This is a genomic window from Blattabacterium sp. (Cryptocercus kyebangensis), assembly GCF_003226855.1.
Classification (GTDB): Bacteria; Bacteroidota; Bacteroidia; order Flavobacteriales; family Blattabacteriaceae; genus Blattabacterium.
In genome coordinates this window covers 1-115,343 of the sequence record NZ_CP029820.1, presented here as the reverse complement: position 1 = coordinate 115,343, position 115,343 = coordinate 1, and the positions used below count along the sequence as shown (strand labels likewise).

Here is a 115,343-nt window from a genome sequence, read left to right as displayed (position 1 = left end):
CCCTAATATAGGACCTATAGGTTCAAATCGAATATAAGACTTTTCATATTCAGTATAGATATTTTTAAAAAAAATAGATTCTTCTAAATCAGCATAATATTTACACAAATTGATACTTTTATTTACTTCTATACGTGATTGCGTTATAGGTTTTCCCATTTCTTGAGTTATTAAATACGATAAAATATCTAAAACATCTTGTATGGAAGATGTTAGTTTATTAATATATTCAATCCTAGAATAAAAAGAAAGATATCTCCATTCTTCATATGCTTTATTAGCTACAGTAAGTTTATCATTAATTTCTTTATCCTCTATAAAAGAATAAGTATTTAATATATTATTATCGACAGGATTAATAGTTTGGAACCTCATAATTTTTTTTTATAAAAGAATGGTAAAATTTCTATGGGGTTTTACCATTCAATCTAACAGAAATTTTTTCATTAAAAGCTATTGCATAAAACTTAATTTTTTTTAAAAATAAAAGTATACCATTAGCACGAATTGGAGATAAAAATGTTCGAAATCCTATTTCAGAAATAAAATTGGCCTTAGATGAAATAATTTCAAATGGAAAATGTCCTGAATATATACGAATCATAAGAGCGACCATTCCTCTAGGTAAAAGAGCATCACTATCTGCATCAAAAAAAACACGAACTCCTCTTAATTTAGCTTCTAACCAAACCTTAGATTGACATCCATGAATTAATTTATCTTCGGATCTAAAAATATCGGATTTTTTTGATAATTTTTTTCCTAAATCGATAATATATTCATATTTTTCCTCCCAATTCTTTAGAAGAAATAATTCCTTTTTAATTTTTTCCTCTTTATTCTGTAACGTCATTTCAAAAATTTTACAAAATAAGATATTCTGGATACTTTATCATCTAATTGATCAATTTTTTTCGAGCTATTTTTGCCGATTCGGTCATATTTTTAAGTGATTTTATTACTTCCTCCCATCTTCTAGTTTTTAATCCACAATCTGGATTAATCCAAATATTTTTAATTGGTATTTTATTAGAAGCTTTTCGAATTAAATCGAATATTTCTTCTACAGTAGGGATTCTTGGAGAATGAATATCATATACTCCTGGACCGATTTCATTCGGATAAGAAAATTCTGAAAAAGCCTTTAATAACTCCATTTTAGATCTAGAAGTTTCTATAGTAATAACATCGGCATCTAGATCGGCTATATGTTTCAATATATCATTAAATTCACTGTAACACATATGTGTATGAATTTGTGTTTCATCTTCTACTCCACTTGAAGAAAGACGAAAGGCTTTAATAGACCAATTAAAATAAGAATTCCAATCTTTTTTTTTCAAAGGTAATCCTTCTCTAATAGCAGGTTCATCAATTTGAATAATCTGAATTCCAGATTTTTCTAAGGATTTTACTTCATCTCTAATAGCCCAAGCAATCTGATAGGCCGTAGTAGAAATAGGTTGATCATCTCTAACAAAAGACCACTGCAAAATAGTTACAGGTCCGGTTAACATTCCTTTCATTAATTTATCTGTTTTAGACTTCGCAAAACATATCCACTTTACAGTCATATCACTCATCCTACTTATATCTCCATAAATAACAGGAGGTTTTACACAACGACTTCCATAACTTTGGACCCATCCATTTTCAGTAGAAAGAAAACCTTTTAGTTTTTCTGAAAAAAATTCAACCATATCATTTCTCTCAAATTCTCCATGTACTAAAACATCTAAATTTATTTTTTCTTGTTTTCGAATAACATCTATAATAAATTCTTGAATTTTGTTCTCATATTCTTCTTTACTTAACTTTTTTTTTCGGAATTTACTTCTTAAATTCCTAATTTCTTTTGTTTGAGGGAATGATCCAATAGTTGTAGTTGGAAATAAAGGTAGATTAAATTTTTTATGCTGTTTTTTTTGACGAATCCTAAAAGGACTTTTTCTTTTTATATCTTTCCCTTTAATTTTTGTCACTCTTTCTTTAACCTTTTTATCATGAAAAATAAAAGAAGTTTTTGTTTTTTCCAAAGAATCCAAATTTTTTAGTAAAATGGATTCATTTCCTTTTATAATATTTTCTAAATCGCTTAATTCATAAATTTTTTGTTTAGCAAAAGACATTCTTTCTTTGATATCCATATGAATAGAATATTCGTATCCTATATCTATAGGTACATGTAAAAGAGAACAATTAGGTGCAATCATAACTCTTTTTTCTCCTAATATTTTTATGGATTTTTCAATTTTTTTAATGGAATGAACATAATTATTTTTCCAAATATTTCTTCCATCGATTAATCCTAAAGATAAAATCGTTTTTTTATCTATTAAAAAATCTAAGATTTTTTCTAATTGTTCTGGATCTTCTATTAGATCAATATGTAAAGCTGGTATAGTAAGATTTTTAAGAAGAAAAATATTTTCTGAAATTCCATCAAAATAGGATGTTAATAAAATATTTATTTCCGAACAAATTTTATATATTTCTTGATAAGCATATTTAAATGCTTCTATTTCTTTTTGAGATAAATCTAAAACTAAAATTGGTTCATCTATTTGAATCCAAGTAGCTCCTTGATCCTTTAATTTTTTAATTATTTGTATATAAACGGGGACAATATTTTCAATTAAATCCATTCTATGAAATGAATTTTCTTTTTCTTTTCCTAAAAAAAGATAAGTAACAGGACCTATCAAAATAGGTTTTGGAATTTTTTTTACCACTTTCTTTACTTCGTCAAATTCATCAAATATTTTTTTGGATAAAATATAGAATTTTTGATTTTTGTAAAATTCTGGAACTATATAATGATAATTAGTATTAAACCATTTAGTCATTTCCATAGCCTTTATATCCCATCCATCTCTTTGAAAACCTCTAGCCATGGAAAAATAAAGATCTATATCATGGATCATAGGAATTGAAGAATAAGATTCTGGAATAGATCCCAATAAGAAAGACATATCTAGAACATGATCGTAAAAACTAAAATCATTACACGGAATCAAATCTAAACCAGCATTTTCTTGTGTTTTCCAATTTTCTTTTCGTATTTTATAACCAATATTAAATAAATCCTTCGATCCTATATTATTGGACCAATAATCTTCACAAGATTTTTTCAATTCTCTTTGTATTCCTATTCTAGGATAACCTAAATTATGTTTCAGCATAAAATCATTTTTATTTATATTAAAAACCAAATAACCAATTTTTAGAAAAAATTCATATTATAATCCTATTTATATTTTGTATTTTCTAAGGTAAAAAATAAGTTATATTTCATCATTCATCGAATGATATAAATATTCTAAAATTTCTTTATCTAAAAGAGAAAAAGAAATATTTCTTCTATTCATCATTATCTCAGCGGTTTCACAAACCTTTCCAAAAGGAATTACTTTTTTTATATTTTGTATTCCTCCTAAAGAAAAAGAAGGAATATATCTAGGAGGAAATCCATATCCAAAAATATTTGTATTTACACCTACTATTGTGGCTGTATTAAATTGAGTATTAATTGAAGATTTTGAATAATCTCCCATGATCATACCAAAAAATTGCACATCAATAGGAAAAAAGCTTTTTTTTTCGTAATTCCAAACTTTAACTTTAGAATAATCATTTCTCAAATTAGAAATATTTGTTCCAGCTCCCAAATTACACCATTCTCCCAAAACCGTATTTCCCAAAAACCCATCATGAGCTTTATTAGAATAAGAAAAAATAACAGAATTTTTTATCTCGCCTCCTACTTTACAATAAGGACCAATGGTAGTCCCCCCATATATTTTAGATCCCATATTTAAGGTTGTATTTTTACAAATAGCGACTGGTCCTCTAATCATAGATCCCTCCATGATTTGAACTTCTTTTTCAAGATAAATTGGACCAAATTTTGCATTTAATACAATATTTTCTGTTGTCATATCTTCTTCTAAAAAAATTTTTTCTTTAGAAATAAGGTGATTATTTCCAAATAGAGAAAAAGAATTTTTTCCTTTTGTTAAAAAATTAAAATCTTGTTTTAATAGAATTTCATTGTTTATAAATATATCCCATGGGTATTGAATATAAATAACCTCGTTAATATGATATATTTTTTTATATTTTTTTAAAAATGGAGTATCTATTCTATAAAAAAAAAGGGATTTTCGTACAGCTACCATTTTTTCTTTAAAAAAGATAGCCTCATTTTCTTTTAATTCAAAAATTATTTGAATCAATTTTTCATTGGGAATAAATGAAGAATTGATTAGTAATATATTTTTGTGCCTCCCCTTTTTTTTTTCTATTCCAAAAGAATATTTTTTTGAAAGAAATGGTTTTGTAAGTACAAAAGCTTTTCCTCCAATATACCTTTCCCATCTTTCTCTTATTGTAAAGATTCCTAATCGAATTTCTGATACAGGTCTAGTAAATGTTATAGGAAGTAAATTTTTCCATTCTTTATTACCATCATATAATATGAAATAATCCATATATAAGATAATTTATATTTGATATTAAAATTTTTTATATTTTTCGTATTTTTTCTTAAATTTTTCTGCTGGTCCTGTTTTCCCTAAAAATCTTTTTTCTCCAGTAAAAAATGGATGAGAATAACTGGATATTTCCATTTTATATAGTGGATAAATAGATTCATCTATTTGAATGGATTCTTTTGTATTTACGGTAGATCTGCAAATAAATAGAGTTTCGTTGTTAATATCTTTAAATACAACAGGTCTATAATTTTCTGGATGTATTTTTTTTTTCATAATATTTTTTAATTTTTTTTTTAGGAAAACGATAAATCATTCCATTAATATTCATTCCTGCTCCTAATGAAGCCATTAATATGGTATCTCCAGGATTAATTTCATGAGGAGGCATCTTTCTTTGAATAATTAAATCCAATAGTATCGGAACAGTTGATACAGAATTATTTCCAAACTTTTGAATAGTCATTGGCATTAAATTTTTACAAAAATCTTTGTTTGAAGATGAATACTTATACAATTTCAACAATCTTTTTAAAATAGCATAATCCATTTTTGCATTAGCTTGATGAATAAGAATCTTGTTAATATCCTTAATATGCCAATTAGCATGATCTAGTATACTTTTTAGCATATTTGGAACTTCTTTTAATGCATATTCATAAATACGTCTTCCATTCATTCTAATATTCACTAAAGATTTTTTATAATTGGGATTCAAAGAAGGGCCATTAGTTAAATAATATAGTTCTTCATTATTATTGCACTGAGAGTCATAATGAATAATTCCTTGATTTTCTTCTTCTATTTCTATAGAGGATAAAACGGCTGCTCCCGCTCCATCTGAAAAAATCATAGAATTTCTATCATGCGGATCTATTACTTTAGATAAAGTTTCAGAACTAGTAATCAAAATATTTTGAGCGTTTTTAGATCTTAAAAGTTGATCCGCCAATATCATCCCTTCTATCCATCCTGGACAACCAAAAATCATATCATATGGACGACATTTTTTATTTTTTATTTGAAGTTTATTTTTCACTTTAGAAGCTATAGAAGGCATTATATCAGATTGTAAAGAAATAGGATTAATATCTCCATAATTATGGGCAGAAATAATATAATCTATTTTTTCTTTATCAATTTTAGAATTGATCAAAGCTCTTTTTCCAGCTATAGAAGCTATATCAGAATTGAATAAGGAATTATTTATATATCTTCTTTCTTCTATTTCTGTAATTTCTTGAAATTTTTTGATAATTTCTTCATTAGATTTTTCAATTTTTAATCCTTTTTTATCGTAAAATGTATGTTTTAAAAAATGATTATTCCTTATAATTTTTTTTGGTAAGTAGTGTCCAGTTCCTGTAATTATTGATCGAATCATTCTTTGTTTAATAAAAATAATAACTAAAAATAAAAAGTAAAAAAAAGAAAATTCTTTAAAAAGAATCGTTTTTCTTAACTTAAGTAAATTTTAATTCATATTATGAACAAAAATTCTCTTTTATCAGAAGATAAATTAACAAAAATGTTCGATAAAATATCTTCAAAATATGATTTTCTTAATCATATTTTATCTTTTGGAATAGATATACTATGGAGAAAAAAAGTAATAAATTTGCTAACCACTATTAAAAAAAAAAATAAAAAAAATATTAGATTTGGCTACTGGAACTGGAGATTTAGCTATTTTGCTAGCGAAAAAATTTAGAAATGCTTCTATTATAGGTTTAGATCCTTCTGAAAAAATGCTAAAAATAGCAAAGGATAAAATAAAAAATAATTCTTTGGAAAAAAGAATAACCCTAATTCGAGGTTATTCACAAAATATTCCTTTTGAAAAAAATACTTTTGATGTAGTTACTATTGCATTTGGAATAAGAAACTTTCAATACCTTCATCTTTCTTTCAAAGAAATATATAGGATTCTAAAGCCTTTAGGAATTTTAGAAATTTTAGAATTTTCCAATCCTTCGAATCCTTATATAAAAATATTTTATAATCTTTATTCTCATTCTATTTTAACTAAAATAGGAAATTTTATCTCTAATAACCATTTTGCTTATAACTATTTACAAGAATCTATTAAATATTTTTCTTATTATGGGAAAAAAATGAAAAAACTTTTAAAATACCACGGATTTAAAACTTATTCTACAAAAGAATTGACTTTTGGAATTGTTTCTATTTATTTATCCAAAAAAATTGGTTCAAAAATTTATTTTTGATTGATTAAAAAATTCCATCATAATGAAATATTTATCTGGATATTTAACATCTTCTTTTATAAAAAAAAGAATAAAAAAAATAGAATCGATCATACGATATCCAATAGAAATACAACATAGGTTAATCCATCAAATGATGGTTTATGCAAAAAATACAGAATTTGGAAAAAAATATGGATTTCGAGATATTAAAGAATATAAACAATTTTCTGAAAGAATTCCTGTATGCAATTATATAGATTTAATTCCTATCATTAAAAGAATTCGTAAAGGAGAAAAGGATATATTATGGCCTGGAAAAGTAAAATGGTTTGCTAGATCTTCTGGAACTACCAATACAAAAAGTAAGTACATTCCTGTTACTAATTTTTCTATGCATGATTGTCATTACAAAGCAGGAAAAGATATGCTCTCTATATATATTCATAATCATCCAGGAACAAAAGTATTCTTTGGGAAAGCTCTACGTTTAGGAGGAAGTCATGAATTATGTAAAAATTACAACACTTTTTATGGAGATTTGTCATCCATTTTAATAAAAAATCTTCCATTTTGGGCAGAATATATTAGTATTCCTAGAAAAAAAATAGCCTTAATGAGTGAATGGGAAAAAAAATTAGAAACTTTAGTAAAAGTAACTGCATCCAAAGATGTTCGTATTTTATTAGGAGTTTGTTCTTGGTTATTAATTTTTTTAAATCGATTATTAAACGAATTCAATAAAAAAAAAATAAATGAAATATGGCCTAATTTAGAAGTTATATTCCATGGAGGTGTTAGTTTTAATCCCTATATAAAACAGTATAATGATTTATTTACCCATCCTATAAATTATTATAATGTATACAGTGCATCCGAAGGATTTTTTGCCGTACAAGACCAAAAAAACGTTGAGGGTCTTTTACTTTTATTAGATCATGGAATTTTTTATGAATTTATTCCTATGGAAGAATTCCATAACCCTTATCCAAAAATTATTCCTATTGATAAGGTAGAATTAAATAAAAATTATGCTTTAGTCGTTTCTACCAATGCTGGATTATGGAGATACATAGTTGGAGATACTATAAAATTTACTAGTATATCTCCATATCGGATATCTATTTCCGGAAGAACAAATCATTATATAAATTCTTTTGGAGAAGAATTAATTATAGAAAATGCAGAAATAGCTTTAAAAAAAACTTGTTTGAAAACAAATTCTATTATTCATGAATATACAGCCGGACCAATTTACATGAACAAAAAAAATTCAGGAGCTCATGAATGGATTATAGAATTTAAAAAACCTCCAGAAGATTTATCCTATTTTCGGGATGTTTTAGATAATGAATTAAAATTATTGAATTCTGATTATGAAATTAAGCGATATAAAAATATAGTTTTACGTCCTCCTATTATATATATAGCTAGAACTGGATTATTCTACGATTGGTTAAAAATTCATAAAAAACTAGGAGGTCAAAATAAAGTTCCTCGTTTATCTAATGATAGAAAATATCTAGATTCTATACTTAAATTAAAATAAAGTAAAAGTATAAATATATATTTCTAAAATATTTTTAACTTTATCAGATTAAAGATATTGTATTATGTATTTAATGTATTTAACTGAAAATAAAAAGAAAGAAATATTTAAAACGTATGGAACTTCTGTTTTGGATACAGGATCTTCTCAATCTCAAATAGCTTTATTCACTTATCGGATTAATCATTTAAGTAAATACCTAAAAAATAATAGAAAAGATTTTAATACAGAAAGATCACTAATAAGATTAGTAGGAAAAAGAAAAAAATTATTGAAATATATAGAAAAAAAGGATATAAATAGTTATAAAAAAATTATAAAAATCCTAGGATTAAGAAAATGATCAAAGATCATTACATACAGAACATACAGATAATTTCTTTTCATATCATTCATACTACACACATAATAAAAGAAACGTAATTTTTATTATTTCTTTTTTTTTTAAAAATCCAAAAGTAAAAAATAAAACATGTTAGATACAGTAAAGGAAATTATCTCTCTAGGAGATGGACGTACTATTATTATAGAAACAGGAAAATTAGCTAAACAAGCAGATGGTTCAGCTATCATACGTATAGGAAATACAATATTATTAGCTACTGTAGTAGTTTCCAAAGAAATAAATAATGAAACCCATTTTTTACCACTAACAGTAGATTATAGAGAAAAATATTCTGCAGGAGGTAAAATTCCTGGTGGATTTATAAAAAGAGAAGGAAGACCTTCTGATGAAGAAATTTTGACAATGAGATTGGTAGATCGTGTTTTAAGGCCTACTTTCCCTGAATCTTTTCGAAAAGAAATACAAATCATGATATCTTTATTATCATACGATAAAACAGTTTTACCAGATGGATTAGCTGGACTAGCTGCTTCTACAGCATTATCTATTTCTGGAATTCCATTTAATGGACCTATATCAGAAATTCGTATCATACGTGTAAATGGAAAATTTATTCTAAATCCAAGTTTAGATCAATTGGAAAAATCTGATATAGATCTAATAGTAGGAGCTTCTACTAATTCCATTATTATGATAGAAGGAGAAATGAAAGAAATCACAGAAGATGAATTTATTAACGCGGTTACTATAGCTCATCAAGAAATTAAAATTCAAATAAAAGCCCAAAACAGATTGGTAGAAAAACTACTACAACTAAAATCCAAGAATCCTTTCTTTTCATTTTATGAAAATAATAATATAGAAGATCCATGTTTATTGGAAAAAAAAACTATGAAAAAAAAACTTTTTTCTTTTTCATACGAAAAAATTTACAAATTATATAAAAACTTTTTGGATAAAAAAACCAGATCTATTCAAGAATATAAAATATTAAATAATTTTAAAAAAAAATTACCTATAAATGATAGAGAAAAAAATGAAATTTTTATAGATCAATGTTTTGAAGAAATAAAAAAAAAAATAACCAGAAATATGATTTTAGAAGAAGGAATTCGGTTAGATGGAAGAACTAATAAAAAAATACGAGAAATATGGAGTATTGTGGATTATCTTCCTGGAGTTCATGGTTCTGCTTTATTTTCTAGAGGAGAAACTCAATCATTAACTACAGTAACATTAGGATCCTCTTTAGATGCTAATAGAATTAATAATGTAATCATGGAAAATCAAGAAAAATTTTATCTACATTATAATTTTCCTCCTTTTTCCACAGGAGAAATACGTCCAATTAGAGGTGTATCTAGACGTGAAGTAGGACATGGAAATTTAGCACAACGTGCATTAAAAAATGTTATACCTGATAATCCTTATACGATTCGTGTAGTATCGGATATTTTAGAATCTAATGGATCTTCTTCTATGGCTACAGTTTGCGCAGCAAGTTTAGCATTAATGGATGCAGGAATATCTCTTGAAAAACCTGTTTCCGGTATTGCTATGGGATTATTTATAGATAAAGAAAAAAAAGTTATTTTATCTGATATTATGGGAGACGAAGATAGTTTTGGAGACCTTGATTTTAAAATAACAGGAACAAAATATGGAATTACAGCATGTCAAATGGATGTAAAAAAAATACAAGGATTCACCTATGATCTTTTAAATCAAATTTTAATACAAGCTTTAGAAGGACGTATGTTTATTCTAAAAAAAATGCTAGAAACTTTACCTATATATAGAAAAAAATTGAAACCTAATGCTCCTAAAATATATACTTTCAATATCCCAAAAAATTTTATAGGTTCTGTAATTGGTCCTGGTGGAAAAGTTATTCAAGAAATACAATCTTGTACAGAGACAAGTATTTTAATTGAAGAAAAAGGGAATATGGGTTATATTGAAATTATAGGAAAAGATTATAAAAAAATGGAGGAAGCAGTTCATAGAATTAAAGAAATTACTTTTGTACCTGAAATCGGAAAGGTTTATAAAGCAAAAGTAAAATCTATCAAAGATTTTGGAGCTTTTGTTGAAATATCTAAAGGAGTGGAAGGATTGTTGCATATTTCTGAAATAGGATGGAAAAGACTAAGTAATATAGAAGACGAATTACACATTGGAGATATCATAGATGTAAAATTTATGGGAATTGATAATAAAAATAAAAAAATGAAACTTTCTAGGAAAGTACTTTTACCTCATCCTAAAAAATGAGTAAAATAATAAAAAAACATGAGACAACTTAAAATCACTAAACAAGTCACAAATCGTGAATCTGAATCTTTAGATAAATATCTTCATGAAATAGGAAAAATTCCATTATTGACTCCAGAAGAAGAAGTTGAATATGCACGTAGAGCGAGAGAAGGAGATTCCTCCGCTATAGATAAACTAGTAAATGCAAATTTACGTTTTGTGGTTTCTGTTGCAAAACAATATCAAAATCAAGGGTTAAGTTTATGTGATTTAATTAATGAAGGTAATCTAGGTTTGATCAAGGGAATATTGAGATTCGATGAAACAAGAGGATTTAAATGTATTTCTTATGTTGTATGGTGGATAAGACAAGCTATATTACAGGCTATAGCAGAACAGTCACGTTCTATTCGTCAACCTACAAATAAATTGGCATTGTTGAACAAAATCCTTAAAACTCTTGCTCAATTAGAGCAAGAACTTCAAAGAACACCTTCTGCAAGAGAAATAGCTGAACATTTAGAAATGAATGAAAAAGAGGTAGAAGAATCTCTAAAAAATTCAGGTAGACATATTTCTATGGATGCTCCATTAATAGATGGGGAGGATTCTAATCTATACGATTTAGTAAAATCTGATGAATCTCCTCGTCCAGATGAACATTTAGAAAAGGAGTCTCTTCGTAAAGATATAAAAAGAATTTTGGAAACTTTAAGTGAAAGAGAGCGTCGAGTTATCATTTTACATTTTGGATTAAATGGATCTCCACCAATGACCTTAGAAGAAGTAGGACAATCTTGTGATTTAACAAGAGAACGTGTAAGACAAATAGAAAGCATAGCCTTAAAAAGATTAAAACATTCTTCTAGAAGTAAAATACTAAAACCTTATTTAGGATAAAAAAAAAAGATGAGACCTCGAAGGGAGTCGAACCCATAACCTTCTGATCCGTAGTCAGATGCTCTATCCAATTAAGCTACGAGGCCAAATATTTTTTACAATCATAAAGATAACAAATAAAAATTAGGATTGAATAATTTTCAAAAAATTTTTCATTTGAAGTGAAGAATTTCCAACAAGTCCACCATCGATATCTTTCTGTAAAAAAAGATCTCTTGCATTCATATCGTTTATACTTCCTCCATACAAAATAGATAAATCATTGGAAACAGTTTCTCCATATTTATTCAAAAATAAGGAACGAATGTATTGATGCATAAGTTGAACTACTTCAGGAGAAGCAGTATTTCCAGTCCCAATAGCCCATATAGGTTCGTATGCTATAATAAAAGAGTTTATCTTTTCTAAAGAAAAATGAAAAATTGTTTTTTCTAATTGTTTTTTTACCGTAAAAAAATGTTCTTCTTTTTTTCTATCTATTCCTGTTTCTCCTATACAGAAAATAATATGAAATCCATATTTTAATGAAATTTTAATTTTTTTGATTAGAATATCATTTGTTTCTGTAAAATATTTTCTACGTTCACTATGTCCTAATATTACTTTTTTAATTCCTATAGATCTTAACATAGATGCCGATACTTCTCCTGTATAAGATCCGTTTTCCATTTGATGGATATTTTGTGCAGCAATACTTAAAGTAGTCCCCTGTAAAATTTGATTTGAAATATGTAAAAAAGGAAAAGATGGAGCAATAATTATTTTTTTTTTGTGATGAATCTTATTTTCATAAATTATTTTTAATAAGTTTCTAAGATAAGAAGTAGTTTCATAGAAATCGTGATTCATTTTCCAATTTGCAATTATAACTTTTTTTTTCATTTTTCAGTTTCTTCTAATCTAAGATGAATTTTTTATAATATAAAAAAAATTTCATTTATTTTTTCTCATATCCTTTCTTAATAAAAGGATTGTTATTTTTAAAATTTTTAAACAAATTATTTCCAATTTTTTAGATAAAATTTTTTCTTTTTTTTTTTTCAAATAGAAAATATATCCTAATATTTTTTCTATTGAAGGGGTCTCCATTTTTTTCTTATATAATTCTATATTTTTTTTCCAATTTTTAATTTTATTAAATTGTTGAATATAAAGACAAATAATCTTAGAATGAGAAATATTTTTTTCAAAATTATGAGAAGTATTTAATTTTATTAGAGTAATGATAATATAATTTATAACATCTATATATGTATCTATCACATTTTCTTCTTTCACTTTTTGATATCCTCTTTTTTGAATATTGTGTATACGAAGTACTTTAATAAAAATTTGATCTATCATAGAATATATTTTTATGATTCTCCACGATAAATCATAATCTTTTAATTTTTTTTTAAATAATTTTTTACATTCTTTTATGATAAAATCAATGGAAATATGATTCATCTCATTTAATTTTAAAAATGAATTAAAAATAGTTTTTTAATGACAATTAATTGTGCAGGAACTTTATTCTCGTTTAAAGAACCAAAAGTTATGGGAATAGTTAATTTAACCCCTGACTCTTTTTATGATGGAGGTAAGTTTCATTCTGAATTCAGTATATTAAAACATGTAGAAAATCTATTAAATGAAGGATCTGATTTCATAGATATTGGGGGTTGTTCTACTCGTCCAGGATCCAAATATCCAACAGAAAAAGAAGAAATAAAACGTATTATACAACCCATTCGTTCTATAATAAAAAAATTTCCAAATGTTAGAATATCTATAGATACTTTTCGAAGTGAAATAGCAAGAATAGCTGTAGAAGAAGGGGCCATAATGATAAATGACATATCTGGAGGTATGCTAGATCCAAAAATGTTCTCCTTATTATCGAAACTTAAAATCCCATATATATTAAATCACATGAAGGGAATTCCAGAGAATATGCAAAAAAATCCATATTATTATAATACAATTATAGAAATAAATAATTTTTTTGCTAAAAAAATTTTTCTATTGAAAAAATATGGAATTAATGATATCATTTTAGATCCTGGATTTGGTTTTGGAAAAACTGTAAAACAAAATTTCCAATTATTAAAACATTTATCTTTACTAGGATTTGGGGATCATTTAATTTTAGGAGGAATTTCTAGAAAATCTATGATTCACAATATTCTTAATATTTCTTCTGAAAAATCTCTAAATGCGACTTCTATCATTCATACATTAGCTCTTTTAAAAAAAATAAAATTGTTACGTGTTCATGATGTAAAAGAAGCCGTAGAATGTATAAAATTGGTACAATATTATAGAAAAATTTTCTAAGTTTTTATTAATAAATTTATATTATCATAATTCCTTTTTTTCATTTTTATATTTTTTGAAAATTTCTTTCATTGATATTTTAGATATTTTTCTAGTAGCTATTATTTTATTCCAGGTATATAGACTTGTTTATAATACAGCTGCTTTAAATATTTTTTACGGAATTATTGCAACTTTTGTCTTCTGGAAAATAGTAGAAGCGTATAAAATGAAACTCCTTAGCATAGTTATAAGCATTTTTTTCAAAGGAGGGTTCTTAGCTTTAATTATTCTATTTCAACCAGAAATAAGAAAATTTCTTCTTATAGTTGGTAGCAGGATTTTTTTTAAAAAATTTATTCTTTCTATTTTTGGAAAATTCGAAAAATCAAGATTTTCCGTGAAAACGGAAACTATAGATAGTGTTGTAACATCTTGTGCAATTCTATCAGGAGACAAAACGGGAGTTTTAATTGTAATTCAATTATATCAAGATATAAAAGAATTTATACAAAATGGAGATGAAATGGATGCTAAAGTGAATAGTCCTATTTTAGAAAGTATTTTTTATAAAAATAGCCCATTACATGATGGTGCAGTAATTATTATAGGGAACAAAATAGTAAGAACAAGAGCCATCCTTCCTGTTTCTTACAATAAAGAAATTCCATCTCGTTTAGGTCTTCGTCATAGGGCGGCTATTGGATTATCCGAAAAAACAGATTCTATTTGTCTAGTTATTTCTGAAGAAACAGGTTATATATCTTATATTAAGGATCAAAAAAGAACAGTTATTACTAATATTAATAATTTAAAAATGAAACTTGAAAAGGATCTTCTTTAAAATTTTTTATCTATTTACTAAAATATGTATGACTATACGAAATTTATATAATTTTTATTCTATTTCCTCTGGAATAGAAATAAATAGTAAAAAAGTAAGAAAAAACTCTATTTTTTTTTCTTTAAAAGGAAAAAATTTTGATGGAAATCAATTTGCTCATGAAGCTATTTCAAATGGAGCAATGATAGCTATAGTAGATAATAGAAAATATTCTTCTCCTCATAAAAATATTTTTTATGTAAAAAATTCCTTACTTTTTTTACAAAAATTAGCTATTTATCATAGATATAAACTAAAAAATATACCTATTATTGCTATTACAGGAAGCAATGGAAAAACCACTACCAAAGAATTATTAACAGCTATTCTTTCTAAGAAATATGAAAATGTTCATTCTACTAAAAACAATTTTAATAATCATATAGGAATTCCATTAACAATGTTATCTATGCATAAAAAAACACAAATAGCAGTTATAGAAATTGGAGCAAATCATGAAAAAGAAATACAAAAAATGTGCTTCATAATTAATCCAGATTATGGATATATAACTAATTTTGGAAAATCTCATTTAGAAGGATTTAAAAATATAAAAGGAATTATTCGTGGAAAATTAGAATTATACGATTTTTTAAAAAAAAACAAAAAGAAAGTTTTTGTAAATGGAGATGATCCAATACAATTAATTAAAAGTATAGGAATTAATAGATATATTTTTTCGGAAAAAGTAGATTCAAATTCAGATATCATAGTTCAATATTTATGGAATAAAATTGGATTAAGATCTATTTTATGTATTGAAAATATAAAAATAGTTTCCCAATTAGTAGGAGATTATAACTTATACAATATAGCTTCTTCTATAACTATTGGAATTTATTTTCAAGTACCTTTAAAAAAAATTAAAAAAACTATAGAAGAATTTATTCCTAAAAATTATCGTTCCCAAATTTTAGAAAAAAAAAATATTAAAATCATTATAGATTGCTATAATGCTAATCCAAGTAGCATGATAAAAGCTCTTACTTTTTTTAATAATAAAATTAAAGGAAATAAAATAGCTATATTAGGTGATATGTTAGAATTAGGAAATTATTCTGAGGATGAACATAAAAAAATTATTTTTTACTTGGAAAAAAGCAATATAAATTCAATATTTTTGATAGGAAAAATATTTTTTAATACGAATATCAAAACTTCCAATAAAATTAGAAAATTTTCTAATAAAAATATATTTATACAATGGATACAAAATGTATCTGTTAAAACAGATTATATACTGATCAAAGGTTCTAGAAAAAATACATTAGAGAGTTTGATTTCTTTTATCTAATTATCTAAATTCTTTGTAGATTTATATGATTAAATTTGTATACGATAACTTCGTAAAGTTATTTCTTTTATGAAAGAAATTACCACAGAAACTTACCTGAAATGGTTTAAAGACATGTTTTTTTGGAGAATTTTTGAGAATAAATGTCGTTCCTTATATTTAAAACAAAAAATTAGAGGATTTCTACATTTATATAATGGACAAGAAGCTATTCCTGCTGGAATAACCCATGCTATGGATCTTTCTAAAGATAAAATTATTACGGCTTATAGATGTCATATATTACCTATTTCTATGGGCGTAGATCCAAAAAAAGTTATGGCAGAACTTTTAGGTAAAGTAACAGGGACCTCCCATGGAATTGGAGGATCTATGCATATTTTTAGTAAAAAACATCGTTTTTACGGTGGCCATGGAATTGTAGGAGGACAAATTCCCTTAGGTGCTGGTATTGCTTTTGCAGATAAATATTTTAATAGAGATGCAGTTACATTAACACTTATGGGAGATGGAGCTGTTAGACAAGGATCCTTACACGAAACTTTTAACATGGCTATGGTATGGAAATTACCAGTTGTCTTTATTTGCGAAAATAACCAATATGCTATGGGAACTTCCGTAGAAAGAAGCACAAATGTAAAAGAAATTTATAAAATTGGCTTATCATATGGGATGCCCTCTTATCCTGTAGATGGAATGGATCCTAAAAAAATAGCAAAAGCAACTTATAAAGCTATTGAATTTGCTAGAAGGGGAAATGGATCTACTTTTTTAGATATTAAAACTTATAGGTATAGAGGACATTCCATGTCGGATTCAGAATTATATCGTAATAAAGAAGAAATTCTTTCATTTAAAAAAAAAGATCCTATTTTAAAAATAAAAAATTTTATCATAAAAAATAAATGGGAAACTGTAGAAAGGTTAAACTTTATTGAAAATAAAATAAAAAAAAAAGTAGATTCCTGTGTTGATTTTGCAGAAAATTCGGATATTTCTTCTATTAAAAAAATGTATGATTCTGTTTATTATGAATCTAATTACCCTTTTTTAGATGAAGTTACACCTACCTGATATTTTTGGTGATATTGTTAAAAAAAAACGTTAAAATAATGGCAGAAATAATATCCATGCCTCAATTGAGCGATACAATGGAGGAAGGAACTGTAATCAAATGGAATAAAAAAGTAGGAGATAAAGTATCAGAAGGAGATATTTTAGTGGAAATTGAAACCGATAAAGCTATTCAAGATTTTGAAACTGATGTAAGTGGATTTTTACTTTTTATTGGTGTAAAAGAAGGAGAAAAAACACGTGTTAATGATATGTTAGCTATTATTGGAGAAAAAGATGAAGATATAAGTTCACTAATAGAAAAACCTAATTTATTATTGAAAATAGAAAAAGAAGGTCATCTAAAAAAGGAAAAAAAAATTGACCATTATCCTGAAAAAAAAAAAAAATATAGAATTTTTATTTCTCCTTTAGCAAAAAAAATAGCAAAAGAAATAGGAATTTCTATAAATAGGATAAAAGGAAGTGGAAAAAATAATCGTATTGTTAAAAGAGACATCGAAGCTTACGAAAAAAAATTAAATACAATAAGAAAATCAAAGGATAAAAAAGAAGAAAAAAAAATAAACATTTCTTCTATTAGGAAAAGAATATCAGAACATTTAATATATTCTAAATTTACAGCTCCCCACTATTATCTTTTCATAGAAATTAATGCAGAAAAAATGATTAAATTAAGAAAAAATTTAAATGATAAACTTTCTACAGAAGAAAAAATATCTTTTAATGATATCATTATTAAAGCCGTAGCTATATCTTTAAAAAAAGATCCAAATATAAATGTTTCTTGGAAAGAAGAAGAAATCCTATACCATTCCTATATTAATATTGGTATAGCGGTAGCTATACAAGATGGATTAATTGTTCCAGTAATTAAAAATGCTGATCAAAAATCATTATTACAAATTTCCCAAGAAATAAAAGATAAAGTATTTCGTTCAAAATCAAGAAAAATACAACCAGAAGAACTAGAAAATAGTACTTTTACAGTTTCTAACTTAGGAATGTATGGAATAGAATTCTTTACTTCTATTATTAATCTTCCTAATTCTTCTATTCTATCTGTAGGATCTATTACAGAAAAGCCTATTATTAAAGATTCCAAAATTGTAATAGGAAATATTATGAAAGTTACTTTATCTTGTGATCATAGAATTATAGATGGAGCTACAGGTAGTAATTTTCTTTCTTTTTTAAAAAAAATGTTAGAAGATCCAATGATCATATTAGTTTAACTTTTTTTTGGATATCCAAGTATAAAAAATTGGAAATAAAAATAAAATTACGGTGATAAATGAAAAAAGGCTTTCTAAAGAAATATTTTTATTTGTATAATATTTTTTTTCAAAAATAGAAAATATAAGTTTTATTCCAAGTAATAAAATAACGGAAAAGGCAGAATCTTTTAAAAAAGGATAAATTTCCATTAATTTTACAACTCCTTGAGTAGTAAATCTCATAGTTAAAATTCCTATGAAAACTCCTAAAAAAATTAATATAAAATTTTCTGAAAAAGCAACAGAAGCAAATATATTGTCAATGGAAAAAGCTAGATCCATTATTTCTATAGAAATAAGAATTTTCCAAAAAGAATCTCGAAATATTCTATTTTTTTTAGAATTCTTTGGAATAAATTTTTTAGAAAAAAAATGACTGACTCCAATATAAACTAAATATATTCCTCCTAATGGTTTTAACCACCAAATTTTAATCAAAATAGAAGCGAATATTAGACTAATTCCTCTAAAAAAATAAGCTCCAAAAATTCCATATTTTAAAGCCCTTTTTCTATCCTCTTTTTTTAACCTCATAATCATAGAGGCTAACATAGCTGCATTATCTATTGATAAAATACTTTCTATTAAAAATAAATTTCCTATAATAGAAAAAGATACTATAGGATTTTCAGTAATATCTGTAATATAACTGAAGATAAAATCTTTCATTTTATTAAAAACTTTGCAGGAAATTATTGTAAGTCCCTTTTTTGGAAATTAAAACATGAGTAGGTCCTTGTTCTATGATCTTCCCTTTTTCTAAAACTATGATATAATCCGCATTTTTTATAATATTAGAAGATAATCTATGAGCTATGATTAATGAAGTACAATTTTTCATCATCTTATTTAAAGAATTTTGAATCATTACTTCTGATTCTGTATCTAAAGATGAAGTGGCTTCATCTAAAATCATAATTGGAGGATTTTTTAATACAGCTCTAGCAATACTAATCCTTTGTTTTTGCCCCATAGATAATTTATTTCCATTATATCCAATAACAGTATTATATCCATTTGGAAGTTTTTTAATAAAATAATGAGCATTTGCAATTTTAGCTGCTTTTATTACAGAATTTATAGATATTTTTTCTTCCAATCCTAATGCAATATTATTTAAAATAGTATCATTAAAAAGAACTGGTATTTGCGTTACCATTCCTAATAACTTTCTATAATCTCTAGTTTTTAAGTAACTAATATTAATTCCATCAATAGTTATTTCTCCAGAAGAAACTTCATAAAAATTAGCAAGTAAATTGGCGATAGTAGATTTCCCACTTCCAGATCTTCCAACTAGAGCTATAGTTTTTCCTTTTTTTAAAGAAAAATTTAAATCCTGAATTAATACTAATTTATTATATGTTAATGAAACATTACGAAATAAAATTTCATTTTCAAAATGAAAAATAGATTTTGATTGTTTTTTATCATGTTGAAAACATTTAGTATTTAATATTTCTACAATTCGTTCTGCAGAAGCCTTCCCTTTTTGAATATTTGATATAGAATTAACTAAATTTTTTGCTGGATTAATAATTTGAAAAAAAAGCCCTACAAAAGAAAAAAGTATTTCTGGAGCCATTCCTTTTTTTTCTAAAAAGAGTTTACCTCCATACCAAACAATCAAGATCATAGTAATAGTACCTAGAAATTCACTAATAGGAGAAGCTAATTCTTTTTTACGATTCACACGTGCAGAAAGTTTTTTTTGACATTCAGATACTTTTTCAAAACGTTTTTGAATCTGATTTTCTGCATTAAAAATATTTATAATTTTTGTAAAATTCAAGGTTTCTTCTATAACCGAAAATAATTCTCCTAATTGATTTTGAGCCCCTCTTGCATCTTTTTTCAAACTTTTTCCTATAATAGAAATTAATGCTCCCATTAATGGAAGTAAAATAAAAGTAAATAAAGTTAACTGATAACTCATAAAAGATAAAGTAAGCAAATGAAAAAAAACCATAATTGGAGAACTAATTATATTTGCTAAAGAATTTACAATAGATACTTCTATTTCATTTACATCATTAGATAATCTTGACATCAAATCTCCATTTTTTTTATCATAAAAAAACATTGTGGGAATAGACAATATTTTTCGATGAAAATCATTTCTAATATTTCTTACAATAGATGTTCTGATTCCTATCATGAAATATTCAGCTAAATATCTAAAAGTATTTCTTAGGAAACAAAGTAAGATAATAAAAATACAAAAAATTCCAAGTGTATTTATTTTCCCGTATTTATCTGATAAAATATTTATGTAATAATGAAAATATTTTTGAATAAAATTAAAGGAACCATCTAAAAAGTTTAAAAATGTTGTTTTATTTTCTTTTTTTACATCAGTAATTTTAAGAAAAATACTTAGTACAGGTGAAATAGATATTATAGATAAAACTGAGAATAAAGAATGTAAAAAATTACACGATATATTTAGAATATAGTGATATTTGTAAGGTTTTGAATAAGACAAAATTTTTTCAAGTGCATTCATTGAATTTGCTTAATCCGCTAAAAGCAAAGATAATTAGAAAATTTTATTCTACTCTAATTTTTATATTTTTACCATAAAAATCATTAGAATGCGTATAAGAAATTTTTTTACAATTTTTACAGTTATTTCATTAACTACCATTTGTTTGTACTATATCTCTTTTAGTTTTTATATTTCTAATTTAGAAAAAAAGGCTTACGTTTATTCTAATGGAAATTTAGAAAAAACAAAAAAATATCTTGAATCTAAAAAAAGAATAGGATTTTTAAAATATAATCATTTTTTTGATAAAAATAAATCCATAAATCTAGGATTAGACTTAAAAGGAGGAATAAGTATGATATTAGAAATATCTGAAAAAGATTTATTAAAAAAGTTTTCTGATAATTCTAAAAATCCTATTTTTTTAAAATCATTGGAAAATGCGGATAAAAAAAAAGAAAAAAATCCAAATACTAATTATATTTCTTCTTTTCTAAACTCTTTTTATCAAGAAAAAAAAAAACAGAACATAGATTTTTCTATTTCGGATTTATTTGGAGTAAGATCTCATATAGATGAAATAAACTATAGTAGTTCCAATAAAGAAATAGAAAAAATTCTTAGAAAAAAAATAGAAAAATCTATTTCTTCCACTTATAATATTCTTAGATCTAGAATAGATAAATTTGGAGTCATTCAGCCTAATATACAACGAATTAATAATTCAAATAGAATTTTAATAGAATTATCTGGAATAAAAAATATTGATAGAATAAAAAATATTTTGCAAAAAAAAGCTGAATTAAATTTTTTTGAAATATATAATTTACAAGAAATTATACCCTACTTTGAAGAGATAAATAAAAAATTTTCCAAAAATTGGAATAAAAAAATAGTCGAAAATGAAGATAAAACTAAAATATTATTCAGAAATAAAATAAATAAAAATCGGTCTTTAATAGATTTATTAAATATCCCTTATATTATTAAATATACTAATAATCCAATAGTAGGGTTAGTAGATCAAAAATCTATGAATATCGTTAATAAATTTCTGAATTCAGATGAGGCTAAAGAATCTTTACCGTATAATTTACGAGATATAAAATTCTTATGGGGATATAAGAAATATCAATATAAAAAAACAAAATTTTTTCAATTATTTTCTATAAAAAAAACAAGTTCTGAAAAAGAAATTTATCCGTTAAATGGAGATATGATTGTTAGAGCATATAAATCTTTTGGACCATTTAATGAAATATCTGTCAATATAAAAATGAATCAGATTGGATCTAGGAATTGGAAAATGCTTACTGAAAAAAATATTGGAAAAAATATAGCTATAGTTCTAGATAATTTAGTTTATACAGCTCCTATTGTTAAATCAATAATACCAAATGGGATGTCTCAAATATCAGGTAGTTTATCTTTGCAAGAGTCCGAAGATTTAGTAAACATATTAAATGCAGGAAGATTACCAACTTCAGTAAAAATAATTCAATCTGAAATAATAGGCCCTTCTTTAGGAAAGGAATCTATACAGAAAGGAATATTATCTTTTTTTATAGCCATATTTTTCGTATTTATTTGGATCTTTTTTTATTATTATATCCCTGGATTATATGCTAACATAGCATTAATTTTTAATTTGATATTTATATTTGGAATTCTTATTTCTATAAATGCTATATTAACTTTTCCTGGAATTTCTGGAATAATATTGACATTAGCAATGTCCATGGATGCTAATGTACTTTTTTATGAAAAAATTAAAGAAGAGATAAAAAATGGAAATTCTATTCGTACGTCTATCAATAATAGCTATTCCCTACGAAAGGGGGCTTTATCTTCTGTTATTGACGGTCAAATAACCACTCTATTATGTGGACTTATTTTATTTTACTTTGGAATAGGTCCTATTAAAGGATTTTCTACGACATTAATTATTGGAATTTTTACTTCCGTTTTTTCTTCTATTTTTTTAGTAAGATTATTCTTAGAATTTCATTTAAATAAGTATAGAAAAATTTCCTTTAACTACCATAAAATATTAATTAATAAAATTAAAAATATTCAATGGGATTTTTTATCTAAAAGAAAATTAACTTATTCCATATCCTTTATTTGTATTATGATTAGTTTTTTTTCCTTTTTTTATAAAGGATTGAACTTGGGAATAGATTTTGTTGGAGGACGTTCTTATCTTATTCGTTTTGATCATAAAGTTATTCCAGATAAAATTTCTTTTCTTTTGTCCAAATCTTTTATAGAAAATGGAATCCCATCATCTCCAGAAGTAAAAACATTTGGAAAGGAAAATCAATTGAAGGTAATAACTAAATACAAAATATGGAGTGAAAGTAATCAAGTAGATAAAGAAATTTTGGAAAAAATGTTTGTAACATTAAAACCTTATTTAGGTCCTATAGATTTTAATAGTTTTAAAATATTAGGAAAAGAAAAACCTTTAGGAATCTTATCTATAGAAAAAGTAGGACCTATTATAGCTAAAGATATTACTAACAATGCATTTATTTCAATATCTTTATCCTTATTAGTAATATTTTTTTACATTTTTATTAGATTTAAAAAATGGCAATTTGGTTTAGGTGCTGTAATTTCTTTACTACATGATACAATTATTGTCCTTGGAATATTTTCTCTTTTTCATAAATGGATTCCTATTCTAGAAATAGATCAAACTTTTATTGCTGCGTTATTGACTATAATAGGTTATTCTGTCAATGATACAGTAGTGGTTTATGACAAAATTCGAAAAATATCAAAAATTAACCCTTCTTCTTCTTTTTATAAAATTATAAATGATGGAATTAATCTAACTTTAACTAGAACTATGAATACTTCATTCATGACTATGTTAGTTATCTGTACTATTTTTTTCTTTGGAGGGACCACTATTCGTGGTTTTATGTTAGCTTTGTTCCTTGGAATAGGTATTGGTACTTATTCTTCTATATTTATAGCATCATCTATAGTATATGATCTATCTAAAAAAATAGAAAAAAAATGATAAATTTTTTATTTATTAGTATTGAAGAAAGTTTTTTTATTATTTTTATAGCTATAATAATATTCGGACCAAAAAAAATACCGTATATAGCTCGTAATATGGGAGATGGAATAAGATATTTAAGAAATGCAAAACATAAAATTCAGAATGAAATAAGAAAAAGTAGTATTGATTATTTTTATGAAAAAAAACAAAAATCTATTAAAAAATAAAGAATTTATTTCTCTATAAAACGTAACTAAATGTTTTTTCTATAATCTTTTATGTTCGATTTATTTATTAATCTCTTTGCTAAAGATTCTATAATTTTTTTTCTCAAAAAAGAATTTAAAACTTCTATTTCATAAGAAAAATAAGAAGGTTTTTTAGAAGTAAAAATATGTTTTAATGGTCTTATAAAAAAAATTCCATTTTTACCAAAAATAGGTTTAGAAGTATTCTTTAATTTTAAAGAAAAAGAAAAACCAACAACTTTAGGTTCTTTATAATTATTAATCATAGAATCATAAAAATTAATTTTGTAATGTTTTTTTATCTTTTTAGAAAAAGAAAATGCTATTTTTTCTAAATTCCCAGAAATAGAATTTCTTTTTACCATATTATAGAATAATTTTTCTATTTTCTTTTTTATAAGAAATGAAGTCAAGTTATTTTTTATTTTTTCAATAGGGAATCCTCTTTTTTGAATCTTTGAAAGATATACAATAATAAAATCTCTATTTGAATTAGATATTATTTTAATGTCTCCTTCTTTTCTTTTTTTTTCAAAAGACCAATTAATAATTTCTCTATCTGCTTCTGTATTTAAATCATTTATTTCCCATTGATTAGATCTAATATTTTTCAAGAATATAGTTTCATATTCTTTTTTTCTTGAATTTTTAATAAATGTATTCAAATTAGAATTCTTATTTTCTATAAGAAATTTTCTAACATTATTAGAAATAGAATTTTCTGTCTTTCTAGATGGAATAAGTGTTTTTATAATTATAGCAAATTGATAAGCAGATTCAGTGGGACTTTTTTTATCTATTCTTAGAATATGATATCCAAATTCAGTTTTTGTCAATCCAATCGCCCCTTTTTTATTTTCTTCATTAAAAATATTAAATGTTCCAACAGAATTTTGTTCTTCATATTTTAACCATCCTAAACTTCCTTGATTTTTTTTTTCATTAACTGTATCATCAGATTTTTCTTGAACCAATAAATCAAATTTAGAAGGATCTTTTTTAACAATATTATATATTTTTTTAGCAATTTTTTCAGCTGTTTTTTCAGTTCTTCTATTAGAAGAACGTATAGCATTTTTATGAGAAATTAATATATGACTTGATAAAACAGAATCAGATATCATTTTTTTACCAATAATTTTTGCTATTACATATGTATTACCTACTTTTACAGGACCAAACATACTTCCATTTTTATTGTTTTGAACAACAAAATTTTGAAAAAAAATAGGAAGATTTTTTTTTAGATAAAAATTGGAATCAAAAGGTTTTTCAGATTGATTTGAAACAAAAATAGAATTTTGATTAGTATACTTAAATTTTTGAAATAATTCTTTCATTTTGTTTTTCATGTCCATCTCATCTTCTAAAGAAGGTTTTGATCGAATAATTGAAAAACTAAGACTTCTTAAGTCTTCTTTTTTATAAAGGAATTTATGTTTTTTAACATAGTCTTGAATCTCAGATTTTCCTAAAGAAATATTATATTTATGTTCTATTTCTGAATAAGGAATAAAAATATAATCAACAATAGAAAAAGAATTTTTTTCTTTATAATTCAATTCCGCTTCTACTAAGGATGTGTTTAGTCCATACATTAGCATTTCTATATATTTTTTTGCAAGAATTCTTTTTGGGATATGATTTTTTTCATAAGACCAAATATTCTTTTCTTCTTCAATTTGAGAATTATTTACAATGGATTTTTTTTCTAATTTTTTTAAATATAATTGAAATTTATTCATATCTAGATTACCATTATAATCCTGAAATTCAGGAATATAACTATATATAGATTGTTTAGATATAGCATTCCAAAAATCTTTTTCTGTAATTTGTAATCCTAATTTTATTGCTTGTTGATTTAATAATTTTTCATGAATTAATAAATTCCAAGCTTCATTTTTTAAGTAAAAATCGGATTCTCCTTGACGAAATCGTTTTAAAAATTGAAAACAATTAACATATTCTTTTATAGAAATATTTTCTCCATTTACTTTACCAACAATATTAGAATTTCTGGTAAAAAATTTAAATAAAATATCTGGATCCAATATAAAAGCCAATAAAGAAATTCCTATAAAAAAAAATAAAATCCATGTATTTTTTCTAATTTTTTCTAAAAAACTCATCTATTATAAATTCTTTTTTCTAATAAATCTAAGAAAAACTTCTTCTATTTTATTTTTAGATACCTTTTTAACTTCAATATACAAAATATCGCCAATAATTATTTTTTCTTCACTATTAGGAATAGATCCTGTATGAAAAACAATTAAACCTCCTAAGGTTTCATATTCTTCAGATTTTGGAATACCTAATTTATATTTTGCGTTAATAAAATCAATTTCTAAACGAGCAGAAAATAAAAATTCATTATCATTCAATTTTTTTTCAACAAATTTAATTTCATCGTGTTCATCTCTTATATCTCCAAGAAATTCTTCTAATATATCCTCTATTGTTATCATTCCAGCTGTTCCACCATATTCATCCAATATTATAGCTATACTTTTTTTTTTCTTAATAAGAAGATCCATTATTTCTCGTATTGGAGTAGTCATGTAAACCAATTCTACAGGTCTAATTATAGATTCTATATTTTTGGGTTTTTTCAAAATTTCTAAATAATGAATATATCCTATAATATTATCTATATTATTTTTATGAATGATAATTTTTGATAGTCCTTTTTCCGTAAATTTATGACGAATTTTATCAATAGAAGAAGTATATATATTGGAAGATACTATTTCTTTTCTTGGTACCATACAATCTCTTGCCTTTTTTTCAGAAAAATCTAAAGCTTTATGAAAAATCTCTACTTCCGATTCTACTATACCATGAATATTATTCTCTATATTTTCTGATACAAAATAAATTAAATCTTCTTTATCAAAAATTTTAGTTCTATTATCTTCTTTTTCTCCAAAAAATTTCAAAAATATATTGGAAATCCAAATAATAGAATTTGTAACAGGAGATAAAAGATTATCTAGAACATATACAGGAACAATAAATAAGCTTAATAATTCATTAGAATATGCGCTAAAGATAATTTTAGGAATAAATTCTCCAACAATAAGAATAATAGTAGCGGAAATTATTGTTTCTAAAAAAAGAAGGAAAAAAAAATTATCGTGAATTAATAACCATTTTGGAAAAATATATAGAAATAATTTCTCCATATGAATTCCATATACGACTAAAGATATGGTATTCCCAATTAACATTGTAGTTATAAATTTTTTTGGTTCTTTAATGCTTTTAGAAAGTAATTTAGAACGAAAAGAATCTTTCTTTTTTTCTAATTCTATTTGAAATAAACTGGAAGAAATTAAAGCCATTTCCATACCGGAAAAAAAAGCAGATAGAAGTATAGTAATAAAAACTATACTAATATGAAAAATCATTAGGAATCCTTTTATTGTATAGGAAGAATACCACTAATATTTTTTAGCTTAATTTTTTTTAGGTCATCAGTAGCTTCCATCCCATTCATAGCTTTTAATACCGTTCCATCGGAACAATATATAATGGTATACTTATTATTAAATATTTTTTTATATTTTTTATTCCAAAATATTTCCTCCGTTTTTAAAAAATCTCCATTAGAATTCATAATAATAATATTTCCTTTAATATGATAAAATATTCTTTCAATTGATTTAACCCAATTTGCACTAAGATAAGTATACTTATTGGTTTTTTTTTCATAAAGAAATAATTTTAATCCATTTGGAAATAATGTATAAATGGAATATTCCTTCATAATTGGAGAATATATAAATGATCGAACAATTCCATTTTCTTTATATAAAATACTTATACGAATAAAAATCCTCTTAGGTATTTCTTTTTTATTTTTTTTAAATTTAAAAAAAATTTCTTTTCTTGTACAAGAAAGAAAAGAAAACACCAATAAAAAAAATATACTTATAAAACTCTTTAGTTTTTTACTTATTATTTTATTATTGTATTTTTGTTTTTTGGTTGGTATCTTAGCTCAGTAGGTAGAGCAAAGGACTGAAAATCCTTGTGTCCCCGGTTCGATTCCGGGAGATACCATTTCTTCATTAAAATCCCAATTCTTTTTTTACATCTTCCGTAATGTCTATTCCTTTATTAACCAAAACACCTTTACCAGGACTACAATCATCAACTCGAACAATAGTTTTATCTTTTTCCATTACTATACTAATAGCTTTTTCTATTTTTTTATAGATTGGGTCTAATAATTTATTTTGTCTTTTGGATAAATCATCTGAAGCTGTCTTTTGATAGGCCTTAGCTCTAGCTTGTAATATTTCTAATTCTTTTTTAAGAATTGGATTTCTATTTTTTTGAAATTTTTCTGCTTTTTTATGAAATTCTTTTGCCAATTTTGCCAAAATATTCTCATGATTTTTACTCAATTTTTCCAATTCTTTCTGAACTTTAGAAAATTCAGGCATTTTTTCTAAAAGAATAAAACTATTAAGACAAACAATTTTTTGATGACATTTTTCTTGAGAAAATAAGGAATTTCCTATTCCAAATAATAAAAAAAACAATAGACAATAAAAAATAGTATTTTTTTTCATATATTTTCTGTATTTATCTGATATTAATTAATCTTGACCTATAACAAAATTAGTCTTCCATCCTGATTTAATAGAAAAGGATTTCCTATCTATAGGATTACTTATATCTAATCCAAAAAATCCTATAGGAAATAAAAAAATACGGAATCCAACCCCAAATGATTTTTTCATTTTTAACGGATTAAATGTTTTATAAGAATCACTAATATTTCCTCCTTCTATAAAAAGATTGGTCCAAAACTTGGATGTATTAGAAAATTCCTTAATCAAATAACGAACTTCCAAAATGGATTTATTATAAATCAATCCTCCATCATCTGGTGAAATATTTTCTGGATTCTTTCTATTAGAAGAATATCCTCTTAATGGAATATGATCTATATTTTCTATTTTTGAACCAAATGAATTTTTATCTCCACCCATATGGAATCTTTGTATTGGAAATAATATTTTCGTTTTATCATATCTTCCTAAAAATCCAAATTCATTACCCACTTTAATCACTATATTATCTATAATTTTTTTATACCAAAAAGTATTTATTTTAATTTTGAAAAACTCCATCCAATAGATTTTAAATCTTTTAGTATTTTTAAATAAAATGGAATAAGGTGGAGTAAATATTCCAATCAATTCTATTTCTGATCCTTTAAAAGGAAAAATAAAATCTGGATCATCCGAAATTCTTTGTAAAGAAATTAAAGATTTTATATTAGTATATCTCAATTTTCTATTGTGATCTGAAAATAGTTTTGTATTGTAATTCAAAGCCTCATAATCCATAGATAATTTAATTTTAGAATATGGATCTAAAACAACTAATGGTTTCTTTAAAGTCAAAGAAATTTCTATTTTATCTGTAAATCCTTCATGAACTGTTGTATCAGAATTGAAAAATCTAGGCAAGAAAAAAACATTTTCTGATTTTTTTATTTTCTTTTTTGAATAATTTAAATGAAAACCAAGTGATGTAGGACTTGTTCTCTCTATCCAAGGTTCTATAAAAGAAAATCCATAAGATTTTATATCCTTACTAAATTTAGTAAACAAAAAAAATTTTTGTCCATCTCCTTGAGGTAGAGGATTCCATGATCTAAATTTAAAAAAATTACTTAGAGAAAAATTTCCGAAATTTAATTTAAAATTTCCAATAAGGTCATCCCCTCCATATCCTCCGTGTATTTGAATTTGATTAGAATTTTTTTCAATTATACGCCATTCTATATCTAGAGTATTATTTTCTTTATTTTGGTGAATTAAAGGATGTATTTTACTATTATCAAATAGATTCAAATCAACTAAACGAAGTATACTAAACTTTATTTTTTTAGGAGAAAATAAAGACCCTGGATAAGTAGTTAATTCACGTCTAATAACATGATCTTTGGTAGTTGTATTTCCTGATATATTTACTTTATTTATATATACTGGTTTATTTTCTTCTATTTTTATTTCTAAATGAATTTTATTATTTTCCATTCTTTTTTCTATTGGAATTATTTTTACAAATAAATGTCCAATATTTAGATATTGTGAGAGAATACTAGATTCGTACTCTGAACTGAAAATATTTTTATCAATTCCAACTTTATCATAAACATCTCCTGTTTTATAAGAAAAAAATTTTTTTAATAAATCCGTTTTAATAATAGTATTACCAACAAAATTAACATTCCCTAAAAAATATTTATTTCCTTCAGAAATCTTAATTTTCATTCCATAATTACCAGAATTATTTTTCCATATAGAATCTAAAATGACTTGAACATCTAAAAATCCCATTGATTGATATTTATGTCGAATATTTTTCAAATCCTCTTTTATATTTTCGTGAGAAAAATAAAATGGATTTCCTATTATTGGTATAAAAAATTTTTTTCTTATCTTAACCATAAGATTAAGTAATTCTTCTTTAGAAAAAAGGTTATTTCCATCAAATAAAATATCTTCTATTTCTATTTTTTTCCCTTTATCTACATATATATTTAAAATGTTTTTTCCATCATAAATATTCCATTTACTTTTTATAGAAATTTCATTATATCCTTTTTTTATATAATAATTTTTAATATCGTTTTTAATAATTTGAATTGAATCTTCAGAAATTTTGTCTCCTGACTTTATTTTTTCAATGGAATAAAATCGAATTATTCCAGTTCCTTTTACATTTATTTTGTGAACTTCTATTAAATCTTCCAAATCAAAAAATAAATCTATTTCATTTGGATTTGAAGATGGTCTATTTTTTTTATAGATAAATATTTTTCCAAAAAGATGGCTTTTCCATAATTTTTTAATGGCTTGATCTACCTTTCTACTTGGTAAAGAAATTCTATTTCCTGGATAAATATCAGATAAATTTGAAATAAAATCACGATCATATTTTGTTTTCCCCATGACAAAAATATTCTTAATAAGAAAAGATGAAAATAACTCATTATTTTTTTCTTTCTGAATTATTTCAAGGTTCTTATGATTCTTTTTCTTTTCCGTTTTAGAAAACGATATATTTGATAAAAGAAAAAAAATTAACGGGAATAAAAATAAATTTTTTGATTTATAAAACTTTTCCAAAACGACGTTTTCTTTTTTGATAATTTATTATGGCTTCGAAAAAATCTTTTTTACGAAAATCTGGCCATAAAATATTCGTAAAATATAATTCTGCATAAGCAGATTGCCAAAGCAAAAAATTACTAATACGCTGTTCTCCACTAGTTCTAATAATAAGATCGACATCTGGTATTTTATTGGTATATAAATGATTTTGAAAAGAATAAAAATTGATATCTTTTAATGATAAATTTCCTATAGAAACTTTATTGGCGATAATTTTTGTTGCCCTTAAAATTTCCTCTCTAGATCCATAACTTAAAGCTAAAACTAACGTTATAGATGTATTATTTTTTGTTTTTTTTATAAAAAAAAGTAATTCCTTTTGGATCATAATAGGAAATTTTTTTATTTCTCCTATAACAATAATTTTTACATTTTTATCATGAATTTCTTCTAAAGAATTTTTTAAATTTTCTTGAAATAAACGTATTAAATCATCTATTTCTTTTTTTGGTCGATTCCAATTTTCTGAAGAAAAAACATATAAAGTTATGTAAGGAATTCCTAATTCTTTGCATCCATTTATGGAATCTCTTACAGAATTCATAGAATTCTCATGTCCAAATGTTCTTAATTTTCCTCTTTTTTCCGCCCAACGACCATTCCCATCCATAATAATTGCTACGTGATGAGGTAGACTATTTAAATCTATTTTTTCTAACAATTTCAAATATCAATCATTCTATAATAACTAATAAACAAATATATAAATAAAAAGTAAAGTAAAAATAGATTTTTTATAACTTATCATCAATTTCTTTGATCCATCCCCCATAATAATTTTTCTCGTAAAGTTTTATAATAAGTATATTTTTCTTCTTGAATAATATATATATAAAAAGGAGCTTTTCTAATATATAATTCATTATCTTTTTTTAAAGATGTAAGTCTAGTATCCATAGATAAGGAATAGTACTTTACTCTACTATGTATTTTTAAATGAACTTTTTGACAATCGGAAATAATCAACGGGCGTGAAAATAAATTATGGGGAGATATAGGTGTAATAACAAAATTTTTATTTTCAGGAGTAATAATAGGTCCCCCACAACTTAAAGAATATCCAGTAGATCCAGTAGGAGTAGAAATAATTAACCCATCAGCCCAATAGGAAGTTAAAAACTGATTATCTATATAAGCATCTATAGTAATCATAGATACAGTTTCCTTTCGTAGAATTACAATCTCATTTAATGCAAAATTAAAAAATGGATTATGATCCGTAATAGAAGTTTCTAACCATAATAAACTTCTAGGAATCAAATGAAATTTGCGATTGAAAATTTGATCTATTTTTTTAATAAAAACATCTTTATTAAAGGTTGCTAAAAATCCTAAATTTCCTGTATTTACACCTACAATAGGAATTCCAGTATCTCTAATAAAAGTTAGAGCAGATAATATTGTCCCATCTCCTCCAAAAGTAAACATTAAACTAAAATCTTTTTTTAATTCTTTATAATTAGAGAAAACAGGAATATTAAGATTTTTAAATTCTTCAAAAGAAGATAAAATATTAAAAAATGATTTTTCAATATATATATCTATTGAATGATTAGATACATAGCCAATGAACTGATTCAGATATGGAATATTTTTTTTCCCAAACTTTTGTCCATATAAGGCTATTTTCATCGTAATTTATTGTTAATTATCCAAAATATTGTAAAAAAAAAATACAAAGTATCATTTTAAAAAATTTCATCCCCAAAAAAATAATTTTAATGGTTTTAATTAAATTTATTTTATTTTTTATTATTCAATAAAGTAAAGAAAAAAAGCATGAAACAATCTTTTTTTCCTGCTAAAGTTCTCTTATTTGGAGAATACGGAATTATAGAAAATTCTAGTGGTCTTTCTATTCCTTATAATTTTTATAAAGGATCTTTAAAATTCCTGAATTCTACCAAAAATAAAGAATTTTTTTATTCCAATTTCGAATTAAAAAAATATTATAAATTTTTATTTCTTTTAAAGAAAAATAGAAAAAATTTAGCAAAAATTGATCTTAAAAGATTACACGAAGATATTCAAAAAGGAATTTATTTCCAATCAAATATTCCTAAAGGATATGGAATAGGTAGTTCAGGAGCTTTAGTTTCCGCTATTTATGATAAATATGCTAAAAAAAAACTAAAAAAATGTTTAAATAACAAAAATATAATAATTTTAAAAAAAATATTTAGTCAAATGGAATCTTTTTTCCATGGGAAAAGCTCAGGAATAGATCCTTTAATTTGTTATTTTAATCTTCCCTTACTCATTCGTTCAGAAACAAATATTTCTACCATAAAAATTCCTAAAAAAAATGAATTTAAAGGAAGAGGAGCTATTTTTTTATTGGATTCTGGTTTTTCTAGAAAAACTTCTTCTATGATAGAAAATTTTTTTTTCTTAAAATTAAAAAATAATGAATTCAAAAAAATATTAAAAGAAGAATTTATGAAATATAATGAAAAATGTATTGAATCCTTTTTAAAAGGAAATTTTAAAATTATGCTAAAAAACGTAAAATTACTTTCTACTTGGGTTTTTATTCACTTTCGTCCTATGATTCCAAAAATATTTTGGAAAATATGGGAAGAAAGTCTTTTTACAAACCTTCATTATTTAAAATTATGTGGTTCTGGGGGAGGGGGATTTGTTTTAGGATTTACTCCAAATTATGATATTTCTAGAAAAATTTTAAAAAAGTATACAACAGAAGTTTTATTTCGTTTTTAAGTACTATGATCCAAAAAATTAGAAATTAAAATGAATAATATTCAAAATAAAAAAAAGGAATTTATACGATTAAATCATTATTTATCCAATTCTGGTATTTCTTCTAGAAGAGAGGCAGATAAATTAATTCAATCAGGGATCGTAAAAGTTAATGGAATTCCCGTTACTAAATTGGGAACAATTATACACGTAAATGATGTTATAAAACTTCATGGAAATCGAATTAAAAATAAAAAAAAAATATATATACTTCTTAATAAGCCTAAAGGATTTATTACTTCTACACATGATCCATTTAATAGAAAAACAGTTATGAGTTTAATTCCCAATTTTTCCGATTGTAGAATTTTTCCTATCGGAAGATTAGATCGTTCAACTACAGGAGTTTTACTTCTTACCAATGATGGATTCATAACTGAAAAATTAACTCATCCAAAATATAATGTAAAAAAAATATATCATGTTTTACTAAATAAAAAAATTCACGATGAAGATATCTATAGAATTAAAAAAGGAAAAATATTTCTCAAGGAAGGAAGAGTAAAAGTAGATTTTATATATAGAGAAAAAAGAAAAAATAGAATAAAAATTGGATTGCACATAGGATGGAATAGAGTAATTAAACGTATTTTTAAAAAATTAACTTATCAAGTCATTCAATTGGATAGAATTAATTTTGGAGGATTTACTAAAAAAGATATTAAGATAGGATGTTGGTGTTTTTTAAATAAAAAAGAAATAAATAATACTCTAAAAAATTTTTTTGATGAAAAAAATTAGCATTATTAATGGTCCTAATTTAAATCTTTTAGGAAAAAGAGAACCAGAATTATACGGTACTGAAAATTTTATAAACTATTTTAATAAATTAAAAAGAAAAAAAATTTTTGAATCTATAGAAATGAGCTATTATCAAAGTAATCATGAAGGTAAAATCATAGATATCCTACATGATATAGGATTCGAATCCAATGGAATTGTTCTCAACGCAGGTGCATATACTCATACTTCTTTAGGAATTGCTGATGCTATTAAATCAATCTCTACTCCAGTAATAGAAGTTCATATTTCTAATATTCATTCAAGAGAATTTTTTAGACAAAAATCATTTTTATCTTCTGTTTGTAAAGGGACTATTTTTGGATTTGGATTAAAATCTTATGAATTAGGAATAATAAGTTTTTCTCTATAAGTTTTTTTTTCAAAAGATTCATTAAAACTTTGAATATATTGAATTATTTTTTCTCTTCCATATCTTTTTTTTACGGAAACTTTAAAATATTTAGGAATTGAAAAAAAATTTTTTTCAATTTTCCCTTTACAAAAATTTATATTCTTATCAAGAATTCTTGTATTTATTTTATCCGTTTTCGTAAAAACAATACAAAAATGGATTTTATAATTTTTTAACTTTTGTATAAAATCTAGGTCTATTTTCTGTATAATTATTCTACAATCTATCAATAAAAATAAACAAACTAAATTTTTTCTATAAAAAACATAATCTATTATTAATTTTTTTTTTTCTATTTTTCTATTCTTTTGCAAAGAATAACCATATCCAGGTAAATCTATTAAATACCATTTATGATTGATTAAAAAAAAATTAATAAATTTCGTACTTCCAGGATAAGAAGATACTTTAGCTTCTTTTTTAGAATTAATAATAAAATTAATCAAACTAGATTTACCTACATTAGAACGCCCCAAAAAAGCATATTCAGGAAAAGTAGAACAAAAAAACTGACTGGATTTTTCTATACTTTTTTTAAACTTTACAGAAAATATTTTCATGATCTAAACCAAATTTAGATAACCATTTTTCTAATATTTTTATGAATTTTTTGGGATGTTCCATCATAGGAACATGTCCACATTTATCTATCCAATATAATTCTGAATGAGGCAACAATCTATGAAATTCTTCTGCTACCCCTGGTGGAGTTACAGGATCTTGTTTCCCCCAAATTAAACAAATAGGTTGTTGAATTACAGATAAATCTTTAGACATATTGTATTTCATAGCACTTTTCGCAATATATAAAGTTTTAATTCCCTTTTTTTTATCATTCACAATATGAAATACTTCATCTACTAATTTTTTAGTAGCAATTTTAGGATTATAAAATACTTCTTGTGACTTTTTTCTAATATATTCATAGTTTTCTCTTTTAGGAAAAGCATCTCCAAAAGCTTTTTCAAATAATCCAGAACTTCCTGTAAGAACTAAAGAATGTACTAAATCTATTCTTTTTTTTGCTATAATTAAAGCAATATGTCCTCCTAGAGAATTCCCTATCAATGTAGAATTTTCAATTCCTATTTCTATTAAAAACTGAATAATATATTTAGATAAACTGGAAATATTTGTAAGAAATAGAGGCATTTTATAAAGAGGTAAAGAAGGGATTATTACTTTATATCCTTTTTTTGGAAAAAAATCTAAAAGTGCATTAAAATTACTTAATCCACCCATTAAACCATGAAGTAATATTAATGGATGACCTGAACCTTTTTTTATATAAGAAAATTTTTTTTCTTTATTAAACATAACATCATATATTTTCTTGATCAATTTTTTTATACATTGTAACTTTCAAATATCAAATATTTTTTTTACACTTCTTTTGAATAAGAAAATAAGCTTTTTTTGCTGCAAGTTCCTCTGATTTTTTTTTTGAAGGACCTCTACCCTCTGTTTGAATTCCATATTCAGATATGGTAAATTCAGATAAATAAGTAATTATATTTTTATTTTTTTCTATTTTAAAAGTATTAAAATTTATCAAAAATTTATTTTTTTGAGACCATTCTATGATCCATACTTTATAACTAAAAATTTCCTTCTGCAATTTCGCAATATTTACATGAAAATGTAATATTTTTTTATACACAAAATTTTTACAACCCTGATATCCGATTTCTAAATAAATAAATCCTATTAAAGATTCAAGAGCATTTCCAAATATATTATCAGATATAATTGGTTTCTTTTTTTTAAAGAAAATCTCTGTTAGCGTTAGTTTTTTAAAAATTTCATTTAAATTTCTTCTACATACGATTTTAGATCGTACTTGAGTTAACTCTCCTTCTTTTTTTTCAGGAAGTTTTTCATACAAAAAATGAGAAATAATAGAATTTAATACGGAATCTCCTAAAAATTCTAATCTTTGAAAATCTATATAATAATTTTTATTTCTTTTTTTTGGAGAAAAACTATGTATGAATACTTCTTTTAAATAACTTATTCTTTTGGGACAAAATCCTAATATTTTCTTTAATCTACTAACTAAAATAGAATCTTCATCTTTTAACATCTATTTTCTTAAATAAAATACAAACGTTATGTCCTCCAAAACCAAAAGTATTGCATATACTAATTCTTATTTCTTTTTTTATTGCATTTTTTGGAGTAAAATTAATTTTGGAATCTATTTTCTTATCTATTTGAAATAAATTAATAGTTGGAGGTATAATTTTTTTACTTAAAGGAAGTATAGTCGCAATAGCTTCTATAGCTCCTGCTGCACCTAATAAATGACCTGTCATAGACTTAGTAGAATTAATATCAATTTTATATATACTTTCATGAAAAACTTTTTGAATAGCTTTTACTTCTGCAAGATCTCCTAAAATAGTAGAAGTTCCATGAGAATTAATATGATCAACTTCTCTATATGCAATTCCAGCATCTTTTATAGCCGATTTCATAGCAATAATAATTCCTTTCCCTTCTGGATGAGGAGCGGTTATATGATAAGCATCTCCAGACATTCCTACTCCTCCTATTTCAGCATATATATTAGCTTTTCTATTTTTAGCATGCTGGTATTCTTCCAAGATTAGACATCCCGCTCCTTCTCCCAAAACAAACCCATCTCTATCCTTATCAAAAGGACGTGAAGCCGTTTTATAATCCTCATTTCTAGTGGATAATGCATGTAATGCATTAAACCCACCGACTCCACTTTGTGTAATAGCGGCCTCGGACCCACCAGTTATCATAATATCCGCTTTTCCTAAACATATTAAATGATAAGCATCTACAATAGCATTAGAAGATGAGGCACAAGCGGATACAGTAGCATAATTAGGACCATGAAGTCCATATTTCATAGAAATAAATCCAGCAGTAATATCTATTAACATTTTAGGAATAAAAAAAGGACTGAATTTAGGACATCTACCTCCATCCACATAATCAGAAATAGACTCTTCTAAGTTTAGAAGACCTCCAATTCCAGAAGACCAAATAACTCCAATACGTTCCCTATTCTCTTCTATAAAATTGATTCCACTATTTTTTACGGCTTCAGAGGAAGCTAAAATTCCATATTGTGCACAAGGATCCAATTTTCGTTGTTCTTTTTTACTAAAAAAAATATTGGGATCATAATTTTTTAATTCACAAGCAAATTTAGTTTTATATTTTTTAGTATCAAAATAGGTAATAGGTTCTGCTCCACTTTTTCCACTAACAAGGGAAATCCAATATTCTTCTAAATTATTTCCTATTGGCGTAATAGATCCTAGACCAGTAACTACTACTCTATTTAATTCTTTCATAAACATATAAAAAAGAATCAATACTTTCTAATCAGAATTGTTATCCTCTTTTTTTTTATCATCTAAAATATTTTGGATAGCCTCAATAGCTTCTCCTACAGTTGTTATTTTTTCTGCTTTTTCATCAGAAATACTAATATTAAATTCTTTTTCAAATTCCATAATAAGTTCTACTATATCTAAGGAATCTGCACCTAAATCATTGGTAAAACTAGCCTTAGGAAAAATATCATTTTCTTCTACACTCAATTTTTCTACAATAAGAGACTTTACTCTTGATGCAATATCAGACATAGGATCTTAATTTTTATTTTTTCTAACACAAAATTAGTAAACTTTTATAAATCGTATATAAATTTGTTTTATTAAGAAATACAATAGAAAATGAGTTCTCTTTATCTAGAAAATTATGGAATATTAAATTCTTCAAATAATTGGCAATTATCTCCTGAAGAATTACAAAATATAATTATTCAAAATAAAATGGGGGTAGAAACCAAATCAGGAGTTTTATCCGTAAATACAGGTTTATTTACGGGACGGTCTCCTGAAGACCGATTTATTGTGAAAGATAACATTACAAATGAAAAAATTTGGTGGGATGAAAAATTTAATCAATCTTTTGATTCTAAAAAATTTGATCGTATATATCAAAAAGTAGTCGGATACTTATCCGAAAAAAACTTATACGTAAGAGATGGATATCTTTGTTCTGATAAACGTTATCAACTTAATATTCGTTCTATTAGTGAATATCCATGGTCTGATCTATTTGTTCATAATCTTTTTTTTAGAATTTCTAAAATTGAAAAAATTTTACCAGATTGGTTATTACTATGTGCTCCTGGATTTCAGGCTAATCCAAGGACGGATGGAACAAATAGAAAAAATTTTACCATATTAAATTTTAAAAAAAAAATTGTATTAATTGGTGGATCAGGATACACAGGAGAAATAAAAAAATCTATTTTTTCTGTTCTCAATTTTATACTTCCTATATATAAAAATGTTTTTCCTATGCATTGTTCTGCAAATATTGGTAAATTAAAAAAAGACACAGCTCTTTTTTTTGGATTATCTGGAACTGGAAAAACTACTATTTCTAATGATCCTGATAGGAAATTAATAGGTGATGATGAGCATGGATGGACTGATGACAATATTATTTTTAATTTTGAAGGAGGTTGTTATGCAAAAATATTGGGTATTTCTAAAGAAAAAGAACCTATGATTTATCATGCTATCAAGAAAGGAGCAATGTTGGAAAATGTAATTTTAAAAAAAGAGACCAAAGAAGTGGATTTTTTTAATGATTCTATTACACAAAATATGCGAGTAAGTTATCCTATTGATTTCATCAAAAACATCGAAAAAAAATTACTTTCTTCCAATATTAGAAATATTTTTTTTCTAACCTATGATGCTTTTGGTGTATTACCTCCTATAGCAAAACTAAATAAAGCACAATCTGCTTATTATTTTTTATTGGGCTACACTTCTAAAGTAGCTGGAACAGAATTAAATATAAAGGAACCACAAGCTACTTTTTCTTCCTGTTTTGGTGCTCCATTTATGCCATTAAATCCTGTTCAATACACAAAAATGCTAATAAAAAAATTAAATAATTCGGAAATAAAAGTATGGATGGTAAATACAGGACTTATCTCTTTAGGGGAATCTAGGGGATTTCGTATAAAATTAAAATATACACGAAAAATTGTTCAATGTGTTTTAGATGGATGTTTATCTAGCGTAGATTACGAAAAATATCCTATATTCAATTTCTATATTCCAAAATACTGTCCAGGTATATCTCCAAATATTTTGAATCCAAAAAAAACATGGAAAAATAAGAAAATATATCAAAATCAAGTAGAAAATCTTGTAAAAAAATTTATAAAGAATTTTGATATATACAGAAAATACACGGATAAAGAAATTTTATCTGGAGAACCTAAAATAGAATAAATTTTTATTCCAAAAAAATGAATTTTTTTATAATATACTTTCCAAGTATATCATATTCTAGGTTAACAAAATCTCCAACCTTCATAAAATGAAGATTTGTTTTTTCATAAGTATAAGGAATAATAGATACACTAAATATTTTATTAGTACATTTTGTTATAGTCAGACTAATTCCATTAACAGAAATAGAACCTCTTTCTACAACTAAGTTTTCTAATTTTTCTCTAGATTTGAAAGAAAATAACCAGCTACCATTTTTTCTATTTATTTCAATAATTTTAGCTATTGTATCTATATGTCCTTGTACTATGTGTCCATCCAATCTTTCATGAATTTTCATTCCACGTTCTAAATTAACTTCATCTTCAACCTTTAAAAAATTTAAATTAGTACAACGTAAAGTTTCTTCCGATGCTATTACTGAATAAGTACCATTCTTTATCTCTATGAGGCTCAAACATATTCCGTTATGGGAAATACTTTGATTAATTTTAATCTGATCTAAAAATGGATTTTTAAAAGTAATAAAAAGATTATTTTTTTGATGATTTAATCGATGTACTTGAGTAGTACATTCTATTATACCAGTAAACATAATTGAAATTTATCCATATTTTTTTTAAATTAAAATATTTATTTCATAATATGCTATGAATTATAAAAAAAAGAAAATAAAAGTTGGAATTTCAACAGGAGATATTAATGGAATAGGAATAGAAATATTTTTAAAAGTATGTCGTAAAAAAAAACTTTTGGATTTCTTCACCCCAGTTTTATTCGGATCTACAAAATTATGTTCTTATTATGGAAAAATTTTAAATATTGAAGTAAATAATATACGAGAAATAAAAAACTTAAAAGAAATTGTCGATTATAAAATCAATGTTTTAAATATATGGAAAGAAGATGTTAGATTTGACTTAATCAAAATAACCCCTGAATCAGGAAAATATCCTATTTCATCTTTAAAAAAAGCAACAAAAGCTTTAAAAGATGGAAGAATTGACGTGCTTGTTACAGCCCCTGTAAACAAAAAATGGATGAATTTTAAAGGATTTCATTTTTTAGGTCATACTGAATATTTACAAAGTGTTTTAGATGGAGAATCCTTAATGTTAATGATTCATGAATCATTAAAAATAGCATTAATGACCCATCATTTACCATTAAAAAATGTTAGTTCAAAAATAACCATAAAAAAAATTTTAAAATCCATAAAAATTTTACATAAATCTTTAAAAATTGATTTTTCTATAGAAAAACCTAAGATTGCCGTTTTAGGATGTAATCCTCATTCAGGAGAAAATGGTTTATTAGGTGACGAAGAAAAAACAAAAATTAAACCAGCTATTGATATTTTATTTCAAGATCAAGGATTATTAGTTTTTGGGCCTTATCCCCCAGATAGTTTTTTTGGAAATAATAGTTATAGAAATTTTGATGCTGTTTTAGCAATGTATCACGATCAAGGGTTAATCCCTTTTAAAACATTAACTTTTAATGAAGGAGTTAATTTTACGGCTGGTCTTTCTCATATACGTACTTCTCCAGATCATGGAGTAGCATATGATATTGCTAAAAAAGGAATTGCCAATGAAAATTCTTTTAAAGAAGCTATTTTTAGTGCTATAAAAATTTTTAAAAATAGAAAAGAATATATGAAAATAATCTCTTCTAAATCTAGATTTCTATAAAATAACTACAACAAAATTATTTTTAACTCGTAAAAATCCTCCATTTATTTTTATTTTAAAAATTTTTTCATTAAATGATTTACTTAATTTTATTAATCCATAACCCAATACAGAAATAAATGAAGCATGATTTTCTAATATTTGAAAATAACCATTCAATCCAGGAGCTATAATAGAAATTGCTATATCTTGATATAAGATTTTTTTAAAATCAATAATCGTTACCTGCATATTATTTCATAATATCTGCTATGTAGAAGATAAAATCTTTTTTCCTGTTTCTATAACTTGTTCAATAGTACCTTTTAAATTAAAAGACATTTCCGGAAGATGATCTAATTCCCCATCCATTATCATATTAAATCCTTTAATTGTATCTTCAATTTTTACAAATTCTCCTTCCATACCCGTAAACTGTTTTGCTACATGAAATGGTTGAGATAAAAAACGTTGAACACGTCTAGCTCTATAAACTATTAATTTATCTTTTTCACTAAGTTCTTCTATACCTAGAATAGCAATGATATCTTGTAAAGAATTATATTTTTGCAAAATTTCTTTAACCCGTTGCGCACAATAATAATGATCTTTATCTATGAGATCCGGAGATAAAATACGTGAGGAAGAATCTAATGGATCTATTGCTGGATAGATTCCCAAAGAAGCTATCTTTCTTGAAAGAACTGTTGTTGCATCCAAATGCGAAAATGTAATAGAAGGAGCAGGATCTGTTAAATCATCTGCAGGAACATAAACAGCTTGGACTGAAGTAATAGATCCTTTTTTAGTAGATGTAATTCTTTCTTGCATAGATCCCATCTCAGATGATAAAGTAGGCTGATAACCTACAGATGAAGGAATTCTACCTAACAAAGCAGAAACTTCTGATCCAGCTTGAGTAAATCTAAATATGTTATCTATAAAAAATAAAACATCTTGTCCTTTTTTTTTCAAAACTTGATCCCTGTAATATTCCGCTAATGTTAATCCTGATAATGCTACTCTAACTCTTGCTCCTGGAGATTCATTCATTTGTCCAAAAACAAAAACGGCTTTAGATTTCTTTAAGGATTCTTTATCTACCTTAGAAAGATCCCAATATCCTTTTTTCATAGATTCCATAAATGAATCTCCATATTTTATAATTCCTGATTCTAACATTTCTCGTAATAAATCATTTCCTTCTCTTGTCCTTTCTCCTACACCAGCAAATACAGAATGTCCCCCATGTTTTTTCGCTACATTATTGATTAACTCTTGTATTAAAACAGTTTTTCCTACTCCAGCACCACCAAATAATCCAATTTTACCTCCTTTTGGATAAGGTTCAATCAAATCAATAACTTTGATCCCCGTATATAATATTTCTGTATCTGTAGATAAATCTTTAAATTCTGGAGGTCTATTATGAATAGGTCTAGAATTAGATTGATCTAAAGGGAATAATCCATCAATAGGTTCTCCTAAAACATTAAAGACTCTACCATTAATAGATTCTCCTATAGGAATACTAATTGGCCCTCCTATAATATACACCTCTTGACCTCTTTTTAATCCATCTGTTACTTCCATAGAAATACAACGAACACTATGTTCTCCAATATGCTGTTGAACCTCTAATATAATTCTATTTTTTTTGGATAATTTTACTTCTAATGCATCGTAAATTTTAGGAAGAAAAGATCCATCTTTAAAAGAAACATCAATAACTGGTCCTATAATTTTAATTATTTTTCCTTTTAATTTTTTTTTATTCATGCCATTTAAAAAAAACTATTAATTAGTATTATATAGTATACGTTAATCATATATATTTGTAAATATAAATGTAAGAGAAAAAAAGATAAAAAATTTTGAAAATTTATTCATTCATTGATGAATTTTCTTCCTTTTTACCGTGTGTATTTACACTTGGTTTTTTTGATGGAGTTCATATAGGACATAAAAAAGTGATTCAAAATTTAATTTTTAGAGCAAGAGGAAAGTATTGTTCTGTTTTACTAACTTTTAATCCACATCCTAAAGAAGTACTAATTCCAAGAAAAAATATTCTATATTTAAATACTCTTTCTGAAAGAATCCATCATATAAAAAAAACCGGAATAGAACATTTGATTGTACATCCTTTTACCCAAGATTTTTCAAAATTAAGAACTAAAGATTTTTTCCAAAAAATTTTGTTTTCTAAAATGAAAATTAAGAAAATTATAACTGGATATGATTCTCATTTGGGAAAAAATAGAGATGGATCTTCCCATCAATTAAAAAAATTTTCTAAATCATATGGATTCCAATTTTATCAAGTAAATCCTTATAAATATAAAAAAAAAATTATTAGTTCTACCAATATACGAAAATCTCTTTTAAAAGGAAATATAGAATGGGCTAATAAGGCTTTAGGTTATTTATATAGCTTATCTGGTTATGTGATAAAAGGGAAAGGGATAGGAAAAACATTAGATTTTCCCACAGCTAATATACAAATAGATGAAAAAAAATTAATTCCAAAAAAAGGAGTTTATGCTGTAAAAATAAATATTTTTAATCCTTTTTATCAAGGGATGATGAATATAGGAATCTGTCCTACTGTTGATAAAAAAAATAAAAAAATAAAAATTGAAGTGCATATTTTCGACTTTTATCAAGAAATATATGGAAAAAAAATTGATATTTTTATCGTTAAAAGAATTCGTGAAGAAAAAAAATTTAGATCCCTTCAGGATCTGAAAAAACAAATAAAAAAAGATCAAATAAAAATAGAATATTTTTTTGAAAGAAATCGTTTAAACAAAATTTTTTATTGTGATAAAAAAAATTGATCAAATAATTCAATATTTATTAATGCAAAAAAAATATTTGAAAAAAAAATTGATATTGATATCGTTTAACGATTCTATTATAGAATATATTAAAAAAAAACACCAGTTTAAAAAAAATATTTTTACAGAAATATATACAATAGAACAATTTATAGAAAAAATATCCGGTTTGTATATTTTTCATAAATCTCATATACTTTTTCATTTTTTTTATCTTTTAAAAAAAGAAAATAGTGATTTATCCAAAAAATTTAATGATTTTTTAAAATGGGCTCCTAATATTTTAAATGATTTCCAAGATTTGGATCTTAATTTGATTAATATTGAATATTTTTTTTCTTATATCATTTCTACCGAAAAAATTAAAAAATGGAATCCTAATCTAGAAAATAATTTAATAGAAAAAAAAAATTACTTTTTTGGAGAGAAATTTATGAATCCTATAAAATTCTTAAAAACATTCTTATAAAAAAAGGGATCGGTTATACTGGAATGATTTTTAGAATAGCTATTTCTCGTTTAAATAATTTTTTATCAAAAAACTTAGATATACGAATCATACTATTTATTTCCAGACTACAACTATTAAATAAATGTGAAAAAGAATTCATAAAAAAGATAATACAATTAGAAAAAGGATCTATATATAATTTGTATAAAAAAAATATGCTAATAAAAGATCCTTCCGATTTTCTCATTAAAAAAAAGATAAAAAAAACTTCAATAAACGATATTTATCTTAATCATATAAAAATCATTAGTGTTTCTAAAGAAATAGAACAAGTTAAAATAGTAGAAAAATTGGTCTATAAAATGATAAAAAATGGGGTAAAACCATATAAAATTGGTCTTATTTTAGGAGATAAATATTTAGCGATCCCATTATTTAATTCCCTAAAAAAAATTTTAGGTAAAAATCTATCTATATCCATCAATTATCCATTAAAAAATCTCCCTATTCATTCTACATTTTTTTCAATTTTTGAATTATTGTTAAAAAAGGAAAAATTAAAAAAATTTTATGGAAAAGATATACTAAGAATATTATCAGATGGGTATATACAAAAATTTTTTATCAAAAAAAATTTATCGTTTATAGTAGATAAATGGAATACGGAAAATTCAAATTTTATTCCAGAATCCACAATAAATAAATATTTATCTAAAAGTGATATAAATATCATTTTTCAAATAAAAACTCATAATACTAAGAAATGTATTATTGGTATTCTAAGTTTTATTAGAAAATTGAAAATTCTATTTTTTTCAAATTCAAAAAAACATTTATTAGAATTAAAATTTCTTTCGAAATTGGAGATTTATATGCAAAAAATAAAAATATTAGTCAGAAAAGCAGAAAATCATTTTTTTGGAATAAAAGACTTATTCAATATCTATAAACAATTTATAAATACAGAAAAAATACCATATAGACGAAATAATCCAAAAGGATTGCATATAATAGAATTTATGGAGTCCAATTTTGAAAATTTTGAAAATACAATTATAACTTCCGTTAATGAAGGTTTTATTCCAACAGATAGAATAAAAAAATATAATACTTTTATTCCTTTTGATATTAGAAATAAATTCAATCTCCCCATTTTTCAAGAAAATGAAGAAATTTACCATTATCATTTTAGAAAAATTTTGAGAAATTCAAGAAATATTTATTTGATTTACAAAAATCAACCAGATGAACTTAATTCTGGAGAAAAAAGTCGTTTTATTCATCAAATAGAAATAAGTTCAAAACTTATCACAGAAAAGAAAAAAAATTTTCCATTTCTATTTTCAAAATCGAAAATATCTCCTATTGTGATAAAAAAAACAGAATCAATGATTCAACGTTTAGATAAAATATCTACTAATGGTTTATCTCCTTCTTCCATTAATCTGTATAATTATAATCCTCTTCTTTTTTACTACAAAAAAATTCTTGGATTAAATGATCCAGAAAAAATTTCGCTAAAACAACAAGTAGGAAAAATAATACACAAAATATTAGAAATCTTATATCATCCTATTAAAGGATATTTAATTACTATAGATTGGATCAATAAAATGAAAAAAAATTACGAATATATTACAGAAAAAGTATTATTAAAATCTATAAAAAATCCCTTTATAAAAGGTAAAAATATGTTAATCAATTCTATAATAAAAAATTATATAAAAAATTTTATTTCCTGGGAGGAGAAATTTGTTCATAAAGGTCATAAAATTTTGATTAAAGAATTAGAATTTAGTACTTCTACAATATTGGACATTGGGAATCATAAAGTTAATTTATATGGAATCATAGATCGAATAGACGAATATGATGGAATTACACGTATTATTGATTATAAAATAGGAATATCAAAAACAAAAAAAATACATATTCCTTTGAATAAAATTGAAAATATATTTCAAGATCCCAATTATCGAAATACTATGCAATTACTGATTTATATGTATTTATGGTTTAAATCCACTATCTTTTTAGGATGCAAAATTCATCCACCAATTATTTCTATTGTTTCACCAGAAAAAGATAAAAATAATTCAATATTAACAATTCCTGTAATTTTTTTTCATCAAAAAAAAAAGTTTATTACATATGAATGTTATGTAAAAATTTTTCTACCATTACTGATTAATAAAATTTCTGAAATTTTAAATCCAAAAATTCCAATTATAGAAAAAAAAATTAGTGATTTTTGATATATTTCATATTTTTATATATATAGTTTCCTCCTCTTTACAGTATTTGAAAAAATTTTAATCTCAATAAGATCTATAGAAGTATAGAATCTATTTTGAATAAATTTTTTTATACTTCCATTATATTATGGTCCTTTATTATAAAATTGATTGTTTAACTTTTGTAAGTGTAGATTATAAAAATTCTATTCTATCTATTTTTTCTAAAAAAAACCATAAAAAGTAAAGAAAATAATTTTTAATAATTTATTAAATTTTTTTATTCCTATAATTTATCAAAAATATAGTCTTGAAAAAAAGAATCATAAGATATGAAAAAATAAAATTAATGATAGTTTTAATTGAATTCAAAATATCATATTTAATAATCAAATAAAAAAATATATAAATACCACAAAATAACTGTAAAATTGAAAATATAATATATAAATCAGTTTTTTTATTTATCGTTAACAAATAAAAAAAGAAAAAAAAACTACTAATAGGCAATAAAAAAATATATATTTTTAATAAAAAAAAATTTTTTTCATAAAAAAAAAATTCCATATTATATGAATGAAACTAAAAAAAAAAGTTAAAAAATTATATTGTATAGTTTTTTTTAGGAAAAGTTTCATAATACAAACTAAATCTATAAAGATACCTTAATTTTTAACATGAAAAACATTATTGATGAACTTTCTTGGAGGGGATTAATACAAAATAGAGTTCCTGGTGTAGAAAAACAATTAAAAAAAAAGACTACTATATATATGGGATTCGATCCTACATCGGATTCTTTACACATAGGGAGCTTACTCCCAATTATTATATTAATTCACTTTCAAAAAATGGGGCATAAATCTTTAATATTAATTGGTGGGGCAACAGGTTTTATAGGAGATCCATCAGGAAAGTATGATCAAAGAATTTTTTTAAATAAAGAAACATTGCAAAAAAATATAGAATCTATTAAAAAACAATTATCTAAACTATTAAATAATTATTCAGAAAAAATAGAATTTATAAACAATTTTGATTGGATTAAAAATATTTCTTTTTTGGAATTTGTCAGAAATATAGGAAAATACTTTACTATAAAGTACATGATATCTAAAGATTCTGTTAAAAAACGTATTCAAAATAATAAAAAACATCAAGGAATATCTTTCACGGAATTTACTTATACTCTTATACAAGGATATGATTTCCTTTATTTAAATAAGAAAAAAAATTGTTTACTACAAGTGGGTGGTTCTGATCAATGGGGAAATATAACTACTGGAATAGAACTTATTAAAAAAAAAACAGGGAAAAAAGCATATGGAATTACTTTTCCTTTAGTTACAAGAACTAATGGATTAAAATTTGGAAAAAGTGAGAAAGGGGAAAATATATGGTTAGACGGAAATCGTACCTCTCCATATAAATTCTATCAATTTTGGATGAATGTTTCGGATGTTGAAATTGAAAATTTTATCAAAATATATACTTTTTTTTCAAAAAAAAAAATTGAAAAATTAATTTTAAAACATAGAAAAAATCCAGAAAAAAGATTATTACAAAGAAAATTAGCATCGGAAATAACTAAATGGGTTCATGGCAAAGAATCTTATGAAAAAGTGTTTAAAATTTCGCATATTTTATTTGGAAAAAAATATACAAGTAATTTATTGTCATCTTTAAATGAAAAGATTCTTATTTCTCTATATGAGAATATTCCACATATGATTTTACCTAAAAAAGAGTTTAGAAAAGGTATTTTTTTATTAGATTTATTAAAAAAAAGCAGCCTTTTTAAGTCTAAAAGTGAGGCTAATCGTGCTTTAAATTTAAATTCCATTTCTATAAATAAAAAAATAATCAGAGAAAATATACTTCTTAAAAAAGAGAATGTAATAAAAAAAAAATATATTTTACTTCAGTTCGGAAAAAAAATTTTTCTCATTCTAAAAATAGATTAAATCTAATATCCAAAATTTTGGAGTTTTTTATAATTTGAACGCCAATTTTTGCATATTTTTACATTTAATCTTAACCATACTTTTTTTTTAAAAAAACTCTCTATTCCTTTTATAGAAAAAAATCCTAATCTATTTATAGAATCTCCTTTTTTACCAATCAAAATCCCTTTTTGTGAATCACGCTCTACATATATAGAAGAACATATATGTATGCTATTCTTTCCATCCCGAAATTTTTCCGTAAAAATCTCCACAGAATAAGGAATTTCCTTTTTATACATTAATAATATTTTTTCTCTAATTATTTCATTTACAAAAAATCGTTCGGATCTATCACTTAAAAATCCTTTAGGATAATAAGGGGGGCCTTTAGATAACAAATCTAAAATTTTATTCATTAATAAATCTTGATTTATGTTTTTTAATGCAGATATTGGTAATATTTCTGAATCAGGAAAAAAATTATTCCAATAATTGATCGTATCATACAACATAGTTTCACTATATTCCACTCCAATTTTATCAATTTTATTGATTAATATAAGAATAGGAATCTTTTTTTCTTTAAGAGAATTCAAAAAGGAGAAATATTTATTAAATAAATGAAATTTTCCTATTTCTGTGGTAAATAAAATAATATCAGCGTCTTCTAAAGATCTTTTTACATATTTCATCATGATTTTTTGCATAGAATAAATCGGTTTTATCATAATTCCAGGAGTATCCGAAAAAATAATTTGGTAGTTATATTGATCTATTATTCCCAATATTCTATGACGAGTCGTTTGTGGTTTATTGGTGATTATAGATATATTTTCACCTACAAGAGAATTCATTAATGTTGATTTTCCTACATTTGGAAATCCTATAATATTAACAAAACCAGATTTATGTTTATGATTAATCACTTTATTGTTCATATTTTAATTTTCTAAATACAATTCCCTTTTCTTTAAAAAAATCTACTAAAATTCTATCATTATCATGGATTTTTCCTTTAAGTATTTCTTTGGAAAGATTATTTAGAATATCATGTTGAATTAGTCTCTTTAATGGTCTAGCACCAAAATAGGGATCATAACCTTTTTCAGAAAAATATGTTATTGCTTCATTGGTCACTTCTATAAAAATATTTTTATTCGATAATAATTTTCCTAATTTTTTCATTTGTAATTTTACAATATCTTTAATTTCTTTTCTAGAAAGAGGTTTAAATAAAATTATTTCATCAATACGATTAATGAATTCTGGTCTAACAATATTCTTTAATAAATCTATTAAAGAATTTTTGATCGTTTCCATTTTATTAATAGATATTTCTTGATCTAAATTTTCCTGAATAATATCCGATCCTATATTAGAAGTCATGATAATAATGGTATTTGTAAAATTAACAATTCTACCTTTATTATCTGTTAATCTTCCATCATCTAATACTTGTAAAAGTATATTAAATACATCAGAATGGGCTTTTTCTATTTCATCTAATAAAATGACCGAATAAGGTCTTCTACGTATAGATTCTGTTAATTGTCCACTTTCATCATAACCGATATATCCAGGAGGAGCTCCAATAAGTCTACTTACAGAATGACGTTCTTGATATTCACTCATATCGATACGTACCATATTTTTCTCATTATCAAAAAGATATTCAGTCAACGTTTTAGCAAGTTCCGTTTTTCCAATGCCTGTACTACCCATAAAGAGAAAAGATCCTATAGGTTTTTTTTCATCTTGAAGTCCAGCTCTAGAACGACGTATAGCATCTGCAATAGATTTAATAGCTTCATTTTGCCCTATTACTCTTTGATGTAATTCTTTTTCCAAAAACAATAACTTTTCTTTTTCACTTTGTAACATCTTTTTAATTGGAATTCCGGTCCATTTAGAAACAACCTGAGCTATATCTTCTTTAGATACTTCTTCCTGAATTATTTTTACCCCTTTATCCTCTTTTTTCTTTAATTCTATTTCGAATAATTTTACCTTATTTTCTTCTTCTTTTATTTTTCCATATCTCAATTCAGCTACTTTTCCATAATTTCCTGATCTTTCTGCTTGTTCCGAATCAAATCTAAAATTTTCTATTTTATCTTTAGATTTTTGTATTCCTTCTACCAAATCTTTTTCACTTTGCCATTGAGCTTGAAATTTTCTTTTTTCTTCATTCAATTTATCTAATTCTTTTTTTAAAAAAATTAATTGTTTTTCATCCTTTTCTCTTTTTATAGCCTCTATTTGAATCTCCATTTGCATTATTTTTCTATGTAAAACATCTAATTTTTCTGGTTTAGAATTTATTTCCATCCTTATTTTTGAAGCTGCTTCATCAATAAGATCAATAGCTTTATCTGGTAAAAAACGTTCGTTAATATAACGTTGAGATAATTCTACTGCAGAGATAATAGATTTATCTTGAATTCTTACTTTATGATAGCTTTCATACTTTTCTTTAATACCACGTAAAATAGATATAGAATCTGTTATAGAGGGTTCCTCAATATATACCTGTTGAAATCTTCTTTCTAGAGCTTTATCTATTTTAAAATATTTTTGATATTCATTCAAAGTAGTGGCTCCTATAGCACGTAGTTCCCCTCTTGCTAATGCCGGTTTTAAAATATTTGCAGCATCCATAGATCCTTCTCCACCACCTGAATTTACCAATGTATGAATTTCATCAATAAATAAAATAATCTCTCCATTTGAAGATATTACTTCTTTGATAACAGATTTTAGACGTTCTTCAAATTCCCCTTTATATTTAGCTCCTGCAATGATAGAAGCCATATCTAAAGAAAAAACTTGTTTATTTTTTAAATGATCTGGAACATCTCCGTTAATAATACGATGTGCTAATCCTTCAGCTATCGCCGTTTTTCCAACTCCTGGTTCTCCAATTAAAATAGGATTATTTTTTGTTCTTCTAGATAATATTTGTAAAACTCTACGTATTTCTTCATCACGTCCAATAACAGGATCTAATTTTCCTTTATTTGCCCATTCATTAAGATTTTTTGCATATTTATCCAAAGAATTATAAGTATTTTCTTCTGTTTTAGAAACTACATTACTACTTTTTTTTCTCATATCTTCAATAATTTTTTGAATATTTTTTTATGTAAATCCTTTATTTATGAATAATTGAGAAATTATATACGATTTTGTAAAAATTTCATATAAAATATGTTCTCTATAAATAAATTTATTTATCAAAATCTTTGCATAGGATTCTTCTATTTTAAACATTTGTATAACATTACTACTTAAATTTTTAGTAATAGGAATCCAAATCAATATTTTATTTTAGGATAAGAAGATATAATACTATCTAACTTTATCATTATTGATTGATGATTTATATTCAATTTTTTTAGAATATGTGCATTTTCAATAGTAGGTTGATTCTTTTTTAAAGCAATATGTTGCGAATTTTGTATTATTTCTTGAGATTTTATAGTAAATTTATTGAAGTTCATAATTATAGAAATTAATTTTTTATTTCAAAATTTTAATACAATTACAATTGAAAAATTCTAAGATAATATATATTGTTATTTATTTTATTTTTCAATTTTTATAGAAATATTTTTGTATTTACTTTTTACATAATTTTTGGATTCTATACCTTAAATTAATTTATTTTCGTATCATGATCACAAAGGAAGAAATACAATCCATTTCAGAAAGAATTAATAGGATTCATAAGGTTCTTAACCTCGATAAAATAAATGAATATCTTGATAAAGAACAAAAAAAAATTTTAAAACCTAATTTTTGGAATAATTATAAAGAATCCAAAAATTTTATAAAACGTTTGCATGCTATGAAAACATGCATAAAAGATTTTGTTGAATTAAAAAATTCTCTAGAAGAATTAGAAATTATTTTTTCTCTCTCTAAAGAAGAAAATCTTGAAAAAGAACTTCAAATTCAATTACATAAAACCAAAAAATTACTATCAGATTTAGAATTAAAAAACTTTCTTTCGGAAGAAGAAGACAGTTTTAATGCTATATTACAAATTTCTTCTGGAGCAGGAGGAACTGAAAGCTGTGATTGGAGTTCAATGTTAATGAGAATGTATATAATGTGGGGGGAAAAAAAGAAATACTTTGTTAAAAATATTCATCTCATTCCTGGAGATATTACGGGTATAAAATCCATTATTTTAGAATTCAAAGGGATATATGCTTTTGGATATTTAAAAGGAGAAAATGGTGTACACAGATTAATCCGTATATCTCCATTTGATAATAATTCAAAACGTCATACTTCTTTTTCTTCTGTTTATGTATATCCTTCAGTAGATAAAAATATCAAAATTGATATAAAAATATCTGATATTCATTGGAGTACTTTTCGATCTTCTGGATCAGGAGGACAAAATGTCAATAAAGTAGAAACAGGAGTTAGATTACGTCATATTCCAACTGGAATTACTATTGAAAATACAGAATCTCGTTCACAAATACAAAATAGACAAAGAGCTTTACATCTTCTTAAATCTAGATTATTTGAAATAGAGATTCAAAAAAAAAATGAGAAAAAAAATAAAATAGAATCTGAAAAAAAAAAAATAGAATGGGGATCTCAAATACGAAATTATATCATGCATCCTTATAAATTAGTAAAAGATTTACGAACGGGTTATGAAACTACAAATATTCATTCCGTAATGGATGGAGAAATAGATATTTTTCTTAAAAAATTTATGGTATATAACAAAAAAATAGAAAAATAGAAAATAAATTAAAAATTTTTCTACTCTCTTAATTTTATTCAATGAAAATTAGATATTCCGATCTTATAGATCAAACTTTTGATTTTCCTACAGAGGAATTTGCTATTAAAAATAATTTTTTAGAATTTCATGGAATTCCATTAATAGATCTAATTCAAAAATATGGAACTCCATTAAAATTTACCTATTTACCAAAAATTTCTCATAACATACAAAAAGCAAAAAAATGGTTTGAAAAAGCAATTCATTCTAATCGATATAACAACAAATATACCTATTGTTATTGTACAAAAAGTTCTCATTTTTCTTTCATATTGGAAGAAGTATTAAAAAATAATATTAGCATTGAAACTTCATATGCTTATGATATAGAAATCATTAAGAATCTTTATCAAAAAGGAAAAACAAATAAAAACATTGAAGTTATTTGTAATGGATTCAAAACTCATAATTATATAGAAAATATATCAGAATTAATAAACAATGGTTTCTATAACACTATTCCAATATTAGATAATTCCGATGAATTGGAAAAACTGAGCTTTTTTATTCATTATCCATTTAAGTTAGGTATACGAATAGCCTCTGAAGAAGAACCAAAATTTGAATTTTATACTTCTCGATTAGGAATAGGATATAAAGATATTCTTATTTTTTACTTGAATAAAATAAAAAATAATTCAAAAGTAGAACTAAAAATGTTGCATTTTTTCATCAATACAGGAATAAAAGATACCGCTTATTACTGGAATGAACTTTTTAAATGTTTACATATTTACGCTAGATTAAAAAAAATTGCACCTGAATTAGATATCCTAAATATAGGAGGAGGTTTTCCTATTAAAACATCTATGTCATTTAAATACGATTATGAATACATGATCAATGAAATTGTTTATCAAATAAAAAAATTTTGTCAAGATGAGAATATTTCAGAACCACATATATATACTGAATTTGGAGCCTATACAGTAGGAGAAAGTGGGGGAATTATCTATAAAATACTTAATCAAAAAAGACAAAATGATAGGGAAAAATGGAATATGATAGATAGCTCTTTTATGACTACACTTCCGGATACTTGGGCTATAAGTCGTCGATTTATCATGATGGCAATTAACCGTTGGAATGATTCTTATGAAAGAGTATTTTTAGGGGGGTTAACCTGTGATAGTGATGATTATTATAATTCAGAACAACATATGAATGCCATATATCTTCCCTGTTTTCGTGAAAAAATTCCGCTTTATATTGGATTTTTTAATACGGGAGCATATCAAGATACAATAAGTGGATATGGGGGAGTCCATCATTGTCTAATTCCACAACCAATTCATATTTTAATCAATTATAATGAAAAAAAAAACTTAGTATATAAAATATTTCGCTATTCACAAAGTCCTGAAGAAATATTAAAAATATTAGGTTATTGAAAATAATATTTTTTTTATGAAAAGAAAAACTTTTGCTGGAATTCCTAAAAAATATGCTACTCTTGAAAAAGCAAAAATTGTCCTTATTCCTGTTCCATATGATTATACAGGGACATGGAAAAAAGGATCTAAAAAAGGTCCTAAAGCATTTTTATCTGCATCAGAACATATGGAATTATATGATATAGAAACTAATTCTGAGGTCTACAAAAGAGGTATATTTATTTCTTATCCTATAAGTAATTATTCATTTTCTTCCAAAAAAATGATAGAAAAAGTATACTATATTACCAAAAAATATCTTTTAAAAAAAAAATTTGTAACTCTTATCGGAGGAGTACATTCCATATCGATAGGAAGCATTCGAGCATTTGGAGAAAAATATCCTGATATGAGTATTCTTCATATGGATGCACATACAGATTTACGTCCTATATACAATGGAGATCCTTATAACCACGCTTGTTCTATGTATGAAGCCTCAAAAAAATATCCGATTATACAAATAGGAATTAGAAGTATGGATATACTAGAAAAAAGTTATATCCAAAATGATAATGTTTTTTATTTTCATGAAATATATAAAAATGATTTATGGATGAAAAAAGCGATTCAAAGATTATCTAAGAATGTATTTATAAGTATAGATGTTGATGTTTTTGATCCAAGTATAGCTCCTTCTACAGGGACTCCAGAACCAGGAGGTTTTTTTTGGTACGAAACTTTAAAATTTTTGAAAATGGTTTTTGAAAGTAAACAAATTATAGGGTTTGATATTGTTGAACTTTTACCAAATGAAAAAGATTTTTCTACAGATTTTTTATCCGTTAAACTCTACTATAAATTATTATCATATAAATACGAATTAATTTCTTCTCCATCATGAATCGAAAAATTATTATAGCTATAGATGGATACTCAGCTTCTGGAAAAAGTACTTTAGCTAAAGATCTTTCTAATAAATTAAAATATACCTATATAGATACCGGAGCAATGTATAGAAGTATAACATTATTAGCTATTAGAAAAAAAATTTTCCATAGTGATTTATGGAATATCAAAAATTTTCTTCCTTTTTTGAACAATATAAATTTTCAATTTCAATGGAATAATAAATTAAATAAAACAGAGATCCTTCTAAATAAAGAAAATGTTCAATCTGAAATACGGTCAATCAAAGTAACCAATAAAGTTAGTTTAATAGCTAGAATTCCAGAAATTCGAGAAAAATTAACAGTCATACAAAGAAATTTTGGAAATAAAAAAGGAATTGTTATGGATGGGAGAGATATAGGATCTAATATTTTTCCTAAATCGGAATTGAAAATTTTTATGAAGGGATCTATAGATGTTCGTTCTCATAGAAGATTTGAATATCTTAAAAAAAAAGGAAAAAAAATTTCTTATGAAGAAGTAAAAAAAAATATTTTTTATAGAGATATGATGGATTTATATCGAAAAATTTCTCCACTTAAAAAATCAACAGATTCTATAGAAATAGATAATACATTTATTAGTCCTGAAAAACAATTAAACATCGTTCTTCAATTAATAGAAAATATTAGATTTTGTAAAAAAAATAAAAACTATATATGAAACTTTTAAATGGAAAAATAGCAATAGTTACAGGTGGTTCAGGAGATATTGGAAAATCTATTGTAAAAACATTTGTAAAAAATGGGGCAAAGGTTATTTTTACCTTTTTTTCTTCAAAAAAAAATGCCCAAAAATTATCCTATGAATTGGGAGATTCTGTTATTTCATACGAAATTGATCTAAAAAATTTAAATTCTTCAAAAAATTTGGTTAAAAAAGTTGTAGAAAAATTTGGATGTATAGATATATTAGTGAACAATGCAGGAATTATAAAAGATAATTTCTTATTTAGAATGTCGGAAAAAGATTGGGATCAAGTTATTAGAACTAATATTTATTCTATTTTCAATATAACTAAATATGTGATATTTCCTATGATAAAACAAAAAAATGGAAGTATCATTAATATGAGCTCTGTTATAGGAATAACCGGAAATTCTGGACAATCTAATTATTCAGCATCTAAAGCAGGAATTATAGGATTTACTAAATCAATAGCTAAAGAACTAGGGAAAAAGAATATTCGTTGTAATGTTATAGCTCCTGGCTATATTTCTACGAAAATGAATTCGCATATTCAATCAAAAATAAAGGAAAATTGGATTAATAAAATTCCATTAAACAGACCTGGGAGCCCTCAAGATGTAGCTAACTGCAGTTTATTTCTAGCTTCTGATTTATCTAATTATATTACTGGATCTGTATTTAATGTTAATGGAGGAATGATTTAATTTTTTTTAAAATGTATTCGAATAAAAAAATAGTACAAAGTTTAGGTGAAATATTGATATCAAAATCAATATTTCATATGATAATATCTCCAGGTTCTAGGAATGCTCCAATAATAATCCATTTTACACAGCATGATTCCTTCAAGACTTATAGTATTGTAGACGAACGTTGTGCTGGATTTTTTGCTTTAGGGATAGCGCAAAAAATAAAAAAGCCTGTAGTTCTTAGTTGTACTTCTGGTTCTTCCGTAGTAAATTACTATCCTGCAGTTACAGAAGCCTTTTATCAAAATATTCCACTTATTTTTATTACTGCAGATAGACCCAAAAAAATTATAGATATTCTTGAAGGACAATCTATTTATCAAGAAAATATTTTTCAAAATCATGTAGAATCCTCTATTCAATTAACAGAAGAAGAATCTAAATTGGGATTATGGTATAATGATAGATTGATCAATGAATCAATTAATAAATGTATTTTAAAAAAAAGACCTATACATATTAATATTCCTTTTTCAGAACCTCTTTATGAGACTACAGATTTTTTACAAGTAAAACCTAAAATCATAAAAACCTTACCTGTAAAAAATTATATTGAAAAACCTAAATATTATAAAAAAGAAAAATTTATATGGAAAAAATCCAAAAAAAAAATGATTTTATTAGGATTATATAATCCAGAAAAAAAATTGAAAAAAATTTTAAAAGAATTAAGTATGGATCCTTCTATAGTCATTTTTACCGAAAGTACATCTCATTTGTACGGAAAATTATTTTTTTCATGTATAGATCAACTTCTTTTTAGTATAAAAAATAAAGAATGGATTAATTTAAAACCAAATATTTTATTAACCATTGGTGTAAATATTATATCCAAAAAGATAAAATTTTTTTTGAGAAAATATCCACCTTTATATCATTGGCATATAGGGGAAAATATAAAAAATTATCCAGATACCTATTACAATTTAACTACTTTTTGGTCAATAAATCCAGAATTTTTTTTCAAAATATTTCATGAAAATATTTTACAATCTTCCGATTATAGATGTAAATGGGAAAGGTTGAGAAAAGAAAGGAGAAAAAAAAATAACTTTTTTTTAAAAAAAGAAAAAAGTTTTTCAGATCTTAAAGTTTTATTTTGGATATTTAAATCCATTCCTAACTATTCTATTTTACAATTAGGAAACAGTACTATAATACGGTATTATCAACTTTTTGATAAAAAAAAATATTCTGTAAAGTCTTATTGTAATAGAGGGACTTCAGGAATAGATGGTTGTGTTTCTACTGCTATAGGTTATGCTGTAAAAAGTAAAAAAATAGTTACTCTAATTATTGGAGATATAAGTTTTTTTTATGATAGTAATGCTTTATGGAATAATTATACACCGAACAATTTCCGTATTATACTTATGAACAATGGAGGAGGTAATATTTTTAGATTCCTTTCAGAAAAAAAAATTTCTAAAAATATTTTCAATTTTTTTGAAACAAAACATTTTTTTACTGCAAAAAAAATTTGTGAAATGCATAATTGGAAATATGAAATAGTATCCGATAAATTTTCTTTAAAAAAAAGTTTGTATTATTTTTGGAATAAATCGGATAGACCTTTTCTTTTAGAAATAAATACTCAAAAATCTAATAATGCAGAAATATTAAAACAATATTTATCCTATTTATCTTGATTTATTTGTTTTAAACAACAAAAAAAAATATCCCATATAGCTTTAATCCTAGCGAAAATTTCCCTAATCTGTATTTTAAAATCAAAAGTTAGATTTTTTGCGTTAAAACCTATGACATCTAATCCTAAACAATTTCCAATAAAAATAGCTCTTTCATTATGAAATTTTTGAGAAATAATGGTAAACTTTTTTTGATTAAAAATTTTATAAACCCTTAATACAGAATGTATAGTACTAATTCCAAAAAAATCTTCATATATAAAATAATCTGGAATCCCTTTTTTCATTAACTCTTTTTTCATCATTTTTGGTTCATTATAATTTTTTTCTCTATTATCTCCACTAACGATAATATAACGGATCTTTTTATGAAAAAAAAGAAAATAAGCGGCATCTATTCTATATTTAAAATAGGCATTTATACCTCCTCCATGTAAATATTTAGAAGTCCCTAAAACAACCCCAAATTTATTATATGGAATTTCATCAATATTATCATAGTTTTTTCTTATGGAAAAGAAACTTATCCCAAAATAACAAAAAACCAAGAATAAAATTATGATAAAAAATATACGTTTTATTTCTAATTAAAACAATAGGATGTTTCTAAAAAGGATCCTCTTCTATGATCCACTCTCCATTTTCCAAGAAAAAATCTGCCTGTTTAAATTTTATATTTCTAGTTTCTCCTGTAACTAAATGACGGATAATAATTCTATTATTTCTCCCCAATTTTTTCCCATTTTTTTCATTAAAAAAAAGATCTATTATTCTATTATTTTTTGGAATACATAAAATATTATTTTTCATTATAGTAGATTTTAGAAAAAAAGAAATAATTTTTCTATTAATTTCATAAACTCTTTCTTGAAATAAATTAAAAGCATTTTGTTTATAAACTATAAGAGGATCTTTTTGTTCAAAAACGGCATTTTGTACCGAATATCGTAAATTATCCATTTCCCGTAAATGTTCTTTCCACTTTTCATCTAGAAAACACAATATAGTTTTTTTTTCAAATATAGATAATAACGATATCCCACGATTCTTATAACTTTCTTTTAAGTTATATGCAGAGCTAATATTAGTAACTCCATCTGTAAATGTTATTTTAATTTTACAATCTGTCCTATTTTTTTCAAAAATATTGGATACAATAGGATAAATTTCTTGATCCATCATTCTTTCTTTTTTTTTCTCATAAAAATCTATAATCAAATCATGTATTTTATTGATACAATCTCGTTCTTTACACAAAAAAAATTCACTTTCTTCTATAGGAAAATCAATACCAAAAATTTGAAAAAATTCATATTCCAAATTTTTAAAATCATTTAAAGACTTATTCAACAATATCATAATATCCAATAAAACATATACCATATTAGAAATATCTAAACTAAGATCTTCTCCACACAAAGCATTTCTACGTTTTTTATAAATAAACTCTCGTTGTTTATTAATAACATCATCATAATCTAACAAACGTTTTCGAATACTAAAATTGTTATCTTCTATTTTTTTTTGTGCTCTTTCTATAGATTTCGTCAACAAAGGATGTTGGATGATATCACCTTCTTTATGTCCAAAACGATCCATTAATTTAGATAATCTTTCTGAATCTATAAATAAACGAATTAAATTATCCTCCAGAGATACATAAAATTGAGAACATCCTGGATCGCCTTGACGTCCAGAACGCCCCCTTAACTGATTGTCCACTCTTCTAGAATCATGTCTTTCAGTTCCTAAAACGTACAATCCTCCATATTTTACCACCTCTTTTGAAATTTTTATATCCGTTCCTCTACCAGCCATATTAGTAGCTATAGTTACAGATCCAGGTAGCCCCGCTTTTTCTATAATTTCTGCTTCTTTATCATGAAGTTTTGCATTTAAAACATTATGTTCTATTTTTCTAAATTTTAAAGCTCTACTAAGAAATTCAGATACTTCAACAGAAGTTGTTCCAACAAGGACCGGACGTTTCTCATATTTAGATAAATAAATAATTTTTTCTATAATAGCATTATATTTTTCACGTTTTGTTTTAAAAACAAGATCTTGTAAATCCATTCTTTTTACTTTCCTATGTGTAGGAATCACTATAACATCTAATTTATAAATGTGAAAGAATTCTCCAGATTCTGTTTCTGCTGTTCCGGTCATTCCAGATATCTTTTTATACATTCTAAAATAGTTTTGTAAAGTGATGGTTGCAAAAGTTTGACTAGAAGATTCTATTTTTACATGTTCTTTTGCTTCAATAGCTTGATGAATCCCATCTGAATAACGTCTTCCTTCCATTATACGACCAGTTTGTTCGTCTACTATTTTGACTTTTCCTTCTAGTACTACATAATCTATATCTCTTTCAAATAAAGTATAGGCCTTAAGAAGTTGATTTATTGTATGTATACGTTGTAATTTAACCGTAAAATTATTTAAAAGTTTTTCTTTCTCTTTTATTTCTTTTTCTTTAGGAAAAGATTTTTTTTCTAATTCAGTAATTTCTAAATTAATATCAGGTAATACAAAAAATCCTATATCTTCTACATTTTTAGACAAAAATTCAATTCCTTTATCCGTTAATTCCACAGTATTGTTTTTTTCATCTATTACAAAATAAAGATCTTTATCTACTTTATACATCTCTCTTCCATTATCTTGTAAATAATAACTTTCTATTTTTTGTAAAATTAGACGATTCTTATCTTCACTTAAAAATTTAATTAAGGATTTTTTCTTTGGTAATCCTCGATATGCTTGAAAAAGTTTAAATCCTCCTAATCTTTTATCTCCAGATTTAATTAAATTTTTAGATTCATAAAAAAAGTTTTTAACTTCTACATTTTGCTTATTTAAAATATCTTCTACTTTATTCTTTAACAAATAAAATTCCTCTTTATTATCATTATGTGAATGAACTGGACCTGAAATAACTAAAGGAGTACGCGCTTCATCTATTAAAACAGAATCAATCTCGTCTATAATAGCGTAATTTAATTCTCTTTGAACCAATTCATCTTTAGATGAAACCATATTATCACGTAAATAATCAAATCCAAATTCGTTATTGGTTCCATAAGTAATATCCGCTTTATAAGCTTTCTTACGCATATAAATATTAGAAGATGGATAATCATCAATACACTCTACTCTTAATCCATGAAATTCCATTAAAGGAGCCATCCAATTGGTATCTCTTTTAGATAAATAATTATTTACTGTTACAATATGAACTCCTCTTCCAGAAAGAGCATTTAAATAAGCGGATAAAGTAGCTACAAAAGTTTTTCCTTCTCCAGTAGCCATCTCGGCTATTTTTCCTTGATGAAGAACTATTCCACCCATTAATTGAACATCATAGTGAACCATATCCCAAACTACAGATTTTCCACATGCATCCCATCTATTTTTCCAAATAGCCATATTATTTTTTAATAAAACGTAAGGTTTAATTTTTGATAATTCTTTATCAAAAACCGTTAATTTTACTATAAGTTGCTTTTTTTCTTTAAAACGTTTAGCTGTTTCTTTAATAACAGCAAAAGCTTTTGATAAAAGATTCATTAATACTTTTTGTTCTACTTTATAACATTCTTCCTTAATTTTTTCTTTATTTAATTGTATTTCTTCCAAAGAAAATATATTACAAGACTTTTCTTGTATTTTTTTTATAAAAAATTTTTCCTTTTCATAAAATTTTTTCGTAGAGGATTTTATAGTATCTTTAAACTCTTGAGTTTTATTTCTTAATTCATCATCAGATAACGATGACATTTTTTTCTCTTCTTCTTTAATATGAATTAAAAATTTTCTAACCTCTTGAAGGTCCTTTTCATTTTTATTTCCTAGTAATTTTTTTAATATATTTCCAAAAAAACTCATCAAGTATAATGATTAAACGTAGTTCGTAATTTTCATTCAAAGTTCATATTCATCTCTATTCCAATAAAAATCTTCATCATCACGTGGATAATCCGCCCATATATCTTCTATAGATTCAAAAATTTCTCCTTCTCCATTTTCTAACTGTTGAAGATTCTCCACAACTTCCAGTGGAGCACCAGTTCGAATAGCAAAATCGATTAATTCATCCTTTGTTGCGGGCCAAGGAGCATCTTCTAAATGAGAAGCTAATTCTAAAGTCCAATACATATTTTATTGTCTATTGATATTTATTTGAATTATATTTGAAAATTTGATAAATCATTGTTTAGGTTTGATTTTCAAAAATCAATGAACTATTTTCTATTACAATATTACAAGATAAAATTAGTGAATTTAAATTACAAATAAAATAGTTTAATATTATTCATATATGAAAAAGTTTCCTAGAATTGTATTTATAGGTTCTACTCCTTTTTCTCTTTTTTCTTTAAAAGAACTATCTATTAGAAAATATAATATTGTAGGAATAATTACAAATCCTGATTCTATTTTCAATAAAAATAAAAGAAATACATCTGTAAAAAAATATGCATTAGAAAATCATATTCCTATTCTACAACCAAAAAATCTTATAGATCCTTTTTTTTTAAAGAATTTAAAAATATGGAATGCAGATATACAAATTATAGTTTCATTTCGAATTTTACCTAAAGAAGTTTGGGGAAATCCAAAAATGGGAACCTTAAATCTACATGCCTCTTTTCTACCACAATATAGAGGAGCAGCTCCTATTAATTGGGCAATTATTAATGGAGAAAATAAAACTGGATTAACCACTTTTTTTGTCAATAATCAAGTCGATTATGGAAAAATCCTTTTACAAAAAGAAATAAAAATAGAAAAGGAAGAAACAGCTGGAGAACTTGAAAATAAATTAAAAAAATTTAGTGGATCTATGATCATAAAAACATTAGAAGGTATTCTTCAAAAAAAAATAAAACCAAAAATTCAAAAATATATTATTTCTTCACCATTAAAATATGCTCCAAAAATATCTCCTATAGATTGTAGAATTTTTTGGAAAGAAAATTCTATAGAAGTTATTTATAATAAAATACGAGGACTTAGTCCTTATCCTACAGCATGGACATTTTTATTTTTTAATGAAAAAATATTCGTTAGGTTTAAGATTTTCATTGTTAAAAAAATAAGGGAAATACATTCTTTTCCAATTGGATTTGTAATTCTTTCGTCATATGAAATGAAAATTTCTGTAAAAGAAGGGTTTATCTCTATTATTGAAGGACAAATAGAGGGGAAAAAAAAAATGGATATAAAGAATTTAATTAACGGAATAAAAATAAGAAAAAACCTTTTTGTTCGATAAAAATAAATTTTTTATTCGGTCATCCATATTTATCCATTATATTTGCTATCGTTAATTATAAAAATGTTGTTTTATAGTTAATTAAAATTAAATTAATTGTATAATGAACAAAACAGAATTGGTGAATTCAATAGCTGAAAAAACAGGGATTACAAAAATAAAAGCGAAAAACATTACAGATGCATTTATTGAAACCATAATTGAATCCCTAAAAAAAGGAGATAAAGTTACCTTGATTGGATTTGGAACCTTTTCTGTTATAAACAGGAATCCAAGAAATGGAATTAATCCTAGAACAGGAAAAAAAATTTTTATTCCAGGAAAAAAGGTTGCTAAATTCAAAATAGGGGCAGAATTAACGAATTTATAATTTTTTTTTCATAACAGAAGATAAGGTGGTTGGATCACTTTATCTTCTTATTATTTTATGGAGATAATCGATATAATTTCCATTTATTACTTTTTTTTTCTAAACTATAAATTAATCTATCATGAAGTCTTTTTGGCCTTCCCTGCCAAAATTCCATTTTATAAGGTTTTACGATATATCCTCCCCAATAAAAAGGACGTTTTATCATATGTATTTTAAAAAAATGATTCCATTTTTGATACTGAATAAATAAATATTCTTTAGATGGAATAATGACACTTTGTTTCGAAGCCCAACATCCTATTTGATTTTCTTTGGGTCTTTTATAAAAATATTCATCCGATTTATTTTTTGATATTTTTAGAACATCTCCTTGAATAAGAATTTGTCTTTCTGTATTTGGCCAATAAAAAGAGATACATGCTTTTGGATTTTTTTGAATAGATCTTCCTTTAAAGCTATAATAATTTGTATAAAATACAAAACCTTCTTTAGAGTACATTTTTAACAAAACAATTCTAGTTTCAGGAACTCCATCTTTCCCTATAGTTGAAATAGACATAGCATTAGGCTCTTCATTTATTTTATATACTTTATGAATATTTTTTTCTTCTTGAAACCAATTATGAAATAATTTTAAAGGATCTGATGGAACATCAGATTCGATCAAATTATTTTTTTGATAAATTTTTCTATAGTTACTTAAATCAAAAGTCATAATATTAAAAATGTATTAATAAAAAATAGATTAACTTTAATTTTTTTGCAATTTTTCTTTTATAAATTTATGATTTTTTCTATATTATAAGAATATAAGGCGTGATAGCTCAGATGGTTAGAGCGTTGGATTCATAACCCAGAGGTCGGGGGTTCAATTCCCCCTCACGCTATTCTGTTTTAAAAAAAAAGTATAACATGCATTTTTTTGTTTCTAGCTTTTCTCTTTTACAAAAATTATGTGTTTTACATAAAATTATAAATCCTAGAAATAATTCAGAATATTTTATTTTTGAAATTTTCGGAGAAAAGTTGATCATTATGATTTCGGATTCAGAAAATAACATTATTACTACAGAAATACAAGTATGTGTAAAAAAAAATTCAAAAGAAAAAATAGCTATTCATCCAAAATTGATGATAGATCTTTTAAATACTTTTCCGGAAGAACCTATTCTTATAAAAAAAGAAAAAAATATACTTAATATTTATTCTAAACAGGGGAATTACCCTATTCCTAGTATCTCTAATGAGATGATAAACTCTATAAATAGTGATCCAAATACTTTATTGATAGTAAAAAAAACTAGTAAAATTATTTTATATTCAAAAATACTTTTGAAAATTTTAAAAAAAACTTTATTTGCAACCGGAAATGAATATTTAACTCCTATTATGAATGGAGTTTTTTTTCATTTTTCTCCACATGGATCTACTTTTGTAGCTACGGATACTTATAAATTAGTAAAATATACCATAAATCATATTAGGTTTAATTATTCTATTAAATTTACTATCCATAAAAAATCTCTTAAGATTCTTCAAAATATTCTAAATGAAGAAAATGAAAAAAGTATTGTGACCATTGAGTATAACAAAATTGATATAATTAAATTTCACTTTAAAAATAAAATTTTTTTATGTAAGTTTATTGATGAAAAATATCCAGATTTTAACTCTGTTATTCCTAAAAATAAAGATATATTATTCATTGTCAATCGTCTTTTATTCCTAAATTCTATTAAAAGAATCTCTATTTTTTCTAAAAAAAAAATAAGTCTTATTCGATTTCATTTAAAGAATAATAAATTAAAAATTTATGAGGAAGATCCTATCATTCCCAGTTATTCAAAAATTCAATGTAAATCTATTTATGAAGAATTTAAAGGTGGATATATTAAAATGGCTTTTAATTCTCAGTTCCTGATAGAAACATTATCTTCTTTTAATGAAGATTTTATTAGTTTTGAATTTTGTAATTCAAATAAAAGTGGTATTATGAGACCATATTCTAATACAAAAAAAGAAGAATCAATCCTAATATTAATTATGTCCGTAATAATATGAGAATATCATATAATTGGCTTAAAAAATACATTTCCGTTAATCTTAGTTCGAAAAAAATATCTAACATATTAACCGATATTGGGTTATCGGTAAAAAGTGTAAGAAAAATTACTATAGGAAGTAATAGAGAAGATTCTATTCTAGATATAGATCTTACACCTAATCGTTCCGATGCTATGAGTCATTATGGAATCGCTCGTGATTTATATGCTATTCTAACTTATCGTGGATATAAAACTGTTTTATCAAAACCTATAATAAATAATTACAAAAAAGATATCAATAAATATTGTTTTAAAATATTGATTGAAGAAGAAAAAAAATGCAGAAGATATTCTGGAGTAGCACTCTCTAAAATAAAAATAGATTCATCTCCAGATTGGTTAAATGATCAATTAAAATCAATCGGAATAAAATCTATAAATAATGTAATAGATATAAAAAATTTTGTGATGCATGAATTAGGTCAACCTATACATATTTTTGATATGGATCAGATAAAAGGAGAAAAAATTATTATTAAAAATGCACAAAATAAGATTGATTTTAAATCTGAAGATAATATTAAAAGAGAATTAAACGAAAAAGATTTAATTATATCTGATACAAAAAATACTTTATCTATAGCTGGAATTATAAGTAGTCATAATTCAAATATTAGTATAAAAACAAAAAATATTTTTTTAGGAAGTGCCTATTTTAATCCTGTTGATATTCGTTCTATTGGAATAAAACATATAATAAAAACAGATGATAGATTTCTATTTGAAAAAGGAGTAGATCCTACTCAAACAGTATATGCATTACAAAGGATGGCCTCTCTTCTAAAAGAAATTATAAAATGTAAAATAAGTTCGGATATAGTGGATCTTTATCCAAATCCAATCTTTCCATTAAAAATAAAACTTCGTTATAAAAAAATTATGGATATTATTGGAAAAAATATCTCTAAAGAAAAAATAAAAAAAATTTTATCATTACTTGAAATTTTCATTCTTTCAGAAGATGAAAAATCCTTATTAGTAGTTGTCCCTCCTTATCGAATAGATGTGCAAAGAGAAATAGATTTAATAGAAGAAATATTGCGTATTTATGGAATAAACCAAATAAAAAAATCCAGTAAAATAAAAATATATTCAATTCCTAATTTTTTTTATAAAACAAAAGAAGAAATACAAAAAGTTATTTTTAATCAGTTGGTCAATTATGGATTTCAAGAAATTATAAATACTCCTATGAGAAATCAAAATTCAGATTCTTTTTTATTAAATTCTTTTTTTGATAGAGAATCAATTAATATTATTAATCCTATAAATAAATATTATAATTCAATGCGTTCAACTCTATTATTTGGAATAATAGATAGCATAAAATATAATTATAATAGAGGAAATAACAATATAAAATTTTTTGAATTTGGAAAAATCTATTATAGAAAAAATCATCAATTTTTAGAAAAAACATGTCTTAGTATTGCTGTATCAGAAATAGAAAAAAAAAGTAAAAAAACTATAGAAAATAAAAATGATGGATTTTTTTATTTAAAAGGGATTATAGAACAAGTTTTTAAAAGAATAGGAATTTACTATTATACTCAAACATCCTCTATTCATCCTATTTTTAAAGAAAATATATCCATTAGATATAAAAATAAAAATCTTGTAGAATTAGGAAAAATTAAAAAAAATATATCTAAAAATATAGAAATATTCTATGCAGAAATTGATTGGGAATATTTCATTTCTATTGTTAAAGAAAAAAAAATAATTTTTATTCCATATTCTAAATATCCTACTTCCAAAAGAGACTTATCATTATTAATTGACAAAAAAATTCCATTTGAAAAAGTTTATCAATTAATAAAAAAAATGGAAAAGGATTTAATTAAAAAAATAGAAATATACGATTTATATGAAGGAAAAAATTTACCAAAATCAAAAAAATCTTATACTATAAGTTTTTTTTTTGAAAGTAAAGATGAAACATTAACCGATATTATTATTAATGATTTAATGAAAAAAATAGAAAAATTTCTAAAAAATAAATTAGGATCAAAAATTAGAGAAATTTCTTAATAAATTATAATATTATATTTATAATTTTCTCAAAATTCTTCGGATACCAGTTACATCTTCTATAATTTTAGAAATATTTTTTATATGAACTCTTTTTTGTTTCATAGAATCTCTATCTCTCATAGTTACTGTATTTGTTTTTACAGTATCATAATCTATAGTAAAACAAAGAGGAGTCCCAATAGAATCTTGTCTTCTATAAAGTTTTCCAATAGATTCTTTTTGATCATAAACCAATTGATAATCCATTTTAAGATTATTAAATATTTTTTTTGCCATTTCAGGCAATCCATCTTTTAAAACTAATGGAAATATAGCCGCTTTAACCGGAGATAAATAAGGTGGAAATTTTAGGACAATACGTTGATTTCCATTTTCTAGTTTTTCTTTTTTAAGAGAATTAGAAAATATAGCTAAAAAAAGACGATCTAATCCTAATGAAGTTTCTATTACATAAGGAATATAATTTCCCAAATTCTTTTTTTTTCCAAAAACTCTTAATTTTTTTTTTGAAAAAATTTCGTGTCTTTTTAAATCGAAATCTCTTCGGGAGTGTATTCCTTCTATTTCTTTAAATCCAAAAGGAAAATTAAATTCTATATCCGATCCAAAACTAGCATAATGAGCAAGTTGATCATGATCACGTATTTGATATTTTTTATTTCCTAAATTTAATTCCAAATGCCATTTTAACCTATTTTTTTTCCAATATTCATACCATTTCATTTCTTCTTCAGGAAGAATAAAAAATTGCATTTCCATTTGTTCAAATTCACGCATACGAAAAATAAATTTTCTAGCAATAATTTCATTACGAAATGATTTTCCTATTTGAGCAATTCCAAAAGGGATCTTCATTCTACTAGAATTTTTTACATTTAAAAAATTAGAAAATATTCCCTGAGCAGTCTCCGGACGAAGATATAATATATTTCCTTTTTCCTCTTCAATTTTAAACATCATATTAAATAAACGAATATTTGTCCAATTACGAGATCCACATAATACAGGATCAGAAATATTTAATTCATCAATTAAAGCACGAATATCTAATAAATCCTTTTTTTTTAAGGATTGATACATACGAAATAATATTTTTTCTTTAGGATTACTTACTAAGTTCCCTTTATTTTTATTATATATTAAATTCAAATATTCTCTAATTAATACCTCAGGACGATATCTTTTTTTAGAATCTTTATTGTCAATTAAAAACTCATTAAATTTTTCAATATGTCCAGAAGCTTTCCAAATATCGGAATGCATAAGTATAGAAGTATCCAGCCCAACTATATTTTCATGAAGTTGAGTCATAGATTTCCACCAATATTCTTTAATATTATTTTTTAATTCTATTCCATATTGTCCATAATCATAAATAGCATTTACTCCTCCATAAATCTCACTAGATGGAAAAACAAAACCATAATTTTTGGCATGAGAAATTAAAAAATGGAAAAAATGATAGTTTTCTTTCATGTATAAAAAAATGAAAAAACTTAAATTATTAATACAAATATAAATACCTTTCCAAATCTAAAGCAGCCATACATCCAGTCCCAGCTGAAGTAATAGCTTGACGATATATAGGATCTTGAACATCCCCTGCCGCAAACACACCTGGTTTACTCGTACAAGTACTTCCTTTTTCTACAATAATATAACCATTTTTATCTAGATTAAGTTTATTTTGAAATAGTTCTGTATTAGGAGAATGACCTATGGCAATAAATAGACCACTAATAAAAAGGATTTTACTAGTTTTATCCTTATTATTCATTATTTTAATTCCTTCTAAGAAATTATCTCCAATAATTTCTATAATTTGAGAACAAAAAAAAATATTTATATTTTTTTTTTTGAAAATATGATGTTGTAAAGCTTTAGATGCTTTTAAATAACTTTTTCTAACCAATAAATATACATTTTTACAAATTTTGGATAAATAGCTAGCTTCTTCTAAAGCCGTATCACCTCCTCCTATAACTACTACATCTTTTCCTTTATGAAAAAAACCATCACAAGTAGCGCAAAAAGAAACTCCCAATCCCATAAATTTTTTTTCTTTATCTATTCCCAAAAATTTAGGATGGGATCCTGTAGCGATGATGATTCCCTTGCTTTCTATATTTTCTTTATTTTCTATATTAATACAATGAACTCCTCCTTTTTTATTAGATAAATATACTTCAGTAATAGTTTTATGAATAATAAGGGTATTGAAACGCTCTGCTTGTTTCTTACAATTTTTCATAAGTTCATTTCCACTAATTCCAACTGGAAATCCAGGATAATTATCCACATTCGTAGTGGATGTTAATTGACCACCAGGTTGAAATCCTAGAAAAAGGATAGGATTTAAATCTGCACGAGCAGCATATATAGCAGCAGAATATCCAGCAGGGCCAGATCCAATAATTACACAATCCATTATTTTTTTTGACATAAATAATATTTTTTTTATCTTTAGTTTGTATGTATTTTTTTGATTTTTTTTTCAATCATTTACATTTAAAAAAAACAAAGAATAAAACTTATATATTTTGTGTAATTAGAAAAAAATTTTATCCATTTACCAAAGAGGAAATGATCCGCCAATATATAATTTTTTTACTAAAAAAAATAAAAAATTACAAAAATTCTAATATATGGGTGGAACATCCTTTTCAGATTAATAAACTATCTAAAAGATTAGATATTTTAGTTCATTTTAATAAAAAACCACATATACTTATTGAATGTAAAGCTCCTAATATTTTATTAACACAAAAAATTTTCGATCAAATTTCTAAATATAATAGAAAAATAAAAGCTCCATATCTAATGATCAGCAATGGTATAAAAAATTTAGTTTTTAAAACGGATAAATATAATAAAAGGTTTTTATTTTTAAATCATATTCCATAATAACGAGAAAAAATATAATGAATAAGATCTACTAGTTTAGTGGAATAACCTACTTCATTATCATACCATGAAACTATTTTTATAAAAGTAGGATTTAACATAATACTTGAACTAGCATCGAAAATAGAAGTTCTTTTATCTCCTATAAAATCTGTAGAAACAACCGCTTCCTCTGTATATCCTAATATCCCTTTTAATGTAGTTTTAGATTCTTTTTTCATGCAACATTTAATACAGTCATAAGTAGTACGAATCTTTAAACGAACGGTTAAATCTAATACAGATACATCTGAAATAGGAACTCGAAAAGCCATTCCAGTTAACTTTCCATTTAAACTAGGTATAATTTTCCCAACAGCATTTGCTGCACCAGTAGATGATGGAATCATATTAATTAAGGAAGACCTCCCTGCTCTCCAATCTTTGGAGGAAACAGAATCTACTATTTTTTGAGTTGCAGTAGAAGCATGTATCGTAGTCATCAATCCTTCCAATATTCCAAAATTATCATTCAATACTTTAACAACTGGAGCTAAACAGTTAGTAGTACAAGATGAATTAGATACAATATCTTGATCTGGATTAATAGTATCATGATTAACCCCCATTACATACATAGGAATATCATCCTCTTTTGGAGGAGCCGATAATATTACTTTTTTAGCTCCTGATTGTAAATGTACTCCAGCTAACCTTTTCGTTAAAAAAAGACCAGTAGATTCAACTACACAATTGACTCCTAAATTTCCCCATTCTAAATTTTCAGGATTTTTTTCATTAGTTACTTTTATACGATTTTCGTTTAAAATCAAATAATTATCATTTTCTATACGAATATCTCCTTTAAAAGGACCATGAACAGAATCATATTTTAATATATAAGCTAAATATTCTATGGATACCAAATCATTGATGGATACTACTTCAATATCAGTTTTATTTAAAGCAGATATTAAAACCAATTTTCCTATCCTTCCAAGACCATTTATTCCTATTTTAATTATGGACATATTGAAAAATTTTTAATTAATTTTTAAAAAATTTACAAAAGTAGATGAAGGAATCTCAACTTTTCCTATCTGACGCATTTTTTTCTTTCCTTTTTTCTGTTTTTCCAAAAGTTTTCGTTTTCTAGAAACATCCCCTCCATAACATTTAGCAGTTACATTTTTTCTTAGGGATTTAATAGTTTCTCTAGCAATAATCTTTCCAGAAACAGAAACTTGAATAGGTATACTAAATTGATGTTTTGGAATCAGAATTGATAACTCTTTACATATTTTTCTTGCTATAAAAAAAACTTTGTCTTTATGGACTAAAAGAGATAAAGGATCTACCTTTTGATGATTAATTAATACAGTAATTTTTTTTAAATCAGAATTTTTATAACCTAAAAAATGGTAATCAAAAGAGGCATATCCTTTAGATATTGTTTTTAATTTATCATAAAAATCAAATATTATTTCAGATAAAGGAATTTCAAATGTAACTTTAATTCTACAAGAGGTTAAATAATGTTGATCTCCAATCATATTTCCTCTTTTTCCTATACATAAAGATATCACATTCCCTATAAAATTTTCTTTGGTAATAACAGAAACTAAAACATAAGGTTCCTCTATTCTTTGTATTTTTTCCATTTCTGGAAAATCTGAAGGGTTATTCACAATAATAACCTTATTTAATTTTTTTTTCATAAAAACTCTATAAGAAACATTAGGAATGGTAATAATGACAGTAATTCCATATTCACGTTCAAGACGTTCTTTCACAACTTCCATATGAAGGACACCTAAAAAACCACAATGAAATCCAAATCCTAAAGCAGGTGAAGATTCAGAACTAAAAGTAAGAGAGGCATCATTCAATTGCAATCTTTCTATAGAAGATCGTAATTCCTCATACTTATCAGAATTTATAGGATAAATACTAGCAAAAACCATAGGTTTTACTTCTTCAAATCCACTTATAGCTTTTAAAGATGGATTTTTAGCATCAGTAATCGTATCTCCTACTTTTACTTCATAAGTATTCTTAATTCCAGAAACTACATAGCCTACATCTCCTGCTTCAATCTTATTTTTAGAAATACGTTTTAATTTAAGAATACCTATTTCATAAGCACAATAAATTTTTTCTGTAGACATAAAACGCAATTTTTGCCCCTTTTGTATGATTCCATTTTTTACTCTGAAATAAGCAACTACTCCAGTAAATGAATTATAAAAAGAATCAAAAATCATTGCTTGTAGGGGGGCCTTATTATCTCCATTTGGAGGAGGAATATGTGTGACAATTTTATCTAAAACATCCTTAATTCCCAATCCATTTTTAGCACTAACAGAAATAATATCTTCCGATTTACATTTTACTAGTTCTATAATTTCTTCTATAACATCTTCAGATCTTGAATTAGATAAATCAATTTTATTTAAAATTGGAATAATTACAAGATTTTTTTTTAATGCTAAATAAAGATTAGATATAGTTTGTGCTTGTACACTTTTAGTACAATCTACAACTAATAGAGCCCCTTCACAAGCAGAAATTGAACGTGATACTTCATAGGAAAAATCCACATGCCCTGGAGTATCTATTAAATTCAATTTGTACTCCTGATTTTTATATTTGTATTCCATTTGAATAGCATGACTTTTAATAGTAATCCCTCGTTCTCGTTCTAAATCCATATCATCAAGCAATTGATGTCTATATCCTTCTGGAACTGTTTTTGTAAATTCTAATAAACGATCAGCTAAAGTACTTTTTCCATGATCTATATGTGCAATGATACAAAAGTTACGAATGTAATGCATACATAATTTATTATTTTTACTCTATTAATGATAACCTTGAATAAATTCGAACTAATTTAATAGAAATCATAATACTCATATCTTCTATAAAATTTATACTTATATACTATTCTAAATTTTTTTTATTGAATAAATTCATTGTTTTTTGTAATCCATTTAAAGTAAATGAAAATATTACATTAATACTTATTTCTAATCTATTAAGTATATTTTTCAATTCATTTTTATTCCAAATTCCTAATACATAATTTATTTTTTTAGAAAAATCATTTTTAATCCCAAAACGAAGACGTGCATAATGAGAACTTTTTAATTCTTTTTCAATACTTTTCAATCCATTATGTCCACCATCACCTCCTTTTCCTCTTAAACGAATATTTCCAAAATTAAGATAAATATCGTCAGATATTATAAGAATATTTTTTAATAGTATTTTTTTTTTGTTCATCCAATATTTAACAGATAAACCACTTTCATTAACATAAGTAGAAGGTTTTAGAAAAAAAATTTGTTTTTCTTGAAAAATGAATTCTGAAAGAGACCCTAATTTTTTTTGAGAAAAAGAAAAAAAATATTTTTCTGATATTTGATCTAAAATAAAAAAACCTAAATTATGTCTTGTTTTTTGATATAATTTACCTGGATTACCTAATCCAGTTATTAAAAATCTATCCATTATTTTTCTTTTTCATGAAGAATTTCATTTACCTTCATTCCTATATATGCAAGAGAGGAAACAATATGTATTCCGCATTTTTTCATAATATCCATTTTTACTTTTGCAGTTTCTGATGTTTTTCCTATAATAGCTCCAGCATGACCCATTGTACGTCCTTTAGGAGCTGTTTGACCTGCTATAAATCCTATTATTGGTTTTTTATTTTTTGATTTCTTTATCCATTCTGCAGCATCAATTTCTAATTTTCCACCTATTTCTCCAATCATAACAATACATTTTGTTTCCTCATCTTTCAAAAATAACTCTAAAATTTCTTGTATATTAATTCCAATAATAGAATCTCCTCCTATACCAATAGCCGTAGAAATTCCATATCCATATTTTACTATTTGATCTGCGGCTTCATAAGTAAGTGTTCCAGATCTGGATACAATACCTACTCCTCCTTTTTTATTAAAAACTAGATTAGGCATAATTCCAACTTTTGATTTTTCCGAGGAAATAATTCCAGGACAATTTGGACCAATTAATCGTGATTTTTTTCCTTTTAAAAAATATTTTACTCGAATCATATCTGAAACTGGAATTCCTTCAGTTATGCATACAATTACTCTAATATTCATACTGATTGCTTCCATAATAGCATCTGATGCGAATAAAGAAGGAACAAAAATAACACTTACATCACCTCCAGTATTATTAACAGCATCATACATAGTATTAAAAATAGGAATTCCTAAATAAATCTTACCTCCTTTACCAGGAGTTACCCCTCCAACTATATTAGTCCCATAATTTATCATCCTTTCAGTATGAAACAAGCCTTCTTTTCCAGTTAACCCTTGTACAATAACTCGAATGTTCTTATCTATCAAGATACTCATAATTCTTTATCTGATATTCTGATATAATTTTATATCTATTAAAATAAAATACATATTTTATTTATTATTTTCTAACTCTTTCTATATAGGATTTACTATCCGTATTAATTTTAATGTATTCTCCAGAGTCTATAAATAAAGGAACTAATAATTTATTTTCTGTTTCTAAAACAGCAATTTTACTAGCATTATTAATAGTATCTCCTTTTTTTACAGATTCTGTATATTTAACTTTTAAAATAACTGTAGGGGGGATTTTTATAAATAAAAAAATTTTATTATTTTTATTTTTAACATGAAAAAAAATAGTGAATTTCATTCCTTCTTTTAAGAATTCTATATTTTTCATTAACTTTTTTTCAATTTGTATCTGATCATAACTTTTGGTATTCATAAAATGAAATAAGTTACCATATCTATATAAATAACAATACGAATCGGATTCGATTTTTTCTTTTTTTATTTTATGTTTAGCTGAAAAATTATTTTCTAAAATATGACCTGTAATAATATTTTTTAATTTAGTTCTTACAAAAGCATATCCCCTACCTGGTTTGACATGAAGAAAATCAATTATTTTGTATATTTCATTATTGTGTAATATATACAATCCTTTTTTGATATTTGTATACATTTTATTAAAATTTAATGTTCCAAATTTTTTCTTTATCTAATAGGAATTTAAAAAAATCAATCAATTTTCATTATTTTTGCCAATACTTCTGCTTCAACTACCAGTTTTTTATTTACATAACCTTTTCCTTGCATATGAACAATTCCTCTCCTTATAGGTTCTAACAAATCTACTTGAAAAACTAGTAAATCTCCAGGAACTACTTTTTGTTTAAATTTTACTTTGTCTATTTTTAAAAAATATGTAGAATAAGATTCTGGATTTTTTAGTTTGTTTAAAACTAGAATCCCTCCTACTTGTGCTATAGCTTCTATCTGTAAAACTCCAGGCATTATTGGTTCTTTAGGAAAATGTCCCATAAAAAAAGGTTCATTCATAGTGACATTTTTTACTCCTATTACATAATTTTCTTTTAATTCTATAATTTTATCTACTAAAAGAAATGGAGGTTTATGAGGTAAAATTTTCATAATACTTTTTATATCAAATAGAGGATTTTTTGTTAAATCAAATTTAGGAATATCTTTTTTTTTGAATATTTTAATTTTTTTTATCAATCTTTTTGCAAATTGAGTATTTATATGATGACATGGTTTATAAGCTATTATTTTACCTTTTAATTTTACTCCTATTAAAGTTAAATCACCAATAATATCTAAAAGATAATGTTTAGCTATTTCGTTAGAAGTGTAATGTAAAGAAAATAAATCTTTTTGATTCAAAATTTTTCCTTCTTTTTCATAAAGGAAACAAAAAGTTTTTGAACTTGCTATTTTTTTCTGGAATTGATTTAAATGTTTTAATACAGCATTTTGTGTATCAATAAATTCTGAATCAAAATCCATTAGGATTACTATTTCAAACTTTCTAGAAGGTAAAGCAATAATTTCTCCTCCTGTTTTTGAATCTTCATAAGATATAATTTCTTTTATTGAAAAATATTTTCTTTCTGCATTTTGTTCTATAATTCCAGCTTTTTCAATGGCTTCTACGAAATATTTGGAAGATCCATCCATTATAGGAGATTCAATACTATCTAATTCTATAATAACATTGTCTAAATCCATACCTGTCAAAGCGGCAAGTACATGCTCACTAGTTCGAATTTTCAATCCATTATTTTCTAGAATAATTCCTTTTTCTGTTTCATTTAATAAAAAGGAAAGATTGGCTTTCATACAAGGATTACCTTTTATATCCGTTCTAACAAAAATAAACCCTGTATGTTCTGGAGCTGGTTTAAAAGTAATAGTAACTTTTTTTTCAGTGTATAACCCTATTCCTTTCAAAGAAATTTTTTTTGCAATGGTTTTTTGCTTATCCAACATAAATTAATTAATATTAAAAATTAGGGGGAGGAGTTGACTCCCTATACTTTTAGTTTTTTATAACTAACTTTTATCACATTTATTAAAATAATTTTAGTAAATTATTTATGAATTTGATTCTAATATAATTTTTCAAATTATTATATATCAATAATATATATATTATACTCGATATCAAAAATCAATTTTATAATCAATGAATTTGATATTCAAAAACTTTATGTAATTTAGGAATTGCCAAATATATTTTTGTAATAGATCATGAATCTTATGAGGCGTTTTTCTTTTTTTTTAACAGGTTTTATTATTGGTATTTTAATTTTATACTATTCTTATCGTAATACTTCGACCTCTTATCATCAAAAAATATTGAATAATAATATAAAAAATAAAAAAATAATAATTGAAATAAACAAAAATAATATACAAAAATGTAAAAAAAACACTATATTTTGCAATCCTATTTTTATAAAATCAAATATTTTTAAAAAAGGAAATATCTTTTTTCAAAAAAAACTTTTTAAAGAAAAACCTTTTCCCATGATTTATTATATTGAAATTATAGAAAAAAATAATAAAAAAATCTTTATAATAGAAGAACAATTAGAAACCATTATTATAAAAAAAATAATATAAAATATTTTAATTTTTAAAATTTTTTATGAAAAGAACTTATCAACCTTCTAATAGAAAAAAAGTTAATATTCATGGGTTTCTAAAACGTATGAATACAAAAAATGGTAGAAATCTTCTATCTAGAAGAAGAAAAAAAAATAGAAAAAAATTAACAGTTTCTAATTTTAGAAAATAAAGTTAAAAAATATTAAATAAGTCTTGATCTCCAATTTCTGGAAAATTTTCACCTTCTTTTTTTCTTTTTCTATAAAACTTTTTTCCATTAAAAATAGTATCTTCATATGCAAAAAAATGAGATAAATCTCCTATATCAACAATCTTGGAAACCAAATTAATATTTTTTTGTATAGGATCAAATTTCTCTATAATCCTAATTCCTATATCAACCAAAAATTGGTATTTACCCTTTTCTATTTGAACTTTTCTATAAATTTTATCAAATAAATTATTTTTATTTTCAGGAATAGAAAAATAAGATTTGTATTCTTTTTCAAGATTACTTTCCTTAGTAGAAAGAAAATAAAAACCTAAAAGAATAGAAAAAGTATTATATTTTCTAACTATCTCTTTTTGAGTATCTTTAGGCAAACATCCTGCTTCAAAAAGAATAGTAGGATAACCTAATTTTTGAAAATTATCCCCAGTAGCTGTAGGATATAATTTATCGGAAAATCTTCCTATAGAACCTATATTTGGTAATATACCTCTCATTTTTTTTTCAATAGAATATATTAAACCCATCGATTTTTTTCTTTTATCAGTTATTTTTTTATCTCCTTCCACTGAAGGAGATAAAAATGATAAAATAGCTGGATTGAAATATTTATTTCCAATATTATAAATACTTTTTTGATCATGCAAATTAAATAAAATATGGGGGTTACTCTTCTTTATTTCATGAAATAATATCTTAATTTCTGGAGATTGTAAACGAATAGCATCTCTATTTAAATCTATATTTACAGCATTTCTCCTTTGAAATTTTTCAGAACCATCAGGATTTAACATTGGAATAAATAAAATAGTTAATTTTTTCCTTAAAAATCTAACTAAATCGTGATTTTTTTCTTTTGAAAAGAAATGAAAAATATCAAACATCGATTTTGTACCTGTAGTTTCGTTCCCATGCATTTGGGACCAAATAAAAATTTTAAAATCCCCCTTACCCCATTGAAATTTGAAAATTATTCTTTCTTCTATGGAAAATCCTACGGGTATAATAGAACATATATTCTCGTATTTCTTGACCATTTTCAATAATTTAGAATATTTAAAAATTCTAGAAGAGGTTATAGTATCATCCTTAATAAGAGAATTATAAGATCTAAACAAAGTATCTAGATCAAAATAGAACATAATAGATTTTATTATTTTTTATCTTGAATGAATTATCCGATTTTTTAAAAAAAATTGTTTTACCTTTCATTTTTTTGTTTATCACAAAAATACAATTGAAAAATGATTGAATTCAAAAAATATTAAATTAATTAAACATATGATTTGTAAAATTCTATAAAGTAAAAATACTAGACTTTCGTAAAAATATGTGTATAATACTACATAATACTAAATATTATACTAACTCTAGTAAAAGTAATTTTAGGAATTGAATGAAATTTTATTTCTTATGAAGAATTATTTTAAAATAAGTTATACTGAAGCTTTTCTTTTAATTTTAGCATTTACTGTTTTAAATTTTTTCAATATAATTTTTAGAAAATTATTGATTGCTATAAATTTACCTGAAAGTATGATATTTTCTATATCGTATACAATTCCATTTATTTTTTTGTTTATTTTCGTTTCTTATCAAGCACAAAAGAAAAATCTCATTATAGAATTATCATTTAAAATATCTCCATGGTATATTTATTTAGTTCTTTTTTGTGTAATGTTTTGTATAATTATATTGAATGACTATATTTCTTCATTTGTTCCAAAAGATGGAGAATTATTAGGAAATATGTATAAAGAAATTGAAGATTTCTTTAAAGAAGAAGTAAAAAATCCAATTCCATTTTTCTCTACAACCGTATTACTAGCTCCTATATGTGAAGAAGTTCTTTTTAGAGGAATTATTTTAAATGGAATGTTAAAAAATAAAATACATCCAATTAAAGCTATTTTATTTTCTTCTTTTTTATTTGGATTAACTCACATGAATCCATGGCAATTTGTAGGTGGACTTTTTATTGGAAGTTTTATAGGATTCATTTATTTTACAACAACTTCCATAATAGACTGTATTTTATTACATATATTTAACAATGCTTTCGCCTTATTTACCATGTTTTTTTTCATTAAAAATGAAGAACTTTTTTCAAAACAGAAAAATTTTAATTTTTGGTTCATTTCCATTATTAGTTTAATCACAACTATTGGCTGTGTTTTTCTTTTTAAAAAAAAGAAAAAATTATGAGAAATAATGGATTTGGATCTGATTTTATATAGATAAAAATCTATTTTTTCTAAAATATAAATATTTATAAAAAAATAAAATAAGTCATAGAATCATAGCTTTTAAAAAGATGATAAAATTCATGAATTATCACCAATATTATTTTTAATGAAAAAACCTTCATTAACCATTTTAGGGTGTCACTCTTCAATTCCAACTAAAAAATTTTATCCAACAGCTCAAATATTAGAAATGAAAGGATATGTTTTTCTTATTGATTGTGGAGAAGGAACACAAGTTCAATTAAGAAAAGCAAAAATAAAATTTAATAAAATAATACATATATTCATCTCTCATTTACATGGAGATCATTTTTTCGGACTAATTGGATTACTTTCTACTTTTCATTTATTAGGAAGAGAAAAATCAGTAAATATTTACGCTCCAAAAGGATTAAAAGAAATTATTGAGACTCACTTTAAATGGTCTTATACACGAATAAAATACTTTATAGATTACATAGAATTATCTTCTAATAAAGAAGAAAAAATTATGGAAAACGATAAAATAGAAGTTTATACTATTCCATTAAAACACAGAATTTACGCTAATGGATTTCTTTTTAAAGAAAAACTTAGTAATAGAAAATTAAATATGGAAGAAATAAAAAAAATTCCTGATATTAATATCGTAAATTATAAGGACTTAAAACTTGGAAAAAATTTTAAAACTAACGAAGGAAGAATAATACCAAATTATCAACTAACATTTGATCCTCCTAAAATATTATCTTATGCTTTTTGTTCAGATACTTCCTACTATTCTCCTATTATTGATCATATAAAGTATATAGATTTATTATATCATGAATCAACTTTTCTAAAAACAGAAGAAATAAGAGCTATCAATACAGGGCATTCCACAGCTAACCAAGCTGCTTATATAGCGAAAAAAGCTAAAGTAAAAAAATTACTACTAGGGCACTATTCTAATAGGTTTCCAAATATTAAAGATTTTGAAAAAGAAGCAAAAGAAATTTTTTATAATGTGGTAGCATCAGAACCTTTAAAAAAATACTATTTAGATAAATAAATAACTCATTCTTTTAGATGAAAAAAAAGATATGATTACACCTATTGTTAAAATTATACATGTCGTCATACAAAAATCTCCTATTGTAAATTTTACTGGAAAAGGAAATTTTCCTCCAATTTTAAAAATATGATATCTATCTTGCAACATAGATATAACATATGATATACATATTCCCAAAAACCATCCAGAAAAAGTAATAATAATTCCTATATGAAAAAAAATTTTTTTGATTCTATATAAAGAATAACCAAAACTCCATAAAATAAAAATATTTTCTCTCTTATCTAATTGTAATATGAAAATAGCACTAATTAAATTAAAACCAGCAATTAAAGTTATTAAAAATAATAAAAAATAGATAAACATTTTTTCCGTATTAATAACTTTGGAAAAAGATTTTTCTTTTTCCATACGTGTTTTTATCATAAATTTAGATCCGAATTTTTTTTTCAAAAGATTTTTTATATTATTTATATTTTTACCTTTATGAATTTTTATTTCTAGGGATTGAAAAGTTTTTTTTTGAATTAATTTTTGAATTTCAGAAATATCGCAAAATAAATATTTTTTATCTACTTCTTGACTAAAATGAAATAGTCCTTTTATTCTTACTCTTCTTTGTATAATAAATGGGGTATAAGTTTTTTTTTTCTTATCAAAAAAAAAACAAATAATTTTTATAGGATTTTTTTCTATTTTATCAATAAACAATAATGGAAAAAAAGGGAAAAAAGAAGATAATCCTATATATATATTCAATTGGTTATAAGATAATTTATCATCTTTTATAAAGATAATTTTTTTAAAATTTTTCATAACTTTTCCATATTCGGAATCCACTCCTTTTAAATGAAAAAAATATTTATTATTTTTATAATATAAATACACTATTTTTTCCATAGTTTTAGAAAAAGAAAATATCCCTTTTATAGATTTCATTTTTTCTTTCAATATTCTATCATTTATGAAAATATTTTCTTCTTTGAAAGAAGTAAGGACTATATCAGGATAATTAATTTGATAAAATTTAATATTTAAATTTTCTAATCCTGAAAAAACAGATAAAATAGAAGATAGAGAAAATGTAGATATACTAAGAGATAGAGTAGACAAAAAAATAATAATATTAACAATATTAGTTATTTTTTTAGAAAAGAAATAGCGTATAGCTATGTAAAAAGAAGGGCTCAAGAAAAATTATTCAATCAAGTTTTTTATTGAAAAAGAATTTTCAAAACGAAAATCCAATTTTGGTATTTTTTTTACACGATATCTAAGTTTTTTAGATAATAATTTTCTGTAAAATCCAGATTTTAATCGAATTCTTTTCAAAAAATTTTTATTTAAAAAAGGGTATATAGCTATATATCCTTTTATTAAACTCATATCGGTATTAATACAAATTTTAGTCAAGGTAATTAAAAATCCTTCTCTATTTTCATTATTAAATTCTTGATGAAGTATTTCTGCTATTTCCGTATAAAATATTGAAGATATTTTTTTATTTTTAATGGAATCCATGATTCTAAAAGTTTTCTAACTTAAATTTACTAAAAAAAGTATAGTTTTTTTTTGAATCAATAAAATTTTTTTGTAAAATTGTATTTTTAGGTCCCATAGCTCAGTCGGTTAGAGCATCTGACTCATAATCAGGAGGTCGCTGGTTCAAATCCAGCTGGGACCATTTTTTTCATGTTTTATGTGACCGGGGAGGGATTCGAACCCACAACTTACAGTTTAGGAAACTGTTGCTCTATCCTATTGAACTACCCAGCCTCATTCCATTATTTTGATATAACAGATACAATGGACTTGTTTTTTTTTATTCTTTTAAAAATTACAAATCCTGTTTTTATAGCATATAAAGTATGATCTTTTCCAATTCCTACATTTGTTCCAGGATGATGTTTTGTCCCACGTTGACGAACAATAATGTTTCCTGATTTAACAAATTGATTTCCATATATCTTTATTCCTAATCTTCGACCTTCTGAATCACGACCATTTCTAGAACTTCCTGAACCTTTTTTATGAGCCATTATAAATTATAATTTTTTTATATTTTTATTTTCTAATTCTGAAAAAGAAATTACTTTAATTTTTGTAAATAACGGTCTAAATCCATTTTTTACTTTATATCCTTTTCTCCTTTTTTTTTTGAATACAATTATCTTATCTCCTTTTAAATGTTGCAAAATTTCTACTTGAATATTTATATTTTCTAAAAAAGGAGTACCTATCTTTGTTAATCCATTTTTATAAAAGAGAAAAACCTGATTTAACCATATTTTTTCTCCTAACTTCATAGAAGTAAGACGAAGAACATAAATATATTTATTTTCAATCAATTTAAATTGATTCCCAAAAATATTCACAATTGCGTATATCATATAATTTTTAATGCTTTAATAAGAATTTTTTTGCTTTTAAAATACTATCAAATAAATAATCTATTTCTTCAAAAGTATTATATATAGAAAAACTAGCACGAATCATTCCTGTTACATTAAAAAAATTCATCAAAGGCTGAGCACAAAGATGACCAGTCCGTACAGCAATTCCAAAACGATCTAAAATACTTCCAACATCAAAACAATGTAATTTACTTAAATTAAAGGATATAATACTAGATTTTTTGTTTAAATCACTTACTCCATATAATTGGATCCCATCTATTCTACTTAAAAGTTTTATAGCATAGCTTAAAAGCTTCCCTTTATAATCTTGTATATTTTTTACTCCTATTTTTTCTACAAAGTCTATAGCCTCTCCCCATACAATAATTCCTTCTATATTTGGAGTTCCAGCTTCAAACTTAAATGGCAAATTAGAATAAGTGGTTGTTTCAAAGCTTACTTTATTAATCATTTCACCTCCAGTTTGATAAGGATCAATAGCCTCTAATACCTTTTTCTTTCCATATAAAATTCCCACCCCAGTAGGTCCATACATTTTATGAGCGGAAAATGCATAAAAATCAGCATTTAAATCTTGTACATCTAAATCTAAATTAGATGGGACTTGAGCCCCATCAATTAAAACTAATGCTCCATATTCATGAGATTTATCAATAATATTTTTTACAGGGTTTATTATTCCTAAAACATTGGATATATGATTAATTGCTACAATTTTTGTCTTTTCTGAAATTAAAAAATTAAAATCTTCTAATTGTAAAAAACCATCTTGATTAATTGGTATTATTTTTAATAAAGCTTCTTTTTTTGAACAAAGAATTTGCCATGGAACAATATTAGAATGATGTTCAAGATAGGAAATAATTATTTCATCTCCTTTTTTTATCAAAAAACTAATACTATAAGCTACTAAATTAATAGACTCTGTAGTTCCTTTTGTAAAAATTATTTCTGAAGAATGTTTCGCATGAATAAATTTTTGAATTTTTTTTCTTACATTTTCTACATAAAAAGTAGATTCTTGACTTAAAAAATGTAATCCTCGATGAATATTAGAATTCATGGTGGAATAATAAGCTTCTGAAGCTTTAATTACTTGAAAAGGTTTTTGAGTAGTAGCTGCATTATCTATATATACTAAGGAATTTGAATAAATTTTTTTTTTTAAAATTGGAAATTGATCTCGAATTTCTTTAATTTTTTCTTTTGAAAACATATACTATAAATATATGCCTAATTTTTTTTTTATTTTATTAGAAATCATATTTTTCAATTTTAAAATATTAATAGGTTTTAATACTTCCTCTAAAATAGAAAGTAATAATAAAATTTTACCATCTTTTTCTGGAATTCCTCTTGATTGAAAATAAAATAAATCAGATTCATGAAAACTTCCAATAGTGCAACCATGTGAACATTTCACCTCATCAGAAAATATTTCTAATTGAGGTTTTGCATATATACAAGCTTCATCAGAAAGAAGAATATTATTGCTTTTCTGAAAAGCATTAATTCCTTTTATTCCTTTTTCAACAAGTATTTTTCCATTAAAAATGCTTTTAGATTTTTCTAATAAAATACTTTTGTATAATTGAAAACTATAAGAATTTGAATATAAATGATCTATTAATGTATGATGATCTATTAATTGTTTTCCTGATAAAAGAGAAATTCCATATAAAGAAGAAGAAGTATTTTCTCCGATAGAATAAAAATTCAGGTTGTTTCTGATAAAGGTCCCTTGAAAAGAAAAAGTATGAACTGAACATTTACTATGTACGTTTTGTTGAAAAAAAGTATTATCTATCAAATTATCTCCTTTTATATCATCTTGAATTTTATAATATTCTATTTGACTATTATTAAACGCATAAATTTCACTAACAGAATTGCTAAATAATAAATGTCTTTTTAAAGATTTATGATGTTCAATAATTTTAACCTTAGATGATTCCCCTACTATAATTAAATTTCTTGGATTTAATAGAATTTTTGATTCTACTCCTGTATAAATATGTAATATTTCTATAGGAGTTTTTAAAGAAATATTATTAGGAATATAAATATATCCTCCGTCATTTGAAAAAATGGTATTTAAAGTATTAAAAGCATCATATTTACGTGATAATTTACCATAAAAATTCTTAATTTTTTCTTCTTTTTGTGAAGATATATTGGATAAAATAATATCTTTTCTTCTATTCTCATTATTATTATATCTATGAGATAGGAAAGAATTATATTCTCCATCAATAAAAATAAGAAGAAAAGATTTTTTTTCTTTTAGAAAAACCATTTCTTCGATTTTATGATATTCTAGAATTTTTTTTTCTTTCGAAAAAATCTTATAATCCTGATTAATAATTGAATTTATATTCGTCTTTCTCCATTCTTCATTTTCAGTAGAGGGAAACCCATTTTCCCTAAAAATATTGATCGATTGATCTCGTAATCTGGATAAGTAGGAAGATTTTAGATCAGAATTTATTTCTGAAAATGATGAGATAATTCTATCTTTTAATAACATTGAATCTAATTAATTAGACAAATAATTTTTTTTTTTTTCATTTTTAACCCAATTATATCCTTCTTTTTCTAATTTATCAGCTAATTGTTTATTTCCGGATTTAACTATTTTTCCATCATATAAAACATGCATAATATAATCTGAAAATAAATAATCTAATAATCTCTTGTAATGAGTAATAATTAAAATAGAATTTTTATTATTTTTTAACTTATTAATTCCTTTTGAAACAATACGTAATGAATCTATATCTAATCCTGAATCTACTTCATCTAAAATAGACAATAAGGGATTTAACATAGACATTTGAAATATTTCATTTCTTTTTTTTTCTCCTCCTGAAAATCCTTCATTTAAAGATCGATAAAAAAAATCTTTTTCAATATTTAAAAGAACAGATTTTTTTTTCATTTTAAAAAGTATCTCTTTAGCGGGCATTTTATCTAATCCTCTTGCTTTACGAGATGCATTAATAGCCGTTTTAATAAAATTAATTACAGAAATTCCTGGTATTTCCACTGGATGTTGAAAAGATAAAAAAATTCCCAAATGGGCACGTTCTTCTGGAGAAAAATTCATTAAATTTTTATTCTGAAAAAAAATATTTCCTTCAATTATATTATATTCTTTTTTTCCTGCAATAACGGAAGCTAATGTACTTTTTCCAGAACCATTAGGTCCCATAATTACATGAATTTCTCCTGAATTAATTTTCAAATTAATTCCATTAAGAATTTTTTTTTCTTCTATAGAAACATGTAAATTATTTATAATCAACATATAAGTTGTTTAAAATATTTTTTCATTACCCAACAGATCCTTCTAAAGAAATTTCCAAAAGATTTTGAGCTTCCACTGCAAATTCCATTGGTAATTTTTTCAAAACTTCATTACTAAAACCATTTATAATAAGAAAAATTGCTTTTTCTGTATCAATTCCTCGTTGATTACAATAAAAAATTTGGTCTTCTCCAATTTTTGAAGTAGTAGCTTCGTGTTCTACTTGAGAATTAGAATTATATACATTTATATATGGAAAAGTATGTGCCTGACATTTATTCCCTATTAATAAGGAATCACATTGAGAATAATTACGTGATTTTATAGCTTTAGAAGAAATTTTAACTAATCCTCTATAATTATTTTTAGACTTTCCAGAAGAAATCCCCTTTGATATAATTACACTTTTCGTTTCTTTTCCAATATGAATCATCTTAGTCCCTGTATCTGCTTGTTGAAAATCTTTGGTTAAGGCTAAAGAATAAAATTCACCAATAGAAAAATCTCCTTTTAGAATACAAGATGGATATTTCCAAGTAATAGAAGACCCCATTTCTACTTGTATCCAAGATATTTTAGCTTTTTTTTCACATAATCCACGTTTTGTAACAAAATTGAAAATACCTCCTATACCTTCTTTATTTCCAGGGAACCAATTTTGAACAGTAGAATATTTAATCTCAGAATTTTCCAAAGCAATAATTTCTACTACAGCAGCGTGTAATTGATTTTCTTTTCTTTGTGGAGCTGTGCAACCTTCTAAATAACTAACATAAGAGTCTTTATCTGCAATAATTAAAGTTCTTTCAAATTGACCAGTTCCATTTTCATTAATACGAAAGTATGTAGACAATTCCATAGGACATCGAATTCCCTTTGGGACGTAACAAAAAGATCCATCTGAAAATACAGCTGAATTAAGAGCGGCATAAAAATTATCTTTTTTTGAAACTACAGTACCTAAATATTTCTTCACAAGATCTGGAAACTTTTTCAAAGCATCATTGATAGAACAAAATATAATTCCATAATCCTCCAATTTTTTTTGAAATGTAGTAACCAAAGAAACGGAATCTAATACTATATCTGTAGCAATACTAGAAATATTTTTTTTTATAGGAACTCCCAATTTATTAAATGTATCTAATAATTCTGGATCCATTTTATTTAAATTATCTAGATCTATTTTTTCTTTTGGAGAAGAATAATAACTTATTTCTTGAAAATTGGGTTTTTCATATTTTATATTTGCCCAATTTGGTTCTTTCATCTTTTTCCATATAGAATAGGATTCTAACCTCCAATTTAACATCCATATTGGTTCTTCTTTTTTTTCTGATATTTTTCGAATAACATTTTCATCTAATCCTGCTGGAATTTTATCCGATTCTATTGGAGTATAAAATCCATATTTATATTCAGAACTAGTAAAATTATCCAATATTTTATTCCTTTTTTTCATAAAATAGAAATATAATTAGGATGAAAAACTTTTCCCACATACACAAGTATGTTTAGCATTAGGATTTTTAAAGTAAAATCCTTTTCCATTCAATCCTCCTGAGTATTCTAATGTTATTCCAACTAAATAAGGAAAACTATTTTCATCTACTAATATTTTTATTCCTTCATACTGAAAAAGTTTATCTTCTTTTTTCTTTTTTTCATCAAAAGTAAGTTCATAGGATAATCCAGAACATCCCCCACTTTTAACACCAAATCTTACGAAAGAAAAATCATTAGAAAGACCTTCTTCTTTCATAATGGAAATCAATTTATTTTTAGCTTGATCAGATATACAAACCATAATGATTATAATTTTTTAAATTTTTGAAATTTAAAGTTAAATAATATTCAATATTTTTTATCTGTATTTGTTAATAAAATTTTTGTTGTTCCTTGTTTTATTCCCCACTTATCTGCCATTCCAGCATTGATTTCCAAAATATATTTTATTCTAGGAATATTAAGTTCTTCTATTCTATTCATAGGATAAACAAATTTATTTATAAAAACGACGGTATTAAAATAATCAATATAAACAATATCTAATGGAATTCGCATATTTTTCATATTTATTTTATGAATCTCTTCTTTATTGGTTAAAAAAAATAACATTCCTCTATTTTCTTTTAGAAAAGATCTATACATTAATCCATTTTTTATTTCTATATCTTTATTAGCTAATTCTACATCAATTTTCTTTATAAAAAAGTTTTCATTTTTCATATACAATTCTCCATGTTTTAAAAATTCAATCTCTAATTGATCTCCTACATCAAAAAATAAGGAATCTTCATTTTCACTTCTTTCAGAAGAAAAGAAAAATAAAATAAATAAAAATAAAATTTTTGTTTTTTTCATGAAAGAAAACGTTTCTTTTTCCTAGAAAAATAAAGAATAAATATTCCAAAAATAATGCATGGTAGACTAAGCCATTGTCCAGTATTTAGAGAGTACATATTTATAATTTCATCTCCTTGTGGTTCTTTCATAAATTCTAATAAAAACCGAGAAGACCAAAGTAAAATAAAAAAAATTCCAGATATATATCCAGTAATATTCCTAATATTTTTTTTTCTATATAAAAAACATAAAAATAAAAAAATGAAAAAATAAACAATAGATTCATATATCTGAGTTGGATGCCTAGGAACTATCTCTCCATATCCTGTATCCATTTGTAAAAATTTTACGGACCAAGGTAACGAGGAATTGCATGGTCTTCCTACAATTTCAGAATTGAAAAAATTTCCAATTCTTATAAAAACAGCAGATAATGTAGCTACAATACATAATCTATCACATATCCAAAAAAAGGATTTTTTAAGTTTTTTTTTATTATAAAAAAAAATAGATAAAATAATTCCTACAGTTGCTCCATGACTAGATAATCCTCTATATCCAATAAATTCATAACCTTTTATTATTCCTAATTTAGAAGAATTTTCTTTTACAGGAAAAAAAGCTTCTATCCAATGATCCGAAAAATATGAAATGTCATAAAAAAATATCTGTCCTAATCTTGCTCCTATAATAGTTCCTAAAACTGTATATACCAATAAAGAATCCAAATACTTTTGATGGATCTTTTCTATCCTATAAATATATTTCATAATATACCATCCTATTACGAAAGATAGGAAAAACATTAAACTATAAATATGGATAGAGAAATCTTTCCATAAAATAAATTTATGAATGGGATCCCAATTAATATATTTTAACATAATTTTTATTTTATAGGATCGTATCCTGAATTACCCCATGGGTTACATCTAAAAATTCTTTTCAAACTTATTAAAATAGCTTTAAAAAGACTATACTTTGTTAAAGATTGAATCATATAATTGGAACAAGTTGGTATATATCTGCAATTTTTACCTATCCATGGAGATATTCCTATTTGATAAATTCGAATGCTTTTTAATAAAAAAATATGGATAATATTCATATAAAATTATTTTTATTTTTTTCTCGAATAAAATTTAAAAAAGAACCAAATATAAACCATTGAATTTGTCTTTTATTATAAGAATGTTGTACTTTTATCATCTCTGTATTTCCATTATTATGAATCAATTCTACATCAATACTTTTTTTAGGACTAAAATCTTTTATATAGAAATGAAAAATATCCTCCTCTTGAATTTTATAATAATCGGAAGGATGAAAAAAAGTTAAAGCTAAAATTCCTTGTTTTTTTAAATTAGTTTCATGTATTCTGGAAAAAGATTTTACAAGAACTATACGAACTCCTAAAAAACGTGGTTCCATAGCAGCATGTTCTCTTGAAGATCCTTCTCCATAATTTTCATCTCCAACGATTAAAGTTGGAATATTTTTAAATTTATAAAATTTAGCAGTATCAGGAACTGTTCCATAATTTCCTGTAACAATATTTTTTATTTCATTAACTTTATTATTAAAAGCATTAACAGCTCCAATCAATAAATTTTCAGAAATCTTCTCAAGATGACCTCTATATTTAAGCCATGGACCAGCCATGGAAATATGGTCTGTAGTACATTTTCCTTTTACTTTTATTAAAAGTCTAATATTTAATAAATCTTCTCTATTCCAAGAAGAAAATTCAGATAAAGGCTGTATCCTTTTTGATTTTGGATTTATATTTACAGATATATTTTTTCCATTTTTTTCTGGATTTTCGTATCCTAATTCTTTTAAATTATAATTTTTAAAAATAGGCATATCTATAGATTTTGGTTCTTCAAATTTTATATATTCTCCTATTTCATTTTTTAATTTATCTGTTCTAGGATCAAAGGTTAAATATCCGGAAAAAATTAAGGCAGTAACAATTTCAGGAGATGCTATAAAAGCATGTGTTTTAGGATTTCCATCATTTCTGGATGAAAAATTTCTATTAAAAGAATGAATAATTGTATTTTCCCTTTTTTTATTATTTCCTTTTCTACTCCATTGTCCAATACAAGGACCACAAGAATTAGAAAATACTTTGGCTCCTATACTATGAAAAATAGAAATAAATCCTTGTTTTTTAATCAAACGATATACTTTTTCAGATCCTGGAGTTATTAAGAATTCAGAAGAAATCTTTAATCTTTTTTTTTTCGCTTGTTTAACAATAGAAATGGATTTGGATAGATCTTCATAAGAAGAATTTGTACAAGAGCCTATTAATCCTACTTCTATTTTGATAGGCCAATTATTTTTGACCACTTCTTCTTTCATTTTAGAAATTGGAATAGAACGATCAGGAGTAAATGGTCCATTAATATGTGGTTCTAATACATTTAGATCAATTTCTATTATTTTATCATAATATTTATATGGATTTTTATATACTTCTCTATCTGCTTTTAAAAATTGGCTAAATTTGTCCGCCATTTCAGATATTTCTTTTCTTCCGCTTTTATCCAAAAAATTTCTCATTTTTGAATCATATGGGAATAAAGAAGAAGTAGCTCCAACTTCAGCTCCCATGTTACATATAGTAGCCTTACCTGTACATGAAATGTTTTTTATTCCATCTCCAAAATATTCAATAATAAAACCTTTAGCTCCTGAAACACCTAAAATTCCAGATAATTTTAATATTACATCTTTAGGAGAAGACCACCCATTTAGATTCCCTTTTAAATAAACTCCAATAATTTTAGGAATTTTTAATTCTAAAAAGGATCCAGACATAACCTCTACGGCATCTGCTCCTCCTATCCCTATAGCTAACATACCTAATCCTCCAGCATTAGGAGTATGAGAATCTGTTCCAATCATCATTCCTCCAGGAAAAGCATAATTTTCTAAAACAATTTGATGAATAATTCCTGATCCAGGGTTCCAAAACCCTATTCCATATTTATAGGATGCTGATTTCAAAAAGTCATAAATTTCTTGGTTTTCTCTTATAGATTCCTTCAAATCTTCTTCTTCTCCATTTATAGATTTTATAAGATGATCGCAATGTACCGTTGTAGGTATTTTCGTTTTATTTTCTCCAGTTTTCATAAACTGAAGAATGGTCATTTGTGCTGTAGCATCTTGCATAGCTAGACGATCCGGAAAAAAATTTAAATAAGATTCCTTAGAATATTGGTTATCTAAATCTATTTCATTTGAAACATGAGAATATAGAATCTTTTCAGAATAGTTCATAGGACGACCTATTTTATTTCTAATTTTACTAATTCTAAATTTTAAATTTGAATAAAAACTTCGAATCATATTAATATCCAAGATCATAATATGGGATTTTTTTTTGCAAATTTAGAAATTATGCAGTATTTATTTGAAATAAATCCTAATTAGGATTTATTTTTTTTCGTTTAAGAAATCAGATACTTTTTTGTAAAAATCTATAGAATTATCTACATGAACCCAATGTTTGGATTTTTTCACTGTAACAATTTTTGCTTTTGGAAATAATTTTTTTATAAAAAAAAATCCTTAGGAAGAATGTAATCAGAATATTCCCCCCGTAAAAATAGTACAGGACGTTTATAACAACCATCTTTAATTTCTTTATGAATTAAGGAATGATAATTTTTTTCAATTCCAAATAAGAAAAAACAAAAAGATAATTTACCGTTTTTTTTTCTGTAAGTACATTTGGAAAAAAATGATCGAATTTCTACATTTTGAATCAATGGTTTTAAAAAAAGATCAAGATCTTTTCTAGTTTTAATAACATTAAAATTTACACTTTTTAATATTTGAATAATATTTTTATAATATTTAGAAGAATAAGCCTTAGGGCTAATATCCACAATTATAATTTTTTTAGGAATTAATGGATAATTCATGGAAAATTTCATAACGGCTCTTCCTCCCATAGAATGACCTATAAATACCGTTTTAAATAAATTATAATGACGAATATATTCTAATATATCTTTTGATATAAGATCATAATCCATTTTTTTTGAAAAAAAACTTTTTCCATGATTTCTAATATCCAGTAAATGAACTTGATATTTTTGAGAAAATTTTTTTGCAAAAGATATCCAATTTTTTCCATTACCAAATAATCCATGAAAAACTAATATTGGAAATCCATTTCCAAAAATTTTAGAATGTAAAATCATAATTTTTTAATCTGTTATTTACTTTTTTTACAAGCTTTATAAATTCTTTTTAAATAAGTTTGAATTGTATTTTCTAATCCCATGTAAAGAGAATCGCTAATCAAGGAATGACCTATAGATACTTCTTCTATATTTGGAATTTTTTCAATTAGAAAAGAAATATTTTCTAAATTCAAATCATGTCCAGCGTTAACTAATAAATGATGATTCATGGCTTCTTTCGCTGTAATAATATAAGGATTAATACAATTCCATTTTTTATTGGCGTATCCTATCGCAAAATTTTCAGTATATAACTCTATTCTATCGGCACCTGTATTAGCTGCAGATGAAACTAATTTTGGATTTGGATCCAAAAATATAGAAGTACGAATTCCATGATCTTTCAACTTATTAATTTTTTCAGTTAATAAATCCTGATAAAGAATTGTATTCCATCCGGAATTTGATGTTATCACATTTTCTGAATCAGGAACTAATGTTACTTGATTTGGCAAAATATCCAATACTAATTTCATGAATTTATTGATAGGATTCCCTTCAATGTTTAATTCAGTTGTAATAATAGATTTTATATCATAAACATCCTTATAGGATATATGTCTTTCATCAGGACGTGGATGAATAGTAATCCCTTTTGCTCCAAATTTCTGAATATCTATCGCTACTTGTAAAAGATTTGGAATATTTCCTCCTCTTGCATTTCTTAATGTTGCTATTTTATTTAAATTAACACTTAATTTTACCATATTTTATTTTTTTAAGGATAAAGGTTTGTAGTTACTTGTGTTACTTTTAAGTTAAATTCTTTAGCGGCTGTTAATAAATGATCAAAAACACTAGCTTGTATTTGTTCATATTTTATAGATTCAGAAGTATTGGTAAAACAATATAATTCGACAGGAAGACCATAAGGTGTAGGATTTAAGTGTCTAACCATCAAAGTCTCCGATTGAGATATTTTAGGATGTTGATGTAGATAAGATAATGCATATTGACGAAATATACCAATATTAGTTAATTTTCTTCCATTAATATCTATATTAAGATCAATATTTTTACCTTTATTGAAAATTTCTATTTCTTTTTTTTTTCTGTGAATATAATTTTTTATCAAATAAAAATGTTGGAATTTTTCTAAACTTTCTGAATTACAAAACTGAAATGATTGTATGCTAAATAAAATAGATCTTTTTATTCTACGTATATTTTTTTTACGCATCACCTCAAAATTAGTTACTGCTGTAGATATAAGATCATAAGTAGGGACACTTGTAATAGTTTTATCAAAATTTTCTATTTTAGCAGAAGTTAAATTGATTTCTATAACAGTCCCTTCTATACTGTATTTATGAATTCCTATCCAATCCCCTACTTTGATCATTTTAGTGGAAGCCATCTGTACTCCGGATACAAATCCTAAAATTGTATCCCTAAAAACTAGTATAACAATAGCTGTTATAGCCCCTAAACTAGTAAGAACCGTAATAAGATCATTTTTTGTTAAAATGGAAATAATAACCAAAACACAAAACATAACTGATATTATTTTTAATAATTGTGAAAAAGAACGTACTGCAATGGTTTGATGATTATTTTCACTAGTAGAAATTCTCATAATTGAATTAACTACTCTAATCAAAGATTGTAAAATTATCAATACAAATAAGATATCGAATATTTTTTCTAGATATAGAATAATTTTAGGATAGTTTTTAAAAAATGGTTTTATTAAAATAAATCCAATTGATAATGGAAAAAAATGAGCTAAACTATCAAAAACTTTATTTTCATATAATATATTATCCCAAACAAAATGAGTAGAACTTATAATTCTCCTTCCTATAAAACGAACTATCCTATTAAAAATAAATTCCAAAGTAATTAATAAACCAGTAAATAGAAATATTTTACCAATTATGATAACGGCTATACTACTCCATTTTTTTAAAAAAAAATTGTGAGTAAATTCATAAAAAATCCATTCATATTGAATATTAAATATTTCTAATATTTTCATAATAATTTTTCAAAATATAGATAAAACTCTCTATTATTCAGATTAACTTAGCATAAGTTATTTTCAATAATTTTATCCTTTCTTGGTATATTGAAGAATATAATAGATATTGAATTACGTTATAAAATTATAAAAGATAAAAGATAAAAAATTTTGATTCAATTTTTAAATTTAAAAATTATGGATAATGAAGCTTTAATAGATTCTTTTTCAGATTTTAAATATGAAAAAAACATAGATAGAGTAAGTTTAATGGCCATATTAGAAGAATCTATACGATGTGTATTAAAAAAAAAATATGATTCTTCTAAAAATTATGACATTATTGTGAATCCAGATCAAGGAGATTTAGAAATTTGGAGAAACCGTATAGTAGTTCAAGATGAGACGGTGAAAGATCCAAATAAGGAAATAGAATTATCTACAGCACGTAAAATAGAAATGGATTTTGAAATCGGAGAAGAAGTAACGGAAAAAGTAGAACTGAAATCTCTCGGAAGAAGAGCCATTTTATCTTTAAGACAAAATTTACTTTCAAAAATAAATGAATATGATAATACCAATACCTATAAAAAAATTAAAAGTAAAATAGGAGAAATTATTAATGTAGAAGTATATCATATTTTACCTAAACAAATTATAATGAAAGATGAGGAACAAAATGAAATGGTTCTACCTAAACAAGAACAAATTCCAAATGATTTTTTTCGTAAAGGGGATCCAGTTAAAGTATTGGTAAAAAAAGTAGATTGGAAAGATAGCAAACCTTTTGCAATTTTGACCAGAAAAGACGAAGCCTTTTTAGAAGAACTTTTTAAGTTGGAAATCCCAGAAGTATCTGAAGGATTAATTACAGTGAAAAAAGTGGCACGGATTCCAGGAGAAAAAGCTAAAGTTTCCGTAGAATCTTATGATGACCGTATAGATCCTGTTGGAGCTTGTGTAGGGATGAAAGGATCTAGAATTCATCCTATTGTTAGAGAATTAAAAAACGAAAATATAGATGTTATTAATTATACTGAAAATATACAATTGTATATAACAAGAGCTTTAAGTCCTTCTAAAATATCCATGATGGAAGTCAATGAGGAACAAAAATATGTAAATGTATATGTAAAATTAGAAGAAATATCTAAAGCTATTGGTAGAGGAGGACAAAATATACGATTAGCCAGCCAATTAACTGGATATAAAATTCATATATTTAGGGATTTTCCTTATGAAGATGATGTAGAATTAACGGAATTTTCTGATGAGATAGAACCAGAAGTTCTTGAAAAATTTCATCAAGTTGGTTTAAATACCGCAAAATCTATTTTAAATTATAGAAATAACGATCTAAGTAAAAGAACTAATCTTGAAGAAAAAATTATAAAGAAAGTAATTTCCATTCTAAAAAAAGAATTTGAAGAAGAATTAAATAATATAAATACCTAATTTTTTATAGCTAAATAATTTTTATCTTTATTTTTATTATGACTGATAAAATCAGATTAAAAAACGTATTGACTAAATTCAATATTTCCTTACAAAGAGTTGTTAATTTTTTGCATCAAAAAGGAATTGAAATAGAAAATAATCCCAATGCAAAAATAGAAGAAAAAGTATACAAATTTCTTGTACGAGAATTTAAACCCTATAAAGAAATACGAGATGCTTCCGAAAAAGTTTTTTTGCAAAAAAAAATAGAGAAAGAGAAAATAAAAGAAGAATTACTAAAATCAAAATACTCTCCTAAAATTATTCGTGCAAAATCAGAAAATTTAATTGGTTTTAAAAAAATAGGAAAAATAAATATAGATACACTAGAAAAAAAACATGGAAAAAAAGAATTTTTTACAGAAAAAAAAAAGGATTCCCATAAAAAATATTATAATACAAAAATTGGAGAAATAGATAAGAAACCAGATTCTTTTTATAAATCCATTCAGAATAAAGATAAAAAACCTGAACATATAGATACTATCTATCAAAAATTAGATGGAGTTATGTTAACAGGAGATAGGATTGATTTATCTCAATTTGAAAAAAAAAGAATAAGACAGGAAGATAAAACTAAAAAAAAACGAAAAAGAATTAAAAAAGAAATTTTTGTCGAAGATATAAAAAATATTCCTGTAAAGAAAAAACAGGAAAAAGAAAGAAAAAATTATTTAAAACATTCTTCTTACAAAAAGATTGAAAAATCAAAAAATAAAAAACATTCACAAAAATCAGGAATTACAAACGATCAAATTGAGAAACAAATCAAAGAAACTTTAGAAAAACTTTCTTCGAAAGGGATAAAATCAAAAGCTTCAAAAATTAGAAAAGAAAAACGTCAATATAAAAAAGAAAAAAGAATTCTTCAAAATGAAATAGAAAGTGAAAAACAAGAAAAAACGCTTAAAATAGCAGAATTTACAACTGTAAATGAGTTAGCATCTATGATGAACGTAAATGCAACAGATGTAATTATATCTTGTATGTCCTTAGGAATTATGGTTACTATGAATCAACGATTAGATGCAGAAATAATAACACTCGTAACAGATGAATTTGGATATAATGTAGAATTTGTAGGATTGGATTTAGAAGAAGCAATTCAAGATGATAAAGATTTAGAAGAAAATTTAAAACCTAGACCTCCTATTATTACTGTAATGGGGCATGTAGATCATGGAAAAACCTCTTTATTGGATCATATTAGAAATACTAATGTAATTGCTGGAGAGTCTGGTGGAATTACTCAACATATAGCTGCTTATAGTGTAGAATGTTCTAATAATAATAGCATTACTTTTTTAGATACTCCAGGACATGAAGCCTTTACAGCTATGCGTGCAAGAGGAGCGCAAATTACAGATATAGCAATTATAGTTATTGCAGGAGATGATCAAGTAATGCCTCAAACAAAAGAAGCTATTAGTCATGCTCAAGCGGCTAATGTACCTATGATATTTGTTTTCAATAAAATGGATAAACAAAATGCAAAATCTGATAAAATTAGAGAACAATTAGCTAATTTAAATTTCTTAGTGGAAGAATGGGGGGGAAAATATCCATCTCAAGAAATATCCGCAAAATTAGGAACTGGAGTGGATAAATTATTGGAAAAAGTTCTTTTATTAGCAGAATTTTTAGATTTAAAATCAAATCCAAATAAACCTGCTGTAGGAACCGTCATAGAAGCTTCTTTAGATAAAGGAAGAGGATATATAACCACTATTCTTTTACAAGGTGGAACACTAAAAGTAGGGGATTATGTATTAGCAGGAATTAATCATGGAAAAGTAAAAAATATTTTAGATGAACGTGGAAAATCTATTCATTCAGCAGGACCATCCCAACCTATAACCATACTAGGATTAAATGGAGCGCCTACCGCTGGGGATAAATTTAAAGTTTTTAAAGATGAAAAAGAAGCAAAACAACTAGCTTCCAGAAGAGAACAATTACAAAGAGAACAAAATATAAGAGCTCAAAAGCATCTAACATTAGATGAAATTGGAAGACGTATAGCATTAGGAGATTTTAAAGAATTAAAAATAATTCTTAAGGGGGATGTAGATGGTTCTGTAGAAGCTATTGCTGATTCACTCCAAAAACTATCTACAAATACAATTATGGTGAATATTATCTATAAAGGAGTAGGACAAATTACAGAATCTGATGTATTATTGGCAAGTGCTTCGGATGCAGTTATAATAGGATTTAATGTTCGTCCAAATAATGGATCCAAAAATATCGCAAAAAAAGAAGATATAGAAATACGGACTTATTCAATCATATACAATATTATTAATGATATTCAAGAAGCTATGGATGGAATGTTATCCCCTGAAATAAGAGAAAAAATATTAGGGAATGCAGAAATAAGAGAAATTTTTAAAATTTCAAAAACTGGAAATATAGCTGGATGCATGGTAATAGAAGGAAAATTATTACGTCAAGGAAAAGTAAGATTAATTAGAGAAGGAATAGTTATATTTCAAAATGGAGAATTTACTTCTTTAAAACGTTTTAAAGAAGATGTAAAAGAAGTATCTAAAGGTTATGAATGTGGTTTAGGAATCAAAGATTATCATAGTATTAGAAATGGAGATATTGTTGAGGTTTATGAAGAATTTTCTACTAATAATAAAAAAAGTTGATATGCTTTACCGAACACATAATTGCGGAGAATTATGTAAAAAAGATATTGGAAAAAAAGTAGTTTTGTCTGGATGGATTCAAAAAATAAGAAATTTAGGATCCTTAATTTTTATAGATATCAGAGATTATTTTGGAATAATACAACTTGTTTTTTCAAAAAATTTAACAAAAAAGGTTTTTGATTTAGGAAAAGAATTTATCATTAAAGTTAATGGAAAAGTAGTAAAAAGACAATCTATAAATTGTAATATACCTACAGGAGAAATAGAAATTTTAGTTTCTAAACTAGACATATTGAATCCATCCATTATACCCCCTTTTATTATAGAAGATAAAACAGATGGAGATGAAGAATCTCGTATGAGATATAGATATCTTGATATACGAAGAAATCCTATAAAAAATAATTTGATATTTCGTCATCGTATCTCTCTAGAGATCCGAAACTTTCTTTCTAAAAATGGATTTATAGAAATAGAAACTCCTGTATTGATAAACCATACTCCAGAAGGAGCCAGAAGTTTTGTAGTCCCTTCTAGAATCCATTCCGGTAAATTCTATTCTTTACCTCAATCTCCTCAATTATTCAAACAATTATTGATGATAGGAGGAATAGATAAATATTTTCAAATTGTAAAATGTTTCCGAGATGAAGATTCTCGTTCTGATCGTCAAATTGAATTTACACAAATAGATTGTGAAATGGCCTTTGTAGAGGTTAATGAAATACTACTTTTTTTTGAATATTTCATTAAATATCTATTCAAAAAAATAAAAAATATTCAATTAGATCCTTTTACTTGTATTACTTATTCTGATGCAATGACAAGGTATGGGACAGAAAATCCTGACCTACGTTTTGTAATAAAATTTTTGGATATAAATGATTTTATTCCAAAAAAAGAATTTGAATGTTTTAAAACAAAAAAATTCATAATAGGGATTAACATACTAAAATGCAGTCATTATACATATGATCAAATCCATTCAATAATAGAATCAATTAAAAAATCAAAAGTAGAAGATCAAGAAATTTTTTGGATAAAAATTTTTCCTGATAAAACATTTCTTTCTTCAAAAGAAAAATTATTTACCAAAGAAAATATGGTGAAAATTATAAAAAATATTGATTCTAATCCTGGTGATTTATTATTTCTTCTTTTTGGAAAAAAAATAAAAACAAAAACTCAACTTAATAAGTTACGTATAGAGATATCAAATTGCTTAAATATTCTAAAAAATTATCAAATATTCAAACCTGTATGGATTATAGATTCCCCTCTTTTAGAGTGGAATGAGGAATTTAAAAGATATAGATCTTACCATCATCCTTTTACTAGTCCAAAAAAAGAAGATATTCATTTATTAGAAAAATTTCCAGGTAATATTCGTTCCAAATCCTACGATTTAATTATTAATGGAGTGGAAATAGGTGGTGGATCTATACGTATTCATGATAAAAGTATACAAAACTTAATTTTCAAACATTTAGGATTATCCATAAAAGAAATAAAGTCAAAATTTGGATTTTTAATTAAGGCTCTTGAATATGGGGCCCCTCCTCATGGTGGAATTGCATTTGGATTAGATAGATTATCATCTATTTTGGGAGGAAAAGGGAATATAAAAGATTTCATTGCTTTTCCAAAAAACAATTCTGGAAAAGATGTTATGGTTAACTCTCCTACTTTTTTAAAGAAAGAAAAATTAAAAGAATTAAATCTATAGAAAAATATAAATTAGTTTTTATGATTTTTATATCTTAAATAAGATTCTTTATAAACAGAAATTGCTATATCTTTATTTTTCCAATCACCTATTATCACTTTCTTATTTTCTAAATCTTTATATACTAGAAAAAAATGTTCAATTTCTTTTTTAGCATGAAAAGAAATTTCATCAATATCGTTAATTATATTATAATTTGGATCTGAAATAGGAACAGAAATAATTTTTTCGTCTTCTCCATTTTCATCATTCATAAAAAAAACACCAATTGGTTTTACTGTAATTAAACATCCTGGAATAGTTGGTTCTGTTAAAAAAACCAAAACATCTAATGGATCACCATCTTTTGAAAGGGTTTTTGGAATGAATCCATAATCTGTTGGATAACTCATAGGAGAATATAAAACCCTATCTAATCGAATGGAATTATTTTTTTTATCAAATTCATATTTATTTCTACTCCCTTTAGGGATTTCTATGAATGCATCAAAATTTACTTTCATATTATTCTTGTATAACATTTAAATTTTTCTAAATATAAGGCTACTTTTTTAGCAAAGCCTCCACCAAGTACTCCATCTATTACACGATGATCATAAGAATGAGATAAATAAATCTTATGTCTTATCCCAATAAAATCTCCTTCTGGGGTTTCTATAACAGACAATTTTTTTTGGATTAATCCTATTCCCATAATAGCAACTTGAGGTTGATGTATAATAGGAGTTCCAAATAGATTTCCAAAACTCCCTATATTACTAATGGTATATGTACCTCCTTTAGTTTCTTCAGGTTTTAATTGATTAGATTTAGTTCTTTTTATTAAATCATTAATAATTTTTATTAACCCTCCCAAACTATAGGAATCTGCATTTTTAATAACCGGAACAATGAGATTACCATTAGGTAATGCTGTTGCTAATCCTATATGAATATTTCTTTTTTTTATAATATTAGTTCCATTAACAGATATATTTATCATAGGATAATCTTTTATAGCTTTAACTACACATTCTACAAATACAGACATTAAAGTTAATTTTTCTCCTGTATTTTTATGAAAAATATCCTTCATTTTATCTCTCCATTTTACGATATTTGTAACATCGGCTTCTACAAAAGATGTTACATGAGCAGATATCTTTTTACTGGAAATCATATGAGATGAAGTTATTTTACGAATTCTATCCATTTCTACTATGGTTTCAGTTTCATCTTGTTTACTCTTATTTATCATAAAACCAGTAGAAGATAAAATAGAATCCTTTTTCCTAATTATTCTCTTTTCTTTTTTATTTCTAATATATTTTAAAATATCCTTTTTAGTAATTCTTCCTTTTTTTCCAGTTCCTTCTATAGATTCTAATTCATAGAAACTAATTCCTTCTTTTTTAGAAATAGTACGTACAAAAGGAGAATAAAATCGTATACTTTTTTCTGTACAAGTTTCTTTTTCTTCTATTTCCAAAATAGCTATAGAACTTCCTACCTTAGCTACTTCATTTGAAGAAAATAATTTTTTTTTCAATATTCCATTTACTGGAGAAGTAATTTCAGAATCTACTTTATCCGTAGAAATTTCCACTAATAAATCTTCTTTTTTTATATAATCTCCTTCTTTTTTTAACCAACGAATGATAGTAGCCTCAGCTATACTTTCACCCATGGATGGAAGAGTCAAATTATACTCGGCCATCTAAATTAATCGTTTTATATATTATTTTTGCTTAATCAAAAATAACAAATTCATTTTAAAAAATGAAAATTCTTTCGTTAAATCAAATTAAAAAAATAGATCAATATTGTATTGATAACGAAGATATTTCTTCTATAGAGTTAGTAGAAAGATCTGCTAAAAGTTGTTTTAATTGGATTATTCATCATTATCGTAATATTCAAAAAGTTATACTATTAGCAGGAAATGGGAAAAATGGAGGAGATGGACTATCCTTGGCAAGAATGTTATCTCAATATGGAACTGTAATAACGGTATATATTCTTAATATTTCCAATCATTTTTCTCCAGAATTTATCATCAATAAAAATAAAATACTAAAATATGGTGGAATAGAATTGAAAAATATTTATAAAGGAGAAAATTTTCCTATTTTAGACAATAAAAATAGTCTACTTATTGATGCTATTTTTGGGACTGGATTGAACAGACCAATAAAAAAATATTGGAAATCTTTTTTTCATTATATAAATGAAAATAAATTTATCCCCGTTATTTCTATAGATCTTCCATCTGGACTTTTTATGGAAAAAAATCAAAAGGATTTTGAAGGGATTATAAAAGCTACTCATACATTAACTTTTCAAAGTCCTAAATTACCTTTTTTTTTATCAGATTATGCTAAATATATTGGAAAATGGCATTTGTTAAATATCGGATGGAAAGATTCCTACTCAAATGAAATGTGTGTAAAAAATTTTTATGTAGATGATATTTTTATTAAATCCATATATAAAAAAAGGAAAAAATTTTCTCATAAAGGAAATTATGGTCATGGACTACTTGTTGGAGGATATTATGGAATGATTGGATCTATGGCTCTTTCTGCAAAAGCAAGTTTTCGAATTGGTATTGGAAAATTGAGTGTATATGTACCACGTTGTGGATATCAAATTTTACAAATTCTTATCCCAGAAGCTATTATAAAAACTGATTCCAAAGATAAATTTATCAGTAATATTCCTACTAATATTCATGTAAATGCGATAGGTATAGGAATGGGAATGGGGGAAAAAACTATAACCGCATATGCATTAGAATCTTTCTTTTTAAAGAATAAAGAGAATAAAATACCCATGGTCATAGATGCAGATGCTATAAATATATTATCCAATCAATTAAAAATAATGAATTCTATACCAGAAAAAACTATTCTTACTCCACATCCAAAAGAATTTAGAAGATTATGTGGTCCATGGAAAGATGATTATCAAAAATTAGATTTATTAAAAAATTTTTCTAAAAAATATAAAATTTACATTGTATTAAAAGGAGCACATACCGTTATTTCAACTCCTAATGGAAATCTTTATTTTAATAGCACTGGAAATCCAGGAATGTCTACCGCAGGGAGTGGAGATGTTCTAACTGGAATTATTACAGGTTTATTAGCTCAAGGCTACTCTCCAAAAAAATCTTGTATTATGGGTGTATACTTACATGGTTTAGCAGGAGATATAGCTTCAATAGAAAAAAATGAAGAATCTATAATAGCGGAAGATATTATAAATTATATAGGAAAGTCTTATCAAAAAATGAAAATGTATAAAAAAGAATAAATATTCAAATCTTTTTTTTTATATAAAAACGAAATATTATTGTATAAATGAAAATTATTATTGCTGTTAATAAACTAATCTTAGCCAGATAATCTCCATTTTTTGTATAAAAAGTCTGTTTTCTATTAATGCTAACTTTATCGGATAATATTCCTTTTTTTCCGTAAGGAATAGAAGAAATTATTTCTCCTTTTTCATTAATAAAACAAGATACTCCAGTATTGGAAGATCTAGCTATGTATTTTCTATTTTCAATTGCTCTAAGACGAGCATAATAGAGGTGTTGTTTGTATCCTTGTGATCTCCCCCACCATCCATCATTAGTTATGATAACTATAAAATCTGCATTATTTTTTTTAATAAATTTAGATACGTATTCTCCAAAAATAGATTCATAGCAAATGATGGGGACTACTTTAATTCCAAAATAAGGATGTATAAATATATCAGAAAAAGGATCTTTCGATTTTCCATGTTCCATTACACTTCCACCAAAATTAAGTAAAATATCTCCCAATATAGGAAAAAGAATTTTTTTATAAGGAAAAGTTTCTACAGCTGGTACTAGCTTTGATTTATGATGAACTTTTATATTTCCAGATAAATCAATTTGGATTATAGAATTAAATAGATCCAACCATCGTATACTCTTTTCATTTTCTAAAAAAATGGGAGTAGCCGTTTTACTAATATTCCATTTATAATATAAATCGTATAATTCTACACCTGTAATAAATACTGTTTTTGGATAAAATTTACTGAGATAATTTCTAACTATTGAAATAGTTCTATCTTTTTCTATATTTTCCATAGAAATTTTTTTCCCATATCCAGGAATAGCAGTTTCAGGAGCTATAATAAATGTTTTTTTTCCAAAAGATATTTTTTCATCTATTAATTTTTTCAATCTAAGAATTAATTTATCCGTAGAAATTTTATATTTCTGATAATATGGATCAATATTAGGTTGTAAAATGAAGACCTCTACAGATCCATCTTTTTTTTCTTCATATTTCCAGTATATATAGTTTGAAATAAAAATTAGTAAAAATATTTTTCCTATATTTACAAAAATTTTTTTGTATAAATTGAGTTTATTATTTCTTTTTTGATATTCTATAATAGAATTCATTAATCCTATATTAACGCTCCATATCCATATGCTTCCTCCTAAAGATCCCGTATATTCATACCATTGTATCCATTCTATATGATTAGAAAATCCATTTCCTAAATTCAACCAAGGCCAAGATAATTCCCATTCTAAATGCATTTTCTCAAATGATATCCATACACAAATCAAGAATATATATCCTATTTTTTTATTTTCTACACTTTTTTTTATCCATGAATAAAAAGTAAATACAATGGACATAAATAGAGCATTTAAAAAAACAGGAATTAAATAAGCTTCTAGAGCAAAATTTCCATTAGGTCTCTTTGCATAAGATAACCACCATGTAGAAATAGCATTCCATATTAAAAAAGTAAAAAAAGAAAATATAAAAATGTAAAAGATAATTTTTTTGGAATAAAAAAAAGAATGACTCAAACATTCTTCTATGTATAATAGAGGAATAAAAGCTATGAATAGGAATAGTGGATTTCCATTAGTAGGCCATCCTAATCCCAATAAAATTCCAGAAAGTATACTATAGAAAAAAAATTGTATTTTTTTTCTTTGTATAAAGAATAATTTACAATACAATTCAAAAATAAATAATTTTTGTATAAAAAGTGGAGCTGGCGGGATTTGAACCCGCGTCCAAACAAGTAATATAAAGGAATTCTACATACTTATCCAAAGCTTATTTTTTCAGATTAAAATCGGACTTTGGATCCAAAATAAAATCCTAGATTCCAAAAGTATAATTAAAAAACTTGAGAATCATCCGTTTTCTAATCCTTATATTCTGAGTACCTCTATATCAGGAACTATAAGGAAAAATTCCTGAGAGATATTTTACTTCTGTATCTTACAGATTAAGCTATAATGATATTTCATTAAGCAGCAAAAGCGTATTGTTTTTCGCCATTTATATATTTGTAACGCTGTTTTACGTGTAATACCTTACGTGACACGGTATGCTTCCCTTCATAAATAATCTTGCTGTCTATTCCAAAATCAGCCCCTTTAAAAAAAATTCTAATGAAAGATACAAATTTTTTGAAAAATCTTAAATATCTACTACAAATTTTTTTAGGAATAAACTGTGTGGCCTTTGGATTAGAAAGTTTTCTAATTCCAAATTCTTTTATAGATGGAGGGATAATGGGTATTTCTTTATTGTTAAATATGCTAACTCCATTAAAATTACAATTTTTATTAATTTTTTTGAATTTTCCTTTTATTATTTTAGGATATAAACATATAGGATATGATTTTGCTATCAAAACTTTGATTTCTATGTTTCTATTATCATTAGTTTTAATAACTATTGATTTTCCAATTTTAACAAAAGATAAAATGTTAGCTTCTATTTTTGGAGGTTTTTTTATAGGTTCAGGAATAGGATTAACTATTAGAGGAGGTGGAGTTTTAGATGGAACTGAAGTTTTCGCTATTTATGTAAGTAGAAAAATAAATTATTTTTCTGTAAGTGATATTATCATATTAATTAATATTTCTATTTTTTTAATATCTTCTTTTTATTTATCAATAGAGTCAGCCTTTTATTCAATATTAAGTTATTTAGTAGCCGCTAAAACTATTGATTTTGTTATAGATGGAATAGAAGAATATACAAGTGTTACTATTATAACTGATAAATCAAAGAAAATACATTGGATGATTAAAAAATTGGGATTTGGAGTAACCATTTATAATGGAAAAAGTGGATATAATATGAAAAATTTGAATATTATATATACAATAGTCACTCGCTTAGAAATAAATAAACTTAAAATAGAAATAGAAAAAATAGATTCTAAAGCTTTTGTTATTACACAAAATATCAAAAATACGCAAGGAGGTATGGTAAAAAAAAGACCTTTTCATTAATATGGGGATTTCATATATATATTATATTTCAGATCAAACTGGTTTGATCTGAAGCATCTAATCGAATAAAAATAAATAATAAAACAGTAAAAGACCAAATAGAAGATCCTCCATAACTAAAAAATGGGAAAACAATTCCTATTGTTGGAAATAACCCCATCACCATTCCTAAATTTAGGATAATATGAATAAAAAGAATATTCCCTACAGAATATCCAAAAATTCTTCCAAAAATATCTTTTTGTCTTTCCGATAAAAAATAAATACGACTAATAAACCATAAATAAAATATAATTAAAATAACACTTCCTATAAATCCCCATTCTTCTCCTACAGTACAAAAAATATAATCTGTATGTTGTTCAGGAACAAATTTTCCTTTTGTAATGGTCCCTTTTTGATATCCTTTTCCAAAAAATTTTCCAGAACCAATAGCAGTTTTGGAATATAAAAGATTATATCCTATATTCTCTCTGTACTTTCTATCGAATTCATTCTTAAATAGGATATTAATCCTGTCTTTATGATGTTTTTTCAATAATTTTTGATAAAAAAATGGAGATATAAAAACAAAAGTAGAAAAAATAATAAAGAAAAAAATAGAAAACAATAAATCATTTATGGTTCTTTTTTTTTTTACAAAAAAAATAAGTAAAAAAATAAAAAAAAGAAAGAATACAATAATCCAAGGTGAAATATTTAACGAAAGAACGAATAAAAAAATTAAAAATAATATATAAAATATAAAAAATACAGATAATCCTTCCCTATACAAAGTTAAAATAAATGAGGAAAAAACTATAGAAGAACCTGGATCAGGTTGAAAAAATATTAATAATGTGGGTAATATTACTATTATAGATATATATAATAATGTATTTTTATTTTTTTGAATATCCTCCTGACTCATAATACGAGCTATCATTAAAGATGTAGATATTTTGGATAATTCAGAAGGTTGAAAACTAATAGGACCAAAAACATACCAAGATTTTGATCCATTTATATTTTTACCAAAAAAAAATACACCAATCAAAAGAAATAACGTAAATAAAAAAAAGAATGGAGAAAAATATTTATAATGTATTGGTTTAAATAAAAAAACTATAAATATGAAAATAAAACTTATTATAATCCATATCAATTGTTTTTCCGCTTTTTCATAAGAAACAGAACATAGGTTCATACATCCAAAGAAAATCATGAAAATATAAATTATTACGATATACCAGTCAATATTCCCTAGTAATGTTTTATTTCTTTTTATCAATAGAATCTTTTGTATTTTTTTTATTATAACTATAACTTTTCATTTTTGCTATAGAATCGTATACTATTTTTAATCCTGAAGTCATTATTTTTTTCTCAAGATTTTTTCTATGTACATTATTATTAATATATTTCTCTGCAATAAGACTAGCTATAGGACCAGCCCAACGAGATCCGAATCCTCCATTTTCTATTATAACTGAAATAGCTATTTTAGGATCTTCTACTGGAGCAAATAAAATGAAAACAGAGTGATCAGGAAGAGTAATAGTATTATGATTAATTTTAATAAAATTTTGTGCAGTTCCTGTTTTCCCAGCCATTCTAATATCTGAAGATTTAAAACTTTTTCCAGTTCCAATTGAAAAAACTTTTTCCATCCCATGAATAATAAAATCAAAATACTTACTTTTAACTTTAGTATATTTAGCAAAAGTATAATTTGAATTAGAAATAGGTTGATGATTAATATATTTTACAATATGTGGAGTATAAAAAAAACCTTTATTTGCTATAGCACAAACCATATTAGCTAACTGAATAGGAGTTACATTAATTTCTCCTTGTCCAATACTATTTGAAATAATGGTAAGAGCATTCCATTTGGAATATCCATATTTTTTATTATAATAATCTCCAGAAGGGATTATTCCTTTTTCTCCAGTAGCTAAATCGTTATACAAATAATTTCCAAATCCAAAACTTTTAATAATATCACTCCATTCATTGACACTTTTCGTTAAATTTTTTGGATATTTTTCAATTACACGTTTATAAACTTGTGCAAAATAATTATTACAAGATACAGCAACAGCCGTTTCTATACCTATTGGAAATCCATGAAATCCAGAATGACAATGAATTCTTTTTTTTCCCAATTTAAATCCATTATAGCATATAAAATGAGTATTTGTATTTACTACTCCCATTTGAAGACCTGCTAATTCTGTTAACAATTTAAATGGAGATGCTGGAGGATAACGTGCTTGTGTTGTTCTATCAAATAATGGATAATCTATTGTATTTTTAATTAACCTTTTAAATTCTTTAGAACGATGTATTCCTACAAATAAATTAGGATTATTAATAGGGCTAGATACTAAAGATAATATTTCTCCATTTTTAGGATTTATAGCTACTATACCTCCTTTTTTTTGATACATCAGTTGTTCTGCATAACTTTGTAGTCCCCAATCGATGGTTAAATAAATATCATTTCCGCTAATGGATTTTACATTATTTTTTTTATTATTATAACTTCCTATAATACATCCATTTCTATCTCTAATCCAGTATTTTACTCCTTTTCTTCCCCTTAATATTTTTTCATAAGATTTTTCTACTCCAGCCCATCCTATAAAATCTCCCATTTGATAATAATTCGATTCTTTCTTGATATTTTTTTGATTTACTTCCCCTATATATCCTAAAATATTAGCGGAACTTTCTACTTTATAATCTCTAAGAGAACGTTTAGTCCAATCAAATCCTTTATACTTATAAAGCTTCTCTTGTATAGAAGCGAATTTTTCCTTTGAAATAAAAGGAAGAAAAACAGAAGGTAAATATTTAGAATAAGCTTTTGCTTTATCTAAATTTTTATGAAAAGTATCTTTTTCTATTCCTACAAGATTACAGAATTCTATAATGTTAAAATTTTCATCTATTAACATGGGAACTACTATTAATTCATAAATAGACTTATTAAAAACTAATAAATTATTATTTCTATCAAAAATAGAACCCCTTTCAGGGATAATAATTTCTTGTTTTATAGATGTATTAAAGGCATTTAAAATATACTTTTCAGTATATATTTGTATATAGAATAATCTAATTATAAAAATTAAACCTATAGAACTTAATAAAATATAAAATATATGTAATTTTTTCAATGTTTAATTGTTCTAAAAAAAAAATATACAATACATAAAATTGTTGTAAAAATACTGCTAAATATAGTTTTCAATAAAATAATTTTACTAAAAAAAGAAACCTTAAATACTTCTAACATAAATAATGAAAAATGATGAACAAAAACCAATGAAAATATATAAAGTATTTTCCGAATAAATGGTAACTCGTAAATAGAAAAATCACTTCTTGTTAGAAAATTTTTTCCGTCAAAAAATTGAAGTAATTTTAATCGAAAAAAAGCAGAAAAAGTAGTAGAAAAAGCATGATTCCCTCCAGTATTCATACAATTATCTATAAACCATCCAGTTATAAAAGATAAAAACAAAAATATACATTTATTTCCACGATATGGATATGTTAATACAAAAAGTATATAAATATAAGTATACCATCCAAAAAATATAGGATTTAATATCGATATTTGAATTAAACAAAGAAAAAAAATATAAAAAACATATATGAAAAATTTTCTAATAAAAATAAAATTCATTATTTATGTTCAACTTTATAAAGTTGAATATCGTTCCATTCTTTTTTGAATAAGTTTTTCACAACATAAGCATTTTCTATGGTAGAAAAATTTTCAAAAAGTTTTACTTTTATTACATAATTTGCATCTTTTTCATCGAATCTATAACAAGTAACTCTACCAATCGGTATTCCTTCAGGAAAGGTAGAAGATTTTCCATCTGTTTCTACTATTTCTCCTTTATAAAAAATAGAATGTCTAGGAATATCGTATAAAACAATATATTCATGGTCTATTCCATCCCAACTTACTGTTCCAAAATATTTATTTTTTCTTAATCTAGCATTAACTTTAATTTTTGGATTTAAGAGAGAAATAGCTATACTGAAATGGGGGGAAGTTTTTATAATTATTCCTGCTATTCCATAAGATAATATTATTCCCATATCTGTTTTAATTCCATCTAAACTTCCTTTATTAATAGTTATATAATTTTCTTGTTCATATATACTGTTGTTGATAATTTTTACAGGAGTATAAATATATTGTTGTAAATAATCTATATTCTTTTTTTTAAAATCCCTAGTAAATTTCTTTATTTTAGAGGATATAATAAAATGACGTAATTTTGCATTTTCGTTTATAAGTTTCTCATTTTCAATATCTAAGAAAAAATAATGACGTAATCTATAAATAGATTCATAAATATTTCCAATAATAAAATTGGAAGAACCTATATCAATATTTTGATGAAAATTATTTTTTGAAAAAGAGAGAAAAAGAGCTGTAGATTCTAATAAAATAAATAAAATAAAAAAACGCCATTTTAGAAAAAAATCACGCATAATAATATTTTATATTTCATTATTTCATTAAAAATGTGAATTTATCAATATTTTTCAAAGCAACACCTGTCCCTTTTACTACAGCTCTCAAAGGATCTTCTACTAAAGAAACAGAAAGCCCTGTTTTTTTAGATATTCTTCTATCTAACCCTCTTAAAAGAGAACCTCCACCAGCCATATATATACCCGTTTTGTAAATATCTGCCGCAAGTTCTGGTGGAGTGCTAGAAAGGGTTTCCATAACCGCATCTTCAATCCTTAGAATAGATTTATCAAGTGCAGGAATAGTTTCTTTATAAGAAATATTCATTTCTTTAGGTTTTCCTGTTGGTAAATCTCTTCCTTGTATACGAATATTTTCTGGTGGATTATCAATTGCTTCTATAGCCGCTCCAATGTCTATTTTAATTTTTTCTGCCGTTCTTTCTCCAATATATAAATTATATTTAGTTCTAAGAAAATAGGCTATATCATTAGTGAAAACATCTCCAGCTATTTTAATAGATTTTTGACAAACGATTCCACCTAAAGCTATTACTCCACATTCTGTAGTACCCCCACCAATATCAATAATCATATTTCCTTCAGCTTTGGTTACCGATATTCCAGAACCAATAGCAGCGGCCATAGGTTCCTCAATTAAATAAACGTCTTTTGCATTAAGATGTTGTGCAGAATCTTTTACGGCTCTTTTTTCTACCTCTGTTATTCCGGACGGTATACAAATAACCATAGTTAATGATGGAGTAAAAAATTTTTTATTAATACCAGGAACTTTTTTTATAAATTCTCTTATCATAAGTTCTGCAACTTGATAATCGGCAATGACTCCGTCTTTTAATGGTTTGTATATTTTAATATTATCATGTGTTTTCCCTTGCATTTTTTTTGCTTCTTCTCCTACAGCTAATACTTTTTTAGTTCTTACATCTATAGCTATTATTGAAGGCAAATCTACAATAACTTTATTGTTATGCATGATAAGAGTATTTGCTGTCCCTAAATCTATAGCTATTTCTTGATTAAATAAATTATTTATCAAATCAACTAAACCCAT

General features: G+C 24.6%; 105 protein-coding genes, 5 tRNA genes, 1 other RNA gene and 1 pseudogene (1 of these 112 running past the window's edge). 45 read left to right on the top strand and 67 right to left on the bottom strand.

Features of this window, described 5'->3' with window-relative positions; all coding sequences use genetic code 11:
- The 6 genes from DM815_RS00555 to DM815_RS00530 all read right to left on the bottom strand — a co-directional run.
- Positions 1 to 375, bottom strand: the 5' end (the start) of a protein-coding gene (locus DM815_RS00555) for an aldehyde dehydrogenase family protein (RefSeq protein ID WP_110508543.1). It extends 981 nt beyond the left edge of the window; 375 of the gene's 1,356 nt are visible here — the first part of the coding sequence; the start codon lies at positions 373 to 375; the stop codon falls past the left edge of the window.
- A 31-nt stretch (positions 376 to 406) separates the two neighbouring features.
- A complete protein-coding gene (locus tag DM815_RS00550) occupies positions 407 to 853 on the bottom strand; it encodes a SufE family protein (protein WP_110508542.1) in 447 nt (148 codons plus the stop codon).
- Positions 854 to 896: 43 nt separating this feature from the next.
- Positions 897 to 3,182 carry a 5-methyltetrahydropteroyltriglutamate--homocysteine S-methyltransferase gene (metE, locus tag DM815_RS00545; RefSeq protein WP_110509352.1) on the bottom strand — a complete coding sequence of 762 codons (2,286 nt, stop codon included), beginning with the start codon at positions 3,180 to 3,182 and terminating at the stop codon, positions 897 to 899.
- A gap of 102 nt (positions 3,183 to 3,284) precedes the next feature.
- Positions 3,285 to 4,490: a putative sugar nucleotidyl transferase gene (locus tag DM815_RS00540; RefSeq protein ID WP_110508540.1), complete on the bottom strand. Its 1,206-nt coding sequence runs from the start codon at positions 4,488 to 4,490 to the stop codon at positions 3,285 to 3,287.
- A 24-nt stretch (positions 4,491 to 4,514) separates the two neighbouring features.
- The gene (locus DM815_RS00535) at positions 4,515 to 4,769 is read right to left on the bottom strand and encodes a type B 50S ribosomal protein L31 (RefSeq protein WP_110508539.1); all 255 of its coding nucleotides are present in this window, start codon (positions 4,767 to 4,769) and stop codon (positions 4,515 to 4,517) included.
- Positions 4,738 to 5,877: a 3-oxoacyl-ACP synthase III family protein gene (locus DM815_RS00530; RefSeq protein WP_110508537.1), complete on the bottom strand. Its 1,140-nt coding sequence runs from the start codon at positions 5,875 to 5,877 to the stop codon at positions 4,738 to 4,740. The genes DM815_RS00535 and DM815_RS00530 overlap by 32 nt, the downstream gene beginning before the upstream one ends.
- Before the next feature lie 102 nt (positions 5,878 to 5,979).
- Here DM815_RS00530 and DM815_RS03165 point away from each other — a divergent pair, with 102 nt between their 5' ends.
- The 6 genes from DM815_RS03165 (at position 5,980) to DM815_RS00505 (ending at position 11,751) form a co-directional block, all read left to right on the top strand.
- The gene (locus DM815_RS03165; protein WP_235610017.1) at positions 5,980 to 6,204 is read left to right on the top strand and encodes a class I SAM-dependent methyltransferase; all 225 of its coding nucleotides are present in this window, start codon (positions 5,980 to 5,982) and stop codon (positions 6,202 to 6,204) included.
- Positions 6,155 to 6,721, top strand: a complete 567-nt coding sequence (locus tag DM815_RS00525; RefSeq protein WP_235610016.1) for a ubiquinone/menaquinone biosynthesis methyltransferase — start codon at positions 6,155 to 6,157, stop codon at positions 6,719 to 6,721. Before DM815_RS03165 ends, DM815_RS00525 begins: the two co-directional genes overlap by 50 nt.
- A 22-nt stretch (positions 6,722 to 6,743) precedes the next feature.
- Positions 6,744 to 8,249 carry a GH3 auxin-responsive promoter family protein gene (locus DM815_RS00520; protein WP_110508535.1) on the top strand — a complete coding sequence of 502 codons (1,506 nt, stop codon included), beginning with the start codon at positions 6,744 to 6,746 and terminating at the stop codon, positions 8,247 to 8,249.
- 73 nt (positions 8,250 to 8,322) lie between these two features.
- Positions 8,323 to 8,592, top strand: a complete 270-nt coding sequence (rpsO, locus tag DM815_RS00515; RefSeq protein WP_110508533.1) for a 30S ribosomal protein S15 — start codon at positions 8,323 to 8,325, stop codon at positions 8,590 to 8,592.
- A gap of 129 nt (positions 8,593 to 8,721) precedes the next feature.
- Positions 8,722 to 10,869, top strand: coding sequence for a polyribonucleotide nucleotidyltransferase (pnp, locus tag DM815_RS00510; RefSeq protein WP_110508532.1), 2,148 nt, complete (start codon positions 8,722 to 8,724; stop codon positions 10,867 to 10,869).
- A gap of 18 nt (positions 10,870 to 10,887) precedes the next feature.
- Complete coding sequence (locus DM815_RS00505; RefSeq protein WP_110508530.1) at positions 10,888 to 11,751, top strand: RNA polymerase sigma factor RpoD/SigA; 864 nt, start codon at positions 10,888 to 10,890, stop codon at positions 11,749 to 11,751.
- A gap of 12 nt (positions 11,752 to 11,763) precedes the next feature.
- On the opposite strand, the gene DM815_RS00500 is transcribed toward DM815_RS00505, so the two are convergent.
- The 3 genes from DM815_RS00500 to DM815_RS00490 form a co-directional block, all read right to left on the bottom strand.
- Positions 11,764 to 11,837 (bottom strand) — tRNA-Arg (locus DM815_RS00500).
- 37 nt (positions 11,838 to 11,874) lie between these two features.
- Entirely contained in the window at positions 11,875 to 12,633 is a 759-nt protein-coding gene (gene tpiA / locus DM815_RS00495) for a triose-phosphate isomerase (protein ID WP_110508528.1), read from the bottom strand.
- 51 nt (positions 12,634 to 12,684) lie between these two features.
- Positions 12,685 to 13,200 carry a DUF1599 domain-containing protein gene (locus tag DM815_RS00490; RefSeq protein ID WP_110508526.1) on the bottom strand — a complete coding sequence of 172 codons (516 nt, stop codon included), beginning with the start codon at positions 13,198 to 13,200 and terminating at the stop codon, positions 12,685 to 12,687.
- 39 nt (positions 13,201 to 13,239) lie between these two features.
- On the opposite strand from DM815_RS00490, the gene folP reads away from it, so the two are divergent.
- The 5 genes from folP to DM815_RS00465 all read left to right on the top strand — a co-directional run bounded on the left by folP (position 13,240) and on the right by DM815_RS00465 (position 18,535).
- The gene (gene folP, locus DM815_RS00485; RefSeq protein WP_110508524.1) at positions 13,240 to 14,070 is read left to right on the top strand and encodes a dihydropteroate synthase; all 831 of its coding nucleotides are present in this window, start codon (positions 13,240 to 13,242) and stop codon (positions 14,068 to 14,070) included.
- A 55-nt stretch (positions 14,071 to 14,125) separates the two neighbouring features.
- A complete protein-coding gene (locus DM815_RS00480; RefSeq protein ID WP_110508523.1) occupies positions 14,126 to 14,893 on the top strand; it encodes a diadenylate cyclase in 768 nt (255 codons plus the stop codon).
- Between the two features lie 28 nt (positions 14,894 to 14,921).
- Entirely contained in the window at positions 14,922 to 16,226 is a 1,305-nt protein-coding gene (locus DM815_RS00475) for a UDP-N-acetylmuramoyl-tripeptide--D-alanyl-D-alanine ligase (RefSeq protein WP_110509350.1), read from the top strand.
- Positions 16,227 to 16,295: 69 nt separating this feature from the next.
- Entirely contained in the window at positions 16,296 to 17,300 is a 1,005-nt protein-coding gene (gene pdhA, locus DM815_RS00470; protein WP_110508521.1) for a pyruvate dehydrogenase (acetyl-transferring) E1 component subunit alpha, read from the top strand.
- Between the two features lie 38 nt (positions 17,301 to 17,338).
- On the top strand, positions 17,339 to 18,535 hold the full coding sequence (locus DM815_RS00465; protein ID WP_110508519.1) for a dihydrolipoamide acetyltransferase family protein: 1,197 nt from the start codon (positions 17,339 to 17,341) through the stop codon (positions 18,533 to 18,535).
- Here DM815_RS00465 and DM815_RS00460 read toward each other — a convergent pair.
- Both DM815_RS00460 and DM815_RS00455 read right to left on the bottom strand, forming a co-directional pair.
- Positions 18,527 to 19,246, bottom strand: coding sequence for a TerC family protein (locus DM815_RS00460; RefSeq protein WP_110508517.1), 720 nt, complete (start codon positions 19,244 to 19,246; stop codon positions 18,527 to 18,529). The two genes, DM815_RS00465 and DM815_RS00460, sit on opposite strands and share 9 nt — an antisense overlap.
- 4 nt (positions 19,247 to 19,250) lie before the next feature.
- Positions 19,251 to 21,083 carry an ABC transporter ATP-binding protein gene (locus DM815_RS00455; RefSeq protein ID WP_110508515.1) on the bottom strand — a complete coding sequence of 611 codons (1,833 nt, stop codon included), beginning with the start codon at positions 21,081 to 21,083 and terminating at the stop codon, positions 19,251 to 19,253.
- Between the two features lie 88 nt (positions 21,084 to 21,171).
- Here DM815_RS00455 and secDF point away from each other — a divergent pair, with 88 nt between their 5' ends.
- Together secDF and DM815_RS00445 are read left to right on the top strand one after the other, a co-directional pair.
- The gene (gene secDF, locus DM815_RS00450; protein WP_110508513.1) at positions 21,172 to 24,096 is read left to right on the top strand and encodes a protein translocase subunit SecDF; all 2,925 of its coding nucleotides are present in this window, start codon (positions 21,172 to 21,174) and stop codon (positions 24,094 to 24,096) included.
- Complete coding sequence (locus tag DM815_RS00445) at positions 24,093 to 24,308, top strand: twin-arginine translocase TatA/TatE family subunit (RefSeq protein ID WP_110508511.1); 216 nt, start codon at positions 24,093 to 24,095, stop codon at positions 24,306 to 24,308. Before secDF ends, DM815_RS00445 begins: the two co-directional genes overlap by 4 nt.
- Positions 24,309 to 24,334: 26 nt before the next feature.
- On the opposite strand, the gene DM815_RS00440 is transcribed toward DM815_RS00445, so the two are convergent.
- The 3 genes from DM815_RS00440 to DM815_RS00430 are packed head-to-tail and all read right to left on the bottom strand — an operon-like array spanning position 24,335 to position 28,248.
- Positions 24,335 to 26,461 carry a peptidylprolyl isomerase gene (locus DM815_RS00440; protein ID WP_110508509.1) on the bottom strand — a complete coding sequence of 709 codons (2,127 nt, stop codon included), beginning with the start codon at positions 26,459 to 26,461 and terminating at the stop codon, positions 24,335 to 24,337.
- 3 nt (positions 26,462 to 26,464) lie between these two features.
- A complete protein-coding gene (locus DM815_RS00435) occupies positions 26,465 to 27,742 on the bottom strand; it encodes a hemolysin family protein (RefSeq protein WP_110508507.1) in 1,278 nt (425 codons plus the stop codon).
- A gap of 11 nt (positions 27,743 to 27,753) precedes the next feature.
- Complete coding sequence (locus DM815_RS00430) at positions 27,754 to 28,248, bottom strand: hypothetical protein (RefSeq protein ID WP_110508505.1); 495 nt, start codon at positions 28,246 to 28,248, stop codon at positions 27,754 to 27,756.
- 76 nt (positions 28,249 to 28,324) lie between these two features.
- On the opposite strand from DM815_RS00430, the gene DM815_RS00425 reads away from it, so the two are divergent.
- Positions 28,325 to 28,397: transfer RNA gene (locus DM815_RS00425), tRNA-Phe, on the top strand.
- A gap of 8 nt (positions 28,398 to 28,405) precedes the next feature.
- Here the strand turns inward: DM815_RS00425 and DM815_RS00420 are convergent.
- From DM815_RS00420 to DM815_RS00405, 4 genes are all read right to left on the bottom strand, one after another.
- Complete coding sequence (locus DM815_RS00420) at positions 28,406 to 28,912, bottom strand: OmpH family outer membrane protein (RefSeq protein ID WP_110508503.1); 507 nt, start codon at positions 28,910 to 28,912, stop codon at positions 28,406 to 28,408.
- A gap of 27 nt (positions 28,913 to 28,939) precedes the next feature.
- Positions 28,940 to 31,486: an outer membrane protein assembly factor gene (locus DM815_RS00415; RefSeq protein WP_201260569.1), complete on the bottom strand. Its 2,547-nt coding sequence runs from the start codon at positions 31,484 to 31,486 to the stop codon at positions 28,940 to 28,942.
- Positions 31,470 to 32,198: an isoprenyl transferase gene (locus DM815_RS00410; protein ID WP_110508501.1), complete on the bottom strand. Its 729-nt coding sequence runs from the start codon at positions 32,196 to 32,198 to the stop codon at positions 31,470 to 31,472. The genes DM815_RS00415 and DM815_RS00410 overlap by 17 nt, the downstream gene beginning before the upstream one ends.
- Positions 32,199 to 32,278: 80 nt before the next feature.
- The gene (locus tag DM815_RS00405; RefSeq protein ID WP_110508499.1) at positions 32,279 to 33,163 is read right to left on the bottom strand and encodes an NAD kinase; all 885 of its coding nucleotides are present in this window, start codon (positions 33,161 to 33,163) and stop codon (positions 32,279 to 32,281) included.
- 147 nt (positions 33,164 to 33,310) lie between these two features.
- Here DM815_RS00405 and DM815_RS00400 point away from each other — a divergent pair, with 147 nt between their 5' ends.
- From DM815_RS00400 to DM815_RS00390, 3 genes are read left to right on the top strand one after another with little or no spacing between them, the layout of a single operon-like run.
- Positions 33,311 to 34,252 carry a mevalonate kinase gene (locus tag DM815_RS00400; RefSeq protein WP_110508497.1) on the top strand — a complete coding sequence of 314 codons (942 nt, stop codon included), beginning with the start codon at positions 33,311 to 33,313 and terminating at the stop codon, positions 34,250 to 34,252.
- A gap of 30 nt (positions 34,253 to 34,282) precedes the next feature.
- A complete protein-coding gene (locus DM815_RS00395; protein WP_110508495.1) occupies positions 34,283 to 35,032 on the top strand; it encodes a pseudouridine synthase in 750 nt (249 codons plus the stop codon).
- A complete protein-coding gene (locus DM815_RS00390; protein ID WP_110508494.1) occupies positions 35,019 to 35,444 on the top strand; it encodes a type II 3-dehydroquinate dehydratase in 426 nt (141 codons plus the stop codon). The genes DM815_RS00395 and DM815_RS00390 overlap by 14 nt, the downstream gene beginning before the upstream one ends.
- Here DM815_RS00390 and yihA read toward each other — a convergent pair.
- The 5 genes from yihA to DM815_RS00365 are packed head-to-tail and all read right to left on the bottom strand — an operon-like array spanning position 35,411 to position 39,112.
- A complete protein-coding gene (gene yihA, locus DM815_RS00385) occupies positions 35,411 to 36,046 on the bottom strand; it encodes a ribosome biogenesis GTP-binding protein YihA/YsxC (RefSeq protein ID WP_110508492.1) in 636 nt (211 codons plus the stop codon). The two genes, DM815_RS00390 and yihA, sit on opposite strands and share 34 nt — an antisense overlap.
- Positions 36,021 to 36,803, bottom strand: a complete 783-nt coding sequence (locus DM815_RS00380; protein WP_110508490.1) for an alpha/beta fold hydrolase — start codon at positions 36,801 to 36,803, stop codon at positions 36,021 to 36,023. Before DM815_RS00380 ends, yihA begins: the two co-directional genes overlap by 26 nt.
- A gap of 52 nt (positions 36,804 to 36,855) precedes the next feature.
- Entirely contained in the window at positions 36,856 to 37,569 is a 714-nt protein-coding gene (locus DM815_RS00375) for a ribonuclease III family protein (protein WP_110508488.1), read from the bottom strand.
- Entirely contained in the window at positions 37,556 to 38,818 is a 1,263-nt protein-coding gene (fabF, locus tag DM815_RS00370) for a beta-ketoacyl-ACP synthase II (RefSeq protein WP_110509346.1), read from the bottom strand. The genes DM815_RS00375 and fabF overlap by 14 nt, the downstream gene beginning before the upstream one ends.
- A gap of 27 nt (positions 38,819 to 38,845) precedes the next feature.
- Complete coding sequence (locus DM815_RS00365; RefSeq protein WP_110508486.1) at positions 38,846 to 39,112, bottom strand: acyl carrier protein; 267 nt, start codon at positions 39,110 to 39,112, stop codon at positions 38,846 to 38,848.
- 90 nt (positions 39,113 to 39,202) lie between these two features.
- Between DM815_RS00365 and pckA the strand changes: the two genes are divergently transcribed.
- Positions 39,203 to 40,786 (top strand): phosphoenolpyruvate carboxykinase (ATP), encoded by a 1,584-nt coding sequence (gene pckA, locus DM815_RS00360; protein ID WP_110508484.1) that lies wholly within the window; start codon positions 39,203 to 39,205, stop codon positions 40,784 to 40,786.
- 4 nt (positions 40,787 to 40,790) lie between these two features.
- Here the strand turns inward: pckA and DM815_RS00355 are convergent, their stop codons facing one another.
- Positions 40,791 to 41,381 carry a riboflavin synthase gene (locus DM815_RS00355; RefSeq protein ID WP_110508482.1) on the bottom strand — a complete coding sequence of 197 codons (591 nt, stop codon included), beginning with the start codon at positions 41,379 to 41,381 and terminating at the stop codon, positions 40,791 to 40,793.
- Between the two features lie 55 nt (positions 41,382 to 41,436).
- On the opposite strand from DM815_RS00355, the gene pdxA reads away from it, so the two are divergent.
- Positions 41,437 to 42,480 carry a 4-hydroxythreonine-4-phosphate dehydrogenase PdxA gene (pdxA, locus tag DM815_RS00350; protein WP_110508480.1) on the top strand — a complete coding sequence of 348 codons (1,044 nt, stop codon included), beginning with the start codon at positions 41,437 to 41,439 and terminating at the stop codon, positions 42,478 to 42,480.
- Here pdxA and DM815_RS00345 read toward each other — a convergent pair.
- Positions 42,475 to 42,711: a F0F1 ATP synthase subunit epsilon gene (locus tag DM815_RS00345; RefSeq protein ID WP_110508478.1), complete on the bottom strand. Its 237-nt coding sequence runs from the start codon at positions 42,709 to 42,711 to the stop codon at positions 42,475 to 42,477. The genes pdxA and DM815_RS00345 overlap by 6 nt on opposite strands.
- Before the next feature lie 18 nt (positions 42,712 to 42,729).
- A complete protein-coding gene (gene atpD / locus DM815_RS00340; RefSeq protein WP_110508476.1) occupies positions 42,730 to 44,238 on the bottom strand; it encodes a F0F1 ATP synthase subunit beta in 1,509 nt (502 codons plus the stop codon).
- A 95-nt stretch (positions 44,239 to 44,333) separates the two neighbouring features.
- Here atpD and DM815_RS00335 point away from each other — a divergent pair, with 95 nt between their 5' ends.
- The 4 genes from DM815_RS00335 to tyrS all read left to right on the top strand — a co-directional run bounded on the left by DM815_RS00335 (position 44,334) and on the right by tyrS (position 49,948).
- The gene (locus tag DM815_RS00335) at positions 44,334 to 45,299 is read left to right on the top strand and encodes a bifunctional riboflavin kinase/FAD synthetase (RefSeq protein WP_110508474.1); all 966 of its coding nucleotides are present in this window, start codon (positions 44,334 to 44,336) and stop codon (positions 45,297 to 45,299) included.
- Positions 45,283 to 45,768: a hypothetical protein gene (locus tag DM815_RS03160; RefSeq protein WP_235610015.1), complete on the top strand. Its 486-nt coding sequence runs from the start codon at positions 45,283 to 45,285 to the stop codon at positions 45,766 to 45,768. Before DM815_RS00335 ends, DM815_RS03160 begins: the two co-directional genes overlap by 17 nt.
- A 23-nt stretch (positions 45,769 to 45,791) precedes the next feature.
- On the top strand, positions 45,792 to 48,005 hold the full coding sequence (locus DM815_RS00330; RefSeq protein ID WP_235610014.1) for a PD-(D/E)XK nuclease family protein: 2,214 nt from the start codon (positions 45,792 to 45,794) through the stop codon (positions 48,003 to 48,005).
- A 656-nt stretch (positions 48,006 to 48,661) separates the two neighbouring features.
- Positions 48,662 to 49,948: a tyrosine--tRNA ligase gene (gene tyrS, locus DM815_RS00320; RefSeq protein ID WP_110508470.1), complete on the top strand. Its 1,287-nt coding sequence runs from the start codon at positions 48,662 to 48,664 to the stop codon at positions 49,946 to 49,948.
- Positions 49,949 to 49,950: 2 nt separating this feature from the next.
- On the opposite strand, the gene era is transcribed toward tyrS, so the two are convergent.
- Positions 49,951 to 50,868, bottom strand: a complete 918-nt coding sequence (gene era, locus DM815_RS00315; RefSeq protein ID WP_110508468.1) for a GTPase Era — start codon at positions 50,866 to 50,868, stop codon at positions 49,951 to 49,953.
- Positions 50,858 to 53,430, bottom strand: a pseudogene (locus tag DM815_RS00310) (ATP-dependent Clp protease ATP-binding subunit). The gene era and the pseudogene DM815_RS00310 overlap by 11 nt, the downstream one beginning before the upstream one ends.
- Before the next feature lie 173 nt (positions 53,431 to 53,603).
- On the opposite strand from DM815_RS00310, the gene prfB reads away from it, so the two are divergent.
- Genes prfB through menD form a run of 6 tightly spaced genes read left to right on the top strand, consistent with a single transcriptional unit; the run spans position 53,604 to position 60,149 of the window.
- Positions 53,604 to 54,695, top strand: coding sequence for a peptide chain release factor 2 (prfB, locus tag DM815_RS00305; RefSeq protein ID WP_110508466.1), 1,092 nt, complete (start codon positions 53,604 to 53,606; stop codon positions 54,693 to 54,695).
- 41 nt (positions 54,696 to 54,736) lie between these two features.
- On the top strand, positions 54,737 to 56,128 hold the full coding sequence (locus tag DM815_RS00300) for an arginine decarboxylase (RefSeq protein ID WP_110508464.1): 1,392 nt from the start codon (positions 54,737 to 54,739) through the stop codon (positions 56,126 to 56,128).
- 16 nt (positions 56,129 to 56,144) lie between these two features.
- Entirely contained in the window at positions 56,145 to 57,014 is an 870-nt protein-coding gene (speB, locus tag DM815_RS00295; RefSeq protein WP_110508462.1) for an agmatinase, read from the top strand.
- Positions 57,011 to 57,724 carry a (d)CMP kinase gene (gene cmk / locus DM815_RS00290; protein WP_110508460.1) on the top strand — a complete coding sequence of 238 codons (714 nt, stop codon included), beginning with the start codon at positions 57,011 to 57,013 and terminating at the stop codon, positions 57,722 to 57,724. Before speB ends, cmk begins: the two co-directional genes overlap by 4 nt.
- The gene (gene fabG / locus DM815_RS00285) at positions 57,721 to 58,455 is read left to right on the top strand and encodes a 3-oxoacyl-[acyl-carrier-protein] reductase (protein ID WP_110508458.1); all 735 of its coding nucleotides are present in this window, start codon (positions 57,721 to 57,723) and stop codon (positions 58,453 to 58,455) included. Before cmk ends, fabG begins: the two co-directional genes overlap by 4 nt.
- Positions 58,456 to 58,466: 11 nt before the next feature.
- Complete coding sequence (menD, locus tag DM815_RS00280) at positions 58,467 to 60,149, top strand: 2-succinyl-5-enolpyruvyl-6-hydroxy-3-cyclohexene-1-carboxylic-acid synthase (protein ID WP_110508456.1); 1,683 nt, start codon at positions 58,467 to 58,469, stop codon at positions 60,147 to 60,149.
- Here the strand turns inward: menD and DM815_RS00275 are convergent.
- From DM815_RS00275 to DM815_RS00265, 3 genes are read right to left on the bottom strand one after another with little or no spacing between them, the layout of a single operon-like run.
- Positions 60,137 to 60,697: a vancomycin high temperature exclusion protein gene (locus tag DM815_RS00275; protein ID WP_235610011.1), complete on the bottom strand. Its 561-nt coding sequence runs from the start codon at positions 60,695 to 60,697 to the stop codon at positions 60,137 to 60,139. The genes menD and DM815_RS00275 overlap by 13 nt on opposite strands.
- Positions 60,698 to 60,755: 58 nt before the next feature.
- The gene (gene secA, locus DM815_RS00270) at positions 60,756 to 64,040 is read right to left on the bottom strand and encodes a preprotein translocase subunit SecA (protein ID WP_110508454.1); all 3,285 of its coding nucleotides are present in this window, start codon (positions 64,038 to 64,040) and stop codon (positions 60,756 to 60,758) included.
- A 36-nt stretch (positions 64,041 to 64,076) separates the two neighbouring features.
- Positions 64,077 to 64,310: a DUF2795 domain-containing protein gene (locus DM815_RS00265; protein WP_110508452.1), complete on the bottom strand. Its 234-nt coding sequence runs from the start codon at positions 64,308 to 64,310 to the stop codon at positions 64,077 to 64,079.
- Positions 64,311 to 64,473: 163 nt separating this feature from the next.
- On the opposite strand from DM815_RS00265, the gene fmt reads away from it, so the two are divergent.
- Together fmt and DM815_RS00255 are read left to right on the top strand one after the other, a co-directional pair.
- Positions 64,474 to 65,430 carry a methionyl-tRNA formyltransferase gene (gene fmt / locus DM815_RS00260; protein WP_110508450.1) on the top strand — a complete coding sequence of 319 codons (957 nt, stop codon included), beginning with the start codon at positions 64,474 to 64,476 and terminating at the stop codon, positions 65,428 to 65,430.
- 103 nt (positions 65,431 to 65,533) lie between these two features.
- On the top strand, positions 65,534 to 65,800 hold the full coding sequence (locus DM815_RS00255; protein ID WP_110508448.1) for an HU family DNA-binding protein: 267 nt from the start codon (positions 65,534 to 65,536) through the stop codon (positions 65,798 to 65,800).
- A gap of 55 nt (positions 65,801 to 65,855) precedes the next feature.
- Here DM815_RS00255 and pdxH read toward each other — a convergent pair whose 3' ends face one another.
- Positions 65,856 to 66,518 (bottom strand): pyridoxamine 5'-phosphate oxidase, encoded by a 663-nt coding sequence (gene pdxH / locus DM815_RS00250; RefSeq protein ID WP_110508446.1) that lies wholly within the window; start codon positions 66,516 to 66,518, stop codon positions 65,856 to 65,858.
- Between the two features lie 98 nt (positions 66,519 to 66,616).
- Between pdxH and DM815_RS00245 the strand changes: the two genes are divergently transcribed.
- The 3 genes from DM815_RS00245 to pheT all read left to right on the top strand — a co-directional run bounded on the left by DM815_RS00245 (position 66,617) and on the right by pheT (position 69,939).
- Positions 66,617 to 66,690, top strand: a tRNA-Met gene (locus DM815_RS00245).
- Between the two features lie 25 nt (positions 66,691 to 66,715).
- Positions 66,716 to 67,864, top strand: a complete 1,149-nt coding sequence (gene dnaN, locus DM815_RS00240; RefSeq protein WP_110508444.1) for a DNA polymerase III subunit beta — start codon at positions 66,716 to 66,718, stop codon at positions 67,862 to 67,864.
- A complete protein-coding gene (pheT, locus tag DM815_RS00235; protein ID WP_110508442.1) occupies positions 67,861 to 69,939 on the top strand; it encodes a phenylalanine--tRNA ligase subunit beta in 2,079 nt (692 codons plus the stop codon). The genes dnaN and pheT overlap by 4 nt, the downstream gene beginning before the upstream one ends.
- A gap of 18 nt (positions 69,940 to 69,957) precedes the next feature.
- Here pheT and DM815_RS00230 read toward each other — a convergent pair whose 3' ends face one another.
- Both DM815_RS00230 and trxB read right to left on the bottom strand, forming a co-directional pair.
- Positions 69,958 to 71,418 carry a glycine--tRNA ligase gene (locus DM815_RS00230; protein ID WP_110508440.1) on the bottom strand — a complete coding sequence of 487 codons (1,461 nt, stop codon included), beginning with the start codon at positions 71,416 to 71,418 and terminating at the stop codon, positions 69,958 to 69,960.
- Between the two features lie 28 nt (positions 71,419 to 71,446).
- Positions 71,447 to 72,385 carry a thioredoxin-disulfide reductase gene (trxB, locus tag DM815_RS00225; protein WP_110508438.1) on the bottom strand — a complete coding sequence of 313 codons (939 nt, stop codon included), beginning with the start codon at positions 72,383 to 72,385 and terminating at the stop codon, positions 71,447 to 71,449.
- A gap of 29 nt (positions 72,386 to 72,414) precedes the next feature.
- Here trxB and DM815_RS00220 point away from each other — a divergent pair, with 29 nt between their 5' ends.
- The gene (locus DM815_RS00220) at positions 72,415 to 72,846 is read left to right on the top strand and encodes a type I restriction enzyme HsdR N-terminal domain-containing protein (protein WP_110508436.1); all 432 of its coding nucleotides are present in this window, start codon (positions 72,415 to 72,417) and stop codon (positions 72,844 to 72,846) included.
- On the opposite strand, the gene gap is transcribed toward DM815_RS00220, so the two are convergent.
- The 6 genes from gap to fabZ all read right to left on the bottom strand — a co-directional run bounded on the left by gap (position 72,834) and on the right by fabZ (position 79,187).
- Positions 72,834 to 73,856 (bottom strand): type I glyceraldehyde-3-phosphate dehydrogenase, encoded by a 1,023-nt coding sequence (gene gap / locus DM815_RS00215; RefSeq protein WP_110508434.1) that lies wholly within the window; start codon positions 73,854 to 73,856, stop codon positions 72,834 to 72,836. The genes DM815_RS00220 and gap overlap by 13 nt on opposite strands.
- A 12-nt stretch (positions 73,857 to 73,868) precedes the next feature.
- The gene (lepA, locus tag DM815_RS00210) at positions 73,869 to 75,662 is read right to left on the bottom strand and encodes a translation elongation factor 4 (RefSeq protein ID WP_110508433.1); all 1,794 of its coding nucleotides are present in this window, start codon (positions 75,660 to 75,662) and stop codon (positions 73,869 to 73,871) included.
- A 106-nt stretch (positions 75,663 to 75,768) separates the two neighbouring features.
- Complete coding sequence (pth, locus tag DM815_RS00205; RefSeq protein ID WP_110508431.1) at positions 75,769 to 76,338, bottom strand: aminoacyl-tRNA hydrolase; 570 nt, start codon at positions 76,336 to 76,338, stop codon at positions 75,769 to 75,771.
- Positions 76,338 to 77,225 carry a succinate--CoA ligase subunit alpha gene (sucD, locus tag DM815_RS00200; protein WP_110508430.1) on the bottom strand — a complete coding sequence of 296 codons (888 nt, stop codon included), beginning with the start codon at positions 77,223 to 77,225 and terminating at the stop codon, positions 76,338 to 76,340. Before sucD ends, pth begins: the two co-directional genes overlap by 1 nt.
- Positions 77,226 to 77,289: 64 nt before the next feature.
- Positions 77,290 to 77,859, bottom strand: a complete 570-nt coding sequence (locus tag DM815_RS00195) for an elongation factor P (RefSeq protein ID WP_110508428.1) — start codon at positions 77,857 to 77,859, stop codon at positions 77,290 to 77,292.
- A gap of 56 nt (positions 77,860 to 77,915) precedes the next feature.
- Positions 77,916 to 79,187 (bottom strand): 3-hydroxyacyl-ACP dehydratase FabZ, encoded by a 1,272-nt coding sequence (gene fabZ / locus DM815_RS00190; RefSeq protein ID WP_110508426.1) that lies wholly within the window; start codon positions 79,185 to 79,187, stop codon positions 77,916 to 77,918.
- A gap of 270 nt (positions 79,188 to 79,457) precedes the next feature.
- On the opposite strand from fabZ, the gene DM815_RS00185 reads away from it, so the two are divergent.
- Both DM815_RS00185 and rpmH read left to right on the top strand, forming a co-directional pair.
- A complete protein-coding gene (locus tag DM815_RS00185) occupies positions 79,458 to 79,823 on the top strand; it encodes a hypothetical protein (RefSeq protein ID WP_235610010.1) in 366 nt (121 codons plus the stop codon).
- Positions 79,824 to 79,848: 25 nt separating this feature from the next.
- The gene (rpmH, locus tag DM815_RS00180) at positions 79,849 to 79,998 is read left to right on the top strand and encodes a 50S ribosomal protein L34 (RefSeq protein WP_110508422.1); all 150 of its coding nucleotides are present in this window, start codon (positions 79,849 to 79,851) and stop codon (positions 79,996 to 79,998) included.
- A gap of 2 nt (positions 79,999 to 80,000) precedes the next feature.
- On the opposite strand, the gene DM815_RS00175 is transcribed toward rpmH, so the two are convergent.
- Positions 80,001 to 81,179, bottom strand: a complete 1,179-nt coding sequence (locus DM815_RS00175) for a M14 family zinc carboxypeptidase (protein ID WP_110508420.1) — start codon at positions 81,177 to 81,179, stop codon at positions 80,001 to 80,003.
- 271 nt (positions 81,180 to 81,450) lie between these two features.
- Between DM815_RS00175 and DM815_RS00170 the strand changes: the two genes are divergently transcribed.
- Together DM815_RS00170 and DM815_RS00165 are read left to right on the top strand one after the other, a co-directional pair.
- The gene (locus tag DM815_RS00170; RefSeq protein WP_110508418.1) at positions 81,451 to 82,242 is read left to right on the top strand and encodes a type II CAAX prenyl endopeptidase Rce1 family protein; all 792 of its coding nucleotides are present in this window, start codon (positions 81,451 to 81,453) and stop codon (positions 82,240 to 82,242) included.
- A gap of 147 nt (positions 82,243 to 82,389) precedes the next feature.
- Positions 82,390 to 83,313, top strand: a complete 924-nt coding sequence (locus tag DM815_RS00165; protein WP_110508416.1) for a ribonuclease Z — start codon at positions 82,390 to 82,392, stop codon at positions 83,311 to 83,313.
- Here DM815_RS00165 and DM815_RS00160 read toward each other — a convergent pair.
- Positions 83,302 to 84,429 (bottom strand): ABC transporter permease, encoded by a 1,128-nt coding sequence (locus DM815_RS00160; protein WP_235610009.1) that lies wholly within the window; start codon positions 84,427 to 84,429, stop codon positions 83,302 to 83,304. The two genes, DM815_RS00165 and DM815_RS00160, sit on opposite strands and share 12 nt — an antisense overlap.
- A gap of 84 nt (positions 84,430 to 84,513) precedes the next feature.
- On the bottom strand, positions 84,514 to 84,837 hold the full coding sequence (locus DM815_RS00155; RefSeq protein WP_110508413.1) for a ribosome-binding factor A: 324 nt from the start codon (positions 84,835 to 84,837) through the stop codon (positions 84,514 to 84,516).
- Between the two features lie 89 nt (positions 84,838 to 84,926).
- Between DM815_RS00155 and DM815_RS00150 the strand changes: the two genes are divergently transcribed.
- Positions 84,927 to 85,000, top strand: a tRNA-Ile gene (locus DM815_RS00150).
- 18 nt (positions 85,001 to 85,018) lie between these two features.
- On the opposite strand, the gene DM815_RS00145 is transcribed toward DM815_RS00150, so the two are convergent.
- From DM815_RS00145 to DM815_RS00075, 15 genes are all read right to left on the bottom strand, one after another.
- Positions 85,019 to 85,092 (bottom strand) — tRNA-Arg (locus DM815_RS00145).
- Between the two features lie 8 nt (positions 85,093 to 85,100).
- Positions 85,101 to 85,355 (bottom strand): 50S ribosomal protein L27, encoded by a 255-nt coding sequence (gene rpmA / locus DM815_RS00140; RefSeq protein ID WP_110508411.1) that lies wholly within the window; start codon positions 85,353 to 85,355, stop codon positions 85,101 to 85,103.
- A gap of 6 nt (positions 85,356 to 85,361) precedes the next feature.
- A complete protein-coding gene (gene rplU, locus DM815_RS00135; protein ID WP_110508409.1) occupies positions 85,362 to 85,706 on the bottom strand; it encodes a 50S ribosomal protein L21 in 345 nt (114 codons plus the stop codon).
- Between the two features lie 7 nt (positions 85,707 to 85,713).
- Positions 85,714 to 86,949, bottom strand: a complete 1,236-nt coding sequence (locus tag DM815_RS00130; RefSeq protein ID WP_110508407.1) for an aminotransferase class V-fold PLP-dependent enzyme — start codon at positions 86,947 to 86,949, stop codon at positions 85,714 to 85,716.
- Between the two features lie 3 nt (positions 86,950 to 86,952).
- Positions 86,953 to 88,260 (bottom strand): Fe-S cluster assembly protein SufD, encoded by a 1,308-nt coding sequence (gene sufD / locus DM815_RS00125; RefSeq protein WP_110508405.1) that lies wholly within the window; start codon positions 88,258 to 88,260, stop codon positions 86,953 to 86,955.
- Between the two features lie 9 nt (positions 88,261 to 88,269).
- A complete protein-coding gene (gene sufC / locus DM815_RS00120) occupies positions 88,270 to 89,040 on the bottom strand; it encodes a Fe-S cluster assembly ATPase SufC (RefSeq protein WP_110508403.1) in 771 nt (256 codons plus the stop codon).
- Positions 89,041 to 89,065: 25 nt separating this feature from the next.
- A complete protein-coding gene (sufB, locus tag DM815_RS00115; protein ID WP_110508401.1) occupies positions 89,066 to 90,502 on the bottom strand; it encodes a Fe-S cluster assembly protein SufB in 1,437 nt (478 codons plus the stop codon).
- A 15-nt stretch (positions 90,503 to 90,517) separates the two neighbouring features.
- A complete protein-coding gene (locus DM815_RS00110) occupies positions 90,518 to 90,847 on the bottom strand; it encodes a HesB/IscA family protein (RefSeq protein WP_110508400.1) in 330 nt (109 codons plus the stop codon).
- Between the two features lie 47 nt (positions 90,848 to 90,894).
- Positions 90,895 to 91,404 carry a DUF192 domain-containing protein gene (locus tag DM815_RS00105; RefSeq protein ID WP_110508398.1) on the bottom strand — a complete coding sequence of 170 codons (510 nt, stop codon included), beginning with the start codon at positions 91,402 to 91,404 and terminating at the stop codon, positions 90,895 to 90,897.
- Positions 91,401 to 92,270, bottom strand: a complete 870-nt coding sequence (gene lgt / locus DM815_RS00100; RefSeq protein ID WP_110508396.1) for a prolipoprotein diacylglyceryl transferase — start codon at positions 92,268 to 92,270, stop codon at positions 91,401 to 91,403. Before lgt ends, DM815_RS00105 begins: the two co-directional genes overlap by 4 nt.
- Positions 92,271 to 92,275: 5 nt before the next feature.
- Positions 92,276 to 92,494, bottom strand: a complete 219-nt coding sequence (gene yidD / locus DM815_RS00095) for a membrane protein insertion efficiency factor YidD (RefSeq protein ID WP_110508394.1) — start codon at positions 92,492 to 92,494, stop codon at positions 92,276 to 92,278.
- Entirely contained in the window at positions 92,491 to 94,767 is a 2,277-nt protein-coding gene (locus DM815_RS00090) for an aconitate hydratase (RefSeq protein WP_110508392.1), read from the bottom strand. The genes yidD and DM815_RS00090 overlap by 4 nt, the downstream gene beginning before the upstream one ends.
- Before the next feature lie 188 nt (positions 94,768 to 94,955).
- Complete coding sequence (locus DM815_RS00085; RefSeq protein ID WP_235610008.1) at positions 94,956 to 95,609, bottom strand: alpha/beta fold hydrolase; 654 nt, start codon at positions 95,607 to 95,609, stop codon at positions 94,956 to 94,958.
- Between the two features lie 14 nt (positions 95,610 to 95,623).
- Positions 95,624 to 96,358, bottom strand: coding sequence for a pyridoxine 5'-phosphate synthase (locus DM815_RS00080; RefSeq protein WP_110508390.1), 735 nt, complete (start codon positions 96,356 to 96,358; stop codon positions 95,624 to 95,626).
- Between the two features lie 11 nt (positions 96,359 to 96,369).
- Complete coding sequence (locus tag DM815_RS00075) at positions 96,370 to 97,629, bottom strand: mechanosensitive ion channel family protein (protein WP_110508388.1); 1,260 nt, start codon at positions 97,627 to 97,629, stop codon at positions 96,370 to 96,372.
- A gap of 180 nt (positions 97,630 to 97,809) precedes the next feature.
- Here DM815_RS00075 and nusA point away from each other — a divergent pair, with 180 nt between their 5' ends.
- The 3 genes from nusA to aspS are packed head-to-tail and all read left to right on the top strand — an operon-like array spanning position 97,810 to position 103,491.
- A complete protein-coding gene (gene nusA / locus DM815_RS00070) occupies positions 97,810 to 99,066 on the top strand; it encodes a transcription termination factor NusA (RefSeq protein WP_110509342.1) in 1,257 nt (418 codons plus the stop codon).
- Positions 99,067 to 99,104: 38 nt separating this feature from the next.
- Entirely contained in the window at positions 99,105 to 101,762 is a 2,658-nt protein-coding gene (infB, locus tag DM815_RS00065; RefSeq protein ID WP_110508387.1) for a translation initiation factor IF-2, read from the top strand.
- Between the two features lies 1 nt (position 101,763).
- Positions 101,764 to 103,491: an aspartate--tRNA ligase gene (gene aspS, locus DM815_RS00060; protein ID WP_110509340.1), complete on the top strand. Its 1,728-nt coding sequence runs from the start codon at positions 101,764 to 101,766 to the stop codon at positions 103,489 to 103,491.
- Positions 103,492 to 103,502: 11 nt separating this feature from the next.
- Here the strand turns inward: aspS and DM815_RS00055 are convergent, their stop codons facing one another.
- On the bottom strand, positions 103,503 to 103,994 hold the full coding sequence (locus tag DM815_RS00055) for an inorganic diphosphatase (protein WP_110509338.1): 492 nt from the start codon (positions 103,992 to 103,994) through the stop codon (positions 103,503 to 103,505).
- Positions 103,991 to 105,187, bottom strand: a complete 1,197-nt coding sequence (locus tag DM815_RS00050) for a dihydrolipoamide acetyltransferase family protein (protein WP_110508385.1) — start codon at positions 105,185 to 105,187, stop codon at positions 103,991 to 103,993. Before DM815_RS00050 ends, DM815_RS00055 begins: the two co-directional genes overlap by 4 nt.
- Before the next feature lie 62 nt (positions 105,188 to 105,249).
- On the opposite strand from DM815_RS00050, the gene DM815_RS00045 reads away from it, so the two are divergent.
- Entirely contained in the window at positions 105,250 to 106,785 is a 1,536-nt protein-coding gene (locus DM815_RS00045) for an NAD(P)H-hydrate dehydratase (protein ID WP_110508383.1), read from the top strand.
- A 4-nt stretch (positions 106,786 to 106,789) separates the two neighbouring features.
- Here DM815_RS00045 and lnt read toward each other — a convergent pair whose 3' ends face one another.
- Together lnt and ssrA are read right to left on the bottom strand one after the other, a co-directional pair.
- Positions 106,790 to 108,493 (bottom strand): apolipoprotein N-acyltransferase, encoded by a 1,704-nt coding sequence (gene lnt, locus DM815_RS00040; protein ID WP_110508381.1) that lies wholly within the window; start codon positions 108,491 to 108,493, stop codon positions 106,790 to 106,792.
- Positions 108,494 to 108,520: 27 nt separating this feature from the next.
- Positions 108,521 to 108,918, bottom strand: a transfer-messenger RNA (tmRNA) gene (gene ssrA / locus DM815_RS00035).
- Positions 108,919 to 108,934: 16 nt separating this feature from the next.
- Between ssrA and DM815_RS00030 the strand changes: the two genes are divergently transcribed.
- On the top strand, positions 108,935 to 109,786 hold the full coding sequence (locus tag DM815_RS00030; RefSeq protein ID WP_110508379.1) for a YitT family protein: 852 nt from the start codon (positions 108,935 to 108,937) through the stop codon (positions 109,784 to 109,786).
- Positions 109,787 to 109,814: 28 nt separating this feature from the next.
- Here DM815_RS00030 and rodA read toward each other — a convergent pair whose 3' ends face one another.
- From rodA to DM815_RS00005, 5 genes are all read right to left on the bottom strand, one after another.
- A complete protein-coding gene (rodA, locus tag DM815_RS00025) occupies positions 109,815 to 111,056 on the bottom strand; it encodes a rod shape-determining protein RodA (protein WP_110508377.1) in 1,242 nt (413 codons plus the stop codon).
- The gene (gene mrdA, locus DM815_RS00020) at positions 111,040 to 112,950 is read right to left on the bottom strand and encodes a penicillin-binding protein 2 (RefSeq protein WP_110508375.1); all 1,911 of its coding nucleotides are present in this window, start codon (positions 112,948 to 112,950) and stop codon (positions 111,040 to 111,042) included. The genes rodA and mrdA overlap by 17 nt, the downstream gene beginning before the upstream one ends.
- Positions 112,947 to 113,297 carry a hypothetical protein gene (locus tag DM815_RS00015; protein ID WP_235610007.1) on the bottom strand — a complete coding sequence of 117 codons (351 nt, stop codon included), beginning with the start codon at positions 113,295 to 113,297 and terminating at the stop codon, positions 112,947 to 112,949. Before DM815_RS00015 ends, mrdA begins: the two co-directional genes overlap by 4 nt.
- 164 nt (positions 113,298 to 113,461) lie before the next feature.
- A complete protein-coding gene (mreC, locus tag DM815_RS00010; RefSeq protein WP_110508371.1) occupies positions 113,462 to 114,286 on the bottom strand; it encodes a rod shape-determining protein MreC in 825 nt (274 codons plus the stop codon).
- Positions 114,287 to 114,305: 19 nt separating this feature from the next.
- Positions 114,306 to 115,343: a rod shape-determining protein gene (locus DM815_RS00005; protein ID WP_110508369.1), complete on the bottom strand. Its 1,038-nt coding sequence runs from the start codon at positions 115,341 to 115,343 to the stop codon at positions 114,306 to 114,308.

What these genes read in the sequence shown, in the direction of transcription:
- DM815_RS00550 (WP_110508542.1), bottom strand. Translation starts at nt 853, where the DNA reads ATGACGTTACAGAATAAAGAGGAAAAAATTAAAAAGGAATTATTTCTT.
- metE (WP_110509352.1), bottom strand. Translation starts at nt 3,182, where the DNA reads ATGCTGAAACATAATTTAGGTTATCCTAGAATAGGAATACAAAGAGAA.
- DM815_RS00540 (WP_110508540.1), bottom strand. Translation starts at nt 4,490, where the DNA reads ATGGATTATTTCATATTATATGATGGTAATAAAGAATGGAAAAATTTA.
- DM815_RS00535 (WP_110508539.1), bottom strand. Translation starts at nt 4,769, where the DNA reads ATGAAAAAAAAAATACATCCAGAAAATTATAGACCTGTTGTATTTAAA.
- DM815_RS00530 (WP_110508537.1), bottom strand. Translation starts at nt 5,877, where the DNA reads ATGATTCGATCAATAATTACAGGAACTGGACACTACTTACCAAAAAAA.
- DM815_RS03165 (WP_235610017.1), top strand. Translation starts at nt 5,980, where the DNA reads ATGAACAAAAATTCTCTTTTATCAGAAGATAAATTAACAAAAATGTTC.
- DM815_RS00520 (WP_110508535.1), top strand. Translation starts at nt 6,744, where the DNA reads ATGAAATATTTATCTGGATATTTAACATCTTCTTTTATAAAAAAAAGA.
- rpsO (WP_110508533.1), top strand. Translation starts at nt 8,323, where the DNA reads ATGTATTTAACTGAAAATAAAAAGAAAGAAATATTTAAAACGTATGGA.
- pnp (WP_110508532.1), top strand. Translation starts at nt 8,722, where the DNA reads ATGTTAGATACAGTAAAGGAAATTATCTCTCTAGGAGATGGACGTACT.
- DM815_RS00505 (WP_110508530.1), top strand. Translation starts at nt 10,888, where the DNA reads ATGAGACAACTTAAAATCACTAAACAAGTCACAAATCGTGAATCTGAA.
- tpiA (WP_110508528.1), bottom strand. Translation starts at nt 12,633, where the DNA reads ATGAAAAAAAAAGTTATAATTGCAAATTGGAAAATGAATCACGATTTC.
- DM815_RS00490 (WP_110508526.1), bottom strand. Translation starts at nt 13,200, where the DNA reads ATGAATCATATTTCCATTGATTTTATCATAAAAGAATGTAAAAAATTA.
- folP (WP_110508524.1), top strand. Translation starts at nt 13,240, where the DNA reads ATGACAATTAATTGTGCAGGAACTTTATTCTCGTTTAAAGAACCAAAA.
- DM815_RS00475 (WP_110509350.1), top strand. Translation starts at nt 14,922, where the DNA reads ATGACTATACGAAATTTATATAATTTTTATTCTATTTCCTCTGGAATA.
- pdhA (WP_110508521.1), top strand. Translation starts at nt 16,296, where the DNA reads ATGAAAGAAATTACCACAGAAACTTACCTGAAATGGTTTAAAGACATG.
- DM815_RS00465 (WP_110508519.1), top strand. Translation starts at nt 17,339, where the DNA reads ATGGCAGAAATAATATCCATGCCTCAATTGAGCGATACAATGGAGGAA.
- DM815_RS00460 (WP_110508517.1), bottom strand. Translation starts at nt 19,246, where the DNA reads ATGAAAGATTTTATCTTCAGTTATATTACAGATATTACTGAAAATCCT.
- DM815_RS00455 (WP_110508515.1), bottom strand. Translation starts at nt 21,083, where the DNA reads ATGAATGCACTTGAAAAAATTTTGTCTTATTCAAAACCTTACAAATAT.
- secDF (WP_110508513.1), top strand. Translation starts at nt 21,172, where the DNA reads ATGCGTATAAGAAATTTTTTTACAATTTTTACAGTTATTTCATTAACT.
- DM815_RS00445 (WP_110508511.1), top strand. Translation starts at nt 24,093, where the DNA reads ATGATAAATTTTTTATTTATTAGTATTGAAGAAAGTTTTTTTATTATT.
- DM815_RS00440 (WP_110508509.1), bottom strand. Translation starts at nt 26,461, where the DNA reads ATGAGTTTTTTAGAAAAAATTAGAAAAAATACATGGATTTTATTTTTT.
- DM815_RS00435 (WP_110508507.1), bottom strand. Translation starts at nt 27,742, where the DNA reads ATGATTTTTCATATTAGTATAGTTTTTATTACTATACTTCTATCTGCT.
- DM815_RS00420 (WP_110508503.1), bottom strand. Translation starts at nt 28,912, where the DNA reads ATGAAAAAAAATACTATTTTTTATTGTCTATTGTTTTTTTTATTATTT.
- DM815_RS00405 (WP_110508499.1), bottom strand. Translation starts at nt 33,163, where the DNA reads ATGAAAATAGCCTTATATGGACAAAAGTTTGGGAAAAAAAATATTCCA.
- DM815_RS00400 (WP_110508497.1), top strand. Translation starts at nt 33,311, where the DNA reads ATGAAACAATCTTTTTTTCCTGCTAAAGTTCTCTTATTTGGAGAATAC.
- DM815_RS00395 (WP_110508495.1), top strand. Translation starts at nt 34,283, where the DNA reads ATGAATAATATTCAAAATAAAAAAAAGGAATTTATACGATTAAATCAT.
- DM815_RS00390 (WP_110508494.1), top strand. Translation starts at nt 35,019, where the DNA reads ATGAAAAAAATTAGCATTATTAATGGTCCTAATTTAAATCTTTTAGGA.
- yihA (WP_110508492.1), bottom strand. Translation starts at nt 36,046, where the DNA reads ATGAAAATATTTTCTGTAAAGTTTAAAAAAAGTATAGAAAAATCCAGT.
- DM815_RS00380 (WP_110508490.1), bottom strand. Translation starts at nt 36,803, where the DNA reads ATGTTTAATAAAGAAAAAAAATTTTCTTATATAAAAAAAGGTTCAGGT.
- DM815_RS00375 (WP_110508488.1), bottom strand. Translation starts at nt 37,569, where the DNA reads ATGTTAAAAGATGAAGATTCTATTTTAGTTAGTAGATTAAAGAAAATA.
- fabF (WP_110509346.1), bottom strand. Translation starts at nt 38,818, where the DNA reads ATGAAAGAATTAAATAGAGTAGTAGTTACTGGTCTAGGATCTATTACG.
- DM815_RS00365 (WP_110508486.1), bottom strand. Translation starts at nt 39,112, where the DNA reads ATGTCTGATATTGCATCAAGAGTAAAGTCTCTTATTGTAGAAAAATTG.
- pckA (WP_110508484.1), top strand. Translation starts at nt 39,203, where the DNA reads ATGAGTTCTCTTTATCTAGAAAATTATGGAATATTAAATTCTTCAAAT.
- DM815_RS00355 (WP_110508482.1), bottom strand. Translation starts at nt 41,381, where the DNA reads ATGTTTACTGGTATAATAGAATGTACTACTCAAGTACATCGATTAAAT.
- pdxA (WP_110508480.1), top strand. Translation starts at nt 41,437, where the DNA reads ATGAATTATAAAAAAAAGAAAATAAAAGTTGGAATTTCAACAGGAGAT.
- DM815_RS00345 (WP_110508478.1), bottom strand. Translation starts at nt 42,711, where the DNA reads ATGCAGGTAACGATTATTGATTTTAAAAAAATCTTATATCAAGATATA.
- atpD (WP_110508476.1), bottom strand. Translation starts at nt 44,238, where the DNA reads ATGAATAAAAAAAAATTAAAAGGAAAAATAATTAAAATTATAGGACCA.
- DM815_RS00330 (WP_235610014.1), top strand. Translation starts at nt 45,792, where the DNA reads ATGATTTTTAGAATAGCTATTTCTCGTTTAAATAATTTTTTATCAAAA.
- tyrS (WP_110508470.1), top strand. Translation starts at nt 48,662, where the DNA reads ATGAAAAACATTATTGATGAACTTTCTTGGAGGGGATTAATACAAAAT.
- era (WP_110508468.1), bottom strand. Translation starts at nt 50,868, where the DNA reads ATGAACAATAAAGTGATTAATCATAAACATAAATCTGGTTTTGTTAAT.
- prfB (WP_110508466.1), top strand. Translation starts at nt 53,604, where the DNA reads ATGATCACAAAGGAAGAAATACAATCCATTTCAGAAAGAATTAATAGG.
- DM815_RS00300 (WP_110508464.1), top strand. Translation starts at nt 54,737, where the DNA reads ATGAAAATTAGATATTCCGATCTTATAGATCAAACTTTTGATTTTCCT.
- speB (WP_110508462.1), top strand. Translation starts at nt 56,145, where the DNA reads ATGAAAAGAAAAACTTTTGCTGGAATTCCTAAAAAATATGCTACTCTT.
- cmk (WP_110508460.1), top strand. Translation starts at nt 57,011, where the DNA reads ATGAATCGAAAAATTATTATAGCTATAGATGGATACTCAGCTTCTGGA.
- fabG (WP_110508458.1), top strand. Translation starts at nt 57,721, where the DNA reads ATGAAACTTTTAAATGGAAAAATAGCAATAGTTACAGGTGGTTCAGGA.
- menD (WP_110508456.1), top strand. Translation starts at nt 58,467, where the DNA reads ATGTATTCGAATAAAAAAATAGTACAAAGTTTAGGTGAAATATTGATA.
- secA (WP_110508454.1), bottom strand. Translation starts at nt 64,040, where the DNA reads ATGAGTTTTTTTGGAAATATATTAAAAAAATTACTAGGAAATAAAAAT.
- DM815_RS00265 (WP_110508452.1), bottom strand. Translation starts at nt 64,310, where the DNA reads ATGTATTGGACTTTAGAATTAGCTTCTCATTTAGAAGATGCTCCTTGG.
- fmt (WP_110508450.1), top strand. Translation starts at nt 64,474, where the DNA reads ATGAAAAAGTTTCCTAGAATTGTATTTATAGGTTCTACTCCTTTTTCT.
- DM815_RS00255 (WP_110508448.1), top strand. Translation starts at nt 65,534, where the DNA reads ATGAACAAAACAGAATTGGTGAATTCAATAGCTGAAAAAACAGGGATT.
- pdxH (WP_110508446.1), bottom strand. Translation starts at nt 66,518, where the DNA reads ATGACTTTTGATTTAAGTAACTATAGAAAAATTTATCAAAAAAATAAT.
- dnaN (WP_110508444.1), top strand. Translation starts at nt 66,716, where the DNA reads ATGCATTTTTTTGTTTCTAGCTTTTCTCTTTTACAAAAATTATGTGTT.
- pheT (WP_110508442.1), top strand. Translation starts at nt 67,861, where the DNA reads ATGAGAATATCATATAATTGGCTTAAAAAATACATTTCCGTTAATCTT.
- DM815_RS00230 (WP_110508440.1), bottom strand. Translation starts at nt 71,418, where the DNA reads ATGAAAGAAAACTATCATTTTTTCCATTTTTTAATTTCTCATGCCAAA.
- trxB (WP_110508438.1), bottom strand. Translation starts at nt 72,385, where the DNA reads ATGTCAAAAAAAATAATGGATTGTGTAATTATTGGATCTGGCCCTGCT.
- DM815_RS00220 (WP_110508436.1), top strand. Translation starts at nt 72,415, where the DNA reads ATGTATTTTTTTGATTTTTTTTTCAATCATTTACATTTAAAAAAAACA.
- gap (WP_110508434.1), bottom strand. Translation starts at nt 73,856, where the DNA reads ATGTCCATAATTAAAATAGGAATAAATGGTCTTGGAAGGATAGGAAAA.
- lepA (WP_110508433.1), bottom strand. Translation starts at nt 75,662, where the DNA reads ATGCATTACATTCGTAACTTTTGTATCATTGCACATATAGATCATGGA.
- pth (WP_110508431.1), bottom strand. Translation starts at nt 76,338, where the DNA reads ATGGATAGATTTTTAATAACTGGATTAGGTAATCCAGGTAAATTATAT.
- sucD (WP_110508430.1), bottom strand. Translation starts at nt 77,225, where the DNA reads ATGAGTATCTTGATAGATAAGAACATTCGAGTTATTGTACAAGGGTTA.
- DM815_RS00195 (WP_110508428.1), bottom strand. Translation starts at nt 77,859, where the DNA reads ATGTATACAAATATCAAAAAAGGATTGTATATATTACACAATAATGAA.
- fabZ (WP_110508426.1), bottom strand. Translation starts at nt 79,187, where the DNA reads ATGTTGGATAAGCAAAAAACCATTGCAAAAAAAATTTCTTTGAAAGGA.
- DM815_RS00185 (WP_235610010.1), top strand. Translation starts at nt 79,458, where the DNA reads ATGAGGCGTTTTTCTTTTTTTTTAACAGGTTTTATTATTGGTATTTTA.
- rpmH (WP_110508422.1), top strand. Translation starts at nt 79,849, where the DNA reads ATGAAAAGAACTTATCAACCTTCTAATAGAAAAAAAGTTAATATTCAT.
- DM815_RS00175 (WP_110508420.1), bottom strand. Translation starts at nt 81,179, where the DNA reads ATGTTCTATTTTGATCTAGATACTTTGTTTAGATCTTATAATTCTCTT.
- DM815_RS00170 (WP_110508418.1), top strand. Translation starts at nt 81,451, where the DNA reads ATGAAGAATTATTTTAAAATAAGTTATACTGAAGCTTTTCTTTTAATT.
- DM815_RS00165 (WP_110508416.1), top strand. Translation starts at nt 82,390, where the DNA reads ATGAAAAAACCTTCATTAACCATTTTAGGGTGTCACTCTTCAATTCCA.
- DM815_RS00155 (WP_110508413.1), bottom strand. Translation starts at nt 84,837, where the DNA reads ATGGATTCCATTAAAAATAAAAAAATATCTTCAATATTTTATACGGAA.
- rpmA (WP_110508411.1), bottom strand. Translation starts at nt 85,355, where the DNA reads ATGGCTCATAAAAAAGGTTCAGGAAGTTCTAGAAATGGTCGTGATTCA.
- rplU (WP_110508409.1), bottom strand. Translation starts at nt 85,706, where the DNA reads ATGATATACGCAATTGTGAATATTTTTGGGAATCAATTTAAATTGATT.
- DM815_RS00130 (WP_110508407.1), bottom strand. Translation starts at nt 86,949, where the DNA reads ATGTTTTCAAAAGAAAAAATTAAAGAAATTCGAGATCAATTTCCAATT.
- sufD (WP_110508405.1), bottom strand. Translation starts at nt 88,260, where the DNA reads ATGTTATTAAAAGATAGAATTATCTCATCATTTTCAGAAATAAATTCT.
- sufC (WP_110508403.1), bottom strand. Translation starts at nt 89,040, where the DNA reads ATGTTGATTATAAATAATTTACATGTTTCTATAGAAGAAAAAAAAATT.
- sufB (WP_110508401.1), bottom strand. Translation starts at nt 90,502, where the DNA reads ATGAAAAAAAGGAATAAAATATTGGATAATTTTACTAGTTCTGAATAT.
- DM815_RS00110 (WP_110508400.1), bottom strand. Translation starts at nt 90,847, where the DNA reads ATGGTTTGTATATCTGATCAAGCTAAAAATAAATTGATTTCCATTATG.
- DM815_RS00105 (WP_110508398.1), bottom strand. Translation starts at nt 91,404, where the DNA reads ATGAAAAAAACAAAAATTTTATTTTTATTTATTTTATTTTTCTTTTCT.
- lgt (WP_110508396.1), bottom strand. Translation starts at nt 92,270, where the DNA reads ATGTTAAAATATATTAATTGGGATCCCATTCATAAATTTATTTTATGG.
- yidD (WP_110508394.1), bottom strand. Translation starts at nt 92,494, where the DNA reads ATGAATATTATCCATATTTTTTTATTAAAAAGCATTCGAATTTATCAA.
- DM815_RS00090 (WP_110508392.1), bottom strand. Translation starts at nt 94,767, where the DNA reads ATGATCTTGGATATTAATATGATTCGAAGTTTTTATTCAAATTTAAAA.
- DM815_RS00085 (WP_235610008.1), bottom strand. Translation starts at nt 95,609, where the DNA reads ATGATTTTACATTCTAAAATTTTTGGAAATGGATTTCCAATATTAGTT.
- DM815_RS00080 (WP_110508390.1), bottom strand. Translation starts at nt 96,358, where the DNA reads ATGGTAAAATTAAGTGTTAATTTAAATAAAATAGCAACATTAAGAAAT.
- DM815_RS00075 (WP_110508388.1), bottom strand. Translation starts at nt 97,629, where the DNA reads ATGAAAATATTAGAAATATTTAATATTCAATATGAATGGATTTTTTAT.
- nusA (WP_110509342.1), top strand. Translation starts at nt 97,810, where the DNA reads ATGGATAATGAAGCTTTAATAGATTCTTTTTCAGATTTTAAATATGAA.
- infB (WP_110508387.1), top strand. Translation starts at nt 99,105, where the DNA reads ATGACTGATAAAATCAGATTAAAAAACGTATTGACTAAATTCAATATT.
- aspS (WP_110509340.1), top strand. Translation starts at nt 101,764, where the DNA reads ATGCTTTACCGAACACATAATTGCGGAGAATTATGTAAAAAAGATATT.
- DM815_RS00055 (WP_110509338.1), bottom strand. Translation starts at nt 103,994, where the DNA reads ATGAAAGTAAATTTTGATGCATTCATAGAAATCCCTAAAGGGAGTAGA.
- DM815_RS00050 (WP_110508385.1), bottom strand. Translation starts at nt 105,187, where the DNA reads ATGGCCGAGTATAATTTGACTCTTCCATCCATGGGTGAAAGTATAGCT.
- DM815_RS00045 (WP_110508383.1), top strand. Translation starts at nt 105,250, where the DNA reads ATGAAAATTCTTTCGTTAAATCAAATTAAAAAAATAGATCAATATTGT.
- DM815_RS00030 (WP_110508379.1), top strand. Translation starts at nt 108,935, where the DNA reads ATGAAAGATACAAATTTTTTGAAAAATCTTAAATATCTACTACAAATT.
- mreC (WP_110508371.1), bottom strand. Translation starts at nt 114,286, where the DNA reads ATGCGTGATTTTTTTCTAAAATGGCGTTTTTTTATTTTATTTATTTTA.
- DM815_RS00005 (WP_110508369.1), bottom strand. Translation starts at nt 115,343, where the DNA reads ATGGGTTTAGTTGATTTGATAAATAATTTATTTAATCAAGAAATAGCT.